This window comes from Bradyrhizobium sp. BR 1433 (genome assembly GCF_051547665.1).
GTDB lineage: Bacteria > Pseudomonadota > Alphaproteobacteria > Rhizobiales > Xanthobacteraceae > Bradyrhizobium > Bradyrhizobium australafricanum.
This window is the reverse complement of the sequence record NZ_JBPUGG010000001.1, coordinates 3,111,700-3,227,042: the sequence shown is the minus strand read 5'-3', so window position 1 is coordinate 3,227,042 and position 115,343 is coordinate 3,111,700. Positions and strand designations below refer to the sequence as shown.

Genomic DNA, 115,343 nt, shown 5'->3' with positions numbered 1-115,343 from the left:
CTCGGGTTGGGAGCATGTGCATGTTTGTATCGATGATGCATCCCGCGTCGCCATTGTACGACGAAGACCGCCTGATTGACGCATGCGCGCGGGCACAGTGAGCTCTATGATGGCGTTGAGTGAAGGTCAGGCGGCCTGTTGACCGGCGGGGTTGTCGACTTGGCGCAGGAGCTTCCATTCCCAGAGCAGCAGTTCGTGCAGGCGCGACGCGGGAAGATCGGCGATCCGGGCGAGGACCTCGGCGAGCCAGGCCTTGGGATCGACGTCGTTGAGGCGACAGGTCGTGATCATCGTCAGCATGATGGCGGCACGGTCGGCGCCACGCTGGCTACCAGCGAAGGTCCAGTTGCGCCTTCCCAAGGCGATGCCTCTCAATGCGCGCTCAGCGCAATTGTTGGTCAAGCAGATCCTGCCATCGTCGAGGAAGCGGCCGAAGTCGTCCCAGCGCCTGAGCATGTAATTCATAGGCTTCAGGACCTCGGAGGAGCGCGAGAGGGTTTCGCGCTCGCGCAGCAACCAGGCGTGCATGTCGTCGAGAAGCAGCTTGCTCTGTTCCTGGCGCACGGCGCGCCGCTCGTCGGCGCCACGGCCGTTGATGGCGCGCTCGATCTCGAACGACGCGTCCAGCCGCCTGACGGCCTCCAGCGCGATCGGGGAGACCGGTTTGCCCCTCTTGCCTTCCCGAGCATTTTTCTCGATGTCAGCCAGCTCGAAGAAGCCCCGCCGCGCATGGGCAAAACAAAGCGCCGGCGTAACCGGCAGTGCCTTCTTCTGCGGGTCGAACAGCGGCTCGAAGCCGCTGTAACAGTCGCACTGCAGGATACCGGCGAAGGTGGCCAGATGCTTCTGGGGATGCTCGCCCCGTCGGTCGCTCGAGGCGTAATAGACCGCCGCCGGCGGCGCAGGCGCGGCGAAGGGCCGATCATCCCGCACATAATGAGATGGACGGTCCCCGCCCTGATAAGCTGCGAAAGAACCCCAAGGAGGACAAGCTATGGGTATGACCACAATCGGGCTTGATATCTCGAAGAGCTGGTTCCAAATCCACTGGATTACGGCGGATGGAGAAATTATCCGCAAGAAGCTCGCTCGCGGGAAGGTTCTCGGTTTCTTTTCACGGCTTCCAAGTTGTCTCGTTGGTCTTGAGGCTTGCGGCAGCGCTCATCATTGGGCTCGTGAACTAATAAAGCTGGGACACAAAGCGCGTCTTATGCCAGCACGCTACGTACGAGCCTACGTGAAGACAAACAAGCACGATGCTGCTGATGCGGAGGCTTGCTGGGAAGCCGTCCAACGGCCTGGCATGCGCTTTGTCCCTGTAAAGACCGTCGAACAGCAGGGAATTTTAATGCTCCATCGCACGCGGGATTTGCTTATTCGACAGCGCACAGGCGCGATAAATGCTCTGCGTGGTCATTTGGGCGAGTTGGGGATCGTGACCGGGAAGGGAAAAGCAAGCGCAAGAGAGCTCATGGCACTCGTGGACGCTGACGAGCGTATCCCACAGAGCGCGCGTAGCGCCCTTTCAATCCTTGTCGATCAGATCGAAGATCTTGAGCTACACATTGAAAGCCAGGAGAAGATGATCCTCGCAACTGCCAAAGACAATGAAGTCTGTCGGCGTCTCATGAAGGTGGCGGGCATCGGCCGATTTGCTGCTACCGCCCTGGCGGCGTCTGTCGATCATCCACAACAGTTCGCTTCAGCAAGGCATTTCGCTGCCTGGCTTGGATTAGTACCGAAGCAGCATTCGACCGGGGGTAAAGAGCGTTTGGGCGGTATCAGCAAGCGCGGCGACGGCTACATTCGTAAGCTGCTAATACATGGCGCCCGAGCGGCCGTTCATCGCGTCCGTATCCATCAGGTCACAAATGCCTGGATAGCAGAGCTGCTCGGCAGGCGTCCCTTCAACGTCGTGACGGTGGCGCTCGCTCACAAAACTGCACGGATCGCTTGGGCGATCATGGCCAATGGTGAAGAGTACCGCGCGCAAGTATAACTCGAACGTGGTTCCGTTTGCGAGGGCAAAAGCGGAGTGATGGCATCCGGTCGGACCGGGGTCGGCCGAGCCCGTTGGACCTATCGAGCTTCAGAGCTCGCCAACATAATTGGGCGCCGATCCGCGGATCTCATCAAGGCTCGTGGCATTGCCATAAAGCCGGATAGATAGCTGCAAACGATCGTTAGCCGGAATAAAGCAAATGGCCTTGCAAAGCGGGGACCGTCCAGATCCGCCCAGCCGTGCACTTGCCCTTGGCCAGGATACGGATGGTGGTGTCATCGCCATGCAGGCGCTCGGCAGCGAGCACATGGCGTTCGATGAGGTGGAAGAGCGGCATGACGGCGAAGGTCCCGTGGCCGACCTGGTCGGCCAGCGTCGACAATGGCAGGTCGATCCCCTCGCTCTTGAAGCGCACACTCTGGCGGTTGAGCGGGATATGCATGCCGAACTTGTCGAACAGGATGGTCGCCAGCAATTGTGGACCGATGAAGCCGCGCGGCGTGGCATGGAACGGCGCAGGCGGCTGACTGATCGTCTCGCAATCGCGGCAGGTGAACTTCTCGCGTACCGTCTCGATGACCTTGAAGCGGCGCGGGATCTCCTCCAGCGTCTTGGTCACATCCTCGCCGACCTTCGCCAGTTGCGATCCACCGCAGCAGGCGCAGGTCACCGGAGCCTCAATGACCACGCGCTCGCGTTCGATGTCGTCCGGCCATGGTTTGCGTACCGGCCGCTTGCGCATGAAGGGGCGGACGTTCTGCGTCTTCGCCGCTGCGGCCTGTGCGGCAAGCTCATCCTCGCTCGCTGTGGTAACAAGCTCTTCCAGCTCCAGCTCCAACTGCTCGAGCAGCCGTACCGTGCGCTCGGAGCGCTGCCCGTGCAGCTCGCGTTTGAGCTTCTCGATTCGCAGCTCGAGATGCGCGATCCGCGCCTCGTTGTCCGACAGCTCCGCCAGAGCACTGGCAGCCACCGCCTCGGCTCGCAGCCGCGCCTCACGCTCGGCCTGCAGCGCCGCCAGGGCACTCAAGGTCCGATGGAAGATCGTCCGGCTTCGATATCATGAAGCCATTGAATCAGATCGAGCCGCAGATTCAAACCGTAAAACAGCTATCCGACCCGCGTCGGACGTTGGGTTTCTTGAGGGTTGCGCCAATCGATCTCGGACAGCAGATAGCTCAACTGCGCCGGAGAGATCGTTACCGATTCAACGGCAACCGATGGCCAGATGAACTTTCCTCTCTCGAGTCTTTTTGTGAACAAGCAGGCTCCCTGGCCATCGTGCCAGATCGCCTTCACAAGATCGCTGCGGCGGCCGCGGAAGACGAACAGATGACCGCTGAACGGTTATGTTGCGTGCAACATAACCGCACTTATGTGTCGGACGAGATTATGTGGCCGAGGCGCCCTAACGCCAGCCAGGGCCGGCCACGGCTGGATTCCTCCGCCACATAATATTTTGTGCCCCTCGTGCGGACGCGGGATCCCCCTGCGTCGTAACGCCGGAGGGGCACAATGCTCGAGTTCTATTTTTCGTACCGTGGGGTGCTTAAACGCCTTCGTGACGGGGCGCTCGGCGCCGAGATGGATCGCATCGCGGGGCACTTTTTCTCGCTCGGTTACAAGCAAGCATCCGCTAAGCTTTATCTGAGCCGGATCGCGCGGTTCGGCCGTTTTGCTGCAGCACATTGCGGTTCACGGCCGATCGGCGAAGCTATCGTCGATAGCTATCTATGCACATTCACCACGGACTTACCGCGGATTGCGGCAGTGTCTGCGCTCCAACACGCGCGACGGGTGGCGCCCGACCGATTTATTGCTTCGACGTCCATTGTAGTCGATGATCCGGACGCTCCGCTTTTGCGCTCCTTTTCTGACTATCTGAGCAGGGTACGAGGCCTTGAGCCAAGGTCCCGCGATGGCGTTCTCTTGGGCGCACGGCGCTTTCTGGATTGGCTCCGCCATCGCCATCCTGGCCAAGGCCTCGAGGCGTTGACGGCAGAGCATGTCCTTGCCGCTGTCGAGTATCGGCTGTCGCTCTCGGCGACCTCCGGCACTCGCACGGCGGCGATCTCTCACATCCGAACGTTTCTCCACTTTCTGCATTGGGGTGGCCACCACGAGCAGGATCTGGCTCCCATCGTTCCAAGAACGCCATATTGGCGACTGGCCCATTTACCGCCCCGGCTTTCGTGGGATGATGTTCGCCGCGCCATCGATGCGATCGGCAAGGCGACGCCGATCGACCTTCGCGATCGAGCTGTCCTGTTGTTGCTCGCCACCACAGGCATTCGCAACGGCGAGCTACGCGCTCTTCAGCTCCGGGATATCGGCTGGCGAGCTGGCGAGGTTTTTGTCCGGCGCACCAAGGGCAAGCGTGACCGAGTGGCCCCGCTCATCGAGGAGACCGGCGCCGCGCTCGCCGACTACATCCTGCGGGCTCGACCGAAGGTCGATAGTCAGCATCTGTTCCTGTCCTTCACGCCGCCCGTGGGATCATTCAAGTACGCGTCGTCTGTTTCGAGGATCGTGCGGAAGCGATTGCAGCATGGTGGGATCGAGCTCGGTCGCGCCGGAGGCGCACATCTCCTGCGCCACAGTCTAGCCACCCAGCTCGTGGGGCGACGAAGGCCGATCAACGAGGTCGCCGATCTTCTAGGGCACCGAAGCATCGACACAACGGCGCTGTACGTGAAGGTCGCGGCCTCGCAGCTCGCTGAGGTCGCGCTCCCCTTTCCGGGAGGCGCCGCATGACCGCCTTCGCCGCATTCCTCGACGACAAGGTCGAGCGCTACATCGAGCTGCGCCGCTCCCTCGGCTACGCCTTCAACAAGCAAGCCGGCACGCTGCGGGCTTTCGTTCGCTACGTCGAGCGATCTCAGCTGGGTGCGCCCGCCACCCGGACGATGGCGCTGGACTTCGTCCTGTCGTTCGGTGGCGCCGCCGACAGCCGCGCGGTCCGTCACGGCGTGCTCCGCCGATTCTACGAGTACCTGGTCGTCTACGACCCCCAGACCGAGGTCTTGGAGCGCAAAGCTTTCCCGCGGTCCAGGGCGATTCCGCCGCCGCGCATCCTAAGTGAGGCTGAGCCGACGTCGCTTATCGACGCATGCAGCTTCATTTCGCCAGGGAACCCTCTCAGGGGCCGCACGATGGCGACGCTAATCGGATTGTTGGCCAGCACGGGATTACGATCGGGCGAAGTGGTCAGCCTTGATCGCGGCGACGTCGATCTGACCAACGGGGTCGTCCTCGTCCGTAAAACCAAGTTCCGTAAAGACCGCCTGATTCCTGTTCACCCAACGACCCAGGCAGCCCTTCGTCGATACGTCCGTGAGCGCGACACCGTGTTTCCCAGGCCCAAAGGCGAGGCCTTCTTCCTCAGCTCGCGAGGCTGCCGTCTGTCGGCGACCGGCCTGCAAAGCAACTTCGCTAAGGCCCGCAAGCTCGCGGGTCTTGACAATGGCAAGCCTCTGCGACCGCACATCTCCGGCACCGGTTCGCGGTGACCAGGCTCGGGCTGTGGCACCAACAGCGCGCAGACGTCCAAGCGCTGCTGCCCTTACTCGCCACCTACCTCGGCCACGCCAACTATAGCGACACAGCCTACTACCTCACCGGCTCGTCGGATCTCCTCGCCATCGCGGCTGAGCGCGCCTTCCTCGACGGAGGCGCGGCATGAACGAACACCTCCTGCTGGCGCCGCTCCTGGAGTCGTACTTTCGTCGCCGGTTGACCGCAGCCAAGCTGCGCTTCGTCGACGCCTGTATCGAAGACGTTGACTTCGCGTCCCGCCGCGGCCTTGACCGGGGCAACACCCTGCAGCTGGCGCAAGGCGCCTGGCTGAAAGCCCATGAGAACTTCATCATCACCGGCCTGAGCGGGACTGGCAAAACCTGGTTGGCATGTGCCTTCGGACGCCAGGCGGCCAGGCTCGATCATTCCGTCCTTTATTTGCGTATGCCGCGCCTGTTCGAAGACCTCGCCATGGCCCGTCTCGATGGTCGCTTCCCGCGCCTCATCGATAAGCTTGCACGTGTCCAGTTGCTCATCCTCGACGATTGGGGCACCCACACCCTCAATGACCAGCAGCGCCTTGATCTTCTCGAAATCTTCGAAGAGCGCTACAGGCGCAAATCGACCTTGATTACCGCTCAGCTGCCCGTTGCCCAATGGCACGACATGATCGGCGAGCCAACCATCGCAGATGCTATCCTCGACCGGATCATCCACAACTCCCACCGTATCGCCCTCGAAGGCGACAGCATGCGAAGGAAAAAAGCCGCGCGCCCCTTGACCGACGTCGAAAACAGCGAAACGAATACCAACTGACTTCAACAACCAGGCAACCAAAAGCCAGCGCCGCCACGCTGTCCGCGATTTAGCGAAACTGCTGTCCGTCAGTTAGCGAAACCGCTGTCCCGTTTTTGCGAAATACGCAAATGGACGGCGCTTCCGCATCCTCAACATCGTCGACGATGTCACCAAGGAATGTCTGGGCGCCATTCCTGACACATCGATCTCGGGCCGGCGTGTGGCGCGGGAACTGACGATGATTGTCGCCCGCCGCGGCAAACCCGGCCTGATCGTCTCCGACAACGGCACCGAGCTCACCTGCAACGCCATGCTCGCCTGGTGCAAGGAAACCGGCATCGACTGGCACTTCATCGCACCGGGCAAACCGATGCAGAACGGCTTCGTCGAGAGCTTTAACGGCCGGATGCGCGACGAGCTCCTCAATGAGACGCTGTTCTTCGGTCTCGACGACACCAGGGCCAAACTCGCGGCATGGGTCGCCGACTACAATGGCGAACGCCCCCATTCCTCGCTGCAATACCTCACGCCCGCGGCCTACGCCGCCTCTCTCACCGCAACGGACGCTCGGCTGCGCAACCCCGACCAGCTCCGCCGATCGCCCGTTGCTTCCACCGCGCCGCAAGGCGTACAACCCCCCAGACTCTAACTGCCGCTGGATGAAAATTCAGGGGCAGGTCAGATCGCACCGGCATATGTGAAGCCGTTTGTGAAGCGGCAGAAGAACGACATGGCCGATGTGGAGGCGATCTGCGAAGCGGCGGAGCGTCCGACCATGAGGTGCGCGGCGGCGATCAGGGTGAGACTCTGCATTGCCTCGCCCTAATTGTTACCGGATGCTGAGCCGTTGCCTCACGTAAATTGCTACCTTGGATCGGGAACGAGCGGGGGCGAAGATGGGGTGGCTAAGCATGGCAACGCGGAAGGAACTGACGGCGGCAGCAGGCGCGCGCTATCGGCGTTCGGATCGCGCGAAGAAGGCGCGGATACTGGACGAGTTCGTCGACATCACCGGATTCCATCGCAAGCATGCGATGCGACTACTTCGAGGTCAGGAAGACGCACGCCAAGGCCGACGGGCGCGACGTCGAGTCTATAATGAGGCAGAATACAACGCGCTCGTGCTCCTTTGGGAGGCGTCAGACCGGATCTGCGGGAAGCGGCTAAAGGCGTTAATGCCTGCGCTGATTGAGGCGATGGAACGGCACGGCCACCTCGACCTAGCCCCCGAGATCCGCGACAAACTTTTGGCGATGAGCGCTGCGACGATCGACCGCGCATTGGTGCGGGTCCGAGAAGAATTAGGTCGCAAGCGCCGGCGGCACGCGGCGCACTCATTGCGTCGCAGTGTTCCAATAAGGACGTTGGCAGATTGGAATGATCCGGCGCCGGGATTCGCCGAGGCCGACCTTGTAGCGCATAGCGGTCCATCGGCGCGCGGCAGCTTCATCCAGACCCTCGTGCTCACCGACATTGCTACCGGCTGGACGGAGTGCGCCCCTCTGATCGTGCGCGAACAGACGCTGTTGAGTACGGTGTTGACGGAATTGCGCAAACAATTGCCTTTTGCGCTGCTCGGCCTCGATACGGACAACGACACCGTATTTATGAACGAGACGCTGAAGGCCTACTGCGATGCGGGCAACATCGTCTTCACGCGTTGCCGGCCCTACCGCAAGAACGACCAGGCGTTCGTCGAGCAGAAGAACGGCGCGGTCGTGCGCAGGATGATCGGCTATCGTCGGTTCGAGGGCCTGGAGGCGGCTACACTGCTGGCTGAACTCTACCGATCGGCGCGGCTGTTCGTGAACTTCTTCCAACCCTCGTTCAAATTGATAGCCAAGCAGCGCGACGGTGCGCGTGTGCGCAAGACATACAGCGCGCCGGCAACACCACACCAGCGCTTAGCCGCCGACGCCCGCACGCCCGACGCGGTTCGCGCCCAACTCCAAGAAATCTATGCCGCTCTCGACCCGGTCGCGTTGTTGCGCGATATCCGCGGCGCGCAGGAAGGCCTCGCGGCGCTCGCGGATACACAGCAAATCGCCCATCCTGCTGCGGCAACGCAATCGATCGATCTCTTTCTGGCAAGCCTACGAAACGCCTGGAAGGACGGAGCTATGCGACCGACGGATCGGCCAATCGTGAAAGCGAAAAGAGGCCGGCGCCGTCCCGACCCGCTCATCAGGGCAACGCCAGATTTGCGAAAATGGTTTGAGGTCGAGCCCTGGCGGACTGGCAGCGAACTGCTCTCTCGGTGGAGCCTATCCGAACAAGCTTCTTCGAACGCTTCAACGTCGACTTAAATCCTGGCGCAGCGAGCAAGCGAATGCGTTACTGTTCGTTCCTACGGAGAAAACGCCGCCGGGGTATGAGGTCACAACACCCCAATGATGTGCCAGGTGCCAGCGGAGGAGGCCGGGCGCTCCGAAACCCCGGCCATCTCCGCACCCGGCCTCCTCCTCAACCCAAGCCGGGAGCAAAATAAATGAGGCAACCGACCGCACCCGGGAGCATCGATATGTGAGGCAATACGCGCTCTCATCGTGATTGTCGCGCTATAATGAGGTTCGTGCCGGTAAAGAGCGAGGCGGCACATGCCCTCCGCGCTGGTGTTTCCGCACCTACGATTCATTCGTCCGACAGCACACCCAGCTGATCAATGCACTTCGTGGGCACGTGACCGAGTTTGAGATCGTAGTCGCGCAAGGACCGATGCACGTCGACAAGCTAGTCGCTATGGTCGACGATCCGACCGTCACTTTGCTGAAGCCTGCGTGCCTCGTGCTCGATGTACTCATCGCCCAACTGCGTGCCCTCGGCGAACGGGTGGTAAAGCTCGACGCTGAGATCGTCCGCCGCGCGAAGGACGATTCGACTGCGCGGCGATTAATGACCATTCCTGGGATCGGAGCGATTACCGCCACAGCCCTAATTGCGCTGGCTCCGTCGGCGACCATCTTTCGGCGAGCCGTGATTTTCGCCGCTTGGCTTGGACTCACGCCGGTGCAGCGATCGAGCGGCGGCAAAGAGCGGTTGGGCCGAACTTCCCGAATAGGCGAACAGACGTTGCGGCGTCTGCCCATCATCGGAGCGAACGTGGTCGCTAGCTGGGCATTACGCATGGGCACCGCGACGGGAACATGGCTGGTCGGCATGATGTCGCGCAAACCGCCAATGCCGGTGCGGGTCGCACTCGCCAACAAAATGGCCCCGGACGGTGTGGGCACCGCTCGCCTATGGCGGGGTCTTACCGAGCTCGGACCGTGACGGCGTAAACCATCAGGGTCGTGAGGTGGCGTGGAGCAGGCTGAAGTCGCAAGGAGAGTATAGCGCAACCGTCGTGAGACTAGGTCGAGTAAACCAAGCCATGGACAAGCGCTTCGAGCGTGCGAGATTGTTTGGATCCGATCGCGAACTCCCATACGGGCTAGCGGCATATCATGGCCGCAGCGACGGCCGGACAGGGGTCAGCACCCGATATGCGAGCCATTTGGTCCAAAGATTCAGCTCGCTGCCACGGAGGCGTCCACAGATGTCCATGATTACGATGTCGCCGTACCGCAAGGTTGGGACCAGAACCTTCTCGATATAGAGAAGGAAGGCTTCGCCGTTGATCGGTCCCTCAATTAACCGCGGGGCGTGATGCGATCGTGGCGCAAGGCGGCCATGAAGGTCATGGTCTGCGATCGGCCAAGCGGCACCCTTGGCTTTGATGCGTTGACCGCGTGGTGACCAGCCCCGCAACGGCGCCATGTTGGTCTTGGTCCAGGTCTCATCAATGAACATCGGGCGGGCGGGATCAATCCGGTCCCGATACTTGATCCATTGCGCCTGTCGACGGCGACGTCGGGACGGTCCTGTTCGGCGGCAATCAGCGTCTTTTTTGTAACTGAGCTTCTCGGCGTGGACGAACTTCACATCGTGCGGTAGTCGACCTTGAGGCCAAGCCCAGCGGCCTTGATCACAAGCCCACGTAAGGTAAATCCGGCACGCTTCCACGAGATCGGCAGCGTCAAGCCCGACGACCAGATTGGCGATCGTTGGATCAGCCATTCGCACATTCTTCTTTGGCCTATAGCCGCGCTGTACCCAGTTGATCGCCGTTTATTGCGCCGCCCTGATACGCGACAGCCGCCTTTGATGACAGCCCGCCACCACCCGTTCGCGAAGGTCGTCCGAATAGGGGCCTCCCATCCGCGCTGGCCTCCTTCCCAGCCAGCATGTCGAATTAGAAGCCTTCCCGATTTGAGAATCCTCAACCAATTCAAACTAGATCGATCCCACTCTAGTGACGCGCGGCCGAGACGAGTGCAATCGGCGTGCTCCAGACACTTTGAGGCAAGAGGATCGATTAGATTATTCCGGTATGGAATGACATTAGAGCATAAAATCGTTTAAGTCTTTGTGCGGTGGTGTGCTTCATCTTCGATATATCGCATTATGATGCATCGTGTTGCATCTGTCGGGGAGTCGTATGAAACGCCGAGATGTTTTAATGGGCGCGCTGAATCTTGGTGCGGTCTTCTCTATGAGTGCTCCCTTCGTCGTGCCTCCTCGAGCTCAAGCTGCCACAACAATTACGTACGTGGGCTGGGGTGGGAGCGCGGGTGATTTCTTTAAGGAATTTTGGATCAGGCCCTTCACGGCAGAAACCGGAATCTCTGTAGAGTATGTCATTGGTCCAGATCTGGCGAGGGTGAAAGCCCAAGTTACAACTAACAACGTTGAATGGGATGTGGTCGAGTTGACTGGTCCATCCGTCTATGCCGGCGCGAAGGAAGGCTTTTGGGAGGCGGTCGATCCTAAAATAGTTGATTCCGCCCGCTTCGTTGTGAAGCAACCTCCTTTTGCGGTGCCCGTTTATATCTTCACGAGTGGTATTGCATATGACCCAAATCGAACGAAGCGTCCGGCGGACGATTTTTCCCAGCTCTGGGACGTCAAGAATTTTCCTGGACGTCGCGCCCTTCCTTCTTATCACGCCAGTGACGTGTTGGAGCTTGCTTTGCTTGCGGATGGTGTTGCGCCGAGTGGCTTGTATCCGCTTGATGTGGATCGCGCTTTCAGAGCCTTGGATCGGATCAAGTTGTACGTCACGAAGTGGTACGCCGAAACCGCTCAAGCGGTGACGCTCATTCAGACGAACGAGGCTGACTACACTTACGCGGGTACGAACCGGGTTAAGGCCGCGAAGGCGGCGGGCGCTTCGATCGATTTTTCCTTTGGCCAGTGTATCAGCGGGACGGCTTACTTCAACGTGTTGAGGGGCAGTAAGCGGAAGGAAGCCGCGATGCGGTTCCTTGAATTCGTCACTAGGCCGGCTCAGCAGGCGTCGTTGGCCAACAAGCTTGGTGTTCCGTCCGTAACAAAAGGTGTCGAGCAGCTTATGGAGGAGCAGGCGAGGCGCTGGATGCCCGATCTCGATAATCCGAAGAACGTGTTCCTCGACAATGAGTACTGGGCTGATCATTACGTTGAGCTCGACAAGCGTTTCAAGGAGTGGATCCTAACGTAGGGTGCTCGCGTCTACCTTCCGCTTGTCCCGGGATCGTGTGGCGTAGGCCGGTATGGGGCGACTTGCCCACCTAAGAATCTTGTGACTCGTATAGAATGAGGCTGGATGGCTATCGATTACCAACGTCTGAAGGACTGGAAGATTCCGGTCGTCGAATCGCGGTATACGCAAAAGGACTCGATGCTGTATGCGCTCGGCGTTGGGCTCGGCTCGGACCCGGTCGACACGCAGCAGCTGCGCTTCGTCTACGAAGAGCGGCTGCAGGCTTTGCCGACGATGGGAACGGTTCTCGGCTATCCCGGCTTCTGGCTGCAGGATCCCGCAACGGGTGTGACGTGGCAGCAGGGGCTGCACGGCGAGCAGAGCATCGAAATCCACGAACCGCTCGCGCCGGCCGGGCACGTGGTCGGTCGGACATGGGTTGAAGAGGTCGTGGACAAGGGCGCCAGCAAGGGGGCGCTCGTCTACCAGCGCCGCACGCTCACGGATGCCGCCAGTGGCCGCAAGCTGTGTACCCTCGTGTCCTCCACCTTCTGCCGCGCCGACGGGGGCTTCGGAGGACCGCCGCGCGCCGCGCCTGCACCGCACGCCATTCCTCAGCGCGAACCGGACACGTCCTGCGACCTGCCCACTCTACCGCAATCGGCGCTGCTGTATCGGATCAATGGCGACTACGCTCAGCTGCACGTGGACCCGGAAGTCGCGCGCAGTGCGGGCTTCGACCGTCCGATCCTCCATGGCCTTTGCACTTTCGGCGTGGCAGGTCATGCGCTGCTTAAGGGCATCTGCGCCTACGAGCCTGCCCGCATACGCAAGATGGCTGCGCGCTTTTCAGCACCCGTGTATCCTGGGGAAACCATCCGCACGGAGATCTGGCGCGACTCGCCGGGCCGTGCCTCGTTCCGTTGCCGCGTCACTGGACGCGACATTGTGGTGCTCAACAACGGTTTGCTGGAATATGAGGACTAGGCACATATCCGGCCAGTTCGACGTCGGCGAGAGCGACGGCGTCGCGATGCTTCAACCACTCGGAGAAACTCAATTCGCTACTTCCGACGGCGAAACACTGCGCGTGGCGCACGACGACGCCATCCGCGCGATCCTCATCGCGGGCACGGGCAGGGGCTTTTGCATCGGCAAGGGCGTCGAAAGCCGCCTGGCTATGATGAGCTACTCCGCGCTGAAACAGCCACCGCGAGCTTTGCCGCTCCTGTGGCCTACTTGGGCGAACCGGTAGTCGCTGCGGTCAACGGCTTCGCGCCGCTGGCTCTGGTGATCGGCAACCCAAGCGAGCTCTTGGATCAGTGAAGGCCGTACTTCGCGCGCTAGAGCCGCCTGAAGCGGCAAAGAAGCAAGACTGCCCATCCCAGATCGCGGTCTGGGGGGCGCTTGGCTCAATGTCGCTTCGTGAGCGGGGGCTGTTTCCAATGCGGCCGCATTACCGGCCATCGTCGGCGACTCCTGAAGTCGCCGAGCCAATGGTAAACGTTGTCCTCGTCGGCCGACGTATCTCTGTCCCCTGAGCCTAAGGTTTTCTTACAATGACCGCCACACAATCGATACCAAACCAGCTGCAGGATCGCGTAGCACAGGCCTTGTGCAGTCTCGATGCGCTTGAGTCCGCATATGAGACCGTCACGGTTGGACAGCTGGTTTCCCTGCGGGCGCGAACGCACGGCTCCGCAACGGCGATCGACATCTTCGAGCGTGGCGAGCGTGCGACCTACATCGAGATGGACCGTAGGTCCAACAGCTATGCACATGCGCTGCGCACATTCGGAGTACGCAAGGGCGATCGCATCGGTGTGATGCTGCCCAATCGTATCGAATTCCCGATCCTGTGGTTCGCGTTTGCAAAGCTCGGGGCGGCGATCGTCCCGATCAACATGCGTTACACGGCCAGGGAGATCGAATACATTCTCAGCGATACCCAGGCCAAATTCGCTATCGTGGACGAGTCCGCATGGTCCGCGTTCTCCGCGATGGACCCTTGGCCGCGAGATCTCGCCAAGGAGCGAGTGATTCTTGTCGGACAGCCTTCCGACGCAACAGCCGCGACCCTCGATTCCTTGCTCAAGGGTGTCGACGACTCGCCGGTAGACGAGGATGTGCGCCCCGACGACCTCCTGAACATCCAATACACCTCGGGCACAACGGGCTTTCCGAAGGGCTGCATGTTGACGCACGACTATTGGGGCGTGTTCTCGTACGCATTTGCCTACTTAGACTATCAGCCGTACGAGAGATACCTGTGTTGGTCGCCGTTTTTCTATGGCTATGCGCAAGTTCTGCTTTTGAGGTCGTATCGGCAAGGCGGTACGCTATATGTGGCTCAGCAACTCAGCTCGTCGCGTTTCATCGATTGGCTCAAGATGTACCGCATCGAGTGGTGTGCGTTGCCTAGGCTGATAGCGCAAGCCGCCGACGATATACCGAGTTGTCTGAGGCAGGCCTCGCAGTACGACGGCTGGAGTGCTGACACCATACGCCGAATCCGCGAGCGGTTCGGCGTGCGCGGTCACAATTTTTACGGGATGACGGAAATCGGACAAGGCACACAATGTCGTCTCGACATCGACGACGCCGGTTCGCACGGACTTCGCGCGCCGTTTCGGGAGCTGCGGTTGGTCAATGAGGACGGCAGCCCTACGCCGATCGGCAAAGTCGGCGAGTTATGGGTGAGGGGGCGTGCGATATTTAAGGGCTATTGGAACAAGCCGGACGCGAATGCCGAATTCTTCGAACGCGAATGGTTCAAGACGGGCGACCTGATGCGCCGCGACGAACTCGGCTTCCATTGGCTGGTGGGACGCAAGAAGGACATGATCCGGCGTTCGAGCGAGAACATTGCTGCGCGCGAGGTGGAGGCGGTTATCCGCGAGATCGCAGAGATCGCGGATGTTGCCGCCGTACCCGTTCGCGATGCCAAGCGCGGCGAGGAGGTCAAGATCTACGTGGAGTTGAAGGAAGGTGTCAGGCGAGACGATCTCCCCGTGGAGCGCATCCTGCAGCATGCACGTGCGCGCCTTGCCGTGTTCAAGGTGCCGCGTTACATCGCCTTCACTTCGGCGCTTCCGAGAACCGTGACCAGCAATAAAGTGCTCAAACGTGAGCTGATGGCCGTAAGCGATCCGTTGTCCGGCACCTACGACAGCGAGGAGGGGCGCTGGCGCTGAAGCCCGTGGCTCAGCTCAGATCGCACACGCGCGCAGTAGCCACTTCAACAGTTCAAGCACTCTAGAGGACCATCATGAGCAACAGCAGCGTCATTCAATATCCCGAGATTACGGCCTCCGCTGACCTTCTCGTGGTCGGTGCCGGACCGGCCGGAATCGCTGCCGCGCTTGATGGCGCGCGAAGTGGGGCCAAGGTTACGCTGGTCGACGAAAATCCGATAAGCGCTGCACTGATGGGTATGGACGTGCCGCTCTTTTACGGCCAGCGCATGACCACAGCGGTGCAGCAAAAGGAGCGCATGGTCGAGCAGCTTCTGAAATCCAACCCCGGCATCGAGGCAGCCTTCGAGGCCGGAGTTGAGGTCCTGCTCGGCACCTATGTGTGGGGCGCGTTCGTCAATGGACCGGGTGTCCAGTCGCTGCCCGGGCGGATCGCGGGGCTGGCCGACGAAACACGCGCCTGGCTGCTGCGTTTCGACCGGATCGTCATCGCGACCGGCGCGCGCGACCTTGTCCTGTCCTTCCGGGGCGCCGAGCTGCCCGGCGTGATGGGAGCGAATGCGATGAACGCGCTCCTTTCCCGCTACGACGCGTTCGACGGACATCGCCTCGTCGTGTTGGGTTCAGGTGCGCTGGCGCTCACGACGGCGCTGGCGGCACGGGATCGCGGGCTTGATATTGCTGCCATCGTCGAGGTGCGCGACGAACCTCAAGGGCCGCCTGAGCTTGTCGCTGAACTCACCCGGCGAGGTGTGCAGATCCTGACCTCGGACGTTATTGTCGAGGCACGGGGTGGTGTTGCCGGCGTCACTGAAGCGATCCTCGTTGATCTCGACAATGGGGCCGAACGCGTTATCGCCTGCGACACAGTCTGCCTAGCCATCGGCCTTGTGCCTAACATCGAGCTGGTCGACGTGCTCGGCTGCAAGTTGGTGGCGTCGAGCCAACGCGGAGGCCATGTTCCGGTACTGGACGAAAACGGCCAGGCCAGCCTTCCCGGCGCATATGTCGTCGGCGACGCCGCGGGGGTCGATGACGGCGGCGACGCCTATCGCATCGACTGGATGCAGGCGCTCGAGAAGACGGGCGGCGGCGATGTGAAGATCTGCCTCTGCGAAGAGGTCACACGGGCCGAGCTTGCGGGCGTGAAGCCGCCGCGCTATCTCGGTCCCTGCCCACAAAAGATCGAGAACCGCAGCCTTGCGACGATGCTGGGCGACGGCCCGCTCAATCACGATCAGATGAAGCGGTTGACCAGGGTCAGCATGGGCGCCTGCCAGGCACGTCGCTGCCGCGAACAGGTCGCGCTGAAGCTCGCTCTGGTGGCCGGTGTGACGCCTGGCGAGATTCCCCTTGCCGGTTATCGCGCGCCTGTCAGGCCGCTGCCGCTGAACGTCCTGGCGACGATCGACGAAACTTTCAAGACGCGCGAGAGCTGGGAAACATGGGTCGGCATGCCTGCATATTTATGACGAGATTGGTATCGGCCACGAGGTCTTCGATCACGACTTGGGTTTCGGGCTCAACGTACATTTTTGACGGAAAGGCTTGGCGATGACCTCGAACAAGGGCGCATCGGTAGTGATCATCGGAGGCGGCGTCACGGGTTTGAGCGCTGGCTGGTGGCTGGCACGCGACGGCATCGAGGTGCTGGTGCTTGACAAGGGCATCGTTGGCTGGGAGGCATCCGGCCGGAATGGCGGCGGGGCGACCCATTTTGGGAGCCCGCTGTTCCATGAGGAGCAGCGGTTGTGGCCGCAGATGGACGACCTTCTCGGCTACCCGACCGAGTATCAGCGCGAACGCATCATCCTAGCCCTCAATGAACGCCAACACGAAATCTATCAATTGAGCGTGGACAAGATTCGCCGCAAAGGCTACGGCGTGACTGACCTTGATGGCAAATGCCTGCGCGAAGCAGTGCCGTTCGTGGGCGACAACGTGCGTGGCGCGTGGCTAGTTCACGTCGGCGGTCATGCAAATCCGCAGCGCACCGTGCAAGCCTACGCTTGGGCTTTGCAGGATCTCGGCGGTCGCATCCTGCAGCACACGCGGGTGCTGGATTTCACCAGTACCGGTGGTCGGGTGGCAGAGGTGCATACGGACCGCGGGCGCTTTCACGCGGACGTCGTTGTGGCCGCCGCCGGCCCCCAGACCGCGGGCCTGATGACGAAGCTCGGCATCAACGTGCCGCTCAGCACATCACGCGCAGAAATGATTGCCACCGAGCCTCTTGACACGCTGATGGCCCGGGGTGGCGTTGACGGCAACGGCCTTTTTGGCCGTCAGACGTTGCGCGGCAATCTCATATACGGTGGCGGATCACATGAATGGATCGACGCTGGCGACGGGGCTATCCGCATGGCTCAGCCGTCTACGCCCCTTATCTGTAACATTGCGAAACGCCTCTGCGAGCTGTTCCCGAAAGCCGGCCATGTTCGTATGATCCGTAGTTGGTCCGGCATCGTCGAAGTCACGCCGGATCTGCGACCGATCCTCCATCGGCTCGAGCATCCTAGTAATGTCGTTCTCGCCACGATGTCGAGTTTCGGCTTCGGCCTCTCACCCGCCAGCGGCCGCGCGATCCGGGATCTCGTCGTCGACGGCGTGTGCTCGTTCGCAAATCTTGATAAGCTTAAGCTGGATCGTTTCGCAAGACTTGAGCCGGACTGGCGCGAACGCCGCGGCTGGTTCTCATCCGGCCCGGAATGTGGAGGGAATTGACGCGGCGGAATTTCCACGCAACTGAAAAGCCCCGTGCCATCGCACTCATTAAGGCGACCGGAAGTCGCACATGTAAAAGGAACGACCCCATGCCGACACACGACCCTGCGATCAAGCGCATCTATGCCCGCAGCAATCACACCTGCTATGGTATGGGTCTCGGGATCATTCTGCTTGATCAGGTTTATCCGGGATTTCCCGGCGACGTGCGAAATGCCAGCGCCTATCCATTCCCGATCCAATACGAGATCGCCGAAGGGGTAGACGTCAAGAATCTACTCGGCGGCAAGGACAAGACGGACCTTCTGGAGCCGGTGCTGAACGCGGCACGCAAGCTCGAGCGAATAGGCTGCCGCGCCATCGCTGCAGAATGCGGCTACTTCGCATGGTTCCAAAAGGAAATCGCAAGCGCGGTCAAGGTGCCTGTCTTCGCGTCGAGCCTCTTACAGGTGCCACTGGCGCAGATGGTGATCGGGTCGGACCGCGTCGTTGGCATCCTCGTTGCGGTCGAAAGGCAGTTGCACGACCGACATCTGGCCTCGGTCGGAGTTCGATCTGGGAACGAATTATGTCGTCCATGGAGCGGGGGACCATGGGAAGACGCCGCAATTCGAAAGCCTCTGGAAGAAGAAGCCGGATCGGATCCCGACTGCCGACTACGACCTGGCCGAGCGCGACTTTGTCAAGGTGGCCCGGGATTTTGCGTCGGTTCATCCGAACATGGGCGCGATGGTGCTGGAATGCACTGGCTTCCCGCCCTTCGCGCGGGCGGTCCAGCGGGAAATCGGCATTCCCCTGTTCAGTTGGTCGACACTGCTGGAATATGCCTATTCAGTCGCCGTTCACCGTGACTTCTACGGGCATGTGTAATGGGAAGGCTTCTGACGCGGCTTCGAGAACAGCGAGGCCACGTAACTCTAAGCATTCGCTCGGTGTAAGACGTGTCATGGTGTCTAGATGCTGCTGGCAATCCTCGGCTAACGATTGCACGAGCTGAGTTCCTTGCTCCCGGTCGATTTCCTATGAGCCTGCGGTGGCGCCGCCACCGCATCGCCTTGATCGGGCGTGCCCAACGGAATGGCCGTGTCGGCGTCGCCGTCCCCGTACCGGTCTTAGTATCGATTTCGAAAGTAGAAACGACCAGCTCCTTGGCCCGCTTGGTCACGAAGACAATCCATGGCCGCCAAGATCCGGAAAGTCACTCATGCGCGCGGCTCTCTTCCTCGCCGGTATAGCCCTCTTAATTCCTTCTTGAGCGACGTGCCTATGGTGTCGCGTGGCAGCTCGGCGACGACCTCAATTGATTTGGGGGCTTGCACGAGGGCGTGATCGACAGTGCGCCTGATGCGGTTGAGCGACTGATAGCGAAGCTCGCCAAAAGGCACCGGGACCTCGCCTTTTGCTACGAAGCCGGCCCGACCGGCTACGGTCTCCATCGTCAGATCACACGGCTTGGCCACGACTGCATCGTGGTTGCACCATCACTGATCCCGAAGCGGCCTGGAGAACGAGTTAAGACCAACCGCCGTGATGCGCTGACCTGGCCAAGCTGCATCGTGCAGGAGAGCTGACCGCGGTCTGGGTACCGGATCCGGAGCACGAGGCGGTGCGAGAACTGGTACGTGCCCGAGAAGCCCCGATGGAAGATCTGCGGCGGGCCCGTCACTTGCAGTCCTTCCCGCTGCGTCACCGGCCGTCAAGCGTGGACCAAGGCGCATACACGATGGCTGTGCGAGCAACGCATCGAGCAGCGGTGCAGTATCTCGTGCTGGCCGAGTATCGCCAAGCGATCGAGGCCGCCGAGATCCGGCTCAAGCGTCTGGACGAGCAGGTTGCCGAGGCGGTGAGTTCATGGTCCATGGCTCCAGTGGTCGCCGCCTACCAAGCGCTACACGGCGCCGCATTCCTTACCGCGGTCACTTTCGTCACCGAAATCGGCGACGTGCGCCGCTTCGACAGCCCGCGCCAACTGATGGCGTATCTCGGCCTGGTGCCCTGCGAAAACTTCACGGGAGAACGCATCCGGCGCGCCAGCATCACCAAAGCTGGTAATGGCCGGGCGCGCCGCGTGCTCATTGAGGGCGCCTGGACCTACCGCTTCCCCGCCCGGATGAGCCGCCTACTGCAGGAGCGGCAGGCCGGCCTGACGAAAGCGGTGTGCGACATCGCCTGGAAAGCCCATGTCAGACTCTGCGCTCGCTATCGCAAGCTGATGGCACGTGGCAAACGCCAGGCAGTCGTCACCGTGGCCATCGCCCGGGAAATGGCCGCCTTCCTTTGGGCGATCGGCCAAGAGGCGGAGCCGCACGGCGCAACCTGATCGCTTGCGCGAATTAGCCACGCTTCCTTCCACTTCAACACAGGAAAACTCTCAGGAGCGACACCATTGTTGCGCATCGCTGGGGGCAGGGCCCCGGTTGAGGAACCCTCGAACCAATTGTGTGGCCGACATTGTCGATGCCCGCTGGCAGATCGAGGCAGCCCCGGACGAACAAACGGAAATGCCTGTCGCCATGGGGCGCTGTCAGCGGCGGTCTCATGTCGCATGTGGTCATGTTAACGGCGTATACCGTCAGGCGAGCGTAGCCCCATGTCCACTAATCTTGGATGCAAACTCCACCGGCAGACAAGGTTTGCGATTGCTCGTCGATCTCGTGTCCAAGAAATTGTTGGACGACTTGGCGTCGTTGTGGGCTGTGTCGGTACTGGCTTGTCCATGTGAGGGATCAGGTGACCAGACCTCAGCACCACAGTCGACTGACTGCGCCGAAGGGAGCTTCTTATTCGGGAGACCCATTTATTCGAAGAGTAGTGCATTTTGGCGCCGCGCGATCATGCAGATATCAGTCGCTGGGATTCTTCAATCAATACTGGGCGCCGCACGGCCTGACCGGAAATCGTTGGAGCACCTGTAATTCGCAATATAGCCGTCACGATCAGAATATTGGCAAGACCGTTGGCCGTCCGCGCATCGGCGAGAGCTCATCGAACCACTCGACGGAAATCCTCAGGAATCAATCATGAATGCTATCCTAATTGATGGAAAGGCCATCGCCGAGGCCCTTACGGATCGCGTTGCGCGCGATGTAGCGCTACTCCGAGCCAAGTACAACGTCACTCTTGGCTTGGCTGTCGTGCTAGTCGGCGAGGATCCGGCCAGTTCGGTTTACGTGAAGATGAAAGCAAGGCAGGCGCAGGGGATTGGATTGAAGTCTCAACAATTTCTACTGCCCAAGAATGTTGGCGAAGGAGAACTTCTGCGGTTGATCGAACAACTCAGCGCTGATCATTCGATCGATGGCATCCTTGTCCAGCTTCCGCTCCCTGAGCACATCGACCATTGGCGCGTGCTGGAGGCTATCGATCCGGCCAAGGATGTGGACGGCTTTCATCCTTACAATGTTGGACGACTGGCGGTACGGCGGCCTGCTCTCGTCCCCTGTACTCCGCTTGGAGTTCGTCCATCTGATCAAAACCGCAGTGAGTGATTTAGATGGACTCGACGTTGTCGTTATCGGGCGCTCGAATATCGTTGGAAAGCCTCTGGCGGTTCTGCTCGGCGATGCCGGATGTACCGTGACGGGTGCGCAGCTCCAGACGCGCAACCTGCCGGACCTCTGCCGAAGGGCCGACATTGTCGTCGCGGCTGCCGGCTATGCTGAGCTGGTCCGAGGCGATTGGCTCAAGTCGGGCGGGATTGTCGTTGATGTAGGCATCAATCGTACGATCGATTCGACCGGCACTACCAAACTTGTAGGAGACGTCGCGTTCGCCGAAGCGAGCAAGCGCGCGAGCTACGTAACCCCGGTACCCGGCGGAGTTGGCCCCATGACCGTCGCCTACCTGCTCGCCAACACCATTGATGCGGCAGTTTCTCGCCGAGGGTTATCGCTGGCGGTGAATCCCGACGCCCGCCACATTTGGCCATCATCGAGCTCAGCCTCCGAGAGCAAGCTCATGCCGGTTGGTCTGGAGCGGGTAACCTATTAAAAGGACCTGCGCGTCACCGCCGTTTAGCGGGCGTTTCGCGCAGTCGCTCTGCTCGTGGCGCTTGACCGAAGCGCGCGCGGTAGGTGCGAGAAAAATGGCTCGCACTCTTAAAGCCACAGGCCAGCGCGATCTCAAGTACCGAAAGGCTGGTCTGCCGAACCAAGTCGCGCGCGCGGTCGAGCCTCAATGAAAGATAATGTTCGCCCAACGAGCAACCGAGGTGCTGGCGGAAGAGCCGTTCGAGGTGCCGCAGCGACACGTTGGCTAGTCGCGCCAATTCTTCCGCGACAGCGGATTTTCCACGGTTTGCTCCATCCGGCTGATCACGCGGAGGAGGGGTGCATTCGCGATACCGAGACGTTCCCGCAACGGCATCCGCTGGGGACCAGTTCCTTCACGAACATGCGACTGCAGGAACCACTCGCTAACAGCCATCGCCAACGTGCTACCGTGCTCGCGAGCAATGACGGCATGCATCATGTCGAGTGGCGCGGCGCCGCCGCTCGATGTCAATCGATCGCGGTCGATTTCATAAAGAGAGCGTCGTAGATCGAGTTCGGGGTAATCCTCGACGAAGGCCGGCGCATGCTCCCAGTGAATTGTGAAGCGATAGCCGGTGAGGACGTTTGCGCGGGCGAGAATGTAAGGTCCGCCTGATACGCCACCTATTTTGACACCGCGCCGCGCAAGTTGCCTCAGCCAAGAGAAGGTCGGAGCATGTTTGAACAGGGCAGGGTTGCCACCAGCGCAAACAAAAACATAGTCGAAATATGCGTCCGTCCCGACACAAAATTCCGTTTGAATTCGCACTCCATTGGAGGCTGCGGCTGGTTCTCCATCGATCGAAATGTGGCTCCAGCGGTAGAGCGGGCGGCCGGACAGACGATTCGCCGCGCGCAGCGGCTCTATCACCGACACATAGGACAACATCGGGAACTCAGGGATGAGCAGAAAGCCGATATGTGCCGTCGGTTTGGCAAAGCTGTCGTTTCCAGACGATCGGAGGTCGCTAGCAATCATGCCGGCGAAACTAAGCCGTTCAATCTGCGTCAGACAAGCAGGATTTCTGCGCAGCTACCGACCTTCAGACCCGCCAATGCGTTATTCCATCCTCTCCCTCATTGCCCAAGCCCTAAAGGGCCACAGTGGCTGGCGGCCGGCCTGGCGCGACGCCGCGCCCAAGCCCGCGTACGACGTCCTGATCATCGGCGGCGGCGGTCATGGTCTTGCAACAGCTTACTATCTTGCCAGCCGGTTCGGCATCAACAACGTAGCGGTGATCGAGAAAGGCTATATCGGCTCCGGCAATGTCGGCCGTAACACGACGATCATCCGCTCGAACTATCTCCTGCCCGGCAACATTCCTTTCTACGAATTGTCGATGAAGTCCTGGGAGGGGCTGGAGCAGGAGCTGAACTATAACGCAATGGTTAGCCAGCGCGGGGTGCTCAACCTCTTTCATTCGGACGCTCAGCGCGACGCCTTTGTGCGGCGCGGCAACGCGATGAGGCTCGCCGGCGTCGATGCCGAAATCATCGACGTCGAGCAGGCACGCGCCATGCTGCCCTTCCTCGATTACGAGACGGCTCGCTTCCCCATTCAGGGCGGGCTGTTACAGAGGCGCGGCGGCACAGCCCGCCATGATGCCGTTGCTTGGGGCTATGCCCGGGCCGTCGACCGCCGCGGCGTCGACATCGTTCAGAACTGCGAGGTGACCGGTATCGCTATCGTGGACGGCCGTATCACCGGCGTCGAGACCACGCGTGGTCCGATCAAAGCGAGAAAGGTCGCGCTCGCTGTCGCAGGCAGCTCCTCGCGTCTCGCCGCAATGGCTGGAATCCGGCTACCGATTGAGAGCCATGTGCTGCAGGCATTCGTTTCCGAGGGGCTAAAGCCCCTGATCGACTGCGTGTTGATCTTCGGCGCGGGCCATTTCTACATCAGCCAGTCCGACAAGGGCAGCCTGGTCTTCGGTGGCGACGTTGATGGCTACAATTCCTACGCCCAGCGCGGCAACCTACCGGTGATCGAGGATGTGATGGAGGCGGCGATGGGCCTTTGGCCCGGCTTGGCCCGAGTGCGATTGCTGCGTCACTGGGGCGGCATCATGGACATGTCGATGGACGGCTCGCCGATCATCGATCACACGCCCATTCAAGGGCTTTATCTCAATGCCGGCTGGTGCTACGGCGGCTTCAAGGCGACGCCGGCCTCCGGCTTCTGCTTCGCCCATCTGATAGCCAAGGACGAGCCGCATCCTGTCGCGGCTGCCTACAGGCTCGACCGCTTTGCCACCGGTCGCCTTATCGATGAAAAGGCCGTAGGCGCCCAGCCGAATCTGCACTGATCCCGTTGAGCACAGCTAATGCGCATTCCTTGTCCCTATTGCGGTGTACGTGACGTCCAAGAATTTACCTATCTGGGCGATGCAAGCCCGCGGCGCCCCAATGGCCTCTCTGCAACGGAAGCTGCGATGTTTGACTACGTTTATCTGCGCGAAAACCCGCGCGGTCTTCATAAGGAGTTCTGGTATCACGGCGCCGGCTGTCGTGCTTGGCTTGTTGTGCGCCGTGATACGCTGACCCATACGATCGACTCGGTGGTGCTGGCAAAGAATTGCAGGGCGGGAGCGGCGGCATGAGCACTCAGCCCTTCCGTCTCACCAGCGGCGGTCTGATCGATCGCGCCCGGTCGCTCTGTTTCCGTTTTGACGGCAAGAGCTATGAGGGACATACCGGCGACACGTTAGCCTCGGCGCTGCTCGCCAACGGCGTGCGCCTCATCGGTCGTTCGTTCAAGTATCACCGCCGGCGCGGCGTTCTCTCGGCCGGCCCCGAGGAACCTAACGCGCTCGTCGAACTGCGCACAGGTGCGCGGCGCGAGCCGAATACGCGAGCGACGGTTGTCGAGCTGTTCGACGGCCTTGACGCAACGAGCCAGAACCGCTGGCCCTCGCTTGCTTTTGATTTGCTGTCGGTAAATGGTCTCGCTGCGCCGGCTTTGGTCGCCGGCTTCTACTACAAGACATTCATGTGGCCTGCAGCGTTCTGGGAGAAGGTCTACGAGCCGCTGATTCGCCGCGCCGCGGGACTCGGACGGGCCGCCGGCCTCGAGGACCCCGACCACTACGAGAAGGCCTTTGCCTTCTGCGACATTCTGGTCATTGGTGGCGGACCGGCAGGCCTGTCCGCGGCTCTCACGGCAGGCCGCAGCGGTGCGCGCGTCATCCTCTGCGATGAGGATTTTCGGCTCGGCGGGCGTCTGCTCGCCGAGAGGCGCGAGATAGATGGACACCCCGCCGCCGATTGGCTCGCCGCTACTCTGGCCGAGCTCGCCAGCCTTTCCGAAGTGCGCATCATGCCGCGCACGAGCGTCTTTGGGCTCTACGATCACGGCACTTTTGGCGCGGTTGAGCGTGTCAACGACCATGTCGCTGTGCCGCCAAGGCATCAGCCGCGCCAGCGGGGCTGGCGAATCTACGCGAAGCGCGCGATACTCGCGTCAGGTGCGCTCGAACGCCCGATCGTCTTCCCCGGTAACGACCGGCCAGGCATCATGCTCGCCGGCGCCGTGCGTGCGTACGTCAACCGATTTGGCGTTCTGCCTGGCCACGAGGCTGTTGTCTTCACGACGGGCGACAACGGCTGGGCGACCGTGCGCGACCTCGTGGCGGCAGGCTCCCGCCTGACAGCAATTGTCGATTCCCGCAGCGAGATCGATCCTGCGTTCAAAGCGCTCGCCAAGCGTGTCGGCGCGCGATTATTTGCAGGCAGCGTTGTCGAGGCGACTCGGGGCGGCCATGACTTGCGTGGTCTAACCGTCCGTGACGCCTTCGGCAAAGGTGCGACGCTGACCTGTGATCTGCTCGCAGTCTCTAACGGCTGGAACCCGACGCTTCACCTCACGTCCCACCAGAACGGCAATCCCGTTTGGAACGAGGCGATCCAAGCCTTCGTGCCCGGAACGTTGCCTCAAGGTCTCGCTGTAGCGGGCGGTGCCGCTGGCCGTTTCACGCTTGCCGAGGCGTTGCAAGACGGCGCGCGGCTCGGCCGCGAGGTGGCGATCGAGGCCGGATTTGCGCCGGCAGCGGCTGAGCCCGTTCCAGTTACCGACCCGGAGACCAACGTGCTAAAGCCGATCTGGCGCGTGACAGGTGGCAGTGGTGAAGCCTTCGTCGATTTGCAGAACGACGTCACGGTTAAGGATGTCGAGCTCGCGGCGCGCGAAGGCTACCGCTCCGTTGAACATCTCAAGCGCTACACGACGCTCGGCATGGCGACTGACCAGGGCAAGACCTCTAATATCGCCGGCCTTGCTATCATGGCGGCCCAGACGGGCAGGGCGATTTCCGAGACTGGTACCACGAGTTTCCGCCCGCCCTACACTCCGGTGGCAATCGGTGCACTCGCTGGGCACCACCGCGGCAATGATTTCCGTCCGGTACGTCTGTCGCCGACACATCAGTGGTCGTGCGAGCAAGCGGCGGTCTTCGTCGCGACGGGCCAATGGCTGCGGGCGCAATATTATCCGAAGTCCGGCGAAAAGGACTGGCTGACAACGGTCAACCGCGAGGTGCTTGCCGTACGTAGCCGCGTCGGCATCTGCGACGTCTCGACGCTCGGAAAAATCGACATTCAGGGCACTGACTCAGCCGAGTTCTTGGAGCGCGTCTACATCAATGGCTGGAAGATGCTCCCGGTCGGCAGGGCGCGGTACGGATTGATACTGCGCGAGGACGGATTCGCCATGGACGACGGCACTACCTCCCGCCTCGGTGAAAATCACTACCTGATGACCACCACGACGGCCAATGCTGGCAAGGTGATGCAGCATCTCGAATTCTGTCATCAGGCGCTTTGGCCGGAGCTCGACGTGCGGATGGTCTCGGTCTCCGAACAATGGGCGCAGGCGGCGATCGCCGGGCCGAAATCACGCGAGGTACTGCGTGGTGTGGTTGACCCTGAACACGACATTTCGAACGACACCTTCGCATACCTTGCTGCGCGTGAAATCACGGTAGGTGGAGGCATCCCGGCGCGGCTGTTCCGGATTTCATTTTCGGGCGAGTTGGCCTACGAGCTCGCGGTTCCGGCGGACTACGGTGACGCGATGATGCGCGCGTTGATGGCGGTGGGCGAGCCGCACGGCGTCACGCCCTACGGTACCGAAGCGCTTGGTGTCATGCGCATCGAGAAAGGGCATGTCGCGGGCAACGAGCTCAATGGTCAAACCACGGCGCGTGATCTTGGCCTCGGCAGGATGATGTCGTCCAAAAAGGACTTCGTCGGCCGGCTCATGGCGAAGCGGGAAGCTCTGGTTGAACCCGATCGGCCGACCCTCGTGGGTTTCCGGCCTGTCAATCCGGCCGAACGCCTGCGTGCGGGCTCACACTTCATCGGCATCGGCCGTCCCGCAAACACGGAGAACAATGAGGGCTACATGAGCTCCGCCGCCTATTCGCCGACTCTGAAGCACTGGATCGGTCTGGGCCTTCTTAAGAACGGGCCTCGCCGCATCGGCGAGTACATCCGCGCCGTCGATCCGGTCCGCAATGCTGACATTGAAGTCGAGATTTGCTCACCAGTTTTTCTTGACCCCGAAGGTGTCCGTCTGCATGGCTGAGCAAGCGACTTCTGTTTGGCGTCCCTGTGGCGCTTGGGCCGGTATTACCAAGGCTGGCCAGATCGGAGCAACTGGCAAGCCCGGTGTCACCGTATTGACCTTGGAAAGCTTGGGCTTTGCGACGTTGATCGCGTCAGCCGGGTCAACCCACTTGGCGCGTGCGATCAAGCGGCTGACTTGCCTCGATCTGCCGCGAACGTCATCTGTAGCGCTGTCGAGCACACATGGTGTGGCCTGGGCAGGGCCGGATCAATGGCTGCTCATCGCGCGACAACGCGCTGGTTTTTCTGATCTACTCGCTTCATTTTCGAATCATGCTGCTGTCAGCGACCAGAGCCACGCCCGCGCGGTGCTGCGCGCCTCGGGTGCGCGAGTACGAGAAGCTCTCGCGAAGGGCTCGATGGTCGATCTTCACTCTGCGGTCTTCCCGGTCGGCGCGACCGCGCTGACGAGCTTTGCGCATATTGGTGTGCAGCTGTGGCGGACCGGGGACGGACCGGACGGTGCCGTCTTTGAAATCCTTGTGCCGCGCAGCATGGCCGGGAGCTTTTGGTCCTGGTTTGCGGCTTCGGCTGCCGAGTTCGGCTGCCGCGTTAATATTGGCCGAAGTTGACTACCATGCGTGTTGCTTGATCCACCTCCACATTTCCTCAACTCAGCTTACGGGGGGCCGCTGGCCCGAAGTCATTGTTATGTCCGATTGCTCCATGATCCTCACCTTGTCCTGCCCTGATCGATCGGGAATCGTCTCGGCAGTCTCAAGTCTTCTGTTCCAAGGTGGTTGCAACATCCTAGACGCTCAGCAGTTCGACGATATCGAGACAGGTCGCTTCTTCATGCGCGTTGTCTTCGATCGCCTCGATCAGGCAAGATCGGAGACGGAAATCGCTGCGTCAGTCGAGGACCTCGCCGAACGCCTCTCCATGACGTTCACTCTGCAGCAGAGTGCCGCGAAGAAACGCGTATTGCTGCTAGTGTCCAAATTCGACCATTGTCTTGCCGATTTGCTTTATCGCTGGCGCATCGGCGAATTGCCAATGGAGATAACAGCCATCGTTTCCAACCACGGCCGCGAGCATCTGGCATACACCGATATTGGCGGGCTACCGTTTTACCATTTGCCCGTCACGAGGCAGACCAAGATGGAGCAAGAGGCACGAATTTGGGAGCTTGTGCAGGAGACCAATACGGATCTCGTTGTCCTCGCGCGTTACATGCAAATTCTGTCGGACGGCCTTTCGGCCAAGTTGTCGGGTCGCTGCATCAATATTCACCACTCCTTTCTGCCAGGCTTCAAGGGCGCTAAGCCCTATCACCAAGCTCATGAGCGAGGTGTGAAATTGATTGGAGCGACAGCGCACTATGTGACCTCTGATCTCGACGAGGGGCCGATCATTGAGCAGGATGTTGAGCGGATCTCGCATCGCGACACACCAGACGATCTCGTCCGCAAGGGCCGCGACATCGAGCGGCGCGTACTCGCGCGCGCCGTACGCCATCACATCGAGGATCGCGTGGTGCTGAATGGCAAGAAGACTGTAGTCTTCACCGGCTGATCGGGGCTTTGACGTTCCAAAAGCAGATCCGCTGACAATACACGTTCGTGAAAAATCGAACAAGGGCATCTAACACTACTTTGGCAGATCTTGGTGATTGAGCGGCGGGACCAGATTCCCGAATCGGTTTTTCAATGATTCATAGGCGGCCGGCTTTTGGAGGGCCGATCGATGGACGTAGACTGGCAAGTCGATCTTGATCGCTGGCTTGCACCGTTTGTTGCAGCGCTCGGGCACAGGACCAGAGTGCGGATGTGTCCGGCTTACATTGCCGGGTTGTTGGTCTAGGAGACCGCAAGAGCGTTCTGAGCTGCTGCCGGTTTGATGGACACCAAGACTAGGTGTTTCATGAAGCCGGAGGTGGTCGATGAAGAGACTGAAGTTCAGTTGCGAGTTCAAGCTCGAGGCGGTTAAGCTGGTCAGGGAACGCAAGGTGTCGGTGGCGCAAGCTGGCCGCGACCTGGACGTTCATGAGAATGTTCTGCGCAAGTGGGTCAAGGAGTTCGGTTCCGATCCGGTGCAGGCCTTCCGGCCACGGCAAATGAAGCCTGAGCAGCAGGAGATCGAACGGCTGCGCCGTGAGGTCGCCAAGCTGAAAGCCGAGCGGGACATCCGAAAAAAAGGCCGCTGCCAACTTTGCGACGGAAGCGACATGAAGTTCGGCATCGCGAAGCACCGGGCGATCTGGCCGGTGGCATGGCTATGCGATGCGTTGGGGGTGTCGCGGTCGGGCTTCCATGCCTAGCTGAAACCGCTCTGCCAGAAGCGCTGCTGGCCGTAGAGAAGTGGCAAAGGGTCAGCTGGGGGCGGAGCACCAAAGGCCGACTGACATGTTTGTTCGCGGCCCGCCGTGTCCGCGTTGGCGGATGGTCATAAGCCCGGATGCGCGACAATCGTATGCAGTGCATGCCGGGAGATGAAGTCTGGCTCGTCGGCGAACGCAGGTCGACCGGCGAGCAAAAATACTATGTCTCGAACTTGCCGGCCGACGCGAACCTCAAGATGCTCGCCGCTACGATCAAAGCCGGGTCTGTGGGCAGGCGCATCAGCAACTCAAGGAAGAACTCGGCCTCGACCACTTCGAAGGCAGATCCTGACCGGGCTACATCGACACGCCTTGATGACCACGATCGCCTACGCCTTCCTCCAGTCCCGCCGCCTCAAAGCAGCGGGACGGAAAAACGAGTCGGGGGACCGCCGCCACAACCGAGCATGCCGGCGATCCGGCAAGCTATCCTCGACCTCTTCGCACGGCCTCCATCCAGGCTATGCTCTCACTGTGAGCAACTTCTTCGAGATGCCGACAATCAAGAAGTGCCAAAGTAGTGCTAAGGTCAGGACACATTGATTGAGGTAGAAGGCGACGGCTGCCGCGATACAGATTGCCGAGAAGAAGGTGTGAGCGCATCGGTCGTAGCGGGTCGCGATGCGTCGCCAATCCTTGAGTTTGGCGAACAAGTTTTCGATTTTGTGCCGGGAACGGTAGAGTGCGGATTCCGACGAAGTCGCCCGGGTGTACCGATGTGAAGTCGCTCGGGGATTCCGAGACGATGTCGCCCACCTTTCCGATTTGATCTCGCCCGGTGACGAGGCGTTCTGGCGGTAGCTTCTCTGGCATTTGGCGAGCCGCGTGGTCAACCTGGAATCGCGGCTTGAACTTCTTCTGCTTCTGTTGCTGTTGCTGTGGGCATGTGGGCAACGTCTGGCGTTGTCCAAGCGAAGCGGCATGTCCACAGCGTTACGGGCTCAGGTCTTTCGAGCGGATTGCCGAGTTCGGCGCAGGCTCCCGCCGGTGAGGTCGAGCCGATGGGCATTGTGGACGAGGCGATCGAGCACGGCGTCGGCATAGGTGGGATCTCCAATGAGCACATGCCACTGGTCCACGGGGAGCTGGCTGGTGACGATGGTGGAACGGTGACCGTAGCGATCTTCGAGGATTTCCAGGAGGTCATGACGGGCGCCGGCATTGAGCGGCTCGAGCCCCCAATCATCGAGGATCAGCAGATCGACACGGCCGAGGCCGCGCAACAGGCGTGGATGGCGGCCGTCGCCGCGCGCGAGAGCGAGGTCATCGAACAGCCGCGGAACACGTTGATAGAGCACGGAGCGATTGTCGCGGCAGGCCTTGTGGCCGAGCGCCGAGGCGAGCCAGCTCTTGCCGACGCCGGCCGGGCCGCAGATCAGCAGGTTGGCATGGTCGTCGATCCAGCGTCCCTCGACAAGCTTGGCAAACAGTGGGCAGTCGAGGCCGCGCGGGGTGCGGTAGTCAATGTCCTCGACGCACGCCTGCTGGCGCAGCTTGGCGTAGCGCAGGCGAGTGGCGAGCCGTTTGTCGTGCCGCAGCGAGGCTTCACGTTCGAGCAGCAGAGCAAGCCATTCGGCGTGACCGAGGCTGCCAGCCTCACCGGCGGCTTCGATGTCGGCGAAGGCCTTGGCCATGCCGTGGAGGCCGAGGGCGTTGAGGCGGTCGAGGGTCGGATGGGTGAGCAAGGGACGGTCTCCTAATTGTAGTAGCGCGGTCCGCGGATGTTGGCATGCAGGATCGGCGCATCGTCCGCGGAGTGCTGGTGAGCAGGACGCCGATCGAGATTGTTGGCGAGGATCGACTTGACCGAGCCATAGGTGCGCGCGCCGATGTCGATCGCCCGCGCAGCCGCGGCGTCCAGCCGTTCGCGCCCGTAGGACGCGGCGAGCCTGAGGATGCCGAGTCAGGCGCGGAAGCCTTGTTCGGGGTGCGAGCGCTCGTTGAGAATGAGATCGCACAATGCGCTGGTTGCCGGCCCGATCCAGCAAGTCCACAAGATCATCCACCCCTTGCCGGCCTTGCCTGACAATGACTCCGAACTCAACAAAGTACGCTCGAATAGCGCAAGCCGTCATGGTTCGCTGCCGAACCAGTAGAACTCTCGCACGATGAAGCATCAGGAAGCCTTGGTTCTCGATGTTGTTGATCGGAACGAATCGGATATTGGGAAGGTGACCGTCTCGCAGATCGCGGCCGCATCAGCGGTGTCGGTCTTGGCGCCCCGTCGCACATAAGGTTTGACGTAGGCCGGCGGAATCAATCCCACATCATGTCCAAACCGTCCAACATCGCCGACGCCATCCTCGACCGGATCATTCACAATGCGCACCGCATCGCCCTCGAAGGCAACAGCATGCCGAAGAAAAAACGCGGCCCTTGACCAGCGCATAACGTCAATTTTCCGATGGTCAAAGCTGGCACGCATGACGCGGTAGAATTGACTTTCGATACGGGTGATGCAATTTAGGACTGATGTCATGCAATATGGGATAGTTCGCTTTGCAACGAGGTCCTAACTTTCCCAACAAGATTACAAGGTCGGTCTCCAAGATGCGTAGCCAACGGAAAGGGGATGCACGCGACCATTCGCTCTTTGTAAATTCAATTGAGAAAGCGGTCATGGTCCTTGATGCATTCAGCCGCGAGCGACCACGGCTGACACTCGCGGCAATTACGAAAGTGACAGGTCTGGACAAGAGCGCAGCCCAGCGGTTCATTTTCACTCTTCATCAGCTCGGCCTGCTTCGAAAGCACGAAGATACCAAGCAATATTCGCTTTCCCCTCGGCTCCTTGAGTTCGCCTATGCGTATACGTACAGCGACGGGTTGATCGAGCGAGCCCAACCGTTTCTGGTTGAAGCGCACGAGAAAACGGGTGAAGCCGTCAATCTCGTGGTGCTAGACGGCAATGACGTCATCCTCGTTTGGCGGATGCCTGGCCGCGACATTGTTGCGACGAACGTCCAGACCGGTCTTCGTATGCCGGCGCTCTACGCTATTGCAGGACGGGCAATTGTTGCTCGTCTTCCGGCAACGGAGCGAGACCATATCATTAGAACCACGAATTATCAGAAACATACGGATCAGGCAGTTACTAGCCCCAATGAAATGCGCAGGCTTATAGAGAAGGCCGCCAAAGAGGGATACGTCGTGTCGCAATCACAATATTTTCACAACGAAACCGCCGTCGGAGCGGCCATTGTCGACGGTTCAAAGGCGGTGCTGGGTGGCATCAGCCTTTCCGGCCCCAGTAGTCGGCTGACGGTCCAAGAGGCTCGAGGAAAGCTCTTGCCGGTAACAATTGCTGCGGCCCGGAAAATTTCGCTCGCGATGGGCGCCTATTGAGACGTCTGTTCGAGCAAGCCATTCTGGTGCGGATATAAGGGCTGGATGAGCGGCGCTTGAATGGCTTGATTCCTCGCTCGATTAGGCGACAGGACGCTGTTGTTCTGGACCCCGCATATCAGAGAGTTCCGTTGGCCTTGAACCGCAGCGCGGAATACGCATCTCGTATGCCTATTCGACCGGCGCCTGTGACCTGCGACTACGTACTTTCTCCGGAAGGAGTTAGAGTCCGGCCCGAAGTGCAGCGAGACCGAAGTTTGGACCACCCAGAACGAGAGTTTTGCGCCTCTCATCACGTTGGCGGGCTGGTTGCGCCGACGTGGTTTTGCGCAAAATCGGCGATCGATTGCCGACCGCCCCGTGGGCCGTTCTTCATTGTAGTATCTGCGCCAATCCTCCAGCTTTTTGCTGGGCGTCCGCAAGGGACAGGAACCAGTGGACGTTGAGGCATTCGGCCCGGAAGCGGCCGTTGAAGGCCTCGATGAACGCGTTGTCGGTCGGCTTGCCGGGCCTTGAGAAGTCCAACGTGACGCCACGCTGGTAGGCCCACAGGTCAAGATCGCGCGATACGAACTCGCTGCCTTGATCGACGCGGATCGTTGCCGGGAAGCCCACTTCCTTGCAGGCCCTTTCCAGCACCTCCGCGACGTCGCTGCCGCGGAAGGTGAACGTGGCGCCAGCGCCGGCGACAAGCGGGAGAAGGTATCGATGATCGTAAGCACCCGAAACTTGTGTCCCGTCGCCAACTGGTCATGGACGAAGTCCATCGCCCAGGTCTCGTTCGATCGTGTGGCCGGCCTGCGGTCATCGCGCAGCTTGGCCTTGACCCGGCGCTTGGGCGTTTTGTTGCGCAATTGCAGGCCCAATTCGCGATAGATGCGCCGCGTCCTGTTTTGCCCATGGCGCCAACCCTCGCGCCGCAGCAGGACGTGAACACGACAGTAACCGTAGCGAACGCGGGCATGACAGATCTCCTTGATCTTCTGTTCGAGGGCAGCCTGGCCGGAGCGACGGGACTTGTGATGGTAGGTCGACCTGTCAAACTCCAACGCCGCACAGGCCCTGCGGATCGAGACCTGCCATTCGTTGCGGAGCTCGAGCGATGGCTCCAGGCTCGCATCGATCGGCATCCTGCCGCCGCCAGCATTCCCGTGCTCGACGGCTATGCCGCCGCGATCGTAGCCGGACCGGTGTCGATGAGCCCGCTCGACTGGATCCGCCCGCTGCTCGCGAGCTCGCGATCGATGCCGACGCTTTCAACCATGGCGGCACGCCGGAGTTCGCCGCGATATCGGCCGTCGCGCTGCGCCACAACGACATCAGCAACACCCTCTCGACCACGCCCGGTCGGTTCGAACCGATGCACCGGCGCGAAGTCAATGGCGATATCGATCCGCGCCCGTGGTGTCAGGGCTTCTATGCCGCGATGCGGCTCAGGCTCTCGGCGTGGGCGCCGTTGCTGGACGCCGGCAACGTCAATCACGGCCTGCTGCTGCCCATCCTGCGGCACAATCGCGACGATCAGAACCGTCCGCCGCTCGGGTCACCGCAAGGCGACCATAACGCCTACGCCGAGATTCTGGCGGCCGTCGAGGCCTTGCGCCAATATTGGATGCCTATCCGCTACCCACGCGCACGCTGATCACCGCGGACATGGGAGCTCATACCGGTTACAGTTAAAACTAGCCATTTGTTTTCTGGCGAGCTTACTTCCTTACTTCGTCGCCGCTCGTCCGCGCGTCAACGCAACCGTGACAAGACAAACGATGATTGAGACAGTGGTTAGTATTGTTGCAATCGCGGCCAAAACAGGCGCGACCTCCCACTTGATGCTCGAGTACATCTTGACCGGCAACGTCATGGTGCTCGGCCCGGTGATGAACCAAGCGATCACAACTTCATCGAATGACATCAGAAAGGCGAACAGGCCGGCGGAAACGAGCGAAGGAACGAGTTGCGGTAACACTACTTGGCGGAACGTGCGCCACTGACTTGCGCCCATGATGACCGCGGCTTTTTCTAGGCGCTCATCCAGATTCTCAATACCGGCAGATATGGTCAGGATCACGAATGGCATGACGTACATCGCATGCGCGAGGACCAATCCCGTGATCGTGCCAGTGAGGGAAGTTCGTAGATAATACAAATAGAGACCTAGGGAAATCACAACGGTCGGTACCAACATTGGGCTCAAAATCAAGAGTCCGAGCAGGCGCTTGCCTAGAAAGTGCGAGCGCGCGAGCGCGTAAGCACCTGGCACACCAACCGCCATCGCGAGTGACGACGCCAGCAGAGCATAACTGGCGCTTCGATACGTTACGATCAACCATTCCGGGGACCCGAAGTAGTCGCGATACAAATCAAGAGAATAGTGAGCCGGCGGAAAGACAAGCTCGATCCGATTGCCAAAGGATATTGGCACTATGATCAAGCTTGGAAATAGCAAGTAGATGTAAAGAATTGTGGCCAACGCAACCACAATCCGGCCCTTGGTAAAGGCCTGCCCTGAAGCAGTCGAGGTCAAGCTGGTCTCTCCTTCAGATTAAAGCGCTGGCGCCTCGAAGCCTACCAACCAGGAACAACAGAGCTCCGCTCACCGTGAACAAAAGTACAGCAATTGCCGATGCGGTCGCCCAATCAAGAGACTCACGCGTATAGAAATCGATGAGGTTCGCAACCATCATATCTCTCCGTCCGCCGAGTAAGGCCGGTGTAACAAAGGAGCCAAGCGAAATAACGAAACACATGATGCCGCCAGCAAGGAGGCCGGGCGCGCTCAGCGGAAGCGTGATCTGCCAAAAGATGCGAAGATCCGATGCGCCCATTACGGCTGCGGTCTTTCGCAGATCCGCACTTTGCGCAAGCAAATTGGAAAGTAGAGGAAACACAACAAAAGGAATGAGATAACTGCTCATTCCAACAAGGACACCCACACGATTAAACATCATCGGCAGGCGCGTAAGTCCGACTGCAGCAAGCGCGTTATTGATAAGACCTTGCTCGCCAAGAACGACAATAAAGGAATAGCTCTTGACCAAGATGCTGGTCCAGAACGGCAATAATACTAGGATAAGGAAAATCGGGCGCCGCCGGGCAGAAAGTCAGAGAGATGCAAGGCTATTGGATAGCCCAGCAATAGACTTAGAGTAGTAGCGGCCAGCGATATCTCAACTGTTGTCCACACGACGCGGCGAAATAGCCGGCTATTGAACAGAGTAATGTAAGCGTCCAGTGACAGCTGCCCATCGCCTAGACTTTTGTAGATGATAAACGCAAGCGGAACCATCAGGCCAAAGGCCATAATAGCTGAGACTGGGGCTAGAAACCCGACCAATTCCCGTCGATTCATCTCGATAGACATGAGCGCTTCATACGATTTTATATATCGGATTGCAATATATGCGATCTTGTTGCAACATTCCAGTCTCTTTGGTGGAGACTTCCAAGAATGCATGGAACCAAGACAGCTGAACGAATGATGGATAAGCCCTTGCAAGCTACTCTGCAATTTTGCGACCTAAGAAAGAGCTATGGATCGGCCGTCGCGCTCGACAAAATCAACCTGTCAATTGCCACTGGGGAATTTTTGACGCTACTGGGCCCAAGCGGGTCCGGCAAGACGACGTTGCTTAACATCGTCTCAGGAATGGTGGTGCCGACCAGTGGCGCCGTGCTGATCGATGGCCACGATGTCACTAACATCCCTGCCCGTGACCGGAACCTCGGCATGGTTTTCCAAAACTATGCGCTTATGCCGCACATGACCGTTTTTGACAACGTCGCCTTCCCGCTTCGCATGCGCAAGTTCGCCAAAAAGGATGTCGAGCGCCATGTAATGGCGGCGCTTGATTTGGTCCGCCTGAGAGATTTCGCGCAGCGCAAGCCGAAGGAGCTGTCTGGTGGACAACAGCAACGCGTCTCAATTGCACGTTGTCTCGTTTACAAACCAAAGCTTATTCTAATGGATGAGCCGCTCGGGGCTCTTGACAAAAAACTAAGGCACCAACTGCAATTCGAGATTAAGAAAATACACCAGGAACTGGGCGTAACGATTCTTTACGTCACTCACGATCAGGAGGAGGCGCTTGTTCTATCCGATCGGATCTGCGTCATGAACCATGCTCGTGTCGAGCAAGTCGGCACGCCGAATGACCTTTATTTCCGGCCAACGAACGAGTTTGTAGCAGATTTCTTGGGTGACTCTGAATCTGATAGCAGGCACTGTAGATCACTCTATCGCTGATGTTGCCCGCGTTCGCACCAGCGATGGATCGATGATTTGTTGTACCTTGCAGAGCAATCTTGGCTCGGGCAATCAGATCAAGGTCATGATCAGGCCAGAGTGTGTCCGACTATCGCGATTCGATCAACCGGGCGAGTTTGGAATGCGAGGTGTCATTCAAGATCGGGCATTCGTAGGACACGCGGTTCGATATACCTTATCGGCAGGAGATCAACGTCTAACAGGTCTTCAGCATAGCGGCTCGGGGACGCCAATACTCGAACCCTATGATCAGGTCTGGGTTGACTGGTCGCCAAGCGACGCCATTTCGCTCGCCTCGTGAGAGCCTCAGGAATTGGTGGCCGTCGTCCTTCCCTCGTAAGCAAAATAGACGCGTTGGAAAAGCCGGTCCCGCACTCGACCGCAGCCGACGGGCACCGCTCACCTCATCCAGATTGATGCCATCGCAGGCCAAGCAGGAGGCATATGATCGATCCGCCCAAGCCCCAGACGTTCAGCGCCGACAGCATCACCGCCCTTACACTATGTCACCTTCCGGCGCATTTGGCTCGCGAGCCTGCTGTCCAACCTCGGCATCCGGATCCAGGGCGGCGCCGCTTGGGCGATGACGCAAATGACCGCGGAGGCCGACAAGGTCGCAACTGGTGCAGACCGCGCTGATGCTACCGGTGATGCTGATCTCGATGCCGGCCGGCGCCATCGCCGACATGCATGACCGCCGCATCGTCGCGCTGGTGTCGCTATCGCGACTGACCTGCAACTGCGTATTTCCTCCGGAAGAAGTTAAAGTCCGGCCACGAATGTGCGAGACCGAAGTTTGGACCTCTCAAAACTCAGACCGGCCTTCCGCGCGGGGGCGTGCTCACGGCGCTGGGATTGGCCTATGTGGCGGGTCTTCTGTCGAGCACAACGGTATGGGCGCTAGGCACCGGCCCTTGCCGCCGAAGCTATGGTCGGACCGCGGCCGTCCACCGAAACTGATGCGCCGCTTGGCGCGGCTTTCATCATCACGCAACAATGTGCATTGCGGCCTGCGGATTCCTAGTCTCCGAGCGCGAGACGATTCCCCCTCAGGCGCTCGGCGCGTCCGGCCGATCCCGCTCGCTCGCGTTCCCGCAGATTAAAGACTCCGCGGATCTGCCGCTGCGGACCCAGCGTCACATTCCAAGTTCGATCGCGATGATGCGACGGCGGCTCGAACAAGGGGGCATTCGAACACTGTCGAGATGTCTTTGTTGCGCGATCAAGTTCGCCAACCACCCTGATCACCGTTTGTGATGCAGCAAGACTAGCAGCCTGTTGAAGAACTCAGCCGCGTTCGCAAAACGAAGTAGCCGACGAGCCTGCCTGCAGTGCCGATCATAGCCCAACCGCGACCTCAGGACGGATCGTTCTGGTAGTGCCCTTCCCGTGAGAACTCCGCGCACGGCGATCGGTCGCGGCCACTGTAGCGCAGTCCAGGAAGCCCTTGACAGCCCCAAAGGGCGATTTCGTCATCGGACTTCCCTGGAAGGTGAGATGCGCCTCTCCGGCAAGATCGAGGAAGTCGCTATCTTGGGCGTCCCACCTCGACGCTGGGTCAGCGGCCGGCAAAGGACTTGGCGACGCCGGGTATCTTGGCCATCGGCCGGCGACCACGATCAGCTTGGGCAGCCACACCTGATTGTGGGCGGTGGCAGCGAAGGTAAAGGCCCATGCGACGCGATCACGGCCACGGAAGCTGGTCTTCTCTTGCTCCGCGACCGTCTTGATCCAGCCGAATACCTCCTCGATCGGCTTGCGGATGCGCTGGTTGACAGCATAGCCTCCGTGCCGGAGCGTTCGCCCATCAATTGCAAGAGCTGCGGCTGCTGCTGTTCTATGCAACGTGCGGCGTCACGTTCATCGAGCGCTGCTCGTTGATGAAGTCCTCTGCATCATAGGTTTTGTCCACGCCAAGCGTGATCGCTGTCGGCCGGTCAGCACGAGGCTCGATCATGTACAGCGCGGCCACCCGACATGCCCGGCGGCCTGCGTCAGGCAGGCGTCGACCAGCAAGCCATGGCGGTTCTCCATCAGCCCGTGCCCAATGACGCACAGGTTCGTCTCCCTTGCCTTTGCCCTTGCGGTACAGCTTGGGGTCTGGATCGGTGGTTGCTTCTGGCCATGGAACTCCGCATCGGCATTGCGGTCGCCCCTTGGGTCGGCGGCTCGCCAGAGCTGTCCTTCGGCTTGACGCTCTTCATCGAGGGAGGCCCAGGGCCTCGATCAGTGTGCCATCGACCGAGAAATGATCATTCGATAGAAGGCTCCTCACCCTAGCGCTACTTTGGCACTTCTTGATTGTCGGCATCTCGAAGAAGTTGCTCACAGTGAGAGCATAGCCTGGATGGAGGCCGTGCGAAGAGGTCGAGGATAGCTTGCCGGATCGCCGGCATGCTCGGTTGTGGCGGCGGTCCCCCGACTCGTTTTTCCGTCCCGCTGCTTTGAGGCGGCGGGACTGGAGGAAGGCGTAGGCGATCGTGGTCATCAAGGCGTGTCGATGTAGCCCGGTCAGGATCTGCCTTCGAAGTGGTCGAGGCCGAGTTCTTCCTTGAGTTGCTGATGCGCCTGCCCACAGACCCGGCTTTGATCGTAGCGGCGAGCATCTTGAGGTTCGCGTCGGCCGGCAAGTTCGAGACATAGTATTTTTGCTCGCCGGTCGACCTGCGTTCGCCGACGAGCCAGACTTCATCTCCCGGCATGCACTGCAAACGATTGTCGCGCATCCGGGCTTATGACCATCCGCAAGGCGGACACGGCGGGCCGCAAACAAACATGTCAGTCGGCCTTTGGTGCCCCGCCGCCAGCTGACCCTTTGCCACTTCTCTACGGCCAGCAGCGCTTCAGCAGAGACCGGAGGCTGATCTGGGATGTTATTTGCGGGCTTTCCGCTCTTCGCGACGGGGAAGATTAGGGCAACGTCGGCGGGATAGACGTTCTGGCGTCGCGATAGACCGACCGCCCACAGCAGGCCACGCTCGCTCAAAGCCTGGCGGAAAGGCCCGCTGGAACCGTATCCTGAATCGGCAAGCACACAGCCTAAACGCGCCCGGAGGCGATGACGCGGTCGATCTCCTCAATCGCAATCTCCGGCTTTGTCAAAGGAGTGTGTCTATCCCTCGGCACACCGGCCCGCGCCATGCGCTCAGAATCATCCGTCCAGCTCTCGGGAAGGAATAGCAGGCCCACCATCACCGGCACCTCGCGCGAGGCCAACATTACCGAGACCAGCGACTGACAGTCTTTCCCAGCGATGAGGCATATTGTGGTGCGACGCCAACCGAGTGACGTTCCTTCTTCGGCACGGCGGTGTCCTTGATGACAAGAAACCCTGCTTCATCGCCAACCAAGCTATCTGCCTCCTTCAGAAGGGCGGCCTCGAGTGGAGCACTGTCCCAAACTCCCGCAGCGACGAAATGATGAAGCTGATCATAGCTGACCTCATCAGCGCGTGCCGCCATCGCCTGAACGCTCTTGCGGTCTCCTGGACCAATCAACCCGGCAATGTAAGCCGGACACATCCGCGCTCTAGTCCTGTGCCCACGCGCTGCAACAAACGGTGCAAGCCAGCGATCAAGATCGACTTGCCAGTCTACGTCCATCGATCGGCCCTCCAAAAGCCGACCACCTATCATTGAAACCGATTCGGGAATCTGGTCCCGCCGCTCAATCACCAAAATCTGCCAAAGTAGTGCTAGGCTCCGCGACAACACCGCCGCCAGAAACTTCGCCGCGATGTCGCCTTCCAGCAGGCGTTCGAGGTTCTTCGAATGGTACCCAAGCTGCGTCGTCGACATCGCTTCCAACGTAGCAGCGGAACAGCAGGTCGTATTCCAGTCCCTCCATCAGAAGCCGGCCCGAGCGGATCGAATAAGACGCCCGCGGCAGCAGCGTGGCATTTTTGCTAAACAAATCGCTTGCGAAACGATATAGATATATAGTATTCTATTGTAATACGATGTAGTTCGGCTTGACGCGGGTCTTCTAGCTAGTGTCCTGCAGTCACACATCATTAGATTCACGTCAGAGTCGCATCGCTGTGTCATTTCTGTCCAAGTAACAGCGATGGAGCATTCGATGGCGCGGCAAATGGAACCGCTAATCCTAAGCGATGACGAGCGGACTGAGCAGAAGGCGTTGGCGGGCCGCTGTAAGACAGCCCAAGTCTTGGCACTGCGGTCGCGGATCGTCCTTGCTTGCGCGGCGGACACGCGGAAGGAGGTGAGGGCCGAGCTCGGGCTAGTCGAGAATACGGTCGGCAAATGGCGTCGACACTTCGTGCAGATCCGGATGGATGGCTTGCGCGACGAGCCGCGCTCAATCGACGATGCCTATCCCGTGAAGCACGCCAAATTACAGATTCAGCGACGGCGCCCTCGACTTCCATCTCGCGAGGCAAAATCCTTGCGTGAGTGCGAGTACTCAATCAAAAGTTGATGGAATTGCGTGATGCGATCCTTGGAGGGTGTTGTGCTTGTGCAAAACGTCAATGTGAGAAATGCGATTCTCAACAACCTGCCTTTGGCGGACTTTGAGCGCTTACGTTCTTATCTGCGTCCTGTGCAATTTAGACGGAACACGGTACTCGATGAGCAGTCCAGGCCGATTCGGAGCATCGGCTTCATCGAAACGGGCATGGTATCTGTGCGGCGAAATTCCAGTATGAATTCAATCGAAATCGCGCTCATCGATAGCCGTGGGGCCGTGGGGTTGTCTAGCCTGCTCGGTATAGATGTGGCGGTTCACCAATCAGTTGCGGTGACCTCCGGTGCGGCGCTCTGCATCCAAGTGAGTGATTTGCTAGGCGTGATGGAAGCGCAGCCTGACATAAGAACATGCCTCCTTTGCAATGTTCAGGCACTGCTAATTCATACTTCGCAAGTCGCGCTTTGTGCCCTCAGTCATAGCCTCGCACAGCGGGTCGCTGGATGGCTCTGTCACGCATCGGAAATCGTTGGCGGAATGGAAATACCTGTTAGTCATGAGTACATCGCCACCATGCTGGGGTTGCGCCGAGCTAGCGTCACGGAGACGCTAATTCGCTTCGACAGCGAAGGACTGATCACAAAGGCGCGCGGAGCCCTTCGTGTACGAGATCGAGGTCGCCTAAAACAAAGCGCCTGCTCTTGTTGCTCGACGATTGTGCTGTATGCTCCCATGTCGCGGGGGCATCACTGTCGATCGGCCCTCAAGCCTGACCGCCCTCGGCTGGCGTCCCATATTGGCGCTATTCCCTATTAAGGTTGAGTACGCTCCGGCGAAGGCCAAGCGCAAAGTGCTGCGTTCAAGCGGCTTGAAAGCCCAGAGCGTGCGCGCCTTCACGCGCACGCGGCCGGTACGCAAGCCCTGGCCGGACGACATCGAACGTGAGCGCGTCGTTATCGAGGCCCTGAAGAGCTGTGCCTGCTGCGGCGGATCGAGTTTAGCGAAGCTGGGCGGGGATGTAACCGAGACGCTGGAGGAGATCCCGCGCCGCTTCAAGCTGATCGAGACGGTGCGGGAAAAGTTCACCTGCCGCGATTGCGAGAAGATCAGCCAGCCGCCGGCATCGTTCCATGCCACGCCGTGCGGCTCCATCGGTCCGAAATTGCTGGCGACGATCCTGTTCGACAAGTTCGGCATGCATATCCCGCTCAATCGCCAGAGCGCGCACTTCAAGTGCGAGAGGATCGACCTGCCGTTGTCGACGCTCGCTGACCAGGTCGGCCACGGAACCTTCGCCGTCATGCCGCTCTTCCAGCTGATAGAGCGTCATGTACTCGCAGCGCCTTCATGGCGACGACAGTGTGCTGCAGAAGCACACAGAAAGGATGATCGAGATGATCTGAAAATCTGTGTGCACAAGCTGTGGCAGCGATGAGGGTAGGCCCCTCGGGATCGACTTTCAGGAGTAGGTCTCAAATCACTTCAAGCGGCTTCGCTTAAGATGCGCGGTCGTGAGCGTTGAAGCTAACGGTCGGGAAAACCCGAACGGATAGGCGTCCGAGAGACGAATGAAAATGAGCCCGCCGATGAACCGTCGTAACGTGGAAATCGTCGTCAAAACCAGAGGTGTGTCGTCTCTCTGGGATGAGCCCGCCGGAAGCCTGATGACCGGGCGGGCGGCGACCGGCGTTGAGGGGGCGTGAATCGGATGCAGGCGCTGCCGCGGAACTGCAGGAACCAGTCGCTCCGATGGAAAGGGAGAAGCACAAGCGGAGAAGACCGCGAGGCGAGATTACCGACGCGGAGCACTGGGACGGACCGATCCGTATTAGCGACGAAGGCTCGTAATGGGGCCGGAGCGAAGGGATCGGATCAGGTGGGCTGGCCATCGTCGCAACTGACAACAGGAGGACGACGGTGAACCAGCCGGGCAAACCGTTCACCATCGACAAGAGAAAGGTGTACGAAGCATATCTGCAGTGCGATCCAATGGTGGCGCAGCCGGTGTCGACGGAGTGACGATTGAGCAGTTCGAGTCCGACTTGAAGAGCAATCTCTACAAGATTTGGAATCGAATGAGCTCAGGCGCTTACTTCCCGCCGCCTGTTCGCGCCGTCTCCATTCCAAAGAAGAGTGGGGGCCAAAGGATCCTCGGGGTGCCCACTGTGGCAGACCGCGTGGCACAGACGGTTGTCAAACAACTGATTGAGCCGGCTCTCGACGTAATCTTTCTGGCAGATTCGTACGGCTACAGACCCGGTAAATCGGCTCTCGATGCCGTAGGCGTGACGCGACAGCGGTGCTGGAAGTACGATTTGGGTTCTGGAGTTCGACATCAAGGGACTGTTCGACAATATCGACCACGAGCTTCTGCTTCGGGCCGTCCGGAAACATGTGACGTGCGCATGGGCGCTGCTCTACATTGAAAGATGGCTGACAGCGCCGATGGTGCAAGAGGATGGAACGATAATCGAGCGAAGCCGTGGTACCCCACAAGGGGGCGTGGTGAGCCCGATCCTCGCCAACCTCTTCATGCACTATGCATTTGATCTCTGGATGGCACGGATGTTCCCCGATCTCAAGTGGTGTCGGTATGCGGATGACGGGTTGGTACATTGTCGGAATGAGATGGAGGCGCAAAGCGTTCGCGAAGCGCTCCAGGCTCGGCTGGCGAAGTGCCGCCTGGAATTGCATCCTACGAAGACGAGGATCGTCTACTGCAAGGATGATCAACGCCGAGGTAAAAGCGAAACGGTCATGTTTGACTTTCTCGGTTATTGCTTCCGGCCACGATCGGTCCTGGGGCAGCATTCGCAGAAGATGTTCTGTGGGTTCACCGTAAGCGCGAATTTCGTCGCACCTTTTGCTTTTGAGTGCTCTGATGCATGAGGTGTCCACTTAAATAGGTGGACACCTTGTGATGGCAGACGACGATCAGAAACTGCGGGTCAGGCTTGTTGGCCGAAACGGTCGCCGGCGTTACGAGACGACATCGAAGGAGCGTCTTGTGGCGGCCTGCCTTGAGCCTGGCGTTTCGGTCTCGAGACTTGCGCTCGAACACGGGGTCAACGCGAACCTCCTTCGGAAGTGGATCAAGAAGCACACCGCGGCCAGGTCGCTGCCGCCGCCGTCATGCCCGGCGTTCATCCCGGTTCAGCTTGAGGGGACCTCCGAGCGGGCTCTGTCGCGGCAAGGCGGCGTTGCGGCGGTGGATTTTCCGGCGACTTGCGATGAAGTGCGTGGGTCGGAACCCAGGAGATCTCCAGCTTTTTGTTCTCCGGCTAAAGTGAGCGTGTCCTTGCCGAACGGCGTGAAGGTCGCGCTGGAATGCGGCGATGTGGGTGCATTGACGGCGATCATCGGAGCCCTGGGCCATGTTCAGACTGGGCGGTGACCTGCAGGTCTATCTGCACCGTGAGCCGATCGACTTCCGGGTCGGCATCAACAGCCTTGCGGTCCTGGTCCAGGAGACGATGGCGCTCGATCCGTTCGCTCCGGCGGTTTTTGCGTTCTGCAATCGCCGTTGCGACCGGATGAAGCTGCTGTTCTTCGATCGGTCCGGCTTTGTGCTGGTCCTGAAGCGGCTGACCGAGGACAAGTTCCGATGGCCGCGCCGCGAGGCAGCGGTTGTCCGACTTACGACCGAGCAATTGCACTGGATTCTCGACGGCATCGATATTGATGCGATGGTCCGCCATCCGGTGCGGCAATACAAGGTTGCCGGCTGAGCTCTTGAGTTGAGCGGTTGACGCGTCGGTACGGTTCAGATTCAAGAATCCGATGAATCGAACCGGCGATCCGAGTGTTGAGATGCTGTTGGCGCGCATTGCCGCGCTGGAGGCGGAGAATCGTCAGCTCACGGAGCGCGTCGTCAAGCTCGAGGAAGAACTGGCGCTGGCAAGCCTGCATCGTTTTGCGCCGCGCAGCGAAAAGCACGTCGATCGTCTCTTCAATGAAGCCGAGCAGGCCACCGATGAGGATGACGCCGGCAGTGAAACGAACGATATTGCCGAACTTCCGGACACGGGCTTGCCACCCGTCGAAAGCGCGCCGGGAAAGAAGCGCGGCCGCAGGCCGCTGCCGGCCAATCTGCCGCGCGAGCGCGTCGAGTATGACCTGCCCGACGATCAGAAGGCGTGCCCTTGTTGCCGTGGCCAGATGCATCGCATGGGCGAGGCTGTCACCGAGCAACTTCATATCGAGGTGAAGGCGAAGGTTTTACAGAATGTGCGCTTCAAATATGCGTGCCGCCATTGCGATCGCACCGGGATCAACGCCCCTGTCGTGACCGCGCCGATGCCGACGCAGCCGTTGCCGGGCAGCGTTGCCACGGCCTCGACGCTGGCGTTCGCGCTGGTTCACAAATATGTCGATGGCACGCCGCTCTACCGCCTGGCGCAGGCCTTTGAACGCGCAGGTGTTCCTGTCAGCCGCGGCGCTTTGGGCCACTGGGTGATCGGCTCGAGCGAGAAGCATCTGCATCGCATTTATGACGCCCTGAAGCTGCGGCTCAGATCACAACCTCTCATCCATGGCGACGAGACGACGGTTCAGGTCCTCAAGGAGAAGGGCCGGGAGGCCACCAGCACCTCGTACATGTGGGCCTATCGCAGCGGCAAGGGCAGTCACGAGCCGATCGTTCTTCTGGATTATCAGCCAGGCCGCGGCCAACTCCACCCGCAAGCCTTCCTCGGCGATTACCGCGGCATTGTGATGAGCGACGGCTATACCGCATGGCGCACGCTGGAAGGGGCTACCCACATTGGATGCATGGCCCACTCCCGGCGGCGCTTTGTCGATGCACTCAAAGCAAGAAGAAGGGTGGCGGGCCGCCAGAACAAGCGCTGCGGTTCTTCGAACAGCTCTACCGGGTTGAAAGGCAGGAGCAGGACGAGAAACCGGAGAAGGGTGAAACACAGGCCGACTGCATTCGCCGCTTCCGCCAGCAACACAGCATTCCCGTCCTGAACGCCCTCAAGGGATGGCTCGATGACATGGCCCCGAAGGTCTTGCCTGACAGCAAGCTCGGCGACGCCGTGTCCTACACCCGCAACCAATGGGACTATCTGACGCGTTACACCGAAGATGGCAGGATGCCGATCGACAATAATCTTCTGGAGCGCGACATCAGGGTTTTTGCAACTGGCCGAAAGTGCTGGCTGTTCAGCGACACCGTCGACGGAGCCAGGGCCAGTGCCGTTGTCTACAGTCTGATGCTGACCTGCCGCGCCTCACGCGTCGAGCCGTTAGCATGGCTGCGCCACGTGCTCACCGAGTTGCCTCAGCGCGCGGTCGATGCAGATATCGACGACCTGATGCCCTTCAACTTCGCAAAATCTGCCACGGCCTGAAATCGCCAGGCACCGTCTTCGATACCGAAGGCGAGCCGTCAACACCGCCGGCCTCAGCGTGCCGCGAAACTCGCGCTTACGGTTCACCCCAGCGGTCAGCAAACCAGCGCTGAACGCCATGCGGGCAACGGTCCGAGGCTTGAAAAACTTCGCAGGCGAACCGAGGTGACGCTGGACGATATTGCTCGCGAGCTAAACCCGATGGTTAGGGGGTGGATCGCTTATTATGGGCAATACACGGCGCTCAGCGCTTTATCCTTTGGCACGCTACATCAACCAGACGTTAGCTATTTGGCTGAAGCGAAAGTACAAGCACTTCCATCACCGTTTAGGACGCGCGCGTCTCTTCCTGGAGAAGATCGCGCGTGAGAAGCGCAGGCTCTTTGTGCATTGGCAACTCGGCGATGGCGGCAAGCTTGCCTGATGGGAGCCGGGTGAGGCGAGAGTTCTCACGCCCGGTTCTGCGAGAGGCTGGAGGTGAAATCCCTCCGGCCTACTCACCCCACCATCCGCATCCTGGCGACGGGCAAGTGCACGACCGGCCGGATCTGGACCTGTGTGCGGGATGACCGGCCCTACGGTGGCTGGCGCCGCCGGCTGCGGTCCATTACGCCTCGAGCGATCGACGGGGCGAGAATCCCCAGAAGCATCTGGCCGCCTTCGCCGGCATCCTGCAAGCCGATTGCTATAGCGGCTTTGAGCCGTTGTTCACCCGCAAAGGAAAGCGATGCCGACCACGCCGGCATTTTGCTTCGCCCATGCGCGGCGGGGCTTCTTCGAGCTGGCGGACATCGAGAAACCGCTCGGGACGGACAGAAAGGCAAACCGGTCTCCCCGATCGCGCTGGAGGCGGTCAGGCGTCTTGACGCCCTGTTCGAGATCGAGCGCGCCATCAACGGCCGCAGCGCCGACGAGCGGCGTATTGTCTCCAGGAAGAAGCAAGCCGCTGCTCGACGACATGCACGGCTGGCTACTCCGCGAGCGAGAAACCCTCTCGCGCTCCTCCGAGGTCCTGAAGCCCATGAACTACATGCTTAGGCGTTGGGCCGACTTTGCTCGCTTCCTCGACGATGGCAGGATATGCCTCAGCAACAACGCCGTCGAAAGAGCGTTGCGTGGCATCACCCTGGGAAGGCGCAACTGGACCTTCGCTGGGAGCATGCGCGGCGCCGACCGCGCCGCCATCATACTGACGATGATCACGACCTGTCGCCTGAATGACGTCGAATCCAATGCCTGGCTCGCCGACCTCCTGGCCCTTATCGCCGATCTTCCTGCAGCGCGTCTGCACGAACTGCTCCCGCTCCCTTGGGAATGGAAGCTTCTGCGCCCCGGCAATCCCGACGATCAGTAAGCCGCCTGATCCTCACACCATCATACAGCTCGCCACGCCCGCGCGTATGTGTCGATCGGGCGGCCTTCGTCGTCTTTCAATTACCCATAATTTTTGCCTCGATCGTGGCTCCCAGTTCGATGTCGGTCAGCCGCGATAGTCCGCGCCAGATCACGGTGTTTCCTAGAGGCGGATCGTTGGCTCGGGCCAAATATCCTCCGAGCCGTGCGATCTTGACGACATAGTGCGAGAGCGTGCTTCGTCGAGAGCAATCGCCACCCTTGTCTTTCACCAAATGATCAAGAAGTCTGATTTCGGGATCTGTCAGCGCCGTTTGCGGTACGGCATTCGGCGAGGAGCGATTGAGCATCGTCATCCAGAAGACGCGCCAACTCACAATGCAGAAGACCGCGACCAGATTGACCAGGCGCTCAGCAGTTCGCAATTTTGAGTCCTCTGCTTTGCAGCCAGATTTGAGGATCTTATGGAAGACTTCGATCTTCCACCTCAACGCGTACCATTCGATCTTCTCGATGGCGTCCTTGCGCGATCGGACCGGGAGATCGGTGAGGAGCTTCCACTCGACCTTCTTTCGCCGCTTCGGCCTTCCCCGCTCTTGAGCATGGATCATGGTCAGAGTGAATGCGGGATATTTCGTCTGTTTGCCGATCGGCGGCAGGACACGTATCTTGCGGTACCTGATCTCAAGAACGGCGTCGTCGGGATCGCCTTTGTCGTCCTTGACCTTGATCCGATGTAGACCCTTGATCGTAACCTCGTCCATTTCGTCGGCAATTGTATGATTGCCGTCCCCGGCAAGCCGATCAACACAGGTTCGCACCAAAAAATGCGTTCCAACCTCCTCGGCCAGGCAAAACAGCTCATAGATGTCGCTCTCGCGATCACCAATATGAACGCATCGTTCGGGGGCAGCGAGAAGGTCGGTCGATTGCCGTAAATTCTCGAGCCAGCGGATGCTCTCCTTCTGCTCGATCGGCACTCGTGTCGGATTGATCTTTCGCTTCAGTGCCGTTGTCCCCTTGAACTTCTTGCGGGTCCAGAACTTGATTGCCGACAGTCCGAGCGGAAGCCCCTCGGTCGTCACGGCGAGACTCGAATGCATCAGGATGCCGCACTGCGTGCGTCCTGCCGTCTTGCCCGTAAAGCCGATCAGATCCGGCTTCTCACGCTTGAAGCTGAATTCCGTCGTGTCATGGAGGACGAGGATCGGTCCCTCCGTCGCCGCTACGCGCCCGCGCGTCGCCTCGAAATGACCGCAAAGAATATCCGCCTCGTTGACCCGTTCGTTGGAGAAGAAGCGATAGGCGGCCTTCGTGTTGGCCCTGTCCTGACAAACCAACGGGATGCTTTGACCCATGTCGCTCCCGATTTGTGCGAGCAATTTGTAGAACCGGCGACCAAGCCGCTCATCCTTAAACTCGCATCCCGCAACTTCCCGATCAACCCACGTCTCGATACCAGTCGTCAATCGCTGAGCACGCACCCCCGCGCGTTCCTTCACCAAGCCCATCGAGCACCCCGCGCTTCCGAATCAGGTGCTCAGCAAGGAATCACAACAGATTCTACCGATTCAAGATTTCGCCTGCGACGCATCGCTCAAATCCGACGTCAAATGTGGGTAATTGAAAGCTTCGTCGTATGGGTACCATATTGCGATCATCGGCGCTGGCGCTGTGTGCATTGAAGCGTTTCGCGGCAGCCATCGTGTGACAGTGATCAATCTGAGCGGAATGCAACTGGGGTCATCGTCAGCTATTTTGAATGGGTGCCGGATCTCCGGCGGCTATTTTTTGGAAAGTTGAGGAATTCGATCGCCTCTCCAGCCATAGGCTTCGCGGAGCCTTTCCTGCATGTCACGCACCGATCCGGCGTCGCCCCACGTCTCCCTTCTGTGGCACTCGGTTGATACAGGTTACAGCATCAGACGGCTTTGCCGCGGCACCCTCGATCGGTAGCGCAGTCAGTTCTCGAGCCGAGGCATCGAATTGGACGGCGATCCGGGCTGCGCGGTGATGCGGCATTAGCTAGTAGGCTGACGGTTTGGCGCTTCTGAAGAACTTCGCATTAGGCGTCTCTTCAAGGACGGCTACTGTAGGTTATTCCATCGTGGAATGACGTGAGAAGAGAAAATCGTTCATTCTCCGCGGTGGTGTGCTTCATATTTCGAGATATCGTTGTTACACTTGCGCCGGTCGGATCAAACGTCGAGTATTTTAAGAGGTAAGAGCCATGGCGGCACAGACCGACGTCATTGATACATCTGTTAGGAGTATGGCTGCGCTGAAGCGTAGCGCTGCAGACACCAGCAAGGGGTTCACTCGTTAGGTGGCGCTAGCAGGTGGGTTCGACGCGGCAGCTGCCGCTTATCGACAATCCGGCATTGCAAAGAGGAAATGAGAAACGACATGTACGAGTTCACGGAAGAGACGCGGACGTTGGTCGATCTGGTTCGCAGAATCGTCAAGGATCACCAAATGCCGCTCGAGCGGCGAAAGCTCAGGGGCGAAGACCTGTTCGTGAAGGACTATATCCCGGGACGTGAAGCGGCCCGCCAGGCCGGTCTGTGGGGGCTTGGCCTGCCCGAAGAATTTGGCGGTGCGAACCTGTCGCTAGTCGATCAACTGGCTGTCGTTGAAGAAAGCAAAAAATGCTTGACGCCGATCCTTTTCGGCGGCGAGGTTTCCCGCGACTTGCTCCGGCTGAAGGGCGAGCAGAAGGCGCGCTACCTCGACCCCTTCCTGTCTGATGCCAAGCGACCGTCCTTTGCGTTCGTCGAGCCCGAGGGAGGGTCGGATCCGCGCGGCCACACTGCGACCACTGCGAAGGAAGACGGCGACGGCTGGGTCATCAATGGCACGAAGATCTGGGTCAGCGGCTACGAGGATACCGAGATCGTGTTCGTCTTGGCCCGTGTCGGCGAAGAAGGTGCGGGCGGCATGTCGCTGTTCGCCGTGGAGAGAGGTAGCCCGGGCCTCATCGAGCATGGCCCGATGGTCATGCTCGGCGGGGCGCGGGCGGTCGACAGAGGCAGCCATTATACGGCGTACAAGCTGGTCTTCGAGAATTGCAGGGTCGACAAGCTTGCGCGCATCGGTGGGGAAGGCGCTGACTTCAAGGAAACGCAAAGCGTAGTGAACTTGGCGCGGCTCGGCCAGGCCGCGGCGACGCTCGGCGTTTCCCAGCGCTGCTACGAAATGATGGTTGATTACGCCAAGAACCGGGTCCTGTTCGGCAGCCCGCTGAGCGAGAAGCAATCGATCCAGTCGATGATCGTCAACTCATGGATCGAGATCCAGCAAAACCGGCTGATGATGTACACCTGCGCGAAGAAGGGCGACCGCGGCGAGGACGTGCGCATCGAGACAAGCTTGCTCAAGTTGGTCTGCACCGAAATGGTCAACCGCGTCATCGACCGCGCGATCCAGATCCACGGCGGGGTAGGTTGCACCTATGAGCATCCGCTGGCGCATTTCTACGATTACTACCGCATGTCGCGTATCTGGGTGGGAGCCAGCGAAGTCCACAAGTACCGCGTGCTCGCTCGCCATCTATTGGCCTGAGCGCTTAATTTGTAAGTGATTCAAGTTGATGTAGATCAACTCCATGATGTGCTTTGTCCGCAACCAGGAGGGCATGCGGTGGAGGACGGAACTGGATCTGATTCGTGGAAAGGGAAGGATTAGACAGGCGGCTGCCGCCACGCCATGTCTTCGTTAATGTGTGCGGCGCATAGCAAAGGCAAGGGAATTGAAGATGGCAGCTGCAACTGATGTCTCACAGACCTGGACAGAGCCAAATGCAGGCGATGCGCAGGCTCTGCGTAGAGCATTCGGTTCATTCGCGACAGGAGTTACCGTAGTTGCAGCCTGGGCGAGCAGCGGTGAATCTAGGGCGTTCACTGCTAATTCCTTTTCCTCAGTTTCGCTCGATCCGCCATTGGTGCTTGTTTGCCTTGGCAAGTTCTCGGCGAGCTTGGACGTCTTTGCGGGGGCTGAGGCATTTTCAATCAGCGTTCTAGAGGCGTCGCAACGTTCCGTTTCCACTGCATTCGCTTCGAGAGATCCCGCTGTAAAGTTAAGTGCTGCAGCAGATCTAATCGCTGATGGAGCGCCGTATGTGGGCGACAGCATTGCCACCTTTATGTGCACTCGACATGCTGTTGTTGATGCCGGCGACCATGTAATCTTGATTGGGAAGGTCCAACGATACCGTTCCGCGGAGGCCCAACCTTTGGCGTTTTTCCGTGGAGCGTATGTCGGGCTCGGCCCTGATCTCAGGGAACTGGAGCAATTGCCGGCTAACTTGGTGGTCGGCGGTGTGCTGGGATACTGCGGGAAGGTGTTACTCTGCCGAAGAACTAGCTCGTACTACTGGGAAATTCCCTCAGTCACGCTTGCTCGCGGGGCACGGCACGGTGCCACGTTGAAGAAGCTGTTCTCGAGCCTTGGTATTGAGATTACAATGCTTGCACCATACTCGCTGTTCCAGGAGACAAACGAGCACGATATGACTCTTGTCTTTTCTGTCGAAAGTTGCGGGGAGCTCAAGACTGGGACGATGGTCGACGGTATGGAAACGGCTTTGTTTGGATCTACGGATCTACGATCCTCTCTCGTTCAAAGTCAGATGAAGCGGTCCTTGGTGAAGCGTTATCTTCGCGAGATGGCCTCTGGTCTCTACGGCATGTTCTTTGATTCCCCAGAGGGCGGCAGTGTTGTAGCTTTGAATGGTCGGCCACGTGCTTGGTCTGAGTGGAACACCCCGACAATGGCCAACGTGGACGGCTCCCGAACGGACACGTTGCCAGCCCTTGGGCCTGTTAAGGAGCGAGGAGAGTAAACTGAGGCGCTCTCTATCAGCCATGAGTCAATCTATCGCTTCATCTATCGTCGTACGGACCAGAAGGATTATTGGCATCAACTGCTGCCACACCGCAAAAGACATGAGGGTAACACGGACGCAGCCACGGCAACTTCATCAAACAACGGCGCCCAATTGCCGAACGGCCCGCCGAGGTCGAAGGTCGCGAGACAACTGGCCATTGGGAAGCCGACTTCATGCTGTTCGCCAAAAGCGGTCAAGGGTTGTTGTTTCTTCACGAACGACAAACCTGCTTCAACATCGTTCACCGTCCGACTGATCGAAAAGCGGCCCGCACCGCCAAAACCATCGCTCGTCAACTCGGCAAGCTTCCAAAGCCGATGCGAAAATCCATCAGCTTCGACGACGGAAACGAGTTGGCCGAGCATCACCGGCTGCACCAGAGCATCGGCCTCAAAAGCTTCTTCTGTGATCCCCATAGCCCCTGGCAGAAAGGTGGCGTGGAAAACTCCATCGGACGGCTACGCCGGCACAGCCGATCTCAAGCGCATGCTCACCGCCTCAACACGCCCCATGCAAAATGCTTGAACTTCAAAACCCCTGCCGAGGCATTCTCCAAACTCAAATCAACCGTTGCACTTCAAACGTGAATCCATTGGTCTCTCGCTTGGAACCGTCAGGCGGGCGATCTGCTGTTCCCGTCCAACGAGCTCCGCGCCAAACGTCTCTACAAAGGCTTCGAATTTGGGGGCATGGCGCTCTGGGAGATCCGGCTCCGCTGCGCGCGCGAAGCTCGGGAGCATGTTTAGGTTTGGTCATGTCCGGCGTTTGCGAAGCAATTGTAATTGGCGCATTCGGTCGGCGAGACGGTTTCGAAGATCGGAGCGATGGCATCATAGACGGCCCACGGTGGTTCGTTATGCGGCTTTGCACAGCCAGTGTTTGAACTTGGCGAAGAACTGCTCGATCGGGTTCAGATCAGGCGAGTATTTCGGCCAGGTGGAAGAGCCGGGCGCCAGCGGCACGGATGGCGCGACGCACGGCATTTCCTTGTGCGAGCCGAGATCGATGGGGTGGACGCCCCCAAGCGGCATCTGTGCCAGAGTGGGTAGTGTCGCAGACCACCGAGGAGGCGTCCATGGAAGAGATTGTCATAGTCGGGCTAGATTGGCGAAGCACGTTGTCAGGTGCATGGTGCGGGCGTGAACGGCGCAGTGGTGCTGCGGAAGAAGCTGCGGCCGTGAACAACTGCCTCGGTTCTTTCGCGAAGTTGCCAGGCTGCACGATCGCGATGGAGGCCTGTGGCGGTGCCCACCATGGGCACGCGAGATCGCCCGGCTCGGTCACGAAGTGAAGTTGATCTGACCTGCCCCTGAGTATTTCCTCCAGATGGAGCTAGAGTCCGGCCTGAGCAAGGACGGACAGATGAAGCGAGCAAGGTTCACGGAAGAGCAGATTATCGCAGTGTTGAAGGAGCATGAGGCGAGGCGACGACAGCTGACCTGGCTCGCAAACACGGAGTCTCCGAAGCGACGATCTACAATTGGAAGGCCAAGTGCGGCGGCATGGAAGCTTCCGAGGCCAAGCGGCTGAAGTCGCTCGAGGAGGAGAACGCGAAGCTGAAGAAGCTTTTGGCCGAGCAGATGCTCGACGCGGCCGCCCTTCGCGAGCTCCTTTCAAAAAAATGGTAGGGCCCGCCGCCAAGCGCGCCGCTGTGGCGCACCTGAAGGCCGTGATGGGCCTGTCGGAGCGACGGGCCTGCAAGATCGTCGACGCGGATCGGCGGATGATCCGTTACCGATCTTGCCGCCCTCCGGATACGGAGCTTCGTGCCCGGCTGCGCGACCTTGCTCACGAGCGCCGACGGTTCGGCTACCGTCGACTGTTCGTCCTGCTGCGGCGGGAGGGCGAGCCATCAGGGATCAACCGCATTCACCGGATCTATCGGGAAGAAGGGCTGACGGTCCGCAAGCGGCGGGCTCGCCGCAAGACCATGGGGTGCCGGGCACCGATCCTGGTGGAAGCAAAGCCGAATGCGCGCTGGTCGCTGGACTTCGTCCACGACCAATTCGCCAATGGACTGCGTGTTTCGGCAATTTCCTTCTCGATCGAAGTAAGTCGCCCTGATCGGCTGATCCACCAAAGCTACGATCATTTAGTTGAATTAATGGTTCACGGCGCTGTGCCGTTCGAGCGACGCGTTACAACGGGCCGACAAATGGTGCGGAACGTACGCAAGTGAGATGACTTGAACACTGCAGTGAATGGTTCTCTCGACATGTCCGCTTCGTACGGAAATTTCTACTCCCAAACTACTTGAATACTGTCAACGTGACTGCACCAAGGAATGGCCTGCCGCGACGCTAACCTCTGCGTTCAAGAAGGGTCTTCATTTTTGGTGGGGACATAAAGGTGGCTGCGTTCGACGAGAGCGCCAGCAACCTCTAATTGAGAATTTTTGGAGGGATTATGAAAGTCGTCAAATGCCTTTTGCTGGCCTCAGCGGCAAATCTAATCGCGGTGATTGGGGCAGCGCAGGCAGCAGATCTCCCAGTCAAGGCGAGAGCTATCGACTACGTGAAGGTCTGCTCGCCCTATGGTGCGGGATTCTACTATGTTCCTGGCACTGACACTTGCATGAAGTTGGGTGGCTATATCCGAGCTTGGTTGGAAGTGAACAGCAACACTATGGCTCTCAATGCGGACTTCGGTGCGGGTGGTGCCGTAAACCGCTTCAGTAATGGCTATACTTGGCGTGCTCGTGAAGCCATGAGCATCGATACGCGTACCGCAACCGACTATGGCTTGGTCCGCACCTACGCTGAAATTTGGTACAATTGGACATCGGGGAGCTACAGCGGCGCAGGAAACGGCTCGACCGTTTACCAGTCGATCGGCGGCGTTTCGGCACCGAACAATGCGAACCCGGGAGCCGTCGCTGGCGGCACAATGTGGGTCCAATATGCCTTCATTCAATTCGCTGGCTTCACCTTTGGAAGAGCGCTCTCGGAATTCTCCCCGCCTTGGGGCGAGTATCCCGGGGGAACTATCATGCTTTGCCGGGCAGCGGCCAGTGGGACCAAGTGAACCAGGCCACTTATACCACTGACTTCGGACAAGGCATTTCGGCGTCGATCTCGGCCCAAGATCAAGTCGCGCAATATACATCCAATGTCTGGAACGTGAGCGCAGCGACGGCTGCGGGACTCGCCACTGGTACCTACGGGGGCAATGACATTGCAGGTACAGCAGCTCCAGATTTCGTTGCGCACGTTCGAGTCGACCAGAGCTGGGGCCTCTTCCAAGCCTCAGTTGCGGCGCATGATAACCATGCTGCCTACTATGGCGGTACTGAGTTGACGGGCCATCCTGACGACAAGTGGGGCTGGTCAGGTGGATTGAGCCTATCCATCAAAAACATTCCGACCGGCCTCGGTGACTCGATAAACATGTCGGCCGTGTACGCGAAGGGAGCGGCCCGTTATACCTTTAGCGACTACATGTTGGCGGCTTACGCGAAGTATGGTTCCACGAGTTTGGCCGGTGCTTACCAAAGCGTCGGAATTGCAGGTCTTTCGGATTCTGTGTTCGTTGCAGGCGCCGGCCAGGAGTTGACGACGACGTACGGCTTCAACGGCGGCTTCAATCACAATTGGAATCTTATTGGGTAAGCAGCGTCTTCGGTGGGATTGGTGCTGTCCGCTATAATGGCACAGCCAAAGGCTACATCTGCAATGCCTTTGTCACAGTCCTCGCCCTTTCGAGCGGGACCGCTGGCTGTAATCCTGACTTCGACTATGCGATTGTTGGGACAAAAACGGCGTGGACCCCGGTCAAGAATCTGACATTCCTCGTCGAGGTCGACTACAGTATACTGCACCAAAATTACGCGAGCGGAAGTACGGTGGCGCTCCCGCTACAGTCGGGTATCGGAAAGCCAGCTGGTTTGTATCAGCTGAGGGACCAAAGCAGTGTGGGCGTTCAGCTCCTTGTTAACCGCACGTTCTGAGTCAAACTGGAGAGAGCCTTATCAAAGTGCGACCTCCTAGAAGCCTCCGGCATGCCCGCCGGAGGCTTTTCCCATTGTTCCCGATGGACGTGGGGCGGAGCCGATAGTTTCGAGGTGATCTGAGGCCGGCAAACTGGACCATTTTTGGCCAGAGCGGTTCACGGCTTGATTGAATTGGAAAGGGATTGAACGAAGCCGCTGGCGCGGCATGTAGGGAGTCATAGCAAGGATTGCCTCCTGTCTGAGAGGATTGCGGGTTTTCGCAGCCCAACCCTTTAGACAGGAGGTTTTCCGATGGCTGAGATCAGCCCACTTCGCCGCCGCATGATCGAGGACATGGTCCGCAATCTGTCACCGGCGACGCAGCAATCCTACCTCAACGCCGTAGCGAAGTTGAGCCGATATTTCGGTCGTTCTCCGGACCGCCTTGACCTAGAGGATATCCGTGCCTTCCAGGTTCATCTGGTTGCGACAGGAATGTCCTGGCCGGCGCTGAACCAGATCGTCTGCGCGCTGCGGTTCTTCTACGGTGGTGACGCTTCGTCATGACGCCGTTCCGGAGCACATCGCCTATGCGCGTAAACCACGCAAACTGCCGGTCGTGCTAAGCGCCGACGAGGTCGTTCGCATCCTGGAAGCAATCCCGAACCTCAAGAGCCGTACCGCGTTGACCACCGTCTATGCTGCAGCCTTGCGCGTATCGGAAGTGGTCCTCTTGAAGGTTGTCGACATTGATAGCCAACGGATGTTCGGGAGTCTCAATCATGATTGGGTCATCTGGCCAGAAGGGCGGCGTCTTCGGCGCCATCAAGCGCGAGCTGCGCCGCCGCTCCGCCATCGAGCCCATCATCGGACACCTCAAAGCCGAAGGACAACTCGGCCGGTGCTACCTCAAAGGCCACGCCGGCAATGCCGCCAACGTCGTTCTCTCAGCTGTCGGCCACAACTTCCGCCGCATCCTCGTTTGGTTCAGAGAACTTTTGCGCCTGTTGCTGGTCTCGCTCTGGCGCACGCTCAACTGTCCAGCTCGGCTCAATTCGGCTTCTTAACGGTCGACTGCACCCGGGCGAGATCATCGGGATACGCAGAGCTTGGCAACAGGATCGCAAAATTGCTCGATCCGCGATAGCGCTGTGAACAGCAAGACGTCCTCCACCTTACGTTAGGGCCCAATAGCAAAACGGTTAGGACCGTCGGCTAGCTTCGTCGCGCGCTCGCAAAAGTCGGCAGCGTGAATAGGCGCTCGAATTCGTGACAACAATGGGCTGTCTGCCCGACGGCCACTTGGTGCTGGTCGAGGCCGGGTGCGCGCAGTGCGATCTCGCTGGGGTTGGCGTCTTCGTCAACCCTATGCAGTTTGGACCAAATGAGGATGTCAGCAGCTTCCTGCGTGATCGGAAACTGTGCCGCGATGCTGGCGGTGCGATAGTCGTTGCGCCGGATGTGCAGGCAATCCATCCGTCTCAGTTTGAGAACCTCCATCGAGCTTGGCAAGCTCGCGAAGCCACTATGCGGCAGGGCGCAGCCTGCGTTGGCTCGCTTCAGCTTCTCGATAACGGTGCGAAATCCATACAAGTCGAAGAATGGATTGAGTGGAAGTTATTGGCGTGGCGGTGGTCTAGTGCTTTCATCGAACTAGTGTCCTGAACGAGAAGTTCGCAATATCGAAGCTTGTTTTTCCGGGGCATTGTAACGACAGAAGCGCTCGGTGGAAGCAAGGATGTCATCAGCAGATTTGAGTTCACCGGAACGGTTTGGGATCGGCGTTGTGTCGCTCGATGAACGAGGCGATGTCGGCCCTGAGGGCGGCTACGCTGCGATAGACGCCGCGTCGGATCTTCTTATCGGTGAGGAGCGCGAAGAAGCGCTCGACTTGATTGAGCCATGACGAACTGGTCGGGGTCAGGGTGCACGTGCCAACGAGGCCTTTTGGCCAGCCATCTGCGGATCATTGGGGTCTTGTGCGTGACGTAATTGTCCATGACGAGATGAACGTCGAATTCGCGGGTACGGCAGCCTCGATCTGGTCAAGGAATTTGCGGAACTCGGCGGTGCGGTGGCGCCCGTAGCATTTGCCGATGACCCGTCCGGTCGCGATGTCGAGGGCGGCGAACAGCGATGTGGTGCCGTGCCTTTTGTCGTCATGGCTCCTTCGGGCCGGCTGGCTGGGACGCATCGGAAGCATCGGCTGGCTACGGTCCAGCGCTTGGATTTGGGACTTCTCATCCATACACAGAATGACGGCGTGCTCCGGCGGTGAGACGTAGAGGCCCACGACATCGCGCACTTTGGCCACGAAGTTCGGATCGGTCGAGAGCTTGAACGTCCCCATCCTGTGCGGCTGAAGCCCGAAGGCCCGCCAGATGCGTTGGACCGTCGACACCGACAGGCCGCTGGTCTTCGCCATGTCGCGGGAGCTCCAATGACTGGCGTTCTCAGGGCAACTCTCCGACGTTCTCGCGATCACGGCTTCGATGCGGGCATCGTCAATCGTGCGCGGCGCGCCGGAGCGCGGCTCGTCGTGCAGCCCGGCCACGCGCTGCTCCATAAACGCCGCCGCCACTTGCCTATGGTCTGCCGGTCCAGCCCCAGCTTGGCCGCCACTTCCGTGTTCTGACCACCTTCCGCACAGGTCAGCACTATCCGGGCTCTCAGAGCCAGCGCCTGCACAGTCTTCCGCCGCATCGTCAGCGACGTCAGTTCGGCGCGCTCGTCATCGCTCAATATCAGGGGCGCAAGCTGCTGGACCGCCATCGCAAACTCCGTCGCTGTTTGCCTCCATCATTGGCACAGCGACGCGAATTTACTGCGAATTTACGATTGCGAACTTGTGACTCAGGACACTAGCCCATCTTATTCATGAAGGGCCTGTGCGGTGATGGCGAGTGTGGTGTAAGCCGCTGATGGGGCGCAGGATTCGGTTGCTAACACCAATTCTGCGCTGACATCGAGGCAACCACACCCGCCATGGTCGACGATACGATTCTGCCCTTCATATTTCCCGCAGTCAGGCGCAAGAAGATCACAGCCGCTTTCGATGGTGGGCGGCTGGGCCTCAGCAGCTATCATCGTTCAACGCGCATTACGACGAGCACTGCTTTCTGCCGATTCATGTCTACGATACCGAGCGCAGCCGGCCTGTTGCGGTCGTTCTGTGCCCGGGCAAGGTGCCGGGCGGCCTCGAAGTTCGTGCCCATCTGCGCCGCCTCGTCCGTCACATCCGAAAGCGATGGCCCACGACGCGCATCACCTTCCGCGGCGACACTCATTACGCCCGCCCTGAGGCCATGGAGTTCTGTGAGCAAAACGGCATCGATTACGTCTTCGCCGTGGCCGGGACCAGGCCGCTCGCCATGAAGGTCGAGGAGGTCGCCGACGCGGTCCGCGTCGAACGGGCGATCGAAGGCAAGGCTGTGGTTCGAGACTACACCGAGGTCCGCCACGCCGCCGGTTCCTGGCATCGGGAGCGTCGCGTCGTCGCCCGCATCAAGGCGACCGGGCACGGGCTCGATATCCGTTATGTCGTCACCAGCATGGGCATTGGCTCGGCTCAATGGATCTACGACAGCCTCTATTGCCAACGTGGACAGGCCGAGAACCTGATCAAGCTGCACAAAGTCAGCTCGCTTCCGATCGGACCAGCTGCCGCTCGGCGCTCGCCAATCAGGTCCGCCTTATCCTCAACGCCGCCGCTTATTGGCTCGTCCTCATCGTGCGCGATAAGATCCCGAAACCGCGCGACCTCGCCACCGCCGAGTTCGCAACGATCAGGCTCAGGCTTCTCAAATTCGCCGCTCGCCTCGTCGAGACCACAAGCCGCGTCCGTATCGCCTTCGCCGCAGCCTGTCCCGAAGCCGATCTGTTCCGCGGCCTGGTCGACGCATTCTTGTCTCAACCACCGTGACCAACGGGGCGATAGATGCCCCGCTCATCCCCCATCGCTCCTCAAACGCGTTCCCCCACGTCCGACCCAAATCGCGGAAACTCCGCAACCCATCCGCGCGACTCCGCCCCGCAACGCAAATGTGCCACTCTTCATGCTCGCACATCATGAATAAGACGGGCTAGAGTGTTTGACAGACGGGGGCCGGTTCGTTCGCGATCCTGCGGACAGGCTGATCCATGCATCAGGAAAAGGCTGCTGGGCCCAACGGAACCGCATGACAAGCGTATCGGCCGACTTTCTCTGGCCACGAAGACGTTCTTGCTGACCCTTCCCGCGGGACATCCCCTTGTTCGGCAGACCTGCGACATTCCTCGTCCCGAACTGTTTCCCGCTAGGTGCCGAGAACGCGGTCAAGGCTGGGCCCAAGGCTGTCGCGGGGGCTGCCATCTCATCAATCATTCGGACATCGCGGAAGAACAGTGTCTGATCTGCTGTTGGCATACGCTGTGCTCGACATCTGAGCGGTAGGTGTGTGTGCATTGGCGAAGTTCAGCGATCGCCAGCGGTTTCCGCCAGCAGCCAATCGCGAAAGACGATGAGGGGCGGGTGGGTCGATCGCTCGGGCGGCCATACCAGATAATATCGCTCCGCACTTTCCATCGGCAGATTGAGGGCGCAAACGAGTTTTCCGCTCGCCAACTCATCCTGATCAGGAAGGTCGGCAGCAGCGCAACGCCGACGCCGACCATTGCAGCTTGGGTAACTGTTGCAAATTGATCGAAGTACATCGTTTGTCCGGACCCGCCCGCTATGCTTTGGATCGAGAACCATTGGTCCCAAGCATTTGGTCGCGACGAAATGCTGAGCAGTGGTATCTTCTTAAGATCTCCTGCCGCCCGAAAGCCGTACTTGCTCTTCAGTTCGGGGCTGCAGGCAGGGACGACCTCTTCGGAACGCAACAATACCATCTCAGCGCCAGGCCAATCACGTGGCCCGAAATGGATCGCCGCGTCCAGTGCTTCGGTGCGGAAGTCGAAGGAAGTCAGGCGCGTTGCAAGGTTGATGGTGATGCCCGGATTCTGCGCAAGAAACTTGGGAAGCCGTGGCGCCAGCCAGCGCGTTCCGAAGGTCGGCAGGATCGCGAGATTGAGCGTGCCGCCCTTCGGATTGGCGTGAAGGTTAAAGGATGCCGTGCTGATCTTGCGCAGCGCGTCGCGAATCTCGCGCGCATAGGCTTCGCCCGCGGTGGTCAGGCGGATGGACTGGCGTTCACGTGTAAAGAGCTCGACCTCGAGCTGCTCCTCAAGGAGCTTGATCTGCCGGCTGACCGCGCTCTGGGTGAGGCTGAGCTCCTTGGCCGCAAGGGTGATGCTGCACGTTCTGGCGGCGGCCTCAAAAGCTGCCAGCAGCGCGGTCGACGGCAGGAATCGGCGGGGTACGTGTTGCATCTCCATTCCAGAAGAGAATGATATCTTAAGGAAAGATCGTTTGATTGCATTGAAAACGCAAGGATAATCTCTGATGCCATACCAAACTGGTATGGTTCGGTGAACCTTTCCTTAGGGAAGAGTCAGAACGGAGTCATATATGGCCGGGCGGCACGTTCATCCGGATGACATTCGCGACCTGTTCTCGCGAGCAATGTCCAACATGTATCGCGCGGAAGTTCCGCAATACGGGGCGCTCTTGGAGCTCGTTGCGGATGTCAATGCCGACACGTTGCGTGCAGACCCTTGCTTACGTGCGAGTTCTCGAGCAGAGCGGCGAAATCGAAAGGCTGGATCTCGAGCGTCACGGTGCCATCCGGCTTGGCACGGCGCAGGAGTTGTTCGACATTCGTCGCGTCTTCGCGGTCATGGGGATGCTCCCCGTCGGCTACTATGATCTATCGGTAGCCGGCGTGCCGGTTCATTCCACTGCGTTTCGCCCGATCGCGGAGAGGGCTCTTCGTCGTAATCCGTTCCGCGTATTTACTTCCCTTCTTCGGCTCGAGCTGATCGAAGATCCCGGACTGCGCGCCGAGGTCGCCGCGATCCTCGCCGGGAGGCGCATTTTCACGCCGCGGGTTCTCTATCTGGTGGGCGTGTTTGAGGCCGAAGGCGGACTGACGCGTCCTGAGGCGGAGGATTTTGTTCGCGAGGCCCTGGAGACTTTCCGTTGGCGCGGCGATGCCATGGTCGATCTCGCGGCCTATCGAAAGCTGCACGACGCGCACCGCTTGGTCGCAGACATTGTCAGCTTCAGGGGGCCACATATTAATCATCTCACACCGCGGACTCTGGACATCGACGCCGTCCAAGTTGGCATGCCGCGACGCGGGATTGCGCCCAAGGCGGTTATCGAGGGGCCCCCGCATCGCAACTGTCCGATCCTCCTGCGGCAGACTAGCTTCAAGGCCTTGGAGGAGCCGATCGCCTTCAGGCAGAGCGCTGGTGAAGTGGCGGCGGGAACGCATACTGCGCGTTTCGGCGAGATTGAGCAGCGCGGCGTCGCGCTGACGCCGAGGGGGCGCGGTCTTTATGATAAGCTGCTGGCATCCGTCCCTCGTGATTTCCAGCTCGGTGTGGGGGTCGAAGGCGGTGACTTATGAATCCGAGCTCTCGGACCGTTTCAAGTCGTTTCCAGACGATTGGGCGGTGCTGCGTTCCGGGGGGCTCGCCTTCTTCCGTTATTCGGCAACTGCAACTGGCTTGGCATCAAGCCGACACGGCGGGTTGCCCTCGGATGTGGATGATCTGATCGCTGATGGTTTCTTGCGATTTGATCCGATCCTGTACGAGGATTTCCTGCCCGTCAGTGCCGCCGGTATATTCCAGTCAAACCTCGGCTCCGATGAGCAGAAGCGCTGCACTGCGCCATCCAGCCGGGCTCAGTTCGAAGCGGCCCTCGGTATCGCCGTTCACGATGAATTGGAACTCTATGCGCAAGCGGAGAGAGCCTCGCTCGATCGCGCATTGAAGCAGCTTGGGGCTACCCAGTTCGCCTGTGCCTGAGGAGAAGCCCAATTGACGCGCTGCTTCGGGCTGATTAACGAACGCCAATAAGTACTTTACCGCGACGCCTGCAAATCATCTGAAATCAAGACCGAGCGCTGGGAAGGCTGCCATGTCCGCCTCAACGAAAGTGCAAACGCAAGCCGAACTCGAGCTCCCCGGCGAAGTCGACAGGCTGCTCACTGAACTCGGCGTGAGCCGGGCCCGCTATAAGGATGGTGCGCTTAAGGTGCATACGCCCATCACCGGCGAGACCATCGGACAGCTCCAGGAAACCAGTGCTGGCGATGGTGTCGCGGCAATCGAAGCGGCGCATGTGGCCTTTCACGCCTGGAGGCTGGTGCCAGCGCCGAAGCGCGGCGAGCTTGTGCGGCTGCTTGGCGAAGAATTGCGCGCCAACAAGGAGGCTCTCGGCCGGCTGGTTTCAATTGAGGTTGGCAAGGTCGTCTCGGAGGGGCTTGGTGAAGTACAGGAGATGATCGATGTCTGCGATTTCGCTGTCGGTCTCTCCCGGCAGCTGTATGGCCTCACGATCGCTACCGAACGGGCTGAGCATCGGATAATGGAAAGCTGGCATCCGCTAGGTGTCACCGGAATCATCTCGGCCTTCAATTTCCCAGTCGCGGTGTGGACATGGAACGCGACGCTTGGTCTGGTGTGCGGCAACAGCATCGTCTGGAAGCCGTCGGAGAAGACGCCGCTGACCGCGCTGGCAACTCAGGCGCTGCTTGAACGTGCCTTGAAGCGCTTCAGGCAGGACGGCGGGATGGCGCCGGAGGGGCTCTCGGCAGTGTCGATTGGTGGTCGCGAGGTCGGCGAAGTCCTCGTTGACCACCCCAAGGTAGCATTGGTCTCGGCCACCGGTTCGACGGCGATGGGGCGCGCCGTTGGTCCCCGGCTTGCCAAACGCTTCGCACGCGCGATTCTTGAGCTCGGCGGCAACAATGCCTCGGTCGTGGCGCCCACCGCCGACCTCGACCTGACGCTGCGCGGCGTTGCCTTTGCTGCAATGGGAACGGCCGGCCAACGCTGCACGACGCTGCGCCGCCTGTTCGTCCATGCGAGCATCTACGACTCCTTCGTAGCGCGCCTGAAGCGTGCCTATGCATTGGTCACGATCGGCAATCCGCTTCATGCCGGCACTCTGGTTGGACCTTTGATCGACGGTGCGGCCTATCGCGGCATGCAGAGCGCTCTTGAGGCTGCGAAAGCCGCAGGGGGGACCGTTCATGGTGGTGAACGCGTCGCCATCGAGGGAGCTGCCGACGCCTACTATGTCCGTCCAGCCTTGGTCGAGATGACCGCGCAGACCGGTCCAGTCGAGCACGAGACCTTCGCACCTATCCTCTACGTGCTGAAGTACAGCGACTTCAATTCGGTGCTGGAACTTCACAACGCCGTTGCGCAGGGCCTTTCGTCCTCGATCTTCACCAATGATGTGCGCGAAGCCGAAACATTCCTGTCGGCGCGTGGATCCGATTGCGGCATCGCCAACGTCAATATCGGCACTTCGGGAGCAGAAATCGGCGGTGCATTTGGCGGCGAGAAAGAAACAGGCGGGGGCCGCGAATCCGGGTCCGATGCGTGGAAAGGCTATATGCGACGTGCGACCAACACCATCAATTACGGTACGACGCTGCCGCTCGCCCAGGGTATCAAGTTCGACGTTGCGTGAGAGAGGTCAGACGTGAACGCTTCCGTTCAAGAGCAGCCCTTCCCGTTTCAGCCGGCGAGCCGGCTTTCGGCGATCGGCGTCTCTGAGATCCTGAAGATCACGGGCCTCGCCATCGAACTAAAGCGCCAGGGCAGAGACGTTATCGTTCTCGGGGCGGGCGAGCCTGATTTTGGCACGCCGGACCACGTCAAGGAAGCGGCCAAGCGCGCGATGGAGGCTGGCGATACCAAATACACCGCGCTCGACGGTACGCCTGAACTGAAGGCTGCGATCCGCGCAAAGTTCAAGCGGGAGAACGGCCTCGACTTCGCCCAAGACGAAATCACGGTATCGGCTGGCGCCAAGCAAGTTCTCTTCAACGCCATGATGGCAACTCTCGAAGTCAACGACGAGGTCATTATCCCGACGCCCTATTGGGTAAGCTATGGCGACATCGTGCAGATCATGGGTGGAAAGCCCGTGCTAGTGCCATGTCGGGAAGCCAACGGTTTTCGCCTGACCGCGGAGGATCTCGTGCGGGCAATCACGCCGCGCACGCGCTGGGTGATGTTGAACTCCCCGTCCAACCCATCTGGCGCGGCTTATTCGGAGGCAGGTTACCGGCCTATCCTCGACGTGTTGATGGACCATCCGCACGTCTGGCTCATGGTGGACGACATCTACGAGCATATCATTTACGACGGTTTCCGCTTCGTGACGCCCGCTGCCATCGAGCCCTCGCTCCGTGACCGAACCCTGACGATCAACGGCGTCTCGAAGGCTTATGCTATGACCGGCTGGCGAATTGGTTACGCGGGCGGGCCGAGGACGCTCATCCGCGCCATGGCCGTTGTTCAGAGCCAATCGACGTCGTGCCCATCATCGATCAGCCAAGCCGCCGCCATCGCTGCGCTCAATGGTCCCACAGAGATTGTGATGGAGCGTTGCCGGTCCTTTCAAGCACGGCGTGACTTGGTCGTGTCGGCCTTGAACGAGATGGAAGGCATTAGCTGTCGGATACCTGAGGGGGCGTTCTACACCTTCGCCAATTGCGCGGGATTGATCGGCAGGACCACGCCGGACGGCGAACCCATCAACAGCGATACCGACTTCACCGAATATCTCCTGCACAGCGTCGGCGTAGCCGTTGTTCCGGGGGCCGCGTTCGGACTCGCCTCGTATTTCCGGATCTCCTACGCCACGTCGGCCTTGGAGCTTGAGGAAGCGTGTCGGCGGATTGCGCTTGCGACGAGTCGGCTATCTTAACTGGCCAGAAGGCGCGCTTCGATGTGGCCTTTCGGACGGCTGAGCTTTGCTGGGAGGAGCTCTTGGAGAAAGTCGCTGCCTGATCGTTCTTCTGAAGCTTGTTCGTTCGTACTGTTCCTCCCGCGACGGACAATAACTGGCCGCGCATTCGTGGGCGGCCTCTTTCTTGTTCCCGCCTGAGCGCACCAAGTGGCCTCACATTCGAATTGAGTTAGACGCGTGACTCATGAGTTAGAGCAATCTTTGACGTCCTGTCTTCGAAACGGCTAGGGAGCAATTTGAACCAGTTGCCGATCACCTGCAAACCTTGGAAATTGAGAGACTAGACTAACCGCTCTATCCAAAGCGTGCAGTCGCTGGGGCGTGCCCGATTCACAGCGACGATGGTCGGACGAAGGTCCACCAAAGCTATCGGGCGCCCGAACCGAATTTATCCTGCATCAACGAGGCGACGCGATCTGTGCGCTGCCCGATGTTCGCTGCAATGCGGGAGGACTCATCGTCAGCTATTTCGAATGGGCGAAGGAACTCCAGCGGCTAGCGCATTGTCGACGGATCGGAGTTTGACGAGTTTTCTTGTTCAAATTGCGAAGGTCGTGTGAAGCGTCGACGCCAATAGTCTCGAAGAATCTCATGGCCAAACGTTCGGCACGAAAGGCACCGTCGTCGTTTCACGCAACTTGTTGTCGTGAGCTGAGTCCGATTGAAGACGTCAATGTCCGGAGCCCGACACTAAGGCGTAAGTATTCCGCCGGCCGGCACGAAGCACATGGATTTGTATCCTTCAAGCAAAGAATCGCACTGCGTTTTTCTGGCACGTCGATTGCTGGGGACCGGTGAAGGATCCGTTAGCACAGGGGCCGATACCGTCATTCCAGGGCGGCTCGAAAGAGCCGAATCCGAATCTCGAGATTTTCGGGTTCATGGCTGTGACCATGCGCCGGACTGACGTCAATGAAACGGAAAGCTCGTCAATGTCTAAAACCGAAAGCACGTCAATGTCCAAAAGGCTGATCGGCTCGCTCGCCATTCTCGACCTCGAGCCGCTCGAGGTGAATCTGTTCCGCGGCAACAGTCCGAAGACCAACTGGGAAGTGGTGTTCGGTGGCCAGGTAATCGGGCAGGCGATGGTAGCTGCATGCCGTACGGTCGAGGGCCGGCTGCCGCATTCGCTTCATTGCTATTTCTTCCTGCCCGGCGACCCGCAGCTGCCGATCATCTACCAGGTCGAACGCATGCGCGACAGCAAGAGCTATTCGACGCGGCGCGTCACCGCGATCCAGCACGGCAATGCGATCTTTTCCATCATGGTGTCCTTTCAGTCGTTTCGCGCCGAGGAAGAGGGGCCCCTCGATCACCAGGACAAGATGCCAGATGTGCTGCTGCCGGAAAAACTCACCGCGGAGGAATTGTCGAAGCAGCCAATGTTTCCCGAGATGCCGGAATTCATCCGCCGCTACTACGCGATCGAGTTGTGTCCGGTCGGCCGTTGTTTCGGTCAGAAGATCGATGACGGCCGTACTCATATCTGGATCAAGACGGCCGCGAAGCTTCCCGGCGATCCAGCACTGCATATGTGCGCGCTGACCTATGCCTCGGATTTCTCGCTGCTAGATGCGGTGATGGCACGCTACGGCCGCACGCTGTTCGAGCGCATGATGCCGCTAAGCCTCGACCACGCAATGTGGTTTCACCGCCCGTTCCGCGCAGATGAATGGCTGCTCCACGTGCAGGAGTTGCCGAGCGAGCAAGGCGGTCGCGGACTCACGCGCGGGCTGATCTTTAAGCCGGACGGCACGCTGGTGGCGTCCGTCGTCCAGGAAGGCACGCTGCGCAAGCGACGCTGAGCCTTCACGTGGGCACAAACGCGTCCCTTGATCACGGCCGCGCCGACAACCGCGCTCGCCGCGGCATCATCCCACGCGCGCAGGCGTTGCAGCATCTTCTTTTCTTGTCCAACGTCGCTTCGCGAGCGGGTCGGTTTCCAATGCGGCCGCATTACCGGCCATCGTCGGCGAACCCTGAAGTCGCCGAGCCAATGGTAAACGTTGTCCTCGTCGGCCGACGTATCTCTGTCCCCTGAGCCTAAGGTTTTCTTACAATGACCGCCACACAATCGATACCAAACCAGCTGCAGGATCGCGTAGCACAGGCCTTGTGCAGTCTCGATGCGCTTGAGTCCGCATATGAGACCGTCACGGTTGGACAGCTGGTTTCCCTGCGGGCGCGAACGCACGGCTCCGCAACGGCGATCGACATCTTCGAGCGTGGCGAGCGTGCGACCTACATCGAGATGGACCGTAGGTCCAACAGCTATGCACATGCGCTGCGCACATTCGGAGTACGCAAGGGCGATCGCATCGGTGTGATGCTGCCCAATCGTATCGAATTCCCGATCCTGTGGTTCGCGTTTGCAAAGCTCGGGGCAGCGATCATCCCGATCAACATGCGTTACACGCCCAGGGAGATCGAATACATTCTCAGCGATACCCAGGCCAAATTCGCTATCGTGGACGAGTCCGCATGGTCCGCGTTCTCCGCGATGGACCCTTGGCCGCGAGACCTCGCCAAGGAGCGAGTGATTCTTGTTGGACAGCCTTCCGACGCAACAGCCGTGACCCTCGATTCCTTGCTCAAGGGTGTCGACGACTCGCCGGTAGACGAGGATGTGCGCCCCGACGACCTCCTGAATATCCAATACACCTCGGGCACAACGGGCTTTCCGAAGGGCTGCATGTTGACGCACGACTATTGGGGAGTTGCCTCGTACGCGTATGCCCACATGGACTATCAGCCGTACGAGAGATATCTGTGTTGGTCGCCGTTTTTCTATGGCTATGCGCAAGTTCTGCTTTTGAGATCATATCGGCAAGGCGGTACGCTATATGTGGCTCAGCAACTCAGTTCGTCGCGTTTCATCAATTGGCTCAAGATGTACCGCATTGAGTGGTGTGGAATTCCCCAGCTGATCGCGCGCCAGCCTATAGCGCCCGATGATGCATCGACGTTTCTGAAACAGGTCGCGCCGTACGACCACTGGAGTTCTGACGTGGCACGCCAATTCCGCGAGAGGTTTGGAGCGCGCAGCTTAGGTTGCTACGGCATGACCGAAATCGGATACGGTACACAAATGACTAAAGACACCGAAGAGATGAGCGAATCAGGCTCGCACGGACTTCGCGCGCCGTTTCGGGAGCTGCGGTTGGTCAATGAGGACGGCAGCCCTACGCCGATCGGCAAAGTCGGCGAGTTATGGGTGAGGGGGCGTGCGATATTTAAGGGCTATTGGAACAAGCCGGACGCGAATGCCGAATTCTTCGAACGCGAATGGTTCAAGACGGGCGACCTGATGCGCCGCGACGAACTCGGCTTCCATTGGCTGGTGGGACGCAAGAAGGACATGATCCGGCGTTCGAGCGAGAACATTGCTGCGCGCGAGGTGGAGGCGGTCATCCGCGAGATCGCAGAGATCGCGGATGTTGCCGCCGTACCCGTTCGCGATGCCAAGCGCGGCGAGGAGGTCAAGATCTACGTGGAGTTGAAGGAAGGTGTCAGGCGAGACGATCTCCCCGTGGAGCGCATCCTGCAGCATGCACGTGCGCGCCTTGCCGTGTTCAAGGTGCCGCGTTACATCGCCTTCACTTCGGCGCTTCCGAGAACCGTGACCAGCAATAAAGTGCTCAAACGTGAGCTGATGGCCGTAAGCGATCCGTTGTCCGGCACCTATGACAGCGAGGAGGGGCGCTGGCGCTGATGTTGCTGTGTCAGCCGATTCGCGCGCGCAGTTGCCAATTCGATACTTCAGGCGACACAAAGGACCACTATGAACAGAGTCCGCGTCATCGCGATCGACTCGACATCGGTGTACGGGAATATGCCGAAATCACTGCCTGTGCCGCTTTCGGCGCCGGACCAACGAGAATCGCGGCCCCGCCGGATAGCGTACGGAGCGCGGGCAGGGTTGTGCTGGTCGACGAAAATTTGGTGGGCGCTGCGCTAATGGGTATGGAAGTTTAAAACAGAAAGGATTGATCGATGGGCGTTCTGAAGGGGATGAAGGTCGTCGAAATCGCAGGACTCGGGCCCGGCCCCTTTTGCGGCATGTTGCTCGCCGACCTCGGCGCGGACGTGATCGCAGTTGAACGTCCGGCTGCCAATGCAGACCACCCCAGGCCTTCGGAGATATATAACCGCGGAAAGCGCTCGATCATTCTGGACCTCAAGAAGCCGGGAGCAGCCGACATCGTATTGCAGCTTGTCGAGGGCGCCGACGCGCTGATCGAAGGCATGCGACCGGGCGTTATGGAGCGGCTTGGACTGGCCCCGGACGTTTGCCTCGCACGCCGCCCATCCCTTGTCTATGCCCGCATGACCGGCTGGGGTCAGTCCGGCCCGCTGGCACAGACTGCGGGACACGACCCCAACTACGTTGCTCTTTCAGGCGCGCTGTGGCTCGCCACCGCGCCTGGCCATCGGCCGGAGCCGCCCCCGACCCTGCTGGGCGACGTCGGCGGCGCGCTCTATCTCGCTATCGGAATCCTTGCTGGCGTTCTGCGCGCGCGCAAGGATGGACGCGGCCAGATCGTGGACGTCGCGATGGTCGACGGCTCCGCACACATGCTCAATCTAATCCTCTCAATCATCCGGGATCGCGGCGGAAACTTCGAGTGCGGCAAGCCGGCCTCTGACGCCAGGCACTTTGCCCGCTCCTATCGCTGCTCCGACGGCGAATGGATCAATATCGTCCCAGTCGAGCCGCAGTTCTACGCCGAACTCATCAAACGCCTCGGCCTCGATCACGATCAGCGCTTCGTGAAGGGGCAGGGCGATCCTAAGGCTTGGCCGGCTCTTTCGGGCGAGTTCACGGCGCTATTCGCGAGCAAGACGCGTAGCGAATGGTGCGGATTGCTGGAAGGCACCAACGCCTGTTTCGCGCCCGTGCTATCTCCACCAGAGGCAGCTGTCCACCCGCACAACGTCGCGCGCAGCGTCTATGTGATTGTCGACGGCGTATTGCAGGCTGCGCCGGCGCCCCGGTTCTCGGCCACACCATCGGCCGAGCCGGCGCCCGTGCCGTTGCGCGGGGCCCATACGCACGACGTGCTTTCTGAACTCCGGCTCACTCCGCAGCAAGTGGATCGATTGATGAAGTCGAGCGCGCTATAGTCAGGTGGTCAAAGGTGGATTTCAGATGAGCCTGTGCCACGCATATGTCTCGTCCGTGGAGCAAAAGGCCCTACGGCGTCTCGGCGAGGCGCTCGATAGGCGTTTAGCGAAAAGAATTCGACAAACGGTTCCCTCGTTATTGCCGCGTAAGCGCCCAATCACCGTTCCGAACGCCACTCTCGCCGGAGATACGAATCCCAGTCACGGTGGAGCACATCGCGTGAGTCCCCGCGATTGATTTGACTCCAGTGTTCGGCAAATATCCTGAAATCAATGCCTCCGCTGACCTTCTCGTGGTCGGTGCCGGACCGGCCGGAATCGCTGCCGCGCTTGATGGCGCGCGAAGTGGGGCCAAGGTTACGCTGGTCGACGAAAATCCGATAAGCGCTGCACTGATGGGTATGGACGTGCCGCTCTTTTACGGCCAGCGCATGACCACAGCGGTGCAGCAAAAGGAGCGCATGGTCGAGCAGCTTCTGAAATCCAACCCTGGCATCGAGGCAGCCTTCGAGGCCGGAGTCGAGGTCCTGCTCGGCACCTATGTGTGGGGCGCGTTCGTCAATGGACCGGGTGTCCAGTCGCTGCCCGGGCGGATCGCGGGGCTGGCCGACGAAACACGCGCCTGGCTGCTGCGTTTCGACCGGATCGTCATCGCGACCGGCGCGCGCGACCTTGTCCTGTCCTTCCGGGGCGCCGAGCTGCCCGGCGTGATGGGAGCGAATGCGATGAACGCGCTCCTTTCCCGCTACGACGCGTTCGACGGACATCGCCTCGTCGTGTTGGGTTCAGGTGCGCTGGCGCTCACGACGGCGCTGGCGGCACGGGATCGCGGGCTTGATATTGCTGCCATCGTCGAGGTGCGCGACGAACCTCAAGGGCCGCCTGAGCTTGTCGCTGAACTCACCCGGCGAGGTGTGCAGATCCTGACCTCGGACGTTATTGTCGAGGCACGGGGTGGTGTTGCCGGCGTCACTGAAGCGATCCTCGTTGATCTCGACAATGGGGCCGAACGCGTTATCGCCTGCGACACAGTCTGCCTAGCCATCGGCCTTGTGCCTAACATCGAGCTGGTCGACGTGCTCGGCTGCAAGTTGGTGGCGTCGAGCCAACGCGGAGGCCATGTTCCGGTACTGGACGAAAACGGCCAGGCCAGCCTTCCCGGCGCATATGTCGTCGGCGACGCCGCGGGGGTCGATGACGGCGGCGACGCCTATCGCATCGACTGGATGCAGGCGCTCGAGAAGACGGGCGGCGGCGATGTGAAGATCTGCCTCTGCGAAGAGGTCACACGGGCCGAGCTTGCGGGCGTGAAGCCGCCGCGCTATCTCGGTCCCCGCCCACAAAAGATCGAGAACCGCAGCCTTGCGACGATGCTGGGCGACGGCCCGCTCAATCACGATCAGATGAAGCGGTTGACCAGGGTCAGCATGGGCGCCTGTCAGGCACGTCGCTGCCGCGAACAGGTCGCGCTGAAGCTCGCTCTGGTGGCCGGTGTGACGCCTGGCGAGATTCCCCTTGCCGGTTATCGCGCGCCTGTCAGGCCGCTGCCGCTGAACGTCCTGGCGACGATCGACGAATCCTCCGAAATGCGTGAGCATTGGGAAAGGTGGCTTGGCGTACCAGGAAAGTTATGACAGCATTGGTGCTCTCTGCGAGAGCCCACCTCGATTTGCGCTTCGGACTCAACATGATTCGCTACGCGTCTTGCTCGCGAATAGCGCCGTGAACTCGCCCGAAAGAGCCGGCCAAGCCTTAGGATCGCCCTGCCCCTTCACGAAGCGCTGATCGTGATCGAGGCCGAGGCGTTTGATGAGTTCGGCGTAGAACTGCGGCTCGACTGGGACGATATTGATCCATTCGCCGTCGGAGCAGCGATAGGAGCGGGCAAAGTGCCTGGCGTCAGAGGCCGGCTTGCCGCACTCGAAGTTTCCGCCGCGATCCCGGATGATTGAGAGGATTAGATTGAGCATGTGTGCGGAGCCGTCGACCATCGCGACGTCCACGATCTGGCCGCGTCCATCCTTGCGCGCGCGCAGAACGCCAGCAAGGATTCCGATAGCGAGATAGAGCGCGCCGCCGACGTCGCCCAGCAGGGTCGGGGGCGGCTCCGGCCGATGGCCAGGCGCGGTGGCGAGCCACAGCGCGCCTGAAAGAGCAACGTAGTTGGGGTCGTGTCCCGCAGTCTGTGCCAGCGGGCCGGACTGACCCCAGCCGGTCATGCGGGCATAGACAAGGGATGGGCGGCGTGCGAGGCAAACGTCCGGGGCCAGTCCAAGCCGCTCCATAACGCCCGGTCGCATGCCTTCGATCAGCGCGTCGGCGCCCTCGACAAGCTGCAATACGATGTCGGCTGCTCCCGGCTTCTTGAGGTCCAGAATGATCGAGCGCTTTCCGCGGTTATATATCTCCGAAGGCCTGGGGTGGTCTGCATTGGCAGCCGGACGTTCAACTGCGATCACGTCCGCGCCGAGGTCGGCGAGCAACATGCCGCAAAAGGGGCCGGGCCCGAGTCCTGCGATTTCGACGACCTTCATCCCCTTCAGAACGCCCATCGATCAATCCTTTCTGTTTATGCCGCAGCAAGGCTGCGGTTCGGGCTGGCCTCAGCTCAGTTCAAGCCGAGAAGTGAGCAACCGAGCCTAGCGAGCGCCGAGGCGACAACCAACAATCCGATACGGGCATGCGTGCGATGACAATGTCGCCCGCGCATGAGCCACTGACCGCGGCGCACTCACCAGTCGATCAGTCCTTTCGGCCGCCGAGCGTAGTTGTAGGCGGGATGAAGTCGGCAAGGTGAACTTCGAGCTGATCGTGTCGATCATAATAGCAGCGTTGGACGATCGCTTACTTGATGGTGTGGTTCATGCGCTCGACCTGACCATTGGTCCAGGGATGCTTGACCTTCTTCAGCCGGTGCCCGATCTCCCGTTTTCCCGACATCGCATAATATATGCGTCACGTATCTTGCCGTCGGGTGGTCCGCATAGCGCGGTGTGAACGTGAACTGGATTCCATTGTCGGTGAGCACCGTGTGGATTTTTTAGGGACAGCCGCGATTAGAGTCTCGAGGAAGGCAAGGCTTCTTGACCAGTTGCACGAAGGTGAACTAGCTGGTGCGGTGGATTGCGACGTAGAGGTAGAGCTTGCCTTCAGCGGTCTGGAGCTCAGCGCCGTCGATGTGGAAATAGCCGATTGGATAAGCCTTCTCTGGCAATCGTTGGTGCCGTGCTGGCAGCAGCGATACAGGGATGACCGAGTGAGATGCGGGATGATCGACTGCTGTGGATAGAGGCAATCGTCGAGTGGAAGCACCGTATGTAATCGGAAAGCGACGATGGTCGGCCTCCTCCTCAATGGAAAGGATGGTCGACCTGGCTTCTTCTACTTCGCGATAGCCTTCGGGTTGACCCCATAGCCCTTGGCGAGTGCTCTCAGGCTCTCTTGACTATTTTGTATTGCTCGACGGACCGGCTCCATCGTGGTGGCGCCACCGTGCACAACTTGTCCCATCGCGCATCCCTCGAATCGTGCGACATGAATGCACCATCAACGCTTGGGGCTAAACACCTGGCGCTTACGCCAATAGATGGCGGGCGAGCACGCGGTATTTGAGGACTTCGGTCGGGCCTGCCCAGACGCGCGACATGCGCTGTTTGTCGTACCAGTGCGCCAGCGGACTTCGACATGTGCAGCCCGCCGCACCGAGGATTTGGATGGCCCGGTCGATGACGCGGCCGACCATTTCACTGCAGGTCATCTTGATCATGCTTGCTTCGACGCGAGTATACTCGCCGCGATCATGTTTGTCCGCGCACGTGTACATCATCAGTCGCTTCTCTTGGATTTCGATCCATGAGTTGACGATCATCGACTGGATCGCTTGCTTCTCGCCCAGCGGGCTTCCGAATAGATCTCGCTGCTTGGCGTACTCGACCATCATATCGTAGCAGCGCTGGGCAATGCCGAGCGTCTTCGCGGCGCTGCCGAACCGGATCGGGTTCAGTGTGTCTTGTGCGCCTTTGAATCCGGCACCTTCCGTGCCGATGTGCGCGAGCTCGTCTACCTTGCAATCGGCAAAGATCAGCTGGTGCGTCGTGTACCCGCCGAGCATCGGTACCGCACGTGCGATGAGGCCGGGGTTGTCCTTCTCCACGGCGAAGATCGAAAGAGTGTTGGCAGTCTTCTCCTTTCCGGTGCGGACGAAAACGAACACTCGATCGGCATCGTTGAATTCGCTGATCCAGATCTTCGAGCCGTTGATGACCCAGCCGTCGCTGTCCGGCTTCGCGTGGGTCGAAATGTTGCGGGCCGGATCGGACCCGCCGCTAGGCTCGGTCAGCGCAAAGCACATCGGTTTAGCGCGGTCTGCCAGGAAGGGATCGAGGTAACGGGCTTTCTGCTCGCCCTTCAAATGAAGCAACTCGCGCAGACCGGCGACGTCGCCACCGAAGCTGATCGGCACTAGACATTTATGGTTTTCCTCGGTGACGGCGAGCCAATCGACCACTGAAAGGTCCGCGCCGCCAAGTTCGCGTGGCAGCCTGAGTTCCCACAGGCCAGCCTTGCGGGCCGCTTCACGTCCCGGCTCATTGTCCGTCCATTTCAGCGTCTCGCCCCTGAGCTTTCGCTTCTCGAGCCGCTCTTGGTGGTCCTTGACAATTCTTCGAACCAGATCGATGAGCGCCCGGGTCTCTTCCTTGAACTCGTACATGTCGTTTCTCGCTTCGTATTTGCAATGTCACAAGTCGACACGTCGGCAGCGCAGAGTGACTGCCGACCTTAGAATTGCAGGAGCGAGCATGAGTGCACAACGCGCATTTGTTGCCGTGATCGTCAGGATCATTGTTTGTTATATTCGCATCCCTGCATTCGAGTGTGTCGCTACGCATCACACTCACACATGCCCGTAGAAATCGCGATGAACAGAAACCGAATAGGCATAGTCTAGCAGCGTTGCCCAGCAGAACACGGGCATCTCGATTTCCCTCTGAACCGCCCGCGCGAAGGGCGGGAAGCCAGTGCATTCCAAGACCATCGCTCCCATGTTCGGATGCGCGGTCGCAAAATCCAGAGCCACTTTTACAAAGTCGCGCTCCGCCAGTTCGTAGTCCGCAGATGGGATTTCAGGGCGGATATCCTTGTTCCAGAGGCTTGCGAATTGCGGCGTCTTTCCGTCGTCCCCCGCTCCGTGGACGACATAGTTCGTTCCCAGCGTGACCCCAACCGAAGTCAAATGTCGGTCACTCAGGTAGCGCGCGACCGCCACGAGGATACCAACGACCTGGTCTTGCCCGATTACCATCTGTGCCAACGGCACCTGCAAGAGGCTAGACGCGAAGACAGGCACCTTGACCGCGCTCGCGATCTCCTTCTGGAACCACGCGAAATAGCCGCATTCCGCAGCGATGGCGCGGCAGCCCATTCGCTCAAGCTTGCGTGCCGCGTTCAGCACCGGCCTCAGAAGGTTCGCTTTGTCCTTACCGCGGAGCAAATTTTTGATGTCTACGCCTTCGGCGATCTCGTACTGGATTGGGAACGGATAGGCGCTGGCATTTCGCACATCGCCGGGAAAACCAGGATAAACCTCGTCGAGAAGAATGATCCCAAGGCCCATTCCGTAGCAGTAATTGTTGCTGCGGGCATACATCCGCTTAATAGCCGGGTCGTGCGCTGGCATGGTCATCGCTCCTATCGTCGTACTTGGCTGCTATGCGCGTGCCTCCGCCATCGTTGACGTCCTTTGCAACCGCTTCGGCCGCTATCGAGAAAATAATCGTTCACTACGACGCCCCCGACTTGGGAGCGGCAAAATGCCACGCGATGTGACCCTGCACCCCGACCGGCTCCGCTGATAAGGGCGACCTGCTTCCCAGATCAACCAGTTCACTTATAATCTTCCGGTCCTTCTCTTCCAGTATGGTTCGCGCAATTCGCCGCGCGTCCCCGGGACTGGTTGCTCTTGCACCATGCACGCAATCCAATCGAACGTAGTTGTACGGCGGATAGGACGACGTGGCCACCCTTGGTTACGACGGGCGCGCCCCCGAATTCCGGTAGTTGGCCCCGACTTGGACCTCGCAGTTATCCGCTCTTTGGCTGCACTAGCCCGTCTTATTCATGATGTGCGAGCATGAAGAGTGGCACATTTGCGTTGCGGGGCGGAGTCGCGCGGATGGGTTGCGGAGTTTTCCGCGATTTGGGTCGGACGTGGGGGAACGTGACCTGCCCCTGAGTATTTCCTCCAGATGGAGCTAGAGTTCGGCCTGAGCAAGGACGGACAGATGAAGCGAGCAAGGTTCACGGAAGAGCAGATTATCGCAGTGTTGAAGGAGCATGAGGCGAGGCGACGACAGCTGACCTGGCTCGCAAACACGGAGTCTCCGAAGCGACGATCTACAATTGGAAGGCCAAGTGCGGCGGCATGGAAGCTTCCGAGGCCAAGCGGCTGAAGTCGCTCGAGGAGGAGAACGCGAAGCTGAAGAAGCTTTTGGCCGAGCAGATGCTCGACGCGGCCGCCCTTCGCGAGCTCCTTTCAAAAAAAATGGTAGGGCCCGCCGCCAAGCGCGCCGCTGTGGCGCACCTGAAGGCCGTGATGGGCCTGTCGGAGCGACGGGCCTGCAAGATCGTCGACGCGGATCGGCGGATGATCCGTTACCGATCTTGCCGCCCTCCGGATACGGAGCTTCGTGCCCGGCTGCGCGACCTCGCTCACGAGCGCCGACGGTTCGGCTACCGTCGGCTATTCATCCTGCTGCGGCGGGAGGGCGAGACATCAGGCATCAACCGCATTCACCGGATCTATCGGGAAGAAGGGCTTACGGTCCGCAAGCGGCGGGCTCGCCGCAAGGCCATGGGGTGCCGGGCTGCGATCCTGGTGGAAGCGAAGCCGAATGCGCGCTGGTCGCTGGACTTCGTCCACGACTAGTTCGCCAATGGACGGCGCTTCCGCATCCTCAACATCGTCGACGATGTCACCAAGGAATGTCTGGGCGCCATTCCTGACACATCGATCTCGGGCCGGCGTGTGGCGCGGGAACTGACGATGATTGTCGCCCGGCGCGGCAAACCCGGCTTGATCGTCTCCGACAACGGCACCGAGCTCACCTGTAACGCCATGCTGGCCTGGTGCAAAGAAACTGGCATCGACTGGCACTTCATCGCACCGGGCAAGCCAATGCAACGCTCGGCTGCGCAACCCCGACCAGCTCCGCCGATCGCCCGTTGCTTCCACCGCGCCGCAAGGCGTACAACCCCCCGAGACTCTAACTGCCGCTGGATGAAAATTCAGGGGCAGGTCACCGGCTCCAACGGATGAAACGCTTGTAGAGCGTCTTGTGCGCCCGTAGCCTTTCGGTGCGTCCTTCCACTGCAGGCCGTTGCGGATGACATAGACAACGCCGCTCACGACGCGCCGGTCGTCAACTCTCGGCACGCCATGCACCAACGGAAAACACGGCGATATCCGCGCCATCTGGCGCTCGCTCAACAGAAACAGATCACCCATCAAAGTCTCCGAATCCGGAGACCTTGAACCACGCATCAATCAAAATTAATCGGTCCTGACCCTAGGTCTGTACCCAAGTAACGTTGTGACTTGACCTTGTTCAACAAAGAAACCGGATGGCGAATACGACAATAACAACCGACGAATACGCGTCGCAAACTCGTCACGACGAGGTCCGAGAGTACCCGGCGCAGCTAGAGACGTTGAGTAGAGGAAGCCAAGCAGGTCATCAATACTCCAGTGATGCTCGTAATAGTGACGAAGCTTTGTGATTTCGCCGAAATTGGAAGCGCGAAGGACTTCTTGACTAGACACCGTGTGTACAGGCCCAAAGGCTACGGGACCCGTCGGAAAGCTCCCTCCCCAGAACTCCTTGATGTCGCTCAACATCGCATTGTACCACTCTTTAGGTTCCGAGCGATTCAGCTTGCGGCTGAGGATCGCAACGCAGCCATCCAGTTTAAGCATTTGGGCTAGCTTTGCCAACACCGTCGCTCGATCCATGTAATGAAACGCACCCGCAATGATTGCGACATCAAATGACGACATTGGTTCGTTTAGGTCTTCAGATATCGACACTCGAAACTCTATGTTCTTCACTCCCAAGACCTCCGCCATTCGTCTTCCTTCCTGGACCATTTCGTCGCTTGGATCGACGGCAAGCACGTCCGCAACCGACCGCGCCAAGGGAATGCCGATCTGTCCCGTGCCGGCACCAAGATCGAGTGCACGACTCCTGTTGGAGAGGCTGCAAACCCGAACCAATGATCGGAAGAAGTCTTCCGGATACGGTACCGCGTGCCGCGCGTAGTAGGGCGCCGCACCACGAAACAACTCGCTCGCTGCGATCATACCTGGCTCCTTACATCTCGTCTTAATTTGCGCACGGGTTATTGAAAGGAACGATCGGCTAAAGCCTCCGAGTACGCGACGGCGAAGATGTTGACTGCCGCATACATTGGCGTGCTCTAACTCGCGTTACCCAACAGAGCGCGGAATTGACTGGCACGACAGTTTGAAGTCTGCGCGGCGGTCGCGCCGGAGACCCCATCATGCGCTCTCCATGAGGAAGGAGAGTTCGCGGCTAAAGCTGACCTGATAGTCCAGTACTTCTGCAAGCGACAAGTCAGCGTATCGATCCGGGCCGTTGGCGAGAACAGATTTTGGCTCACGTTGCATGCCGAGCTCCTTGCAGGAGACCATTAATCATGGCGACGCCTCATCAACCACTAGTTAGCATGCTTCTCATCTAGATAAATTACTAACGTTGGTAGTTGATGGGGCGCAATTTTTGATGTCGTCGCTAGACAATTGATGGAAGCCTCGGCCAAGCTCTTGCAATCACAAGATGTTCGGTCAAGTAAAACAAAAAAGCGCATGGCGTTCGATCAATCAGTGCGCCACGCGAGTTCATCTCGTTGCATTAAGTTGATCTTGCAGCCCGCCGCGCGGTGTTGAGATCTCGCGACGCGCTAAGCCCCTAATGTTCTTGCATTGTAGGGCCTTTCCGGCTGTTAAGCCGGTGTGGGGACGACGTCGACCGTCCCGTCCTTCAGCCTGACGAACTGCTCAGATTCCGCCAGGCGCACCAGGGTGTCATCCGCCAATTCGCGGTCAGCGCATGCAGGTCGTGCAGGATGTGGGCAATCCAGTTGAGTCGGCGATGGCGCGAAATGCGCGTGCCCATTCCGGATGGGCTTGTTGAAGAAAGGTACGACCGAAAGAACGGCATCTGCGCCGGCCGCTTGCGCGCGCTGATTCAGCAACCCGGTTGGCGGCGTTCGACCCAGTGCCCGCGATGATCCGGGCGCGCCCTCGCGCGCGATCTCAACAGCCGCACGGATGACGACGATGTCCCACTCTGTGTCCGAGAGAGTCACGCTTCGCCGGCAGTCTCGCAAACCACCAAACCGGGACGCCAGCTGCGATCTGGTGTTCGCATCTCTAACGCTCTCAGATCTATGCGGTCTGCCTCATCGAATGGAGTTGGGGTATGTAAACCCATCACCCAAGCAGAGGCGTCTGGTGAAGTTCCATGGTTTCGCTGTCTGTGATAGTCGCAATCTCCGACTTTGACGCGTGAGTCGACACTGTGTCGACAATCTGCTCGTCGGACGCGTAGCCGTTCGACCCTCCTCAATTGCGCCGATATCAGGCCACGCGCCTCGTGCCGGCTATGTATGAATATCGAGCTCGATTTCACGCGAGACCTCAAAGATGTTCTCTGGATGTTGGCCATTCTCGAGCAGCGCGTATTTGAACGCTTGAGCGCGGTTCACGAACAGGCCCCCAAAGAAGCCGTTTCGTTCGCGCGCGACCCAGTTGCCACGACGATTCCGGCCAACAAAGACGACGGTCGACGCTGCGGAGCTGCACGAAGGAGATTTGACATCCACACTCACAATCCCTCCATAACTTCGAAGGGGATGCCCTCAACCGACACGTCCCACATCCATTATGTATCTGTTCAAAAGTCGCACCTTGCAGGATGCTTGATCTACTGCGCTCAAGTATCGGCCTCATCGAATATGAATTCGAAGGTAAAGCCATGCCGATCCTGCAACAGTAAAGGGTTACATCCTGCGCAAAACGTCAGCGGCATCAATTGGTGCTGGTGACGCGACCCCCGAGCCGTCGATTCCTGAATCGTCACCGCCTACAACTTTCGACGTTTTAATAGCGAACCGGTCATCGATGGTGAAGCATACAGAAAAAAGGGTAGGAAATCCTACTACCATTTCTGGAGGGAATCGCAAGATCGCTCTCGCTTTACATATTAGTTCAACATCATCTTGGGGGGCATGAGACTGGAGACTTAGAGCAATGTTGTGCTCACTCACAGCCGAACTCGACTTGATACTCGATCGGGCAGCCATTGATAGCGTCCACGACACCTTCGTACCGCGCCTGAAGTTGAAAGTGCAGCTGTCGGCCACAACCTCGTGGATCAGGGTGCGTACGATGCGTTTCTTGAGACGGGCATCGGTGTCGGCGCTGACCAGACGGTTCGCAGGTTCGACGCCAGGACGCCGAGCGAGGGGGGAGCAACGGCGGGAGGGGGTGTCCTCGCATTATGCGCGGCAAGTTTGCCCTCGGCCTCCGCCACATGGACGAGCGTCCTGTTCCAGCGCGCTTCAAGCTCGCTCGCCACCAGCCGGTTCGTGGGGTCAGCCGCATCGTATTGCCGGAAGGCCCGGTCGGCGGCATAGCGCGCTGCTTCGAGGTCGCGACTGAGAGCATCGCGCGCCTGATCGCGCCGTTCTCCGACTTTATTGGCGGCAGCGATTGTAGCGGCGATAGCCCCCGGACCGATGACGCCAAGCAGCGCTTCCTCGATCGCATCATCGTCGCGCAATCCGCCGAAGGCGATGCAGTGTATCCACCCAGGCGCGGCTGCAGTTGTAGCGCGGGATACGGTGCTTCATGCTGGAGTACCGGAGTGTGAGCTTGCGGCCGCAGCGCTTGCACCGGATCAGACCGGTCAGCAGCGCGTCACCATGCTTGGGCGCGCCGTGATGCCGACTGGTGGGAACGTTGCTGCTGACCATGGTGCGAATCGCCTCGAACCTCTCCCAGCTCACATACCCTTCGTGGCTGTCGGGCGTCAGCGTCAGCCATTCGGTCCGCGCCTTGCGGCGGATCTTCACGCTCACGCCCGCGGTGCCGTATCCCGCCGCCACAGCCGTCTTACCATAGGCATATGCGCCGCCGTAGACCGGGTTCTCAATGATCCGGTGGATGGCCGAGTAGCTCGGTCGCCGCCAGGCGGTGTCGCCGTTGCTCTGCTTCAACGGTAGATCGAGGTTGTACTCGTGGAGCCAGCAGAGCGCCTGTCGCGCGCTGCCCAGTTCCTCGACCTTGTCGAACACCAGCTTGATCGCTTGCGGGACACGCCGATCCGGATCCTTCTCATAACGGTCGCCAGCCTTCATGAAGCCGACGGGTGCTGCCACAACCAACTCGCCCCGGCGCGCCTTCTCGTAGCGGGCCGAGAGCGAGCGCTGGCGTAACAGATCCAACTCGTACTCGTTGAGGCTGCCCTTGAGCCCGAGCAGCAGGCGGTCGTCGCCGTGCCGCGGCGCATAAATGGTCTCCTGATCGACCAGAACGGTATCGACCACGCGGCACATCTCGATGAGTTGCTGCCAATCCCGGCTGTTGCGAGCGAAGCGCGAGACCTCGCGGGCGCAAACCGCACCAACCTTACCGAGAAGACAAACCTCCGCTACCATTCGCTCGAAGCCGGCGCGTTGAACCGCGCCGGCGGCCGAACGACCGAGATCATCATCGATCACTTCGATCTCGGACCATCCGAGCGCCGTCAGCCGGTCCCGCATGGCGTATTGCAATGCGCTGCTCTCGCGATTGTGCAACACCTGATGTGCCGAGGATTGACGCACGTAAAGAAGTGCCTTGCGCTCCAGATGATGAGGTCTGACCTTGTCAGAGATCATGATCGGCCTCCTTCGCGGGCGTCATCGCTGCCGTCGCAGCATGCTCGAGGATCAACTGCGTCATCAGGCTCGTGAGGGCCGCCCGCGTTTCCGCCGGCAGTTCCGGCTACCCGGGCGCGCCGATGGCGCCGTGCGAAAGGCCGCTCCCGAACAGATCCATCTGCTGCGGCCGCGGTTGTCGATTGTGTCGGTATCCGCTCCCTGGCTTTGCCGTCTCGCGCGACATGAGGCTCTCCCCAATTCTGGTCGTGAGAGGCTCTAGATGCGCCCGAAAGCAGGGCAGCTGATGGCGTTCGATCCCCCAACGCCAGTTCGAGAAGCGCAGAGAGCGCCGCAAGTGCATCAATGCTAGCAAACGGCTGAACTGTCAAAAGCTCGGCGTCAGGGCATACCGGCCGGTCGAACATCCATGCTGGAATTTCCAGCCACGATCCGCTTGCGACCCGTCCAGGGTGCAGCGAAAAACGACATCATTAGCCTTGCCGACAGTCCCATGAACGCAAACTCGGCGACCACACCAAGGGTGATGCCGATAAAGAACCAGAACGGTCCTGTGGGCGTTCTCAAACGTTGTTGTACAACGATGCACGACCACACTCGCAGCTCGGGTGGAAGACGCCCCCCGAGTTCGCCTTCATTTGTCACCCGCGCCGGGATCTGGCGCTGCGCTATGCCGAAAGCTCCGCGCCAGCTCCCGTCGCTCCCACCGCCTAACCGGGAAAATCCAACCGCCGGGGTGAACTCAAGATAAAATCTGTGGGGCAAGGTCAAACGCAATCGAGCCAGAAGCGTCAGGTGAAAGCAGTATCCCATGCAGTTCCCGGCTCGTTCAAGATCACCCGGACAAGGCGAGCCATCTTAGCTGCTAGAGCGACAACGGCCTTGTTTCGGATGCACCCGAGCTTGGAGAGCGTGCAGCAGATCGAGTTTGAGTATTCCAGCGTGCAGCGCTTGAAGATCGACCTGATCGGATTCTTTCGCGACGACGAAGCTCATTGTCGGCCGTGTCGCTGCCTCTGCGAACGCTTCGGCGTCGATGATATCGTTCTTTTTGGCTTCACGTAAGGCATCACGAACTGCGCGAGAATCAAGCGCACTTTGTGACCAATTGCCTCTGTCTTCCGGGCAAGCCATTGTGAACTGTCGCAGGATTCCGTGCCGACTACGCGTGGCTCTGCGCGTACAAAAAACTAAAGAAGAGTGTCTCGTCGAAAGCGAACTCTCTGAACAGATGTGCCTTCGGAGCTCAGGCCGACGACACCTGCAATGCCATGCTCGTCTAGATCAAGGACGCCGGTCATCGGCTGGCGCTTCATCGCGCCGAGAAAAGCCGATGCAGAATGGGTCCATTGAGAGTTTAAACGGCCAGATGCGCGATGAACTGCTCAATGAGAGCGTGTATTGTTCAATCTGGATTACACTCGTGCCAAGAATGCCAACTGAATCGCCGACTACACTATCCGGTGGCCTCACTCGTCGCTGAGATACATGACCCCGCGGCCTATGCCGCACACCTCACCGCAACAGCTGCACAATCCGGCGGTCGTGGGAAAATCGCACCAACGATGATGCAACACACCGCGGAACGAGTATCCTTCCAAGATGTTGGTCAGCCTCGCCTTACTCATTACCTTCGCTGCGGATCGTGTAAGCACGCCAGTTGGGCTGAAGATGGTCGAGATCCGTGCCTCGCCACCCAATGTCTCGACTGCCGCATCGACAGTTTTCAGGGGCCTCATTGTTAAGAACGCCACCGGGAAAAACGTTGCGATAACGAAACAGACCTGCATCATCGTATGGTCACAACCGAAAAGGCGCACGCCATCCAAGGCCCGTGAGCCAACGAGTCAAAATCTTTGCTTTCCGGTATTAGGTACCGGTCCCCCAGTTCGATCCAGCAAGGGCGGTGATACGCCGGAGCTTCCTACGGTCACATCTGCATTTTCTATCTGCCAAGTAGCGCTATCGGCAAATCGCACATCATCCAGCGTAATCTCGAGGGCATGATCCTGGTCCAGCCCCCGCATTACCAACGTACCATCATCGCCATGCACATGACGCAGAACGATCTTGTGATAGACCGGAATTATGTCTCCTCGGGTGCGAGGATTGTAGTGTGCATCGAATATGATCGGCCACCGGTTGCCGCGCAGGCGCACATTCTCATAGACCACCTTCTCCACCAGTCCGCCCCGGCTGGCATCGCTCTTGATGCGCAAGCCCGTCGTCGTGCCGTCGAGGTTAAGGCCGCGCACCAGTATGTCGCTGACACCAGAGCTCGCCTCGTTGCGGATCGACATGCCTTGCCCCCAGCCAAAGCAGTTATTGATGATGGAGACATAGCGCGTGGGAGCTTCGTTGCCGGCCTCGATCGCCACATTATCGTCTCCCGTACGGATGAAGCTGTGCGCGATGGTCACGTCCTGGCTGGCGGCTACATAAATGCCGTCGGTGTTGCGGGCGTTGGCCGGTGCATCAATGGTTACGTCCCAAAAGGTGGCACCTTCGATCCGGTTCATCGCCACGTGGAAATTGGGCGCATTGCGCAAGGTGATACCGTGAAAGGTAATGTCCTTCGCATGGTCGATCTGGATCAAGCGCGGGACGTTCTGCTTGCCACCTTCGACTTGCGCACGGAAGGCCAATTGCCACCAAGGTCCGGTGCTGCCCACCGCGAACGCGCCGCCCAGGCCATCGATGATGCCGTCACCATAGATGCCGCCGCCATACGTTTTGGAAAAGCTGATGAGCGGCCGACAACCGTCGCCCTTCTCATCAATGGTACCACAACTTCCCGAACCTTTATCATAGGCAGTCGGCTCGGGTATGGCAAAGAGCGTGGCATTGCGCTCGATCCAGAGCGTAACGTCCGATTTCATATCGAGTGGACCCGACCGGAACTCCCCGCCCGACAAATAGACGGCTGCGCCAACGGGGCACTGGTCAATGGCGTCTTGCAGCTTGGCTGTGTCGTTCTTGCCGGAGGGCCTTAAGCGGGCGCAGACCTGTCTAGGGGCGACAGGTTCGGCAACAGTGCGGCGGTCTTGCGCTTGAGCGGTGGGGCAAAGAGCGATGGCGGCGACCGTGGACAGTACTGCCCGGTAGCGGAAAAGGTTTATCATGAACACCACCCTCGTGCGTTTGCGCCATCTAGGCGACGTGATCTGTCTCGGGGCCGAGCGCCAACCTACTTCTCGTTCGCAGCCAGGGAAGCTTGCCAAAAAACGCCAAAGGTTCGGCTAACGCTGCTCCTTCGCTTCCCAATTGCAAAGCCTAGGTGCTCAGGCTTGGTCTCGACGCAAAGTCCGCGGCTCCCGCGAATTGGTCCTGATGTTGAACTCGACGGCGCGCAGTCTCCAACCATTCCTGGGGAGCAAGTGTAGGCCGACAGGGCCGGATTGTAGCCAATAGGCAGTCCACAGGCCGTAATTCTTCTCCGCAGGCTGTGCCGACATCGGTGGTGTTCCCAAGTGGGTGACGTGCAACAGTATGACAGCCGCAAGAACTCGTTGGCGCGAAAAAGGGATGTCCGAGCATTCGATGTTGTTGTTTCCACGGCGTTGATTGCGGCGCGGGAGATTTCGGGAACACCCCCGCATGTCGTGATTGCGGCTCTCGGTTCGTGAGCGCACGTCAGAGCCAAGTCGCGGCCTGCGGGCTGCGGAACGTCGCCGATCTCATCCATATTTGCGTTGCCCACCAGTGCGGTGCGGGCCATCAAGGGTACGGTCGCCATGCCCAGTATCGTGGTCGTCCCGGAAGTGCAACTCTTCATGGTACTTTTCGTCGCATTAGATGTCGGGTCCTGCGGCGGACAACTCCAATAAACAGGGAGCTGGACGATGTTGGCAAGAAGCGCTGCAAGAGCTGGGCCAATCGCCCGATGCTCCTGAGACATGAGAGCCGCTGCTTGGACGGCTCGTCAGAGCGAGCGGCAGTAGCTCCTTTCTGTCCGAAGGCAAACGGGTGCTTGATTGTATCCGCCAACATGTTGCGGACACGACATTGCAGACGAATAAGCGCAACAAACTTCACAGTTTCGCACTGGCCCAAACCTGCGGCGCTACACGCCGCACGGAGAGAGCAGGCGGCGATACGATCAGGAGCGCGTTTGGGGCTCAACCTGCCACGCGTGATGCGGCTATCCGCGAGTCCGCGACGACCGCACCTTGTGCATCAAACATTGATGCCGCGTTCACGCCTGTATCGGAAAGGATAATGAAGGATAGTCCGCTGCATAAGAGCAAAAGGTCAGCCACCCGGCGGCCTATGACGGGGACGATGCGCTCGTTTCGTCAGTTTGAAAGTGAGACTTCCGCAATTATGCGAAACCCACGGTTATGCAGAGGCCGCGGCGGAATGTTGCAGCCGCCGCGGCTTTTCTCGTAGACCTTGCTCCGCATATTCCGGCCTGTGTTTGACCGTGCTCAGCAAGGCGAGCAGCCTGTCAGGCGCGGGAAGCGTCCGGACTTCCGCATCGGCGGCACCATGGCAGCGAGCGCTTCGAGCATTTCAGTCGGGTAGCGCGCAGGCAGACCTCGGTACTTTGCACGTTGGCGTGTCCGAGCCAGAGCGAGACCTTGCGCACATAACGGGTTGCCAGCAGGATATGCATCACGCAGGTATGCCTGATATATCGATCAATATATAGCCGGCACTCCCTCGCCATGAAGCTTCTCTGGTCGGGCGTGAATCTCTTCACGATCCAAGCTGGCTTTGGCCATGCTTAGATCGCAATAGCCCATCGCTGGCCGCCGCGGATGTCGAATGATGCGCCGGGACTCGAGAAGGCCGGCATCTCAGGCGACCGCAGCGCACGATTCAGATCAAAGGACCTGTCCTGCATTGCTTAACAGGATCTGATATTTTGCAGCGGAGGAGTCCGCCCGTAGCCGGCATTGGCTGGCGTTAGGCACTTCCGCCACATAATCTTGTCCGACACATAAGGAACGGATCGACTCCGAAGACCTCCTTCACCGGCATCGCCAGCGAGTCCATGCCGCGACGGAAATCGACCTGCTGGCGTCGCGATCCAGATCGACAACCCGGTCGCAGTCCGATCATCGGCCTACCGAGCGGCCGAACCAGAAGTGGATCGCCGACTTCACTTATCTCTGGACAGCCGAGGGATGGCTCTATGTGGCGGCGGTGATCGACCTGTTCTCACGTCGGGTGGTGGGTTGGTCGATGAACGCCGCCATGACGGCTCAGTTGGTGACCGATGCGCTGCTGATGGCGATCTGGCGGCGGGGTAAGCCGGATGCGCTGTTGCACCACTCGGATCAGGGCAGCCCAATACACAAGCGAGCAGTTCCAGAGCCTGATGGCCACCATGGCGTCGTCTGCAGCATGAGCCGTTCCGGCAACGTCTGGGACAATGCGGCGATGGAGAGCTTCTTCTCCTCGCTCAAGACCGAACGCACCGCCAACAAAATCTGCAGCACCAGAGACGAGGCACGCGCTGATGTGTTCGACTACATCGAGAGATTCTACAATACGACCCGCAGGCACTCGACCATCGGCTATCTCAGCCCGGTTGAGTTCGAGCGCAAGGTGGGATTAGCTTAACCCGGTGTCCATCAAACCGGGAGCAGCTCACTTACATTCTACCAACGTTGGGAGGAGATTGCGGGGCTCGGGTCAGCTAGAAGCTCCTTGAGGCTGTCCATTGGAATGAGCCTCCTCTACGAAGCTGTAGGAAGGGGACCATGCCAGGAAACGACTACTTTGACCTCGGCAATTCAGTCTTGCTGGATCGGACGTTGCTGGTTCTGTCCGCCGTAACCACAGCAATCCTTTTCGGTTGGCTGCTATACTACAGCAGTTGCGGTCTCAATCCCGGCGACGAAGGCCTCTACCTCACCTTATTCGCGAACCCATTCCGCTACTCAATCAATGTACCGCCGTCCCTGTTCGGCTTCGTCTATCACTGGCCATACCAGTGGTTAGGCGGCAACGTCGCAGTACTTCGCGTGGCGAATGCCACGCTTACCATGGCGCTGGGCTGGATTCTCAGCTTCCTTGTGATCCGGCGCCTCTGGACAATGGACTGGCCGCATATGGCGGTGCTATCGGCAGGGATCGGCAGCTTGGCGTTGTGCGACTTTCGCAACTGGTGGCTCACTCCCAGCTACTATGCGCTGACCTTTCACTCGCTCTTGATGGTGATGATCGGCTTGCTGCTGGCCGACCGGCAAAGGCGCGTCTGCCAGGTCTTGGGGTGGATATTGGTCGGCATTGGGGGTTGGTGCTGCTTCATGGCCAAGCCGACCACTGCCGTGGCCATTGCCCTCGTCGTTATGCTCTATGTCTTCATTTTGCGCCGAAAGTCGCTGCTGCCCCTGCTTGGCGCGGCGCTGGTCGCTCTCGCTCTACTGATCGTTACCGCTTACTTGATCGATGGTGGCATCGCCGGGCTGGTGGCCCGAATGGTCAACAGTGCTGAGATGGAAATCCTGCTGGGTCAAGGGCACGAGGTGTCTCTCGTGTTTCGGTTCGACCGTCTCCCGGCCAATCGCTCGGAAGTTGCGATCGCTGTGGTACTGGCTATCGCCCTGCTGCTCAGCATTTTCATGGGGGCTGCGCACAAGTTGCTCCCATCGCTGGCTCTCGCTGCGGTCTTGATCGCAACAATATCGATTGCGCTGCTAGGGACCGATCCGATCAGCATCACGCCGTCGATCCTGTTCCTGGTGCCGGCCTTCACATGCCTTGGTACGATGTTCTATCGTGAGGGATTGGTTCTGCGCAACCAAGGTCCCACCAGCGTCGCTCTAACGCTAGCCTTTTTGGCCCTGCCGCACCTGTTCGCACTAGGCTCCAATGTCAATTACTGGTTCTTGGGTGCGAAGGAGGCCTTGTTCTGGACGCTCGCGGTCGTTGCTTTCCTGAGTCCTCTTGCGCAACAGGGACGTAGTGTCGCCATCCTACTGCCCCTGTCGGTGTTAGCACAGTTGCTCGCTGCATCTATCGTCAATAGTGGCATGCTCAAGCCGCTTCGTCAGGTGAAAGATCTTCGCACTTATACCGCTGTCATGTCCATGCCGCGTAGCGGAAAACTGGTGCTGTCGCAGTCGCTCCACGACTATCTGGGCACGGCCAGGGTCCAGGCTCGCGCGGCCGGCCTTGAAGTCGGTACCCCGGTGGTCGATCTCACTGGCTTCTCGCCGAGCCTGCAGTATGTGCTCGAGACGCGAGTGCTTGGTCTACCATGGCTAATCGGGGGATTTCCCGGCAGTAGCGCAGTTGCCGTGGAAGTGCTCGGACTTGAGAGCTGCGCCGATCTAGCCAAAGCATGGGTACTGATCGAGCCAGAGGGCCCGTATCATCTTGACCAAGCTAGCGTCATGGACTCCTTTGGAGCTGGGCAGGCGGATTACGCCGCCGCCGCTACGTTTGACCCTCCCGTCCTAAACGCGGAATACCCCGATTCCTCCACGCAACTTCTCTTCAAGCCCATGCGCCCTCCCGCACTGGCGGAGCAGGCCTGCCGTGAAGCCAGGCGCCAACGGTCGGATAGCCAGAAATGGAGCCGATGGTGAGAGCTGTGATCCTCGTGGTTGGCTTTGGAACCCGAATCTCCGAGCTGCCCAAGCCCATGGGCAAGCCGATTCCGTGGCACATTCTCAAAACCTACTCACACTATAGAATCAATAAGTTCAAGGTCTGCTGCCGTCACAACGGCCGTCTAATTAACGCCAACTAGCCCCCATCAAATCTGGGAGAAAGGATTAGGGCAACAATGTAGGCTCCTTTCGCATATTTAGTGTAGCGATCGTCAATCCACTTTTCTGCGTTTCCGGTGCCCCGTCGTGCGTGGGCGAGCACTTGCTCTTCAGCAGTGTATTCTAAGGAGCCGTACAATTCCTTCAGATAGAATCACCTCATCGGTTGTTTCCGGACCGAGGTAGAAGGCACAGCAGTGGGGCCCGCATGAAATATATCGGTTTCGTGCTCTTTACAGTCCTGACGAACGCCGCCGCGCAGCTGATGCTAAAATACGGCATGATGCAGCTCGGGCCGCTGTCCTTCGCCGGCGTCAACCCAATATTGAAGATACTGCAGATCGTGTTCAGCCCTTGGGTCTTCGTTGGCCTCTCCACCATCATCATCTCCATGACATCCCACCTCTACGTGCTGTCCAAGGTGGAGGTGTCATTTGCATATCCATTCCTCAGCCTTGCCCATGTGGCGATAGCGGTGGTCGCCTATTTCATGTTTCGGGAGGAACTCAACGCGTTCCGCATCGCTGGCATCGGCTTCATCTGCATCGGTACCGTGCTGATCGCCCAGAGCGGCGGCAGCCATGCCGGGACCACGACAACAACTCCGGAAACCGTCAAGGCAAGCGAGTTCATACCATGAGACACATCACTTTCGGCGGGGAGGGCTTCGTCGGTCGCCGTTGGCCGTGAAACTGCTAGCCGATGACGAGGAAGACCTTCACGCCGGAAGGGATCATGCCGAACGCGCTGCCCGGATTACCCGCTGCAAATGCGCCTCGTCGACATCCACGCCGGCGCGCACGACGACATCACCAATGGCAATTTCGATCACTGCATCTGACACACATGCCACCGCGGCTCCGCAACTCGAGTGCCGCGAGCGACAATGCCGCTCGGCTCGAGCATCACGACGCCAAGCGAACAGCTGCGACGGGTGAATGCCGATCCGGCGGGCGATCGCCGATACGCTCGCGCCGGCCTCCAGTGCCTCTGTTACAACTTGCGCCTTGAACTCGTCCGACCAGCGTCGGCGAAGCTGTCGCGGCGCCCCCCTTAAGACGGTCGGCGACCGCTTCGATCATATGGAAGATTCTAGTTCCAGAACCAGGCATAGAAGCTCACATTGGTTCGCAAACTCAGCAGCCGATAGCCGATCATTCACCCTCTCCGCCAGACGGGTCTCTTTGCCGCTTACGACTTACCGGCTTAGTCGTGCTGACCACCATCGACTAGCAGTGGATGCTCATGGCATTATCCGCGGTAAACCGAAAGTCCGTCCGGCGAAGTGATTCTTAGTCCGTCATCTGACAAGGGTACAATCGCTGTCGGGTTGAGAACACTAGCCGCGTGTCGCGAACCACAAGCTCTTCAAAGCTAATCAGAAGCTTAGCCGCATGCCTGATCTCTGGCATGGCGTTTGCTACAAGACCAGCAAGAAGTAAGACGTCGAGTACGCAGATGCCTGAAACGGGTGATGCTCTGCCTCCATAAAACAACTCACTCCGTTATTTGAGAGGGAAGCAAGCTCGCGCTTAATCATTCAGGGATACGGAATAGATTCGGAAATCAGCATGGTGCTGCACATAGTTGTCTGTCCTCCCCGATCAAGGTGGATAGCCGGACTGCAGGCGCGCTTCGCGTGCTTTCGCCCGGAGCGCCTGGCTCGGCGAATTGTGGGCGAGCTGGCGACACGCGGTGCATGGCGTTGTCCCATCTGGTCTAAATACAAGACAAACGTAAACGTGGCGGACTTCGGGTTATCGGAGGTGCCGCCGCCGTAAACACTTGAAGACGGATTATGCACAAACTAGGCTTGACGGGGCGGTTTGCGGTGAATTGCGCCGATCTGAACGAAGAATTGCATTCGTGCGGCCGAAAATGACCTGCTCGATTTCGTCTTCCATGCGAGACTCCCGCTTGGTTCGTTCGACGATTGAAACTGTATCGGCTCTGGGGCACACGTTTGGCCCGAGAATTACTCGACAGGATCTAACGAGCAATGCCAGTTGGAGTAGCCGATTCGAAAGTTCCGCGCGGAAAACCCTTGGTGGTGGATCTGGACGGATCCTTACTTCTTACGGACATGCTGTATGAGTCTTTTTGAACGTCGTGTCTCTTGGATTCCGCGCGACATCTGCAGCGCTGCGGAGCAACGGCAAAGCGGCCTTAAAACATCATTTTGCGCAATCATCGGAGCTGGATTATGCGACGCTCCCTTACAACGCGGATGTTGCAGATTTAATCCAGTCGGTCAAAGCCCAAGGCAGGAGAGTTTACCTCGCTACTGCAGCGAACGCGAAACACGCGAAGGCCATCGCCGATCACTTGGGCGTGTTCGACGGCTGGTTTGCTTCTGACGACCGAACGAATTTGTCGGGAGATCTGAAGGCCAAACTACTGGCAGCTGCGTTCGGTAAGAACGGATTCGATTACCTTGGCAATGGTCCCGCAGATTTACCGGTTTGGGACGTTGCAGACAAGGCCTACGGCGTTGGTCTTTCAAACTCGCTAAAGCGTAGGCTCGCTACTCTCAAAGGCGATAACTACGTCGCATTGGATGATGGGAACGCGGACAGACGGGCGTGGTTCAAAAGTCTTCGGGTGCGCCAATATGTGAAGAATCTCCTCATTTTTATGCCTTTAGCGGCTTCTCATCGATTGGCCTTGGCCGATATCATTGCGAATGTGATCGCCTTTCTGGCTTTTTGCTCTTGCGCATCAGCGGTTTACATTCTCAACGACCTGCTCGATCTCAAGTCTGATCGTTCGCACCCCACCAAGCGTGCTCGCCCATTTGCGAGTGGGCTTCTCCAGCCTCGCACTGGCTTGCTTACCGTGCCGGCGCTGCTCGTATTTTCTCTGGCGTTGGCAATTACAATCTCGCCTGAGTTTCTTGGCGTACTCGTTTGCTACTTTGCGCTAACGAGCGCCTATTCAGTCTATCTCAAACGCAAGATGCTTGTGGACGTATTGACGCTCGCAATACTCTACACGACCCGCATTTTTGCGGGTGGCTTGGCAGTTCAAATACAGGTTTCGGAGTGGCTTTTCAGCTTCTCAATGTTCATTTTCACGTCGCTCGCGCTAATCAAGCGCTACGTTGAACTGGCGACGAGGCTCGACCGCGGCCTCTCGGATCGCTCAGGCCGCGACTACAGGATCAGTGATCTTGATGTCGTTGCCGCTCTGGCTGCTGCAGCTGGGTTGAACGCTGTCACAATCTTTGCGTTCTACGTTACGTCTCCCGATGTACAGATATTGTATCGACACCCGAAGGCACTATGGCTTATCTGTCCAGTTCTTCTCTATTGGATTGGTCGGGCACTCATGGTGGCGCATCGGCGTCTGATGGATGACGATCCGGTCGTCTGGGCGTTGAGAGACCGCACCAGCGCAATAGCTGTCGCATCTATGATCGCGATAGTTATCATCGCCATTTGATGCAGCCAAGATTTCGATGGCACCAAATCCCGCAAGGTCTGTTCTCATCCTGGGCGCCACGTCCGACGTTTCGAGGGCAACGGCCCTTGCCTTCGCTCGGAGACGCTAGACAGTGCGCCTTGCGGAACGCTGGCTGCCTGAACTACCGCGTGAGGCTGCCGACTTTTCGGCTCGCACGGGCAGCCGGGTCACAACCCACCAATTCGACGTACTCGACATCAGGGCATTCGTGTACTTTGTCGACGCATTTCCCGATCTTCCGGACGTCTTCATGTCAGCAGTGGCCCCTTGGTAAGCAACCGCTCGCGCTCAAATTGACCTTGATCATGCTCGAGAGATCATGCGAACAAACTATGAGGGTTCGGCGTTGATCCCCGGCCTTTCTGCGAGCGATTTGCCGCACGCGGGCGCGGGTCCATTGTCGGAATCTCATCCGTTGCAGGAATCCGGGGAAGAGGTTCCAGTTATGTCTACGGTTCCGCAAAAGCAGGGCTGAAAGCGTTTCTTTCGGGTTTACGAAATCGTCTGGCGATCAACGGCAGCAACGTTCACGTGATGACCGTCCAAGCTGGCTTCATACGAACCAGAATTGACCAGCAACATGAGGCTGCCACCGATCCTCACGGCCTTCCCCGCCGAGCTCGGGGAAGCCATGATGAAAGGTCTCGACCGACGCAACGACGTGATTTACGTTCGGTCCATATGGTTCTTTCTGATGCTGATCATTCGCCTGATGCTTGGACAGTTTTTCAAGCAACTTAGGTTGTAGCAAAAGCTATGCAGCGGCGATGGCCGGCGTAGGATCTGACTCGCTCGTTGCCGCGAGAGGCGATTAACGCCCGGTATTTGGCCGGCCCCACCAAGTGTTTATCAGATCTGAGTTCGCTCTGGTGGTGGATTTGCGCCGTTGGCGCGAAGCGGCACTCGGCGGATACACTGAAGACTTGCGGCGTGGACAGGATTGTAGGCGTCTGCAGCTCCGCTTAGCCACCTTTTTGCAGGAGATTGAAGTTGAACGCTCCGCATCCGCATCGCAACGCTTCCTTTTCCCTCGGTTGAGGGCAACGAACAACATTTCATCGCAGGTCTCGCAGACGAATGCGCCGGTAAACGTCCGGAATGCCTTCACCACCGGCGAGAAGTCCTTGTTCTTCAGATCGGCCCATTCGTTGAAATGCACGGCGGTGTTGATCTGCCAGTTCTCATGGCCGGTCCTGGTCCTGGCCTGGCCGAACGCGGTTTCGATCGCGGTGATGCGCTCGACGACATCCTTCTGGTTCCAGGAGTTGGCGGCTACTTTTGCTTTCTTGAGCAAGTCGCCGAGCGTGCTGGTCGCCCTCGGAAGAAGGTCGCCGAGCATGAACTGGGCGTCGCCACGGAATTCCACGCTGGCACGCAGGCGATCGCATGCCACTTTGGCGAAATGCTCAAGATAGTGGCGCAGGAGCGCAGCGGCTGCGCGCACGTCGTTCTTCGCGAGATAACCTTCCAGTTCGGCCCAGACATCGCAGTCGTCCCATTCGGTCGGACCGAAATCTACCGTCTAGGTCCGGAAGTGCGCGAAGTTGCTGCTTTTGATGAGGCCTTCCGTTTTCATGTGTCGCAGCGAGATCTCGTCATGCTTCGTGAAGATGAACTGGGTGTTGGGGAACCTGTCTTTCAGGAGGGCGCATACCTGACGACGGTGGCCGGCGTCGACGGACATCAGCACGTCATCGAGGACAGCGAAGGTAAATTGGCCGCGAGCAGATGATTCATGAGCGCAAGGTAGAGGCAGAGGCTCATGCCGTCTTGATGACCCTCGCTATGATATGCCCCTGGAGGGAAATGCCCGCGCCCGTAGAAAATCTACGTCGAAGCCGAGCTTGCCGATCGAGGGCATGAGCCTTGCGGTGAAAGTGCTTTCGTCATCCTGACTTTTTGGTAATAACTCGCGAATCCCGCCTCGACCTCCTTGTAGATCCTTTCGAGCGCAGCGGTCGGCTCCGGAATCGCGACGATGGTTGCATCGAGGGCCGCCATCGTCGGCTCCAGATCCGGAACGATGTGAATGGCCGCGAGAACCGCGCGCGTGTCTTCGATCGGGAAAAGCTTCTGAAGCTGTTCGTATTGGCCGCGTAGAACGGTCCTGAATTTTGCCAGCTCGGAGGCGTCGATCTTTGGCGATAACAGGCTCGCACAATCGATCATGATCTTAAGCGCTGTGCCGGCGGCGTGAAGCCGGTCAAGTACCGGCTTCAGCTCTGCTTCGAGCGCGGTCCGGCGCTTGCTCACGTCGTCGAAGTGAGCGAGCTTTCGGGCGAGATGATCCTGGAAGACATAGGGCTCGAATGGTGTGTCGCAGACAGGGCATGCCGTTCCATCGTAGAGGTCCAGCGCCGACTTCAGAAGCACTTCGCGCGACAGGCCGGTGAGGCTGTCGGCATCCTTGCCGAGTTCGGCCGCATTGGAATTGGCGGTCGAGCAGGCCTGTCTGAACGCGTCGGTCTGGAGTGCCTCAAGTGCTGCCCTCAGCGTGGCGATCGGCAGCGGCCTGTGCCTTCGGCACACGGCCCGATCCGCTCGTCGTGGTTGCGGTCAGCCCGTCCTTCAGCGACGTGTTGGCGTCGAGCTCCGGCAGAGGGGCCAGCCCGAGAAGTTCACGATGTGGACTGAACCGCATCAAGGACCGACCTCCCCGGTGAGCTGGGCAGTGTCGAGCGCTGCCAGCAGATTTGTGATGGCGTCCTTTTCCGCCCGTTCGAGGCCAGAAAGCTTTTTGGTGCAGGCATTGGCGATTTTCTGCAGGACGCCGCGGAGCTTCTCGATCTCGTCGAGACGGAGAAGCGACTGGACCTCCTTCGCTCGTTGCCCGGGTTTGGAGAGAACATAGCGGATGAGTTCGCGGTGTGAGAGCACAAATTCGGGGTGGAGACCGATGCTCTCGAACGCCGCGGTGACATTCTTGTCGGCAGGCGTGATTTCCGGCACGCTTGCCGATTTCACGGATCGCCGGATCCGGGCCTTCTTGCTGCCGAGCCCGGGAAAAGTGACATCGATTGTAACCGACGCGGCCTCCGGCTTGTTGCGACTGTCGACGTGCGGGCCGTGCGCTCTGACGGAAAGGCCGCCGGTCCCGGCGCCAGCCAAGCGAGAGATGTTGCCGGTCAGGGCGAATTCGATAGCGTCGACGATGCCGCTCTTGCCGGTACCATTCGGTCCGCAAGCAGCGAAGTTCTGGCCCTTGAACTCTAGGGACAGGTCACGGATGCCGCGGAACTCCTATGTCGATCCGGATCATGGCGCATCCGGAAACAGCGTGGCCCGTATGGCGGGTTCGCGGAGGGTGCCTTCTTCAAGTACGACCTTGCGAAGCCCGGGCGCTACTTCGCCGAGATATTCCTCCTTCTCCAGGGCCTGGAAGAACTCGCGAAGAATGGTGGCGGCGACGGACTTGATTTTTGCGGGCGGCTCGGCCGTCTCGGTTTGATTTTCCGTGGTGTCCAAGCTGTTTACCTCGCTACGTGCAAGCGCAATTATTTTGCTCGTCAAAACTCGCCTGGCTGTTCACCAAGCGCCCCGTAAATCGCGCCTGCCAAGCAATTCTGGCGATGTTTATCGTCGAATGTCCTTCGAGTCCTCGTAAATGCGTGGCGCAACTTCATGGCCCCGGCCTCGCACAGACGAGAGCTCCGGGATGATAAGCCGCAGTCTCAGTATCATGCTGCGTAAGCAAAGCGAGACCAGCGTTCGGTTGGAGCGACTGTTGAGACAAAACTCTGTACGGAGCGTACATATCGCAACTCCGTCGTTTGAATGATGAGTTTCAATTTGTACTGAACGCGCCAACGCCCAGCCTGCATCCTCATCTGGTGGCTCTTCACGAATCCGTAAGATCGTATGTCCGCCTCTGCCAGTGAGGTGGCTCGCCCTACACAGGGGTGATCGGGCGATCGGGGTCCCCATCGCAGGAGGACGAGCCTAGGCGGATTGCAGGAAGCGTCGTCGGAGTCGACGTCAGCCAAGCCGAGAAATGCCGGCGCGATTGCGGACGCAGGCCGGGAGGGAGGTTCGCTTCTTCGGTGAAGTCGATGCCTCGGCCGTCAAATGCGCCGCGTCATAGTGCGGTTCGCCAGCCGGTTTGACCGCGTCCACTTCTGTTGTGAGGCCGGCCCGACCGGCTGCGGCCCTCATCGTCTTGTCCGGTTTCTTGGCCACGAATGCACGCTAGTGGCGCCATCGCTGATGCAGAGAAGCCGGGCGAGCGGTTGAAGACGAATCGCCCGCGCCGTTTCTCTCGCCCGGTTGCTGCCCGCCGGCGTACCGACGGCGTTCCCGATGAAGGCGACGAGGCGATGCAGGAATTTCGTTTGCGCCCGCGTGACAGCGGTTGAGGCGCTCGGGGCTCACCGGCAGCCAGTGAGGGCCTTCATGCTCAGTACGAGCGTACCTGTCCTCGCAAGAAGAGCTGGACGATGCGCTGCGCAGGGAAGGAGTTCGACGAGTTTCGCGCACATGGTCCCGTCGACCTCATGTGCTAGCGCTTCGCCCGCGGCGCACCGCGACCAGGTCCGGGCTGAAACAGCGCAATCATGTCGCTCCCGCGCGCCGCTTTTTGCGGTCTATGGTGCAGGTAAGTGCGGTGTCTTTGCTGATGGACCAGCTCGCTCTGTCGGCTTTCCTCAAGTACACAGGTCCTGGTTGCGGTTGGGGAAACCGTAGAGGGCAGCAGGGGTCTCGCCGAGAATCCTTCCTCTGGCGTCCCGGTCCGGGATGAGCTCCTCAAGCCAGTTCAGCGTCTGCGGATAGGATGGCGCATATGCGTGAGCGGCCGTCAGGTGCGGCCATTCCGACCCCCAGAGTAGTTGTTCCGGCCCGAGCTCCTGGAGAAGCCTGCTCGCCGCGGCCTTGGCCCAATCGTCTGGAACGCGTCCGATCCCGGACAATTTCACCCATACCTCAGCGCCAGCAGCAAGTGCCAGAAGGCGGTCTAGTAGCTGATCACAACAGGCGGGATGAAAGGCACCCTGCGCAAGTCCGAAGTCCCGGAACACGAGTCGATGACCGTCAGCCAGCAGTTGTTCTGCGACACCCTCTCGCCCTTTGATCCCACCGGAGATTTCGAGGTGGAAGCCCAGCTGAAGGGCAGCTTCAAGCGATTCTGCCATTGCATCGGGATCGTCAAGGGTGAGCGTCAAACCCGTGGCACCTGATCGGCTCCACTCCTCCAGGACCCCGGGCTCAACCGGTTGCAGGAGGGGCGGAACGACTTTCACAGGCATTCGGGCCTGCTTTGCCTGGGCAAACAACTCCGTCGGGTCTCCGCACAGGAAAGCTGGTTGGACCAGTACCAGGCCGGTGATCGCACAGTCTTGTGCAGCGCTCTCCAATCGTTCCAGCGAGCCGTCGATGAAGGGTGCCGTCAGGCGGGCCTCCTGGCGGAACGCGTGGACCTCGCAGTCGATCCTCATGGCGCGCCCTCACCAAAGACGGCAACCGACGAGCGGCCTGCCAACTCGCAATTCACTCGAAAGCAGGTAATCGACGGCTGCTCGACCGTCGTAGACACTTTCCAGTTTCTGCTCAAGCGTCCGACGGACGACGTCACGCGGCGCGTCGAGGTCATGGCGCTCAGGAAGATCATGTCGACAGGGCCGCATCTCGGGATGGAATGTTCGCGCGGCATTGCTGCAGGCCCTTCTCGATGCTCACTTGGCTATTTGCCCACGATTTCCATCCTGAGCATATTTCCCTTAGCGCGAGGCGGGAGCAGGACAACGCCGCCTGGAGATAGGAGATAAAATTGTTCGTACGGTTCGGACGAATTGAAATGCGGGTTCTGCATGTCAGGTGCAAGTCTCGCAAGACTTGAACCTGGTGAAGCTCAAGTGCCCGTCCGTGATGCCAGCGCAATTTCTCCAGCTCGCGAACCAGCCAGCCGGAAATCAATATCTGTCGCTAGGATGTCCGGGCAACACCTCCTTTCGACTGAGCGGCGTCATCATTGGGCAATGGATCCAAGTTGGACAAAGTAGAGGGCTGTGAGGTGCTTAATCGAGCGAGCCGTTCTCCTTGCGCAGTTCTGCATATTTATGCCCCGCGAGTTGCACAACATTCAAATCAAGCAGAACGGCTCTCCGGGTTGTTACGGGCCGGTGCCGTAAAGTGCCTCTGTAACGCCTCCCGTGTGAGAGTGCTATTTCTTCTTGCCTGAACGCATCGGCCTTCGACCTCTTGGCAAGGCCCTGGGGGGCGGCGCGCCTTCCGGAGGTTCGATAAATAATTCCGACAAATGGACACCCAGTATTCCGGCAATACGTTCAAGAAGATCGATTGTCGGGTTCTTCTTCTGGTTCTCGATGCCGTTCATATAGGAACGATCAATCTGCGCGTCGTAAGCCAGTTGCTCTTGCGGAATACCGCGCTGTCCGCGGATGCGGAGCACATTCCAGGCCACAAGCGCACGAGCTTTCATGCGCCCAAGCAGCCATTTGGCCGTCTATCAAACCACTGGCTATAACCGACGTATTACGCTAAGTTCGTCCAGAAAGCAGATGAACTATCGCTACGCGCAAGCTTCATTGAAAAAGCCGGCAATATCCGGATCTCACGTTGAACGCGCCAGATGAGTCAATTCCTGACGATCTATGGCAGGCGCATCTGATGACCCTCTGGCGACTGCTTGATGTGAAAGCCCACCGTGCCGACTGCAAGTAAGCCGCCCGGATCGTCCGGCACATTGTTCCAGATTGCCGGCCTGCGCGCGCTTGCGAAACGTTCAACAGACATTTTGCCCGAGTCAAATGGATACTCGACCGCAAATATCGCGCGTGCTCGCGGCGAGGCAGCCAGAATGGCAGATCGATCATCTGGAGCTCGTCCTTGAGCAGGCTCTTCCCCGCCCGGGTACACCGCGCAGCCAAAGCATCGATCGGCAACCAGGCACGTCATTGCTGGCGAGGCCACACAGGGCGATTCTTTATGGCAACGGGGACCAAAACCGACGATCGCCGGGCGGAAGGTTCGATTTCGTTATCAGCGATATGGATGGCGACCAGATGTACTCCGATGCGTGAGCGAAATGGGGGCAAACGGGGAAGACGCCTCGCTTGGGATTCCGTTGCCGGCCGTTGCTCGACAGGGAGGATATTTTTGTCGACCGCGACGATCGGTTCCCTACGAAAGGGCTCTGAATACCGCTACAGTCGCCCGGATTAAAGCTTTTCCGGTTTTGCAGGATTTTCAGATAGTGTCGTCCGATCCCAAAGTCGCAGATGTAGCACCCAACGCTCCCGAGCTCACGGGCTACGATGAGCAACACGCTGTCACTTACATACGTCTCCTCGATGCCGAAGCCGATAACGCTGACTGGCGCGAGGTCGCACGCATTGTGCTTTGTATTGATCCGGCGCTTGAGCCTGATCGCGCACGCCGCGCTTTCGACAGCCATCTGGCTCGTGCCAGATGGGTTGCGCGCCACGGCTACCGCGGCCTCCTGCGCCGAGGTCGGCCGACGAGTGATAATCAATGAACGTTAGACGTTTGGACAACTTCTCCGGGTTCAATCCCGTACGTGGACCGTTCCATCAAGCACCTGGATCAATCTGGATTTCGGCATCAGGAAATTGTCTGGTCTGGCGCGCTACAATTTTCTTGCGTAAATGCGCCCGGAAAGACCTTCGCGGGACACTGGCTCTGGTCCTGGTATGTGAGACGCCTTTGCTTGCCGCCGATTGCTTCAGTCCCAGGATTGGGGCAGGGCGCGGTTCCAGCCCAGGGCGGACAAGCGGGATGGTTATCATCCGTCCGAAAGAAGCGGTAAACGTCATCCAGCCGGCGAGATCGTCACCCCCAGTTTGCAGCCAGACGCCCGTCGTCAGCGCCCGGCCATGACGTGAGGGCGCTATTTCTTCTTGCGGGGACGACGGGCCGGCTTGCGCCCCTTGCGCAAGGTTGCGGGAGCGGTGGCACCTTTTGGAGGTTGAACAAAGAACTCGGATAAATGAACATCCAGCGTTTCAGCGATGCGATCGAGAAGGTCGATCGTCGGGTTCGCCGATTGCCGCTCGAGACCGCTCATATAGGAACGATCAACCCCGGCATCGTAAGCCAGTTGCTCTTGCGGAATGCCGCGATCTACGCGGATCCGGCGCACATTCCAAGCCACAAGCGCACGAGCTTTCATGCGCCAAGGCAGCCATTCGGATGGCCATCAAACCACGGGCTATAGCCGAACTATTGTTGTCGGCCTCGCGGACAACGCGGATGAGCAGGATCCGTGCGCAAGAACACGAAGGCTCCGGCGTTCCGTATCTGATAATGAGGTCATGGACCGGCTGCATGCTACCGCCTGGCCGCCGTGCCCGGCTTGATCCGGTCCATGATTGTGGAGACATCGGCCTTGCGCTGCTCATGCGGCTTCAGATGATCAGGATGCGGCCGCTGTTGCGTGGATGTACCGACATCGCCCGGGGAAGGGCCGTGCCGATGACGCGCGATGAGCAGCCTCTGATGAGGTCCAGGCCTCTGCGCAAGCCTGCTATCTGGAGCCGGCGGGCTGCTTGCGCATTCCGCCTGCCTCAAACGGCAAGGAACCTCATCACGTTGAGTTATCAAGCTTACATCCTGGCCATCGATCCAGGTTCCGATGTCGCCGAAAGGCGCGATCAGTTGAGTTCTGCAATCGCGGCCTTTTTGCAGAGCCGGGCGACCCAGCGGCAAAACGCGCGGGCGATTTCTGGATTGTCACTCCGGTCCACCGCATAGGCGCGATACTGCATGCCACTGGGAGTACGCGATCCGGGTATCACGTGCAGCGCGCCTCCGCGCACCAGATCGCTGACGATAATTTCGGGTACGACCAGCAGGCATTTTCCAGTCATGACAGCTGGCAGGGCAAGGTAGTTGTGGTCGTATCGCGCCCCCGACGTCATGTCGTTTGCGGTCAAATTCATTGCTCTCAGCCATATCGGCAGTATGTCCGGCCGGGAAGTGACGTTCAGAATGGGCATTGAACGAACGATCGAGAGCGTCTTTCCTGCGACATGGTTTGGTGAGCCCACGCATACGAGTGTCTCGTTGTGGAGCTCCCGAGTCGTCGGCCGGTTCAATGACGGTAAGATCGCGGGTAATCAGGATGTCGAAATTGTCGGATGATGTCGGTGGCGACAATGAACTGATCACGTCCACGATGACGCCATCCATCTCGGCAGAAAAGGACTGGAGATTTGAAATCAGAAACGAGTAGGCAAAGGTCGAAAGCGACGTGCGGACCACAATCCGGTTCGTCTCCGACCGGTTGCGTCGCCGCATCCTCTTCGTCGTGAAACAGACCGTATCAAGCGGTTCGGCAACGGTATTGGCAAAAAGCCTTCCGAACTCCGTCAACTGGCTTCCCCGGCCCCTCCGTTCCACGAGGTCTGTACCGAGATAGTCCTGTAACACAGCCAGATAGCGGCTGACGGAGCTCTGGGTCGTCCCCAACGCGCTGGCCGCACGCGTTACACTTCCTTCCCGCGCAATGGTCACAAACACCCGGATTGCGTTGAGGGGTACTTCATCCTGTTCGGCGGCCATCTTCTGATCCGGTAGCATCTGGAATGTGGTTGCACGGGCGGCCTTTGCCAAGAACAAATGCTTCATCACATTATTCGATGAGTATGGTCGGAGTCCTGCTTATCAATGCTGTCTCGCGCGTAAAAGCTGCATCTCTGTACGATTCGTGCAGTTTGGCCCGCTGTTACAATCGTGGAGACCATTTTCGCGATGCGTATCCTGCCTCGGCGCCGGGCGTGATATCGGCCGTCGCTGTTTCCGGATTCGACAGCGCGCCACTTTCACCAGGACGAGGCCCGATTGTTTACATGGTTTCAGGCGGGCAGGGGTGGAGTCCGGGTGAAGGCCCGTGCGCCCGGCACTCTTTCAGGATCTTGCTGGTCACCGGGGATTTCAGGCCAATGCTCAACGAAGGAAGCGGGCTTCAGCCGCCTTGATCTCTTCGGTACGCTGAAGTCGGAAGATCTCCTCAACTGGGAGAATATCCTTATGGACGTTGTGGACGCCGCCATCGGCGATGATCCGGCGGAAGGTCTCCTGCATGCAGGTTGCCGCAGCGCGGATGCAGTAGTTGCCGTAGATCATCATGCGGATATTGCCGAGCGCCCTGGCCCGGCTGGCGTCGAGGTCCGGGTAGGCATTCGGTACGACCACCAGCGGCACCGGCCCGGCCCAGGCGCGCGAAAAGCTCTCGATCTCGGAAGGGTCCTTCTTTTCGAATGGATCAGAATCATGTCGGCTCCAGCCTCTGCGTAGGCCTGCGAGCGATGCAGGGCTTCCGTTTCCCCAGACCTGCAATCAATGCTTCGGTGCGGGCAATGACGAGAAAATCCGCGTTGTGTCTTGTCGCGACAGCGGCCTCGATCTTGCCCTGGAATTCCTCAACGCGCAGCAGTTCCTGCCGACCACCGGCAACAAGGCTTGTGACCTTGGGAAACGTCTTGTCCTCGATGACGACTGCGCTGGCGCCCGCCCGCTCATATTCGCCGATCGCATGGATGACGTTGATCGCATTGCCGTACCCCGTATCGATGTCAGCAACGATCGGCAGCGTCGTGCGTCCGGCAATCGCCCGCAGCATATCGAGATGGTGCGTCATCGAGATCAGAACTCATATCCGCGAGCCCGTAAAGCGCTGCCAGTTCGAAGCCAGAGGCCCACAGGCCATCAAATCCGGCTTCTTCGGCGAGAATTGCGGAAAGAGGACTGTGGGCGGCCATGATGTGGACAAGACCGGTCTCGGCCATGCGGGCGCGGAGGCGTCTGGCTGGGCACATGATGAAATCTTTCAGGGCAGAGGCGCGCCGGCGGCAATGTTGCGTTGGTGGATACAACCGGGCGCATGGCACCGGTTGAAGCTCTTGCAGATGACTTCGCGTAGCGGGTTGATCCCGCCGGCCTGTCTGCATGGGATGCGCTCAGGGCGGATCGCCGCGAAGCCTGTTTCGCAGACGCAGCCGGCGAGGTCGAAATCGTCGGCACCCTGACCGGGCGCGATGGTATCGGCGTCCCGGTCGCGCAGCAGCTCCCTCATTGTTCTGGTTTCAGAGGAGCGGAAGGAATCGAGCCGTGCTGCATGAAGAAACAAGACAGGGTACCTGGAGAAGTCAAAGTGATCGTTCGATGGTTTCTACCCGCTCCCGGACGGGACAGCCAATCGGGCTATCGCATTTCTGGATCAATCAATCGAAAGTTGCGGCATTTGACGCGTATCTCCGCTCAGATCGTCCTTGCTAACTTGGACCGTCGAGTCGTCGGGCGCGTCCCTCAGCCGTACCGCAGTGCGGATGCGCATCGTGCAGCGCCGTTGGCACAGAGTCCGGTCCGAACCGAACCGATAGTACAAGCTCTCGCGACGTCGAAGCTGTCGGTTGTTGATGGACGATGAGTTGATAGCCGCGTCGCCTCTCCTGGATGGATTGTCCAGGGCCTGAAATACAAAATAGGGGGAGAGGTGACGCGCGCTGTGCGCACTTGTCAGGTTCGCGGCCGTCGCAGTGCGGACTTGGCGCAGACCAGGATCGGGCCGGACACTGGGCAAAGACCGACGAAAAGTGGCTCATTGTTTCGGCCGTAAATCCGGATTTGTCAGTCGCGGCAGGTTTCCGGTTCAGCGCAAATGCTCCTGTCCGAAAAACTCCAGAGGTATCGGCCCCTCGCCGTGCGTCGCTGTTCGCGCAGATGCATACCGCATCGAGCGGTGCCTGGTTTTCTCCAGGGAGTCGTTGAACTGCCTGAAGGTCGCTATCGCATCTTTCGAAGTTCTTATCGAGTTATTCGATGGGTGTCATCCAGCCGTAGCAGTCCGCGTCTTGAAGTCGTCCCAACCTGGCGAACACGTCAGGTTTCAAGATGGTCTGGAGCGACAGCTATGGCATCCGTGCTGATTGACGGCATCCGGAAGAACTATGGCCCGACGTCCGTCCTGCGCGATGTGTCGCTCTCGATTGCGGACGGTGAGTTTCTGACCCTGCTGGGGCCATCGGGATGCGGGAAGTCGACGCTGCTGCGTATCCTGGCAGGGCTCGAGGTGCAGGACGCAGGCTCGATTTCGATCGGCGAGCGGGCAGTAGATGGACTGCGGCCAAAGCTGCGGGATGTCGCGATGGTGTTTCAGTCCTACGCGCTCTATCCCCATATGACGGTCGCTTCCAACATGGGGCTGCCGCTCCGGATGCGCCGGCTCTCGGCCCTCCAGAGGTTTCCTCTTCTCGGTGGTCTGATGCCAGGACGAGGGCGGATCGCAGCCGGGATCGATGCGGAAGTGACCCGGACAGCCAGCTCCCTTGGCATCGGCCACCTGCTGGGCCGCAAGCCGGGGCAGCTTTCCGGTGGCCAGCGGCAGCGCGTGGCGGTCGGGCGGGCAATGGTGCGCCATCCCGCCGTATTCCTGATGGATGAGCCGCTGTCCAATCTTGACGCCGGGCTGCGGGTGCAGATGCGTGCAGGGATCAAGGAGCTCCACCGGAGGCTCAGCGCCACCTTCGTCTATGTCACGCATGACCAGGCCGAGGCCATGACGCTCTCGGATCGCGTTGCGGTGATGCTCGATGGCGAGTTGCTGCAGGTCGCTCCGCCGCAGGACATCTATGCGGATCCCGATGACAGACGTGTTGCCGAATTCATCGGTGCGCCGAAGATCAACATGCTAGATGGCGTCGTGCGCGAGCACGGCCTGATCGATGTTGCCGGATCCACGCTCGCGATTCAGGTCGACGCTCTCGCCGGCGTGCCTCTCACGCTTGGTATTCGCCCGGAGGCTTTCCAGCTCGCCGAACATGGCGGTTCAGGCGTCCTGAGCGGTTCCGTGCGTCTGATCGAGCATATGGGATCCGATCTCTTCGTGCATCTCGACCTGCCGGACATAGACCACCCGTTGATCGCAAGACTATCGGCCGGACGGGCACCCCGGATCGCCCCGGGGCAGACCCTGCATCTCGGCATCCGCTCCGATCGCGTGCTTCTCTTTACCCGCGATGGACGGCGGTTGCGCCGGGATGTCGAGGCTGGCCGTGCACCCCTCGCAGCGATCCGGGAGATTGCCTCATGAAAGAATTTCCTGCGCGTTCCGGCGCTGCCCTCGAGCGGTCCGCAGCAGGTCGCCTTCGCACGTGGCTCCCCACGTCACGCGGGTGGGCTCCGGCGGAAGCGCTGGCGGCCTGGACGCTGGCCGGGCCCGCCGTGTTGTTCCTGCTCGTCCTGTTCCTTCTGCCGGTGACGGGCGTCTTCGTCATTGCGTTCACCGACTGGCAATTCGGGGCGCGGTCGCTTTCCTTCGTCGCCCTCGCAAACTTCCGCGAGGTTTTTTCTGACGCCGGCTTCAGGGCCTCGCTTCTCAATACGATCTTCTACGTTCTGACCGTCGTGCCCGGTACTGTTGTGTCCGGTCTTCTGATCGCGCTGCTCATCGAAGGCGGCAAATCCTGCCGCTCCTTTTACCGTGCCATTCACTTCCTGCCCTTCATGGCGACGATCACTGCCATGGCGATCGCCTGGGAAGCGCTGCTGCACCCCACGATCGGCCTCGTCAACCATGCGCTCGCCGCTCTCGGCCTGCGGGCTGGCAACTGGCTGCGGGACGAGAATACGGCGCTCCCGGTGCTCGCGTCCATCGGGATCTGGCAGAACCTTGGCTACGCCATGGTGCTGTTCCTCGCCGGACTCAAGAGCATTCCGCAGGACCTCTATGATGCAGCCGATATCGATGGTGCAGATCACGGGTTCGACCGGCTGCGTACGGTCACACTGCCGATGCTCGGGCCCGTCTCGATGTTCGTCGTCATTGTCGTGGCGCTGAAGGCGTTCGAAACTTTCGATACCGTGAAAGTGCTGACGCAGGGAGGGCCCGGCCACGCCTCCGAAGTGCTGCTCTACACGCTGTACCGCGAGAGCTTCGAGTATCTGCACACCGGATATGGCGCCGCCGTTGCCGTCGTCTTTCTCGCCATCGTCGTGACGCTTACGCTGGTTCAGGCCCGCGCCATGGACCGAACGGTGCATTACCAATGAGCGTCATCACGTCCAGCAGCCACCGGTCGCGGCGTTGGGGCATTCCTGGACATGCGGTGCTGCCCGTCCCCGGCGCACTTGTGCCCCTCGATCCGTGTCAAGCGTATCCCCGCCGAGCAGGCCGTCCTGCGAAACCTGCTTGCTGTCCAACACACGTTTGCCGGGCGCGAACCGGCCTTGCTGCCAAGCCAAGGACCAACGGAGCAGATTGATGTTCCTTTCGCGCAGGACCTTCCTGTCGACAGCAACCGCGGCAGCCACAACGCCGATCTTTGGCGCTGGCGCGCGTCCGCAGACGATCCGGGTTTGCTATGCTCCGGCCTCTCTCAGGAGCCTCTATGGGGCGCTCGCGCGGGCCTTCATGGAGGCTCATCCCGATATCAGGGTCGTCCTTGATGGTCCCGCCGTCGATTACGACAGCCTCGTCCAGCAGACGCTGAGGCAGAACATAACGAAGCAATTGCCTGACGTATCTCACCAGGGACTGAACCAGATCCGGCCTTTGGCCGACCGCGGGATAGCCGTGCCGCTCGATCGCTTCCTCGCGGGTGATCCGGCGTGGAAGACGATCGGCGTTCCCGACGCGATGACGTCATTCGCGCGCTACAGCGGAAAAATCTGCGCCCTGCCGTTCGCGATTTCCGTTCCCGTGCTCTTTTTCAACACGGATCTCGTGAAGAAGGCCGGTGGGGACCCCGGCAACCTGCCTGAAGACTGGGACGGCGTGATTGCGCTTGGCAAAAAAATCGGTGCCCTGGGGGAGGGGATCAGCGGCCTCTATGTCGAATACACCAACAACGGCTGGTCGTTCCAGGCGCTGGTTGGCGCCTTTGGCGGCCGGATGATGAGCGAGGATGAAAAAACATCGCCTTCGACGGGGAAGCCGGCCTTCAGGCGCTGCAATTGTTGCAACGACTCGGAAGAGAAGTTCAGCCAGCTTTTGAACGAGACCAGGCCCGGCAGGTATTTCGGGCAGGAACGCTCGGAATCCTGTTCGCCGCAAGCAGCGCGCTGAACGGCTATCAGCAATCGGCGGCCGGCAATTTCGGGCTGAAGGTTGGACCGGTCCCGGTCTCCTCGGCGTCCGCCAGGCTTCCCTCTGCCGGCAACGGCATGGTCATGCTGACCGATGACCCGGAGAAGCAGAAGGCGTGCTGGGAATATATCAAGTTCGCCGTCGGACCAGCCGGTCAGAACGTCATGGTCGAGGCGACCGGCTACGTGCCGGTGAATCTTGCGGCGGTCAATGATCCTGCCGGGCTCGGCAGGTTCTTCGACAAACACCCCGGACATCGCGTCGCCAACCAGCGCATTGCGATGATGACAGGATGGTTCGCGTTCCCGGGCGAGAACAACTCCAGGATCATCAGGGTGATCGAGGATCACTGCTATCGCGTGGTCTCGCAGAAGCAGGATCCTGCTACGGCGCTTTCAGGCCTCAGGAAGGACGTCGACGCGCTCCTCCCACACTGAGAAAGCCGATGCGGCGAGTGCCGTCGAGCCACGCTGCGCGTCTTCTCGCTTCGCACGAATGATCAACAGGAAATCAGATCAGGCCTGCTTCCCAGTCAACGAACGCCGTGGCGCGTTCAACCATGCAGGGGTGTCACCCAGATGCCCCCGGAACTATCAGGAGATGTCAGGCATGCAATTGATCGATCTAAGCCGCGAACTTCACCATCGCGCTCCGGCGCCAGCGCTGCATCCGCCGATCATCATGGGCGTATGGAACGATCACAGCGAAATCAAGCAGGCCGGCGCGACGCGCTTCAGCTCGAAGTCCTGGGCGCTCTCGCTCAGCGACCATTCGGGAACCCATGTCGACGCGCCCTGTCATTTCAACCCGGACCCCCATGCTCCCTCGATCGACCAGATTCCGCTGGAGGACTTCTATACCGAAGCGATCTGTCTCGATCTGTCGCACGCGCCTTTGAGGCACGAGATCACGGTTGCCGAGATGGAAGAGGCGCTCGCGCGATCAGGCCAAGAGATCAGGCCGCGCGATACGGTGCTCATCGAGATGGCTGTCAACAGGCGACTGTGGGGTACGGCGGGCTATCTGCACGACTTTCCGGGCCTGCATGTCGATGCGGTGCACTGGCTCGCTGACCGCAAGGTCCTGATGTTCGGCGTCGAGGCCATCAGCCCGGCACCGGAAGGTGAGGCCAATTACAAGGCGCACCTTGCATGCGCGGCCCGCGGTATCACCCACATCGAGTGCATGTGGAATCTCGACAGGCTCGTCGGCAAGGGGCGATTTCGCTTCATCGGATTTCCGCTCAGGATCCGCGGCGGCACCGCAAGTCCGATCCGTGCGGTCGCTGTATTGAACGAGTAGGGGGCAACTCCTGGGGGCTCTTCTTGTGCATCATGCGATCGGCGCTCGCCAGTCATGGCGGGCCTTGCAGAAGTTCTGTGACCACAATTGTTACGCGGACGGGTCCGTTGCTTCTCAACAGATCCCGGAGGCCCGCCTCTGCCGGCCCTTCTGCCGAAGTCTTTCACCGCAGCAATGCTCATCGCAGCTTTTACGCCGGGTGGACGATGCTGGATTGCGCGCGCCGGGAAGAAGAACACCGCACGGCATCGCGGGACAGCTTGGCGCCAGCATGCGTGGCTTCCTTGTGACGGTCATGGCGTGGATGGAGTCGGGGGCATTGGCATGCTGAAGAAGGAAACGATATCCGATCTGGCGAATGAATTGCACGATTTGTCATTGAGTGGTGAGCGGGCGGCGGCGCTGGCTGATCATGTGACGAGGCTTAATTCGCTTGTCCGCGCGAGCGCATCGCAATTGGCGAGAGGCGATGAGCCGGCGCAGTTCGTGCGGATGCTCGCGCTGTTGAAGCGTCCGACGGGAGCGTTGCGGTGATGCGGGATATCGCCTCCTCAAGCCTGTGCGAGTTGGCCGATGCAATCAGGCAAGGCCGCATATCGTCCTGTCAGGCAGTCGAGGCATGTCTCGATCGGATCGATACGTGGCAACCGCGGATAAACGCTTTTGTCGCGATCGATCGGGAGGCAGCACTGGCCGCGGCCCGGCACGCCGACCGCAGCCTTGCCGCAGGCCGGATCCTGGGGGCGCTGCATGGCGTGCCGCTTGCGCATAAGGACATGTTCTCGAGGGCCGGACGCACCTCGAGCTGCGGCAGCCCGATTTTTTCGGGCGAGATCGCGACAGAGACAGCGACCGTGCTCGAGCGGCTGGATAGCGCCGGCGCAGTCGAGATCGGAACTCTCAACATGACGGAGCTGGCGGGCTCCGATGCACCCGGCGAGGAGCCGCTGGGCGCATGCCATAACCCCTGGAATACGCAAAGGTTCAACCCCGGATCATCGTACGGCCCGGCGGCGGCACTCGCTGCCCGCCTGACCTTCGGCTCTCTTGGATCCTGCACCGGCGGATCAATCCGGATTCCGGCCGCCGCATGCGGTGTCACCGGACTGAAGCCGACCTGCGGCCGGGTTAGCCGGCATGGCGCACTCACCCGCTCCTGGTCTCTGGACACCATCGGACCGATGGCGCGAACAGCCCGCGACGTGGCCAGATTGCTGGGCTGTATCGGTGGGTTTGATGCGCGTGATCCGACTTCCAGCGACGAGCCGGTCCCGGATTACGAGGCGGGCCTTTCCATCAGGCCCGCCGGGATCCGGATTGCCGTCCAGCGGCAGTTCTGGTCCGCAGTCGATCACCATGTGGCCGATGCATTGGCCGGCGTCCAGGAACTCATGGTGCGCCTAGGTGCCACGGTCAAGCCGGTCGATCTCCCTGACGGGCATCTGCTCTGGGACCTTGCCTCCGTGCTCAGCGATTGTGAAACAGCGACAGTCCTCGGCCGGCATCTGCGCCAGCGCGGAGCCGACATCACAGAACCCAACCGCAATCAGCTGCAGCGGGGCAACTTCATACCGGCGCCCCATTATCTCGAGGCGCTGGCGCTACGCGGTCGCTACCTTCGTGAATTCTGTGACAAGGTATTCGCAGATGCGGATGTCCTGCAAACACCGGCTTTACCTGTTCCGCCGCCGACGATCGATCAGATGCGCGACCAGCGCTTCGCCGACGAGTTCCATCGCACCCGTCTCGTCAATATCTATACCAGGCCGTTCAATTATCTGGGGTTGCCAGCGCTGACCGTGCCTTGCGGCTTCACCCCGGATGGCATGCCGGTCGCGTGCCAGCTCGTCGGCCGTCCGTTCGACGAAGCGACCCTCCTTGCGGTTGCCCATGCCTATCAGGGCGCCACGGACTGGCACCTTCGGGCACCGCAGATTCACCGAACATATTAGAAGCAGAGAAGACAACGTCATGAGTGTAACGGAACGCGGGCTGCTGTTCGCAGGCGAAGAGCGTGTGGAGTGCGCCGGAGTGCGGGGCTTGCGGTACTTCAGAGGTGGAAACAGCAACTGTCCGCTGGTTATATTCCTGCCGGGCGGGGTGCATCTGGCGCGGATTTCTTATGGCGATCCATGTTCAGATCGTGCCGACTTCCTGGACTACTGGCTGGAGCAAAAGGGGCTGGGTCTGCTTGCGCTGTCGTATCCGACCGATCACCCTTGCATTGGCGAGATCGTGCCTGACCTGACCATCGCACGCTGGGCTGACTGGATCGCTTCCGTTGCCTCTGATGTATTGCGCGAAACTTTAGATCGTCCTGTGGTGGTCGCCATGTGGAGCATGGCCGGTCGCTCGGTTGCGGCCGTCAACAGGGCACTTGAGGCCCGCAGTATCGATGCCGTCTGCTTCCTGTCGCTGGCCGCTTCCCCACCAATTGCGGGGCTCAATTATGTGAAGCCGGGTGGCGATGCCCTGACGCCGGATGGCCTCTGGAAAGGAGGCGTGTATGTCGATGGCTTCCTGCCGAGCCTCTCCTATCAAAACCGGATCAATGGCCACAGGATTCTCGACGAGGTGCGTTATCTGGAACAATACCTTTGCAACACGCCCGTCATGCTTCGCGGTACGCCCCAGCGTTTCTCTGGCGGAGGCTCGTTCTGGAACCTGGAGGATGCTCATGACGACATGAGGGCCTCTTCTTTTTCCGAGTTTCCCCTGACCGCAACGATCAGTCCCACAGACATATCCGACGACGGGCACGCACTGGGTGACCGGATCAACTGGAATTTCTTCAATATACAGAAGATCCGGTCGCAAGCCCGGGCGCCTGATCTTGATGCCGGGCGATGGAGCAGGTTATGTGCCCTGACACGGACGCTTCCCTCGCGCCTGTCCAGGGACGTCGTTGGCGGCCATTTCTTCTTTGCAGGCGCGCGCGGGGCTGAGGAAACAGCTCACCATATCACGGAATTATATGCCGAGATGCGCAACCTTCGCGCCGAAATCAGGCAGCTGCTGGAATGAGCGTTGCTGCATACCGAACGTCACGACGAGGTTCTGCAGTGCGTTCCACACATCGCCTCGACGCCGGACGCGCTCATCACTCCCGACCCTGATTTGTGTCAGAGAACATCGCTACAGGTGATCCGTGGGTGGGGGCGGCAGATACAACCGCTTCCGGCGCACCGGGCCTTGCCCGGCAGGCGGCGGCCGCATTGATCCGCGCCGGGGAGCGGCCGCACGCGCAACCGCAGCCATGCGGGGCAACTCCACCTATTGAACGACATTGCGCAAACGGGCCGGCACAGCAAACGTTGTCAGATCGCGGATGCGGGCGGCCGCACAAGCATCGCCTTCAGCTCATCTACCGTAAACGGCGGGTCACGGCGATGAGCCACCCGGTGGCAGTTCGGACAGAGCGGCACAAGATCGGTTGCAGGATTGATGCAGTAGTCCGGGCCGAGCTTTGACACCGGCGTGACGTGATGAACCTCGATGAGGCCCACCGCCGAGGGCCCGTAGCGGTCGCCGAGGTCGGAGCTGCAGACAACGCAGGCATAGCCGTGAATGGCCAGCGCAGCAGCGCGATTGCGCCGGTCGC

General features: G+C 59.6%; 88 protein-coding genes and 34 pseudogenes (1 of these 122 running past the window's edge). 74 read left to right on the top strand and 48 right to left on the bottom strand.

All coding sequences use genetic code 11. The annotated features are described in order from the left end of the window. Positions 1-126 precede the first annotated feature (126 nt). Positions 127-936, bottom strand: a pseudogene (gene tnpC, locus ACSKB9_RS15905) (IS66 family transposase); the annotation flags it as partial. Positions 937-994: 58 nt separating this feature from the next. On the opposite strand from tnpC (ACSKB9_RS15905), the gene ACSKB9_RS15900 reads away from it, so the two are divergent. Then, positions 995-1,999, top strand: coding sequence for an IS110 family transposase (locus tag ACSKB9_RS15900; RefSeq protein WP_438074182.1), 1,005 nt, complete (start codon positions 995-997; stop codon positions 1,997-1,999). Between the two features lie 223 nt (positions 2,000-2,222). Here ACSKB9_RS15900 and ACSKB9_RS15895 read toward each other — a convergent pair. Together ACSKB9_RS15895 and tnpB (ACSKB9_RS15890) are read right to left on the bottom strand one after the other, a co-directional pair. Then, positions 2,223-3,063 (bottom strand): annotated as a pseudogene (locus tag ACSKB9_RS15895) (IS66 family transposase); the annotation flags it as partial. Positions 3,064-3,109: 46 nt separating this feature from the next. Then, positions 3,110-3,334 (bottom strand): annotated as a pseudogene (gene tnpB, locus ACSKB9_RS15890) (IS66 family insertion sequence element accessory protein TnpB); the annotation flags it as partial. A 180-nt stretch (positions 3,335-3,514) separates the two neighbouring features. Between tnpB (ACSKB9_RS15890) and ACSKB9_RS15885 the strand changes: the two are divergent. The 4 genes and pseudogenes from ACSKB9_RS15885 to ACSKB9_RS15870 all read left to right on the top strand — a co-directional run. Beyond that, a complete protein-coding gene (locus ACSKB9_RS15885; RefSeq protein WP_438074181.1) occupies positions 3,515-4,753 on the top strand; it encodes a tyrosine-type recombinase/integrase in 1,239 nt (412 codons plus the stop codon). Then, positions 4,750-5,508 (top strand): tyrosine-type recombinase/integrase, encoded by a 759-nt coding sequence (locus ACSKB9_RS15880; protein WP_438074180.1) that lies wholly within the window; start codon positions 4,750-4,752, stop codon positions 5,506-5,508. Before ACSKB9_RS15885 ends, ACSKB9_RS15880 begins: the two co-directional genes overlap by 4 nt. Before the next feature lie 169 nt (positions 5,509-5,677). Beyond that, positions 5,678-6,331, top strand: a complete 654-nt coding sequence (gene istB, locus ACSKB9_RS15875; RefSeq protein WP_438074179.1) for an IS21-like element helper ATPase IstB — start codon at positions 5,678-5,680, stop codon at positions 6,329-6,331. Positions 6,332-6,422: 91 nt separating this feature from the next. After that, a pseudogene (locus ACSKB9_RS15870) lies at positions 6,423-6,962 on the top strand (integrase core domain-containing protein); the annotation flags it as partial. A gap of 29 nt (positions 6,963-6,991) precedes the next feature. On the opposite strand, the gene ACSKB9_RS15865 reads toward ACSKB9_RS15870, so the two are convergent. Continuing rightward, on the bottom strand, positions 6,992-7,126 hold the full coding sequence (locus tag ACSKB9_RS15865; protein WP_438074178.1) for a hypothetical protein: 135 nt from the start codon (positions 7,124-7,126) through the stop codon (positions 6,992-6,994). Between the two features lie 83 nt (positions 7,127-7,209). Here ACSKB9_RS15865 and ACSKB9_RS15860 point away from each other — a divergent pair. Next, a pseudogene (locus tag ACSKB9_RS15860) lies at positions 7,210-8,707 on the top strand (ISNCY family transposase). A 285-nt stretch (positions 8,708-8,992) separates the two neighbouring features. Beyond that, positions 8,993-9,583 carry a transposase gene (locus tag ACSKB9_RS15855; protein ID WP_438074177.1) on the top strand — a complete coding sequence of 197 codons (591 nt, stop codon included), beginning with the start codon at positions 8,993-8,995 and terminating at the stop codon, positions 9,581-9,583. A gap of 171 nt (positions 9,584-9,754) precedes the next feature. On the opposite strand, the gene ACSKB9_RS15850 is transcribed toward ACSKB9_RS15855, so the two are convergent. Further along, the gene (locus ACSKB9_RS15850; RefSeq protein ID WP_438074176.1) at positions 9,755-10,369 is read right to left on the bottom strand and encodes a hypothetical protein; all 615 of its coding nucleotides are present in this window, start codon (positions 10,367-10,369) and stop codon (positions 9,755-9,757) included. A gap of 421 nt (positions 10,370-10,790) precedes the next feature. On the opposite strand from ACSKB9_RS15850, the gene ACSKB9_RS15845 reads away from it, so the two are divergent. From ACSKB9_RS15845 to folD, 9 genes and pseudogenes are all read left to right on the top strand, one after another. Continuing rightward, positions 10,791-11,831 (top strand): ABC transporter substrate-binding protein, encoded by a 1,041-nt coding sequence (locus ACSKB9_RS15845; protein WP_438074175.1) that lies wholly within the window; start codon positions 10,791-10,793, stop codon positions 11,829-11,831. Between the two features lie 105 nt (positions 11,832-11,936). After that, the gene (locus ACSKB9_RS15840) at positions 11,937-12,800 is read left to right on the top strand and encodes a MaoC/PaaZ C-terminal domain-containing protein (RefSeq protein WP_438074174.1); all 864 of its coding nucleotides are present in this window, start codon (positions 11,937-11,939) and stop codon (positions 12,798-12,800) included. A gap of 572 nt (positions 12,801-13,372) precedes the next feature. Next, positions 13,373-15,007, top strand: coding sequence for a class I adenylate-forming enzyme family protein (locus ACSKB9_RS15835; protein WP_438074173.1), 1,635 nt, complete (start codon positions 13,373-13,375; stop codon positions 15,005-15,007). A 74-nt stretch (positions 15,008-15,081) separates the two neighbouring features. After that, the gene (locus tag ACSKB9_RS15830) at positions 15,082-16,479 is read left to right on the top strand and encodes an FAD-dependent oxidoreductase (RefSeq protein ID WP_438074172.1); all 1,398 of its coding nucleotides are present in this window, start codon (positions 15,082-15,084) and stop codon (positions 16,477-16,479) included. A gap of 82 nt (positions 16,480-16,561) precedes the next feature. Next, positions 16,562-17,731: an NAD(P)/FAD-dependent oxidoreductase gene (locus ACSKB9_RS15825; RefSeq protein ID WP_438074171.1), complete on the top strand. Its 1,170-nt coding sequence runs from the start codon at positions 16,562-16,564 to the stop codon at positions 17,729-17,731. Between the two features lie 89 nt (positions 17,732-17,820). Then, the gene (locus tag ACSKB9_RS15820; RefSeq protein WP_438074170.1) at positions 17,821-18,582 is read left to right on the top strand and encodes a hypothetical protein; all 762 of its coding nucleotides are present in this window, start codon (positions 17,821-17,823) and stop codon (positions 18,580-18,582) included. 474 nt (positions 18,583-19,056) lie between these two features. Then, the gene (locus ACSKB9_RS15815; RefSeq protein WP_438074169.1) at positions 19,057-19,302 is read left to right on the top strand and encodes a hypothetical protein; all 246 of its coding nucleotides are present in this window, start codon (positions 19,057-19,059) and stop codon (positions 19,300-19,302) included. Further along, entirely contained in the window at positions 19,272-20,051 is a 780-nt protein-coding gene (locus ACSKB9_RS15810; RefSeq protein WP_438080242.1) for an IS110 family transposase, read from the top strand. Before ACSKB9_RS15815 ends, ACSKB9_RS15810 begins: the two co-directional genes overlap by 31 nt. A gap of 700 nt (positions 20,052-20,751) precedes the next feature. Further along, positions 20,752-21,619, top strand: a pseudogene (gene folD / locus ACSKB9_RS15805) (bifunctional methylenetetrahydrofolate dehydrogenase/methenyltetrahydrofolate cyclohydrolase FolD); the annotation flags it as partial. 115 nt (positions 21,620-21,734) lie between these two features. On the opposite strand, the gene ACSKB9_RS15800 reads toward folD, so the two are convergent. After that, positions 21,735-21,980 carry a helix-turn-helix domain-containing protein gene (locus ACSKB9_RS15800; RefSeq protein WP_438074168.1) on the bottom strand — a complete coding sequence of 82 codons (246 nt, stop codon included), beginning with the start codon at positions 21,978-21,980 and terminating at the stop codon, positions 21,735-21,737. Between the two features lie 5 nt (positions 21,981-21,985). Beyond that, positions 21,986-22,741 (bottom strand): AraC family transcriptional regulator, encoded by a 756-nt coding sequence (locus ACSKB9_RS15795; protein ID WP_438074167.1) that lies wholly within the window; start codon positions 22,739-22,741, stop codon positions 21,986-21,988. A 76-nt stretch (positions 22,742-22,817) separates the two neighbouring features. On the opposite strand from ACSKB9_RS15795, the gene ACSKB9_RS15790 reads away from it, so the two are divergent. The 8 genes and pseudogenes from ACSKB9_RS15790 to ACSKB9_RS15755 form a co-directional block, all read left to right on the top strand. Continuing rightward, positions 22,818-24,068 carry a sarcosine oxidase subunit beta family protein gene (locus ACSKB9_RS15790; RefSeq protein WP_438074166.1) on the top strand — a complete coding sequence of 417 codons (1,251 nt, stop codon included), beginning with the start codon at positions 22,818-22,820 and terminating at the stop codon, positions 24,066-24,068. Positions 24,069-24,086: 18 nt separating this feature from the next. Next, on the top strand, positions 24,087-24,362 hold the full coding sequence (locus ACSKB9_RS15785; protein WP_438074165.1) for a sarcosine oxidase subunit delta: 276 nt from the start codon (positions 24,087-24,089) through the stop codon (positions 24,360-24,362). Next, entirely contained in the window at positions 24,359-27,343 is a 2,985-nt protein-coding gene (locus ACSKB9_RS15780) for a sarcosine oxidase subunit alpha family protein (protein WP_438074164.1), read from the top strand. The genes ACSKB9_RS15785 and ACSKB9_RS15780 overlap by 4 nt, the downstream gene beginning before the upstream one ends. Next, positions 27,336-27,956 carry a sarcosine oxidase subunit gamma gene (locus tag ACSKB9_RS15775; RefSeq protein WP_438074163.1) on the top strand — a complete coding sequence of 207 codons (621 nt, stop codon included), beginning with the start codon at positions 27,336-27,338 and terminating at the stop codon, positions 27,954-27,956. Before ACSKB9_RS15780 ends, ACSKB9_RS15775 begins: the two co-directional genes overlap by 8 nt. 79 nt (positions 27,957-28,035) lie before the next feature. After that, entirely contained in the window at positions 28,036-28,899 is an 864-nt protein-coding gene (gene purU, locus ACSKB9_RS15770; RefSeq protein ID WP_438074162.1) for a formyltetrahydrofolate deformylase, read from the top strand. 134 nt (positions 28,900-29,033) lie between these two features. After that, positions 29,034-29,204: pseudogene (locus ACSKB9_RS15765) on the top strand (IS701 family transposase); the annotation flags it as partial. 62 nt (positions 29,205-29,266) lie between these two features. Further along, positions 29,267-29,641 (top strand): annotated as a pseudogene (locus tag ACSKB9_RS15760) (transposase); the annotation flags it as partial. 20 nt (positions 29,642-29,661) lie between these two features. After that, positions 29,662-30,247: pseudogene (locus tag ACSKB9_RS15755) on the top strand (hypothetical protein); the annotation flags it as partial. 2 nt (positions 30,248-30,249) lie between these two features. Here ACSKB9_RS15755 and ACSKB9_RS15750 read toward each other — a convergent pair. The 3 genes and pseudogenes from ACSKB9_RS15750 to ACSKB9_RS15740 form a co-directional block, all read right to left on the bottom strand. Then, positions 30,250-30,384 (bottom strand): annotated as a pseudogene (locus tag ACSKB9_RS15750) (transposase); the annotation flags it as partial. Positions 30,385-30,645: 261 nt separating this feature from the next. Continuing rightward, positions 30,646-31,389, bottom strand: a complete 744-nt coding sequence (istB, locus tag ACSKB9_RS15745) for an IS21-like element helper ATPase IstB (RefSeq protein ID WP_438080240.1) — start codon at positions 31,387-31,389, stop codon at positions 30,646-30,648. A 294-nt stretch (positions 31,390-31,683) separates the two neighbouring features. After that, positions 31,684-31,994 (bottom strand): annotated as a pseudogene (locus tag ACSKB9_RS15740) (IS110 family transposase); the annotation flags it as partial. 260 nt (positions 31,995-32,254) lie between these two features. Between ACSKB9_RS15740 and ACSKB9_RS15735 the strand changes: the two are divergent. Further along, complete coding sequence (locus tag ACSKB9_RS15735) at positions 32,255-33,049, top strand: IclR family transcriptional regulator (RefSeq protein ID WP_438074161.1); 795 nt, start codon at positions 32,255-32,257, stop codon at positions 33,047-33,049. Positions 33,050-33,341: 292 nt separating this feature from the next. Here the strand turns inward: ACSKB9_RS15735 and ACSKB9_RS15730 are convergent. Further along, positions 33,342-34,134 (bottom strand): annotated as a pseudogene (locus ACSKB9_RS15730) (IS3 family transposase); the annotation flags it as partial. 17 nt (positions 34,135-34,151) lie between these two features. Here ACSKB9_RS15730 and ACSKB9_RS15725 point away from each other — a divergent pair. After that, positions 34,152-34,691 (top strand): UPF0149 family protein, encoded by a 540-nt coding sequence (locus tag ACSKB9_RS15725; protein WP_438074160.1) that lies wholly within the window; start codon positions 34,152-34,154, stop codon positions 34,689-34,691. Between the two features lie 72 nt (positions 34,692-34,763). Here the strand turns inward: ACSKB9_RS15725 and ACSKB9_RS15720 are convergent, their stop codons facing one another. The 3 genes from ACSKB9_RS15720 to ACSKB9_RS15710 are packed head-to-tail and all read right to left on the bottom strand — an operon-like array spanning position 34,764 to position 36,410. Then, a complete protein-coding gene (locus ACSKB9_RS15720; RefSeq protein WP_438074159.1) occupies positions 34,764-35,573 on the bottom strand; it encodes an ABC transporter permease in 810 nt (269 codons plus the stop codon). 13 nt (positions 35,574-35,586) lie between these two features. Further along, positions 35,587-36,087: an ABC transporter permease gene (locus ACSKB9_RS15715; RefSeq protein ID WP_438074158.1), complete on the bottom strand. Its 501-nt coding sequence runs from the start codon at positions 36,085-36,087 to the stop codon at positions 35,587-35,589. Positions 36,088-36,113: 26 nt separating this feature from the next. Continuing rightward, positions 36,114-36,410 (bottom strand): hypothetical protein, encoded by a 297-nt coding sequence (locus ACSKB9_RS15710; RefSeq protein WP_438074157.1) that lies wholly within the window; start codon positions 36,408-36,410, stop codon positions 36,114-36,116. An 87-nt stretch (positions 36,411-36,497) separates the two neighbouring features. Between ACSKB9_RS15710 and ACSKB9_RS15705 the strand changes: the two genes are divergently transcribed. The 3 genes and pseudogenes from ACSKB9_RS15705 to ACSKB9_RS15695 form a co-directional block, all read left to right on the top strand. Further along, the gene (locus ACSKB9_RS15705; RefSeq protein ID WP_438074156.1) at positions 36,498-37,292 is read left to right on the top strand and encodes an ABC transporter ATP-binding protein; all 795 of its coding nucleotides are present in this window, start codon (positions 36,498-36,500) and stop codon (positions 37,290-37,292) included. Between the two features lie 31 nt (positions 37,293-37,323). Continuing rightward, complete coding sequence (locus tag ACSKB9_RS15700; protein WP_438074155.1) at positions 37,324-37,614, top strand: TOBE domain-containing protein; 291 nt, start codon at positions 37,324-37,326, stop codon at positions 37,612-37,614. A gap of 143 nt (positions 37,615-37,757) precedes the next feature. After that, a pseudogene (locus tag ACSKB9_RS15695) lies at positions 37,758-38,038 on the top strand (MFS transporter); the annotation flags it as partial. Between the two features lie 949 nt (positions 38,039-38,987). On the opposite strand, the pseudogene ACSKB9_RS15690 reads toward ACSKB9_RS15695, so the two are convergent. The 3 pseudogenes from ACSKB9_RS15690 to ACSKB9_RS15680 form a co-directional block, all read right to left on the bottom strand. Continuing rightward, a pseudogene (locus ACSKB9_RS15690) lies at positions 38,988-39,591 on the bottom strand (transposase); the annotation flags it as partial. A 141-nt stretch (positions 39,592-39,732) separates the two neighbouring features. Beyond that, a pseudogene (locus ACSKB9_RS15685) lies at positions 39,733-40,958 on the bottom strand (IS701 family transposase); the annotation flags it as partial. Between the two features lie 56 nt (positions 40,959-41,014). Further along, positions 41,015-41,204, bottom strand: a pseudogene (locus tag ACSKB9_RS15680) (IS5/IS1182 family transposase); the annotation flags it as partial. A 558-nt stretch (positions 41,205-41,762) separates the two neighbouring features. Here ACSKB9_RS15680 and ACSKB9_RS15675 point away from each other — a divergent pair. The 9 genes and pseudogenes from ACSKB9_RS15675 (at position 41,763) to ACSKB9_RS15635 (ending at position 48,443) form a co-directional block, all read left to right on the top strand. Next, positions 41,763-42,554: a Crp/Fnr family transcriptional regulator gene (locus tag ACSKB9_RS15675; RefSeq protein WP_438074154.1), complete on the top strand. Its 792-nt coding sequence runs from the start codon at positions 41,763-41,765 to the stop codon at positions 42,552-42,554. Positions 42,555-42,615: 61 nt separating this feature from the next. Continuing rightward, a pseudogene (locus tag ACSKB9_RS15670) lies at positions 42,616-43,080 on the top strand (IS66 family transposase zinc-finger binding domain-containing protein); the annotation flags it as partial. A 971-nt stretch (positions 43,081-44,051) separates the two neighbouring features. Continuing rightward, positions 44,052-44,627, top strand: a complete 576-nt coding sequence (locus tag ACSKB9_RS15665; protein ID WP_438080239.1) for a reverse transcriptase domain-containing protein — start codon at positions 44,052-44,054, stop codon at positions 44,625-44,627. Between the two features lie 31 nt (positions 44,628-44,658). Continuing rightward, the gene (tnpA, locus tag ACSKB9_RS15660) at positions 44,659-45,132 is read left to right on the top strand and encodes an IS66-like element accessory protein TnpA (RefSeq protein WP_438073869.1); all 474 of its coding nucleotides are present in this window, start codon (positions 44,659-44,661) and stop codon (positions 45,130-45,132) included. Next, positions 45,113-45,466: an IS66 family insertion sequence element accessory protein TnpB gene (gene tnpB, locus ACSKB9_RS15655; RefSeq protein WP_438074153.1), complete on the top strand. Its 354-nt coding sequence runs from the start codon at positions 45,113-45,115 to the stop codon at positions 45,464-45,466. Before tnpA ends, tnpB (ACSKB9_RS15655) begins: the two co-directional genes overlap by 20 nt. A 52-nt stretch (positions 45,467-45,518) precedes the next feature. Further along, positions 45,519-47,089: pseudogene (gene tnpC, locus ACSKB9_RS15650) on the top strand (IS66 family transposase). A 226-nt stretch (positions 47,090-47,315) separates the two neighbouring features. After that, positions 47,316-47,513: a hypothetical protein gene (locus tag ACSKB9_RS15645; RefSeq protein WP_438080641.1), complete on the top strand. Its 198-nt coding sequence runs from the start codon at positions 47,316-47,318 to the stop codon at positions 47,511-47,513. Positions 47,514-47,673: 160 nt separating this feature from the next. Then, the gene (locus ACSKB9_RS15640) at positions 47,674-47,955 is read left to right on the top strand and encodes an IS66 family transposase (protein WP_438080237.1); all 282 of its coding nucleotides are present in this window, start codon (positions 47,674-47,676) and stop codon (positions 47,953-47,955) included. Next, positions 47,871-48,443, top strand: a complete 573-nt coding sequence (locus tag ACSKB9_RS15635; protein ID WP_438080235.1) for an IS66 family transposase — start codon at positions 47,871-47,873, stop codon at positions 48,441-48,443. Before ACSKB9_RS15640 ends, ACSKB9_RS15635 begins: the two co-directional genes overlap by 85 nt. 76 nt (positions 48,444-48,519) lie before the next feature. Here the strand turns inward: ACSKB9_RS15635 and ACSKB9_RS15630 are convergent, their stop codons facing one another. Further along, the gene (locus ACSKB9_RS15630; protein ID WP_438074152.1) at positions 48,520-49,953 is read right to left on the bottom strand and encodes an IS4 family transposase; all 1,434 of its coding nucleotides are present in this window, start codon (positions 49,951-49,953) and stop codon (positions 48,520-48,522) included. Between the two features lie 895 nt (positions 49,954-50,848). Here ACSKB9_RS15630 and ACSKB9_RS15625 point away from each other — a divergent pair. The 3 genes from ACSKB9_RS15625 to ACSKB9_RS15615 all read left to right on the top strand — a co-directional run bounded on the left by ACSKB9_RS15625 (position 50,849) and on the right by ACSKB9_RS15615 (position 53,914). Then, complete coding sequence (locus ACSKB9_RS15625) at positions 50,849-52,003, top strand: acyl-CoA dehydrogenase family protein (RefSeq protein WP_438074151.1); 1,155 nt, start codon at positions 50,849-50,851, stop codon at positions 52,001-52,003. A gap of 193 nt (positions 52,004-52,196) precedes the next feature. Then, positions 52,197-53,282 (top strand): flavin reductase family protein, encoded by a 1,086-nt coding sequence (locus tag ACSKB9_RS15620; RefSeq protein WP_438074150.1) that lies wholly within the window; start codon positions 52,197-52,199, stop codon positions 53,280-53,282. A 137-nt stretch (positions 53,283-53,419) separates the two neighbouring features. Beyond that, a complete protein-coding gene (locus ACSKB9_RS15615) occupies positions 53,420-53,914 on the top strand; it encodes an IS30 family transposase (RefSeq protein ID WP_438080234.1) in 495 nt (164 codons plus the stop codon). A 155-nt stretch (positions 53,915-54,069) separates the two neighbouring features. Here the strand turns inward: ACSKB9_RS15615 and ACSKB9_RS15610 are convergent. After that, positions 54,070-54,331: pseudogene (locus ACSKB9_RS15610) on the bottom strand (transposase); the annotation flags it as partial. 358 nt (positions 54,332-54,689) lie between these two features. Here ACSKB9_RS15610 and ACSKB9_RS15605 point away from each other — a divergent pair. The 5 genes and pseudogenes from ACSKB9_RS15605 to ACSKB9_RS15585 all read left to right on the top strand — a co-directional run. Continuing rightward, positions 54,690-55,386 (top strand): annotated as a pseudogene (locus tag ACSKB9_RS15605) (transposase); the annotation flags it as partial. 347 nt (positions 55,387-55,733) lie between these two features. Continuing rightward, positions 55,734-57,273: pseudogene (locus ACSKB9_RS15600) on the top strand (porin). A 294-nt stretch (positions 57,274-57,567) separates the two neighbouring features. Further along, positions 57,568-58,039: pseudogene (locus ACSKB9_RS15595) on the top strand (tyrosine-type recombinase/integrase); the annotation flags it as partial. Between the two features lie 10 nt (positions 58,040-58,049). Continuing rightward, a pseudogene (locus ACSKB9_RS15590) lies at positions 58,050-58,322 on the top strand (transposase); the annotation flags it as partial. Positions 58,323-58,533: 211 nt separating this feature from the next. Continuing rightward, a complete protein-coding gene (locus tag ACSKB9_RS15585) occupies positions 58,534-58,920 on the top strand; it encodes a pantoate--beta-alanine ligase (RefSeq protein ID WP_438074149.1) in 387 nt (128 codons plus the stop codon). Here the strand turns inward: ACSKB9_RS15585 and ACSKB9_RS15580 are convergent. Beyond that, a pseudogene (locus tag ACSKB9_RS15580) lies at positions 58,909-60,027 on the bottom strand (IS630 family transposase). The gene ACSKB9_RS15585 and the pseudogene ACSKB9_RS15580 overlap by 12 nt on opposite strands. A 296-nt stretch (positions 60,028-60,323) precedes the next feature. On the opposite strand from ACSKB9_RS15580, the pseudogene ACSKB9_RS15575 reads away from it, so the two are divergent. Then, a pseudogene (locus ACSKB9_RS15575) lies at positions 60,324-61,177 on the top strand (IS1380 family transposase); the annotation flags it as partial. 531 nt (positions 61,178-61,708) lie between these two features. Here ACSKB9_RS15575 and ACSKB9_RS15570 read toward each other — a convergent pair. Continuing rightward, positions 61,709-62,607 (bottom strand): annotated as a pseudogene (locus tag ACSKB9_RS15570) (LysR substrate-binding domain-containing protein). Positions 62,608-62,746: 139 nt separating this feature from the next. Here ACSKB9_RS15570 and hglS point away from each other — a divergent pair. From hglS to ACSKB9_RS15530, 8 genes and pseudogenes are all read left to right on the top strand, one after another. Beyond that, positions 62,747-64,152 (top strand): annotated as a pseudogene (hglS, locus tag ACSKB9_RS15565) (2-oxoadipate dioxygenase/decarboxylase HglS). 112 nt (positions 64,153-64,264) lie between these two features. Beyond that, the gene (gene amaB, locus ACSKB9_RS15560; protein WP_438074148.1) at positions 64,265-65,827 is read left to right on the top strand and encodes an L-piperidine-6-carboxylate dehydrogenase; all 1,563 of its coding nucleotides are present in this window, start codon (positions 64,265-64,267) and stop codon (positions 65,825-65,827) included. A gap of 12 nt (positions 65,828-65,839) precedes the next feature. Further along, positions 65,840-67,072 carry a pyridoxal phosphate-dependent aminotransferase gene (locus ACSKB9_RS15555; protein WP_438074147.1) on the top strand — a complete coding sequence of 411 codons (1,233 nt, stop codon included), beginning with the start codon at positions 65,840-65,842 and terminating at the stop codon, positions 67,070-67,072. Positions 67,073-67,435: 363 nt separating this feature from the next. Then, positions 67,436-67,639, top strand: coding sequence for a hypothetical protein (locus ACSKB9_RS15550; RefSeq protein ID WP_438074146.1), 204 nt, complete (start codon positions 67,436-67,438; stop codon positions 67,637-67,639). 431 nt (positions 67,640-68,070) lie between these two features. After that, complete coding sequence (locus ACSKB9_RS15545) at positions 68,071-68,919, top strand: acyl-CoA thioesterase (RefSeq protein ID WP_438074145.1); 849 nt, start codon at positions 68,071-68,073, stop codon at positions 68,917-68,919. Between the two features lie 254 nt (positions 68,920-69,173). After that, the gene (locus tag ACSKB9_RS15540; RefSeq protein WP_438074144.1) at positions 69,174-70,826 is read left to right on the top strand and encodes a class I adenylate-forming enzyme family protein; all 1,653 of its coding nucleotides are present in this window, start codon (positions 69,174-69,176) and stop codon (positions 70,824-70,826) included. Positions 70,827-71,107: 281 nt separating this feature from the next. Next, the gene (locus tag ACSKB9_RS15535; RefSeq protein ID WP_438074143.1) at positions 71,108-72,238 is read left to right on the top strand and encodes a CaiB/BaiF CoA transferase family protein; all 1,131 of its coding nucleotides are present in this window, start codon (positions 71,108-71,110) and stop codon (positions 72,236-72,238) included. Between the two features lie 248 nt (positions 72,239-72,486). Beyond that, positions 72,487-73,872, top strand: coding sequence for an FAD-dependent oxidoreductase (locus tag ACSKB9_RS15530; protein ID WP_438074142.1), 1,386 nt, complete (start codon positions 72,487-72,489; stop codon positions 73,870-73,872). A 48-nt stretch (positions 73,873-73,920) separates the two neighbouring features. Here ACSKB9_RS15530 and ACSKB9_RS15525 read toward each other — a convergent pair whose 3' ends face one another. From ACSKB9_RS15525 to ACSKB9_RS15510, 4 genes and pseudogenes are all read right to left on the bottom strand, one after another. Next, on the bottom strand, positions 73,921-74,790 hold the full coding sequence (locus ACSKB9_RS15525) for a CaiB/BaiF CoA transferase family protein (RefSeq protein WP_438074141.1): 870 nt from the start codon (positions 74,788-74,790) through the stop codon (positions 73,921-73,923). Between the two features lie 191 nt (positions 74,791-74,981). Further along, positions 74,982-75,748 (bottom strand): annotated as a pseudogene (locus tag ACSKB9_RS15520) (integrase core domain-containing protein); the annotation flags it as partial. 64 nt (positions 75,749-75,812) lie between these two features. After that, positions 75,813-76,949: an acyl-CoA dehydrogenase family protein gene (locus ACSKB9_RS15515; protein ID WP_438074140.1), complete on the bottom strand. Its 1,137-nt coding sequence runs from the start codon at positions 76,947-76,949 to the stop codon at positions 75,813-75,815. A 183-nt stretch (positions 76,950-77,132) separates the two neighbouring features. Then, positions 77,133-77,915: an aspartate/glutamate racemase family protein gene (locus tag ACSKB9_RS15510; RefSeq protein ID WP_438074139.1), complete on the bottom strand. Its 783-nt coding sequence runs from the start codon at positions 77,913-77,915 to the stop codon at positions 77,133-77,135. 604 nt (positions 77,916-78,519) lie between these two features. Between ACSKB9_RS15510 and ACSKB9_RS15505 the strand changes: the two are divergent. Beyond that, positions 78,520-79,418 (top strand): annotated as a pseudogene (locus ACSKB9_RS15505) (IS3 family transposase); the annotation flags it as partial. A 121-nt stretch (positions 79,419-79,539) separates the two neighbouring features. Here ACSKB9_RS15505 and ACSKB9_RS15500 read toward each other — a convergent pair. The 7 genes and pseudogenes from ACSKB9_RS15500 to ACSKB9_RS15470 all read right to left on the bottom strand — a co-directional run. Further along, positions 79,540-79,742, bottom strand: a pseudogene (locus tag ACSKB9_RS15500) (transposase); the annotation flags it as partial. A 45-nt stretch (positions 79,743-79,787) separates the two neighbouring features. Continuing rightward, on the bottom strand, positions 79,788-80,594 hold the full coding sequence (locus ACSKB9_RS15495) for a class I SAM-dependent methyltransferase (protein WP_438074138.1): 807 nt from the start codon (positions 80,592-80,594) through the stop codon (positions 79,788-79,790). A 198-nt stretch (positions 80,595-80,792) separates the two neighbouring features. After that, positions 80,793-80,921, bottom strand: a complete 129-nt coding sequence (locus ACSKB9_RS15490) for a hypothetical protein (RefSeq protein WP_438074137.1) — start codon at positions 80,919-80,921, stop codon at positions 80,793-80,795. Between the two features lie 335 nt (positions 80,922-81,256). Further along, the gene (locus ACSKB9_RS15485) at positions 81,257-81,622 is read right to left on the bottom strand and encodes a dihydrodipicolinate synthase family protein (RefSeq protein WP_438074136.1); all 366 of its coding nucleotides are present in this window, start codon (positions 81,620-81,622) and stop codon (positions 81,257-81,259) included. A 294-nt stretch (positions 81,623-81,916) separates the two neighbouring features. Continuing rightward, positions 81,917-82,138: a hypothetical protein gene (locus tag ACSKB9_RS15480; RefSeq protein ID WP_438080232.1), complete on the bottom strand. Its 222-nt coding sequence runs from the start codon at positions 82,136-82,138 to the stop codon at positions 81,917-81,919. A 551-nt stretch (positions 82,139-82,689) separates the two neighbouring features. Continuing rightward, positions 82,690-83,097 (bottom strand): hypothetical protein, encoded by a 408-nt coding sequence (locus ACSKB9_RS15475; RefSeq protein WP_438074135.1) that lies wholly within the window; start codon positions 83,095-83,097, stop codon positions 82,690-82,692. Continuing rightward, on the bottom strand, positions 83,084-84,196 hold the full coding sequence (locus ACSKB9_RS15470; protein ID WP_438074134.1) for a recombinase family protein: 1,113 nt from the start codon (positions 84,194-84,196) through the stop codon (positions 83,084-83,086). The genes ACSKB9_RS15475 and ACSKB9_RS15470 overlap by 14 nt, the downstream gene beginning before the upstream one ends. A gap of 576 nt (positions 84,197-84,772) precedes the next feature. On the opposite strand from ACSKB9_RS15470, the pseudogene ACSKB9_RS15465 reads away from it, so the two are divergent. After that, positions 84,773-84,910, top strand: a pseudogene (locus tag ACSKB9_RS15465) (IS3 family transposase); the annotation flags it as partial. 228 nt (positions 84,911-85,138) lie between these two features. On the opposite strand, the pseudogene ACSKB9_RS15460 reads toward ACSKB9_RS15465, so the two are convergent. After that, positions 85,139-85,302: pseudogene (locus tag ACSKB9_RS15460) on the bottom strand (IS110 family transposase); the annotation flags it as partial. A 125-nt stretch (positions 85,303-85,427) separates the two neighbouring features. Here ACSKB9_RS15460 and ACSKB9_RS15455 point away from each other — a divergent pair. Beyond that, positions 85,428-85,679, top strand: coding sequence for an integrase core domain-containing protein (locus ACSKB9_RS15455; RefSeq protein WP_438080230.1), 252 nt, complete (start codon positions 85,428-85,430; stop codon positions 85,677-85,679). A gap of 364 nt (positions 85,680-86,043) precedes the next feature. On the opposite strand, the gene ACSKB9_RS15450 is transcribed toward ACSKB9_RS15455, so the two are convergent. Next, positions 86,044-87,318 (bottom strand): glycoside hydrolase family 28 protein, encoded by a 1,275-nt coding sequence (locus ACSKB9_RS15450; RefSeq protein ID WP_438074133.1) that lies wholly within the window; start codon positions 87,316-87,318, stop codon positions 86,044-86,046. Between the two features lie 1,831 nt (positions 87,319-89,149). On the opposite strand from ACSKB9_RS15450, the gene ACSKB9_RS15445 reads away from it, so the two are divergent. The 3 genes from ACSKB9_RS15445 to ACSKB9_RS15435 all read left to right on the top strand — a co-directional run bounded on the left by ACSKB9_RS15445 (position 89,150) and on the right by ACSKB9_RS15435 (position 92,560). Beyond that, a complete protein-coding gene (locus ACSKB9_RS15445; protein WP_438080228.1) occupies positions 89,150-89,764 on the top strand; it encodes an IS3 family transposase in 615 nt (204 codons plus the stop codon). A gap of 140 nt (positions 89,765-89,904) precedes the next feature. Continuing rightward, positions 89,905-91,737: a hypothetical protein gene (locus ACSKB9_RS15440; RefSeq protein ID WP_438074132.1), complete on the top strand. Its 1,833-nt coding sequence runs from the start codon at positions 89,905-89,907 to the stop codon at positions 91,735-91,737. A 391-nt stretch (positions 91,738-92,128) separates the two neighbouring features. Beyond that, positions 92,129-92,560, top strand: a complete 432-nt coding sequence (locus ACSKB9_RS15435) for an EamA family transporter (protein ID WP_438074131.1) — start codon at positions 92,129-92,131, stop codon at positions 92,558-92,560. Positions 92,561-92,653: 93 nt separating this feature from the next. Here ACSKB9_RS15435 and ACSKB9_RS15430 read toward each other — a convergent pair whose 3' ends face one another. Continuing rightward, entirely contained in the window at positions 92,654-92,905 is a 252-nt protein-coding gene (locus ACSKB9_RS15430) for a transposase (RefSeq protein ID WP_438080226.1), read from the bottom strand. Between the two features lie 1,124 nt (positions 92,906-94,029). Between ACSKB9_RS15430 and ACSKB9_RS15425 the strand changes: the two genes are divergently transcribed. The 3 genes and pseudogenes from ACSKB9_RS15425 (at position 94,030) to ACSKB9_RS15415 (ending at position 96,130) form a co-directional block, all read left to right on the top strand. Beyond that, positions 94,030-95,361 carry a UbiA family prenyltransferase gene (locus tag ACSKB9_RS15425; RefSeq protein WP_438080224.1) on the top strand — a complete coding sequence of 444 codons (1,332 nt, stop codon included), beginning with the start codon at positions 94,030-94,032 and terminating at the stop codon, positions 95,359-95,361. A 417-nt stretch (positions 95,362-95,778) separates the two neighbouring features. Continuing rightward, positions 95,779-95,910 (top strand): annotated as a pseudogene (locus tag ACSKB9_RS15420) (SDR family oxidoreductase); the annotation flags it as partial. A 40-nt stretch (positions 95,911-95,950) separates the two neighbouring features. Further along, a complete protein-coding gene (locus ACSKB9_RS15415) occupies positions 95,951-96,130 on the top strand; it encodes a hypothetical protein (protein WP_438074130.1) in 180 nt (59 codons plus the stop codon). A gap of 63 nt (positions 96,131-96,193) precedes the next feature. Here ACSKB9_RS15415 and ACSKB9_RS15410 read toward each other — a convergent pair whose 3' ends face one another. After that, entirely contained in the window at positions 96,194-96,826 is a 633-nt protein-coding gene (locus ACSKB9_RS15410; RefSeq protein ID WP_438074129.1) for a hypothetical protein, read from the bottom strand. On the opposite strand from ACSKB9_RS15410, the gene ACSKB9_RS15405 reads away from it, so the two are divergent. Continuing rightward, positions 96,785-97,114 (top strand): hypothetical protein, encoded by a 330-nt coding sequence (locus ACSKB9_RS15405; RefSeq protein ID WP_438074128.1) that lies wholly within the window; start codon positions 96,785-96,787, stop codon positions 97,112-97,114. The two genes, ACSKB9_RS15410 and ACSKB9_RS15405, sit on opposite strands and share 42 nt — an antisense overlap. Before the next feature lie 95 nt (positions 97,115-97,209). Here ACSKB9_RS15405 and ACSKB9_RS15400 read toward each other — a convergent pair whose 3' ends face one another. The 6 genes from ACSKB9_RS15400 to ACSKB9_RS15375 form a co-directional block, all read right to left on the bottom strand. Beyond that, positions 97,210-97,911 (bottom strand): hypothetical protein, encoded by a 702-nt coding sequence (locus tag ACSKB9_RS15400; protein ID WP_438074127.1) that lies wholly within the window; start codon positions 97,909-97,911, stop codon positions 97,210-97,212. Next, on the bottom strand, positions 97,859-98,023 hold the full coding sequence (locus ACSKB9_RS15395) for a hypothetical protein (protein ID WP_438074126.1): 165 nt from the start codon (positions 98,021-98,023) through the stop codon (positions 97,859-97,861). The genes ACSKB9_RS15400 and ACSKB9_RS15395 overlap by 53 nt, the downstream gene beginning before the upstream one ends. After that, positions 98,023-98,601, bottom strand: coding sequence for an AAA family ATPase (locus ACSKB9_RS15390; RefSeq protein WP_438080222.1), 579 nt, complete (start codon positions 98,599-98,601; stop codon positions 98,023-98,025). The genes ACSKB9_RS15395 and ACSKB9_RS15390 overlap by 1 nt, the downstream gene beginning before the upstream one ends. A 36-nt stretch (positions 98,602-98,637) precedes the next feature. After that, positions 98,638-98,847 carry a hypothetical protein gene (locus ACSKB9_RS15385; protein ID WP_438074125.1) on the bottom strand — a complete coding sequence of 70 codons (210 nt, stop codon included), beginning with the start codon at positions 98,845-98,847 and terminating at the stop codon, positions 98,638-98,640. Between the two features lie 1,175 nt (positions 98,848-100,022). After that, a complete protein-coding gene (locus ACSKB9_RS15380) occupies positions 100,023-100,811 on the bottom strand; it encodes an amidohydrolase family protein (RefSeq protein ID WP_438074124.1) in 789 nt (262 codons plus the stop codon). 725 nt (positions 100,812-101,536) lie between these two features. After that, complete coding sequence (locus tag ACSKB9_RS15375) at positions 101,537-101,815, bottom strand: helix-turn-helix domain-containing protein (RefSeq protein ID WP_438074123.1); 279 nt, start codon at positions 101,813-101,815, stop codon at positions 101,537-101,539. A 771-nt stretch (positions 101,816-102,586) separates the two neighbouring features. On the opposite strand from ACSKB9_RS15375, the gene ACSKB9_RS15370 reads away from it, so the two are divergent. Continuing rightward, positions 102,587-102,871, top strand: a complete 285-nt coding sequence (locus tag ACSKB9_RS15370) for a DNA -binding domain-containing protein (protein WP_438080220.1) — start codon at positions 102,587-102,589, stop codon at positions 102,869-102,871. 372 nt (positions 102,872-103,243) lie between these two features. Here ACSKB9_RS15370 and ACSKB9_RS15365 read toward each other — a convergent pair whose 3' ends face one another. From ACSKB9_RS15365 to ACSKB9_RS15345, 5 genes and pseudogenes are all read right to left on the bottom strand, one after another. Continuing rightward, positions 103,244-103,525, bottom strand: coding sequence for a helix-turn-helix domain-containing protein (locus tag ACSKB9_RS15365; protein ID WP_438074122.1), 282 nt, complete (start codon positions 103,523-103,525; stop codon positions 103,244-103,246). Between the two features lie 481 nt (positions 103,526-104,006). After that, positions 104,007-104,916 (bottom strand): annotated as a pseudogene (locus tag ACSKB9_RS15360) (LysR family transcriptional regulator). Between the two features lie 384 nt (positions 104,917-105,300). Then, complete coding sequence (locus ACSKB9_RS15355) at positions 105,301-105,558, bottom strand: hypothetical protein (protein ID WP_438074121.1); 258 nt, start codon at positions 105,556-105,558, stop codon at positions 105,301-105,303. Between the two features lie 67 nt (positions 105,559-105,625). After that, entirely contained in the window at positions 105,626-105,994 is a 369-nt protein-coding gene (locus ACSKB9_RS15350) for an isocitrate lyase/phosphoenolpyruvate mutase family protein (RefSeq protein WP_438074120.1), read from the bottom strand. A 189-nt stretch (positions 105,995-106,183) separates the two neighbouring features. Next, positions 106,184-106,429, bottom strand: a complete 246-nt coding sequence (locus tag ACSKB9_RS15345) for a hypothetical protein (RefSeq protein ID WP_438074119.1) — start codon at positions 106,427-106,429, stop codon at positions 106,184-106,186. An 837-nt stretch (positions 106,430-107,266) separates the two neighbouring features. Between ACSKB9_RS15345 and ACSKB9_RS15340 the strand changes: the two genes are divergently transcribed. From ACSKB9_RS15340 to ACSKB9_RS15305, 8 genes are all read left to right on the top strand, one after another. Next, complete coding sequence (locus ACSKB9_RS15340) at positions 107,267-108,445, top strand: ABC transporter ATP-binding protein (RefSeq protein WP_438074118.1); 1,179 nt, start codon at positions 107,267-107,269, stop codon at positions 108,443-108,445. Then, positions 108,442-109,404, top strand: coding sequence for a carbohydrate ABC transporter permease (locus ACSKB9_RS15335; RefSeq protein ID WP_438074117.1), 963 nt, complete (start codon positions 108,442-108,444; stop codon positions 109,402-109,404). Before ACSKB9_RS15340 ends, ACSKB9_RS15335 begins: the two co-directional genes overlap by 4 nt. A gap of 211 nt (positions 109,405-109,615) precedes the next feature. Then, complete coding sequence (locus tag ACSKB9_RS15330) at positions 109,616-110,419, top strand: extracellular solute-binding protein (protein ID WP_438074116.1); 804 nt, start codon at positions 109,616-109,618, stop codon at positions 110,417-110,419. Further along, positions 110,308-110,877, top strand: coding sequence for an extracellular solute-binding protein (locus tag ACSKB9_RS15325; protein WP_438074115.1), 570 nt, complete (start codon positions 110,308-110,310; stop codon positions 110,875-110,877). Before ACSKB9_RS15330 ends, ACSKB9_RS15325 begins: the two co-directional genes overlap by 112 nt. Positions 110,878-111,049: 172 nt before the next feature. After that, positions 111,050-111,742: a cyclase family protein gene (locus ACSKB9_RS15320; protein WP_438074114.1), complete on the top strand. Its 693-nt coding sequence runs from the start codon at positions 111,050-111,052 to the stop codon at positions 111,740-111,742. 324 nt (positions 111,743-112,066) lie between these two features. Further along, the gene (locus tag ACSKB9_RS15315; protein ID WP_438074113.1) at positions 112,067-112,276 is read left to right on the top strand and encodes a hypothetical protein; all 210 of its coding nucleotides are present in this window, start codon (positions 112,067-112,069) and stop codon (positions 112,274-112,276) included. Beyond that, the gene (locus tag ACSKB9_RS15310) at positions 112,276-113,694 is read left to right on the top strand and encodes an amidase (protein ID WP_438074112.1); all 1,419 of its coding nucleotides are present in this window, start codon (positions 112,276-112,278) and stop codon (positions 113,692-113,694) included. The genes ACSKB9_RS15315 and ACSKB9_RS15310 overlap by 1 nt, the downstream gene beginning before the upstream one ends. A 19-nt stretch (positions 113,695-113,713) precedes the next feature. Beyond that, positions 113,714-114,766: a hypothetical protein gene (locus ACSKB9_RS15305; protein ID WP_438074111.1), complete on the top strand. Its 1,053-nt coding sequence runs from the start codon at positions 113,714-113,716 to the stop codon at positions 114,764-114,766. Between the two features lie 293 nt (positions 114,767-115,059). Here the strand turns inward: ACSKB9_RS15305 and ACSKB9_RS15300 are convergent, their stop codons facing one another. Then, positions 115,060-115,343, bottom strand: the 3' portion of a protein-coding gene (locus tag ACSKB9_RS15300; RefSeq protein ID WP_438074110.1) for an HNH endonuclease. 562 nt of this gene lie beyond the right edge of the window; the window shows 284 of its 846 coding nt (coding positions 563-846); the start codon falls outside the window, past its right edge; its stop codon occupies positions 115,060-115,062.

Coding starts and splice junctions, on each gene's coding strand:
- ACSKB9_RS15900 (WP_438074182.1), top strand. CDS start 995: ATGGGTATGACCACAATCGGGCTTGATATCTCGAAGAGCTGGTTCCAA.
- ACSKB9_RS15885 (WP_438074181.1), top strand. CDS start 3,515: ATGCTCGAGTTCTATTTTTCGTACCGTGGGGTGCTTAAACGCCTTCGT.
- ACSKB9_RS15880 (WP_438074180.1), top strand. CDS start 4,750: ATGACCGCCTTCGCCGCATTCCTCGACGACAAGGTCGAGCGCTACATC.
- istB (WP_438074179.1), top strand. CDS start 5,678: ATGAACGAACACCTCCTGCTGGCGCCGCTCCTGGAGTCGTACTTTCGT.
- ACSKB9_RS15865 (WP_438074178.1), bottom strand. CDS start 7,126: ATGCAGAGTCTCACCCTGATCGCCGCCGCGCACCTCATGGTCGGACGC.
- ACSKB9_RS15850 (WP_438074176.1), bottom strand. CDS start 10,369: ATGGCTGATCCAACGATCGCCAATCTGGTCGTCGGGCTTGACGCTGCC.
- ACSKB9_RS15845 (WP_438074175.1), top strand. CDS start 10,791: ATGAAACGCCGAGATGTTTTAATGGGCGCGCTGAATCTTGGTGCGGTC.
- ACSKB9_RS15840 (WP_438074174.1), top strand. CDS start 11,937: ATGGCTATCGATTACCAACGTCTGAAGGACTGGAAGATTCCGGTCGTC.
- ACSKB9_RS15835 (WP_438074173.1), top strand. CDS start 13,373: ATGACCGCCACACAATCGATACCAAACCAGCTGCAGGATCGCGTAGCA.
- ACSKB9_RS15830 (WP_438074172.1), top strand. CDS start 15,082: ATGAGCAACAGCAGCGTCATTCAATATCCCGAGATTACGGCCTCCGCT.
- ACSKB9_RS15825 (WP_438074171.1), top strand. CDS start 16,562: ATGACCTCGAACAAGGGCGCATCGGTAGTGATCATCGGAGGCGGCGTC.
- ACSKB9_RS15820 (WP_438074170.1), top strand. CDS start 17,821: ATGCCGACACACGACCCTGCGATCAAGCGCATCTATGCCCGCAGCAAT.
- ACSKB9_RS15795 (WP_438074167.1), bottom strand. CDS start 22,741: ATGATTGCTAGCGACCTCCGATCGTCTGGAAACGACAGCTTTGCCAAA.
- ACSKB9_RS15790 (WP_438074166.1), top strand. CDS start 22,818: ATGCGTTATTCCATCCTCTCCCTCATTGCCCAAGCCCTAAAGGGCCAC.
- ACSKB9_RS15785 (WP_438074165.1), top strand. CDS start 24,087: ATGCGCATTCCTTGTCCCTATTGCGGTGTACGTGACGTCCAAGAATTT.
- ACSKB9_RS15780 (WP_438074164.1), top strand. CDS start 24,359: ATGAGCACTCAGCCCTTCCGTCTCACCAGCGGCGGTCTGATCGATCGC.
- ACSKB9_RS15775 (WP_438074163.1), top strand. CDS start 27,336: ATGGCTGAGCAAGCGACTTCTGTTTGGCGTCCCTGTGGCGCTTGGGCC.
- purU (WP_438074162.1), top strand. CDS start 28,036: ATGTCCGATTGCTCCATGATCCTCACCTTGTCCTGCCCTGATCGATCG.
- ACSKB9_RS15735 (WP_438074161.1), top strand. CDS start 32,255: ATGCGTAGCCAACGGAAAGGGGATGCACGCGACCATTCGCTCTTTGTA.
- ACSKB9_RS15725 (WP_438074160.1), top strand. CDS start 34,152: ATGGCTCCAGGCTCGCATCGATCGGCATCCTGCCGCCGCCAGCATTCC.
- ACSKB9_RS15710 (WP_438074157.1), bottom strand. CDS start 36,410: ATGTCTATCGAGATGAATCGACGGGAATTGGTCGGGTTTCTAGCCCCA.
- ACSKB9_RS15705 (WP_438074156.1), top strand. CDS start 36,498: ATGCATGGAACCAAGACAGCTGAACGAATGATGGATAAGCCCTTGCAA.
- ACSKB9_RS15700 (WP_438074155.1), top strand. CDS start 37,324: ATGATTTGTTGTACCTTGCAGAGCAATCTTGGCTCGGGCAATCAGATC.
- ACSKB9_RS15675 (WP_438074154.1), top strand. CDS start 41,763: ATGCGATCCTTGGAGGGTGTTGTGCTTGTGCAAAACGTCAATGTGAGA.
- tnpA (WP_438073869.1), top strand. CDS start 44,659: ATGGCAGACGACGATCAGAAACTGCGGGTCAGGCTTGTTGGCCGAAAC.
- tnpB (WP_438074153.1), top strand. CDS start 45,113: ATGTTCAGACTGGGCGGTGACCTGCAGGTCTATCTGCACCGTGAGCCG.
- ACSKB9_RS15645 (WP_438080641.1), top strand. CDS start 47,316: ATGGGCAATACACGGCGCTCAGCGCTTTATCCTTTGGCACGCTACATC.
- ACSKB9_RS15630 (WP_438074152.1), bottom strand. CDS start 49,953: ATGGGCTTGGTGAAGGAACGCGCGGGGGTGCGTGCTCAGCGATTGACG.
- ACSKB9_RS15625 (WP_438074151.1), top strand. CDS start 50,849: ATGTACGAGTTCACGGAAGAGACGCGGACGTTGGTCGATCTGGTTCGC.
- ACSKB9_RS15620 (WP_438074150.1), top strand. CDS start 52,197: ATGGCAGCTGCAACTGATGTCTCACAGACCTGGACAGAGCCAAATGCA.
- ACSKB9_RS15585 (WP_438074149.1), top strand. CDS start 58,534: ATGGGCTGTCTGCCCGACGGCCACTTGGTGCTGGTCGAGGCCGGGTGC.
- amaB (WP_438074148.1), top strand. CDS start 64,265: ATGTCCGCCTCAACGAAAGTGCAAACGCAAGCCGAACTCGAGCTCCCC.
- ACSKB9_RS15545 (WP_438074145.1), top strand. CDS start 68,071: ATGTCCAAAAGGCTGATCGGCTCGCTCGCCATTCTCGACCTCGAGCCG.
- ACSKB9_RS15540 (WP_438074144.1), top strand. CDS start 69,174: ATGACCGCCACACAATCGATACCAAACCAGCTGCAGGATCGCGTAGCA.
- ACSKB9_RS15535 (WP_438074143.1), top strand. CDS start 71,108: ATGGGCGTTCTGAAGGGGATGAAGGTCGTCGAAATCGCAGGACTCGGG.
- ACSKB9_RS15525 (WP_438074141.1), bottom strand. CDS start 74,790: ATGGGCGTTCTGAAGGGGATGAAGGTCGTCGAAATCGCAGGACTCGGG.
- ACSKB9_RS15515 (WP_438074140.1), bottom strand. CDS start 76,949: ATGTACGAGTTCAAGGAAGAGACCCGGGCGCTCATCGATCTGGTTCGA.
- ACSKB9_RS15510 (WP_438074139.1), bottom strand. CDS start 77,915: ATGCCAGCGCACGACCCGGCTATTAAGCGGATGTATGCCCGCAGCAAC.
- ACSKB9_RS15495 (WP_438074138.1), bottom strand. CDS start 80,594: ATGATCGCAGCGAGCGAGTTGTTTCGTGGTGCGGCGCCCTACTACGCG.
- ACSKB9_RS15490 (WP_438074137.1), bottom strand. CDS start 80,921: ATGCAACGTGAGCCAAAATCTGTTCTCGCCAACGGCCCGGATCGATAC.
- ACSKB9_RS15470 (WP_438074134.1), bottom strand. CDS start 84,196: ATGATCTCTGACAAGGTCAGACCTCATCATCTGGAGCGCAAGGCACTT.
- ACSKB9_RS15455 (WP_438080230.1), top strand. CDS start 85,428: ATGTGCCTTCGGAGCTCAGGCCGACGACACCTGCAATGCCATGCTCGT.
- ACSKB9_RS15450 (WP_438074133.1), bottom strand. CDS start 87,318: ATGATAAACCTTTTCCGCTACCGGGCAGTACTGTCCACGGTCGCCGCC.
- ACSKB9_RS15440 (WP_438074132.1), top strand. CDS start 89,905: ATGCCAGGAAACGACTACTTTGACCTCGGCAATTCAGTCTTGCTGGAT.
- ACSKB9_RS15435 (WP_438074131.1), top strand. CDS start 92,129: ATGAAATATATCGGTTTCGTGCTCTTTACAGTCCTGACGAACGCCGCC.
- ACSKB9_RS15405 (WP_438074128.1), top strand. CDS start 96,785: ATGCTCAAGATAGTGGCGCAGGAGCGCAGCGGCTGCGCGCACGTCGTT.
- ACSKB9_RS15395 (WP_438074126.1), bottom strand. CDS start 98,023: ATGCGGTTCAGTCCACATCGTGAACTTCTCGGGCTGGCCCCTCTGCCG.
- ACSKB9_RS15380 (WP_438074124.1), bottom strand. CDS start 100,811: ATGAGGATCGACTGCGAGGTCCACGCGTTCCGCCAGGAGGCCCGCCTG.
- ACSKB9_RS15375 (WP_438074123.1), bottom strand. CDS start 101,815: ATGAAAGCTCGTGCGCTTGTGGCCTGGAATGTGCTCCGCATCCGCGGA.
- ACSKB9_RS15365 (WP_438074122.1), bottom strand. CDS start 103,525: ATGAAAGCTCGTGCGCTTGTGGCTTGGAATGTGCGCCGGATCCGCGTA.
- ACSKB9_RS15350 (WP_438074120.1), bottom strand. CDS start 105,994: ATGACGCACCATCTCGATATGCTGCGGGCGATTGCCGGACGCACGACG.
- ACSKB9_RS15345 (WP_438074119.1), bottom strand. CDS start 106,429: ATGAGGGAGCTGCTGCGCGACCGGGACGCCGATACCATCGCGCCCGGT.
- ACSKB9_RS15340 (WP_438074118.1), top strand. CDS start 107,267: ATGGCATCCGTGCTGATTGACGGCATCCGGAAGAACTATGGCCCGACG.
- ACSKB9_RS15335 (WP_438074117.1), top strand. CDS start 108,442: ATGAAAGAATTTCCTGCGCGTTCCGGCGCTGCCCTCGAGCGGTCCGCA.
- ACSKB9_RS15330 (WP_438074116.1), top strand. CDS start 109,616: ATGTTCCTTTCGCGCAGGACCTTCCTGTCGACAGCAACCGCGGCAGCC.
- ACSKB9_RS15320 (WP_438074114.1), top strand. CDS start 111,050: ATGCAATTGATCGATCTAAGCCGCGAACTTCACCATCGCGCTCCGGCG.
- ACSKB9_RS15315 (WP_438074113.1), top strand. CDS start 112,067: ATGCTGAAGAAGGAAACGATATCCGATCTGGCGAATGAATTGCACGAT.
- ACSKB9_RS15310 (WP_438074112.1), top strand. CDS start 112,276: ATGCGGGATATCGCCTCCTCAAGCCTGTGCGAGTTGGCCGATGCAATC.
- ACSKB9_RS15305 (WP_438074111.1), top strand. CDS start 113,714: ATGAGTGTAACGGAACGCGGGCTGCTGTTCGCAGGCGAAGAGCGTGTG.